Source organism: Kribbella sp. NPDC104740 (assembly GCF_055583505.1).
Map to the genome: position 1 here is coordinate 505,971 of NZ_JBVJNV010000002.1, position 113,256 is coordinate 619,226.

Below are 113,256 nucleotides of genomic sequence, written 5' to 3' on the forward strand. Positions count from 1 at the left end.
ACTTCGCACCGCAGCTGCTCACCCTCGCGTTCGCGGTCTACGCGGCCGGCTTCCTGGCCGCCGTCCTCACGGTCGGCTCACTGTCCGACCATCTCGGCCGGCGGCCGGTCCTGCTCGGCGCGCTCGTCGTCCAGGTGGTGTCGAACCTGCTGTTCCTGTTCGCCCAGGACGTCGCGTGGGTGATCGCCGGCCGGACCGTCCAGGGCGTCGCCGCCGGTGCGGCGACCACCGCGTTCACCGCCGCGCTGGTCGAGATCGCCCCGGCGCACCGCAAGCGGCCCGGCGTGATCCTGGGCAGCGCGGGGCTGACCGGCGGCCTCGGTTTCGGCTCCTTGCTGGCCGGGCTCGCGATCCAGCTGACCCCTGAGGCCAACACGGTGATCTTCGTCGTGCTCACCGCCCTGACCGTGCTCGGCTTCGGGGTCGTCGCCCTCTCCCCCGAGACGGTACGCCGTACGCCGGGAGCGCTGCGCTCGATGATCCCGCGGATCTCCTTCCCCGCGGCCACCCGCGCGGAGTTCGCCGCCTCGGCGCCCGTCGTCGCCGCGGTCTGGATGCTGGCCGGCCTGTCCGGCGGGCTCGCGCCGAGCATGGTGCGCAGCGTCTTCCACATCGACAGCGGCCTGATGAACGGCGTCGCCGGGTTCGTCCCGCAGACCGCGTCGTTCCTGATCGGCTTCGCGCTCGGCAAGGTCGACGCCCGGCGCGCGATGACGATCGGCATCTACGCCTCGGTCGTCGGCGCGGCCGCGATCGTCACCGGCGTCCTCGCGGGCAGCCTCGCGGTGATGATCATCGGTCAGGCGCTGGCGGGCATCGGCTTCGGCGCCTCGTTCACCGCGGCCCTCGCGCTGGTCTTCCCGCTCGCCGCCCCGCACCAGCGTGCGGGTGTCGTCGGCGGCATCTACCTGGTCGCGTACGTCGGCCTCGGCGTACCGGTCGTCATCGCCGGCCGGCTCACCGCGACGCTCGGCGAGATCCCGACCGTCACCTGGTACACCGCCGCCGCGATCCTGCTCTCCCTGATCAGCCTCGCGGGCCAGTACCGAATCAAGTACGCGAGGGCCGCCACCGCTTAACCCAGAACCCCCGACAACGCCTTCCCCAACGGCCCGCCGGCTGTCACCTGGATGCGCTCCAGGTTCAGCCAGCGGGCCATCAGTCGCAGCTCGGCGGCCAGCGGCTCGACTGCCTCAGTCACGTCCGAAGTCACCGTCGGCACCACGAGGGTCGCGTTGCGCCGGTCGGCCTTCAGGTCCACCCGAGCGACGAGTTGGTCGCCGAGCAGGAACGGCAGCACGTAGTACCCGTGGATCCGTTGCGGCTCCGGGGTGTAGATGCTGATCCGGTAGCGGAAGCCGAAGAGGCGTTCGGTGCGGTCGCGGTTCCAGATCAGGGTGTCGAACGGCGAGAGCAACGCGCGAGCGTCGATCGACCGGTCCTCGGCGTCCCTCCACAGGTAGCTCTGCTGCTTCACGCCGTCGACCTGCACGGGCACGAGATCGCCGGCGTCGACCAGCTCGCCGACCACCGTCCGAGCGGTTGCCGCTGGCAACGGATAGTGGCCCTTGGTCGCACCGCACAGCTCCCCCGCCGTCATCACCCCGAGCGACCGCGCAGCGATCCGCACGAGCTCTCGCCGCGCCTCGTCCTCCTCGACCATCGAGACCTCGGGCAGCACCCGCTCGGCGACGTCGTACAACCGCTCGAAGTGCCGCCGCCCCGCGATCGCCACCGTCCCGCTCGCGAACAGGTACTCGATCGCGATCTTCGCGTCCTGCCAGTTCCACATCCGCCCGGTCGACGGGTCCGGGTCCGGATCGCTCCGCTGCCGGCGTACGCCGTCCCGGTCGGCCTCCCCCGCCGTGATCGGCCCATCAGCGGCGACCATCGCCAGCACCTGGTCGACCAGCCCCGGCCGCTCGACCTCCAGCCGCCGCATCCCCACCACCACCGACCACGGCACCTGCAGCTCCGGATGCAACGGCTGGTCCCACACCTGCCGCGAGACCACCTCCATCCGCCACCGCACCAGCGGGTACGACGCGACAGGCAGCAGCGCCGCCTTGTGCCCCCAGAAGTACTCGAACAGCTCCCCACCACCCCAGCACATCCAGTCCAGCCGCTCCCGCGAGTAGTCCCCCAGCCGCGAGAACAACGGCAGGTAGTGCGACCGGCACAACACGTTCACCGAGTCGAGCTGCAGCACCCCGATCCGCTCGACCGCCCGCCGCAGCTCCCGCACCCCAACCCGCGCAGGCCGCGCCGCTCCGAACCCCTGCGCCCCCAGCGCGACCCGCCGCGCCGCGTCCACCGCTACCGCCGGGCCGATCGCCATGCACCGAATCTACTCAGTCACATGCTCCAACCGCCCACGCAACGCCTCCGCCAGCTCCCCCGCCGCCTCCAACTGCTCCGGGGTCAGCGCATCCACGAACAGCTCCCGGATCGCCCGCAGATGCGGCACCGTCGCACCCCGAAACGCGCTCTCGCCAGTAGAGGTCAGTACGACGTCCGCCCCACGACTGTCCTCCGCACACTCCTCCCGCCGGATCAGCTCCCGCCGTTCCATCCGCCCGAGATGGTGCGACAGCCGGCTCCGCTCCCAGCCGATCCGCTGCGCCAGGTCGGACGGCCGCAGCCGGTTCCCGGCCGCCTCGGACAGCGCCAGCAGTACGGCGTAGTCGCCGCGTGACAGCCCCGACTCGTCCTGCAGCTGAGCGCCGAGCCGGGCCCGCAGCGCGTCGGCGGTCTCGATGAAGTCCCGCCAGATCCGCAGCTCGGCACTGGTGGGAAGAATTCGCCGGGACCCCGTGTTACTCATCTCGAACCTCCTGGTTGACGCGTCAACTCGACGATATGATTGACATGTCAACCCCAAGGGGCCGACGACGGACGAGGTGACAGTGATGAGCGGTTTCGAGCTGGGACTCGACTCCTTCGGTGAAGTGGCGACCGACAACGGACGGATCATGTCCGACGCCGAGACGCTGCGACTGTTGGTCGAGGAGGCACAGCTGGCCGAATCGGTCGGGCTGGACGCCTTCAATCTCGGCGAGCACTACCGCGAGGGCCACAACGACTCCGCGACGCCGGTGCTGCTGGCGGCCGCCGCGTCCGCGACCAGCAAGATCGCGCTCGGGACGTCGGTCACGGTGCTCAGCACCAACGACCCGGTTCGGCTCTACCACGAGTTCTCGACCCTGGACGCGGTCTCCAACGGCCGCGCCCAGATCGTGCTCGGCCGGGCCTCCGCGATCGAGTCGTTCCCGCTCTTCGGGTACGACCTGGCGGAGTACGAGCAGCTCTTCGAGGAGAAGCTCGAGCTGTTCGTGCGGCTGCAGCGCGAGGAGAAGGTCACCTGGTCCGGCACCGTCCGGGCGCCGCTGACCGGCCAGACCCTGCACCCGCGGATGCGCCCCGGCGGCATCCCGACCTGGATCGGCGTCGGCGGCACGCCCAACTCCGTGCTCCGCGCCGCCCGGTACGGCCTGCCGTTGATGATGGCGATCATCGGCGGCCGCCCGCAGCGCTTCGCCGGCAACGTCGCCCTGTACGAGCGCGCGCTCGACGACCTCGGTCAGCCCCGGCTCCCGATCGGTCAGCACTCGCTCGGCATGGTCGCCGAGACCGACGCCGAAGCCGTCGAGACCTGGTGGCGCTACTGGCAGCCCGTGGTCGAGAACCTCGCCCGCGAACGCGGCTTCTACGCGCCCACCAAGGACCGCTACCTCGCCGAGGTCGACGAGGGCGCGCTGTTCGTCGGCTCCCCGGAGACCGTCGCGCAGAAGATCGCCACCATGGCCCGCGACCTGCACCTGACCCGCTTCGACCTCAAGTACGACGTGATGTTCCTGCCCCGGGACGCCCGGGCCCGCACCATCGAGCTGCTCGGCCGCGAGGTCGCCCCGCGGGTCCGCGAGCTGCTCGCCGCCCAACCCACCGCCGCCTGAAACCCAACCCAGCAAGGAGCGCAGTACCCGTGACAGATCTCGAGTTCGGACTCGACACCTTCGGCGACGTCCCGCAGGACGCCGACGGCAAGCCGGTCTCGCACGCCGTGGCGATCCGCCAGGTGGTCGAGGAGGCCGTCGTGGCCGACCAGCTCGGCGTCGACGTGATCGCCCTCGGCGAGCACCACCGGCCGGAGTACTCGGTCTCCTCGCCGGAGACCGTGCTCGCGGGCATCGCCACCAGGACCGAGCGGATCCGGCTGGCCTCCGGTGTGACCGTGCTCAGCTCCGACGACCCGGTCCGCGTCTTCCAGCGGTTCGCGACCGTCGACGCGCTGTCCAACGGGCGCGCCGAGGTGATCCTCGGCCGCGGCTCGTTCACCGAGTCGTTCCCGCTGTTCGGCTACGACCTGGCCGACTACGACGTCCTGTTCGAGGAGAAGGCGGACCTGTTCGTCAAGCTGCTCGACGAGAAGCCGGTCACCTGGTCCGGTACGACGCGGCCGGCGCTGACCGATGCCGACGTGTTCCCCAAGACCGAGTCCGGGCGGCTGAAGACCTGGATCGGCGTCGGCGGTTCGCCGCAGTCGGTGATCCGGACCGCGCACCACGGGCTGCCGCTGATGCTCGCGATCATCGGTGGCCAGCCGGAGCGGTTCGCGCCGTACATCGACCTGTACCGGCGGGCCGCCGCGGAGTTCGGCACCACGGCGTACCCGGTCGGCATGCACTCACCGGGTTTCGTTGCCGACACCGACGAGGAGGCCCGCGAGATCTACTGGCCGCACTACAAGGTGATCCGGGACCGGATCGGGCAGCAGCGCGGCTGGCCGCCGATCAAGCGCCAGGAGTACCTGGCCGAGATCGAGTACGGCTCGCTCTACATCGGCTCGCCGGACACCGTCGCGGCCAAGATCGCCCGTGCGGTGAGCGCGGTCGGCGTCGGGCGCTTCGACCTGATCTACACCAGCGGCACCCAGCCGATCGGCGCGCGGATGCGCGCGGTCGAGCTGTTCGGCGGCAAGGTGATCCCGCAGGTCCGCGAGCGGCTGGCCGAGCTGACACCGGCGGAGCAGGCATGACCGCCGTCGGCGTGCACACCATCGGGATCCTCGGCGCCGGCAAGGTCGGGACCGTGCTCGGCCGGCTGGCCGTTGCCGCGGGCTACAAAGTGCTGATCGCCGGTTCCGGTGCCGCGAGCAAGATCGCGCTCACCGTCGAGATCCTCGTCCCCGGCGCCGTCGCCACCACAGCGGTGGAGGCGGCGGCCCAGGCCGACCTCGTCGTCCTGGCGCTGCCGCTCGGCAAGTACCAGGCGCTCCCGGTCGACCAGCTGCGCGGCAAGCTGGTCGTCGACGCGATGAACTACTGGTGGGAGATCGACGGCCACCGCGCCGACCTCACCGACCCGCGGACGTCGTCCAGCGAGCTCGTCGCCGCCTTCCTCGACGGCGCCCGCGTCGTCAAAGGCTTCAACCACATGGGCTACCACGACCTCGACGAGGGCTCCCGCCCGTCCGGTACGCCGGGCCGCAAGGCGATCGCGGTCGCCGGGGACGACCCGTCGGACGTCGCCGTGGTCGCGGAACTGGTCGACGACCTGGGCTTCGACGCCGTGGTGCTCGCCGAACTGGCGGCCGGCGTACGGCTGCAGCCGCGGGCCGAGGCCTTCGGCGCGAACGTCGGCGCCGACGAGCTGCGCGGGATGATCGACCGCTTCCCCGGCAGCGAGCTGGGGCAGGAGATCGCCGCCGCGCGCAGGTGATCAGGAATCGAGAAGCGGCCCCGGGTGCGTGACCTCTAGCGTCGTCGGCATGACTCAGCAGGTGGAACGCAAGCCGGGTACGCCGCGACGCTTCTCGCGCTGGCTGCAGCGCACGATGGGTGCGCGGGCCGCGCGCAAGATCCGCGACGGCAAGGGCCAGATGATGGGCATGGACGTACTCGTGCTCAACACCGTCGGACGGCGAAGCGGCGAGCCGCGGGCGACCGCGCTGGCCTGGTTTCCTGACGGCGACGCGTGGCTCGTGGTCGCGTCCGGCGGCGGCAGTCAGCACCCGGACTGGCACGCGAACCTGACGGCGCACCCGGACCAGGTCACGGTCGAGTTCGCGGGCCGGCCCGCCGTACCGGTGTCTGCCGAGCGGCTCGGCAAAGCGGAGCGCGCGGAAGCGTGGAAGCAGATCGCGGAGGCTCAGCCGCGGATCGCGAAGTACCAGGAGAAGTCGGAGCGCGAGTACCCGGTCATTCGGCTCACCCGGCGGTGAGGCACCTGCCGGCCTGACCGGCGGACACGCGGTGTGACCAGCGAGGCCGAGCCCTCCCCGGGAGAATGAAGCGAGTCCCCGGGGAGGCGATGTGACCGACTACAACCGCGCGGCAGCCGCCCAGATCCTCGCCGACGGGTTCGCCGCCTGGACACCCGTCCTCGACGAGCCGACGCCGTGGACCGCCACCCCGGAGATCACCGGCCTCTCCCCAAACGGCAGCCTGACCACCGCCCAGCGCGCGTACCTCGACACCCCGGTCGCCACCAGCGCGACCCATCGCCTGACCTGGCACGACAGCACCGGCGTACTGAACGTCGCGCACTGCAGCGCCCTCGGCCCGATCGTCCCTGTCGTCGCCCGCGAGACCACCCTCGCCCTCCGCAGGGCGCTCCCCGAATCAACTCCGCTCGACCCGGACGACCACCGCGTGATGGCCGCGACCACCACCGACGTCGACCCCCGCGAGATCCTCGCCATCGGATTCGAGACCACCGCCCGCGCCCTGGTCCAGCACGCCTGTCTCGCCGCGCCCAACGACACCCCGGCAATCTTCGCCGAGGCCCTCCGCGACTCCGGCATCTTCCAGGTCGTCGCCAACACCTGGTACTGGGGTCTGCAGTCGTCGACCTTCCGCCGCGGCATGATCCCGGTCGCGCTCGAACGCACCGCCGCCGGCGCGATCCGCTACACCGCCGAGTCGACGACCGTCCTCCGCGCCCTCAAAGCAGAAGCGATCGCCGCCGCCGACCTCCCGCAGTACGCACACCTCCCCGCCGGCGAGACCCCCAGATGCCTCGCCAACATGACCACCACCCACCCGGCCCTGCTCCCGGGCCTGGTCGACCTCTTCGTCGACACCTTCGTCACCCTGCTCGGCACAGTCACCGTAGGACAGGAGCCCACCACCATGACCCTTCCCGACGACGTCGTGTTCGAGGTCCCCGACATGACCTGCTCACACTGCACGAACACGATCTCCGGCGTCCTCCAGACCCACGGTGTCACCGGCTCGACCATCGACCTCGACACCAAGCGAGTCACCGCCGCCTTCCCCACCCCGGAAGTCCAGGAGACCTGCTTCGCCGCGATCCGCGACCACGGCTACACCGTCGTACAGTCGGCCGGATAGCCACGCGCGAGGACACGGACGCGTCCCCGACGACGTCACCACCGTCGTCTTCACCCCGGCCCGGCGGGCGCTGATCGAGCGCACGCTCGAGTCCGTCCGCGACCCCCGACCGCCCGGTCACGCTCAACCTGCCCGCGACCGTCGAGGTCGCGACGCCGAACGTGTACGCCGACCAGATCGAGTACATGCACAAGTCGCTGGACCGCCGCGACAGCGTGATCCTGTCCGTGCACCCGCACAACGACCGCGGCACCGGTATCGCCTGCGCCGAGCTCGCCGTGCTGGCCGGCGCCCAGCGCGTCGAGGGCTGCGTCTTCGGCAACGGCGAACGCACCGGCAACGTCGACCTGGCCACGCTCGCGCTCAACCTGTACACCCAAGGCGTCGACCCGATGATCGACTTCTCCGACATCGACCGGATCCGCGAGACCGTCGAGTACTGCACCCGCCTCCCGGTCCCGCCCCGCCACCCGTACCTGCCCATCGACCCGGCCGACCTCGGCCGTACGTACGACGCCGTGATCCGCGTCAACAGCCAGTCCGGCAAGGGCGGCATCGCCTACCTGCTGCAGACCGGGTACGGCCTCACCCTCACCCCCGAGGAGGAGGCCACCTTCGCCCGGCACGTCCAGCGGCACACCGACAGCACGGGCAGCGAAGCCACCCCGGCCGAGCTGCACGCGCTGTACCAGCAGGTCTCCGCATCCTGACCCAGCAGTTGCCCTCACCCCCGATCACCCCTTAGGTTCCTCTCGACTTCTGCGATCGAGTCGCAGATAGACCGAGGAGGATCCGGTGCTGCGTGGGGTGAGGGCGGCGTCAGCCGTACTAGGACTGCTGCTGGTGTCGACCGCGTGTACGGCGGGTGTCGACACTGCGGCGCCGAGCGGCACACCGAAGGAACTTCGGCTCGCGATCGGCGGTGAGTCCGACGACGGCTACGACCCGACGCTCGGCTGGGGCCGGTACGGGTCGCCGCTGTTCCAGTCGACGCTGCTCGCCCGCGACGCCGACCTGAAGATCGTCAACGACCTCGCCACCCGGCACTCGGTCAGCGCCGACGGCCTGGTCTGGACGGTCGACCTGCGCACCGACGCGAAGTTCAGCGACGGCAAGCCGGTCACCGCACAGGACGTCGCCTACACGTTCACCACCGCCAGCAGGTCCGGCGGCCTGACCGATGTCACCGCGCTCCGCAAGGCGGTTGCCACCGACAATGACACGGTCGAGCTGCACCTGACCCGCCCGCAGAGCACGTTCGTGAACCGGCTGGTCTCGCTCGGCATCGTGCCGCAGCACGCCCACGGCAAGGACTACGCCCGCAAGCCGATCGGCTCCGGTCCGTTCACCTTCGTCCAGTGGGACCAGGGCCAGCAGCTGATCGTCCAGCGCAACGAGGCGTACTACGGCCCCAAGCCCGCGTTCGAGCGCGTCGTTTTCACGTTCACCGGCGAGGACGCGACGCTCGCCGCCGCGAAGGCCGGGCAGACGTCGCTGGCCGCCGTACCGTCGAACCTGGCGACGACGGCGATCGCCGGGATGAAGCTCACACCGGTCAAGTCGGTCGACAACCGGGGCGTGATGTTCCCGTACGTCGCGGACAGCGGCCGGAAGACCAAGGACGGGCAGCCGATCGGCAACAACGTCACCTCCGACAAGGCGATCCGCCAGGCGATCAACCACGCCCTCGACCGGGACGCGCTCGTGGACGGCGTACTCGAAGGATTCGGCTCGCCCGCGACCGGGCCGGTCGACGGCCTGCCCTGGTACGAACCGTCGTCGGCGATCGAGAGCGGCGACTCCGGCAAGGCCAAGCAGTTGCTGACCGACGCCGGCTGGATCGACAAGAACGGCGTCCGCGAGCGCAACGGCGTCAAGGCGGCGTTCACGCTGCTCTACCCGGCCGACGACACGTTGCGGCAGGGCCTCGCGCTGAGCGTCGCGGACATGGTGAAGCCGCTCGGCATCCAGATCAAGGCGCAGGGCGTGAGCTGGGAGGTCATCGACCAGCGGCTGCACTCCGACGCTGTGCTGTTCGGCTGGGGCAGCCACGATCCGACCGAGATGTACAACCTGTACTCGTCGACGCAGGCCGGCGTCGAGTACTGGAACCCGGGCTACTACGCGAACGCCGCCGTACAGAAGGATCTGGACGCCGCGATGAGCGCGACCGACCCGGAGCGGGCGACGGCGTACTGGAAGGCGGCGCAGCAGGGCTTCGGCCAGGACGTCGCCTGGGCCTGGCTGGTCAACCTCGAACACACGTACTTCGTCAGCGACTGCCTCGACCTCGGCACCCCGCAGATCGAGCCGCACGGGCACGGCTGGCCGATCACCGCCGGGATCGCGCGGTGGAAGTGGACGTGCTGACCCGCCTGGTCCGGCTGGTCCTGCTGCTGCTCGCGGTCGCGGTCGCGTCGTTCGCGCTGATGCTCGGCTCCCCGGTCGATCCCGTCAACGCGTACGTCGGCGCCGACCTCGCGGCGATCGGCCCGGAGCAGCGCGCCCAGATCGCCGAGCGGTGGGGGCTGAACGACCCGCCGGTCGAGCGCTTCACCAGCTGGCTGTCCCAGGTCGTCAGGGGCGACCTCGGGCAGTCCCACACCTTCAACCAGCCGGTCGTCGACGTGATCGCCGGGAAGTTCCTGACCAGCCTCGCGCTGATGGCGGTCGCCTGGAGCCTGTCCAGCGTGATCGGTTTCGGCCTCGGTCTGCTGGCCGGCCTCCGGCGCGGGAAGCTCACCGACCGCGTCATCACCTGGTGGGCGTACACGCTCGCGTCGGCGCCGACCTTCTGGGTCGGGCTGTTGCTCCTGTACGCGTTCTCGGTCTCGCTGCAGTGGACGCCGGTCTGCTGCGCCGTACCGGTCGGCGAGATCGCGAGCGAGGTGAGCCTGCTCGACCGTCTGCACCACCTGCTGCTGCCGGCGGTCACGCTGAGCCTGGTCGGCGTCGCGCCCGTCGTACTGCACACGCGGCAGGCCGTCACCGTCGCGATGGCGAGCGACTACGTCGCCTTCGCTCGCGCACAGGGCGAGCGGACGACCGGCGTCGTCGTACACCACGTACTGCGGAACGCTGCCGGGCCCGCGCTGCTGCTGCAGTTCAGCTCGCTCGGGGAGCTGTTCGGCGGCTCGCTGCTCGCCGAGCAAGTCTTCTCGTACCCCGGCCTCGGGGCCGCGACCACCGCGGCGGCGCTCGGCCAGGACGTCCCGCTGCTGCTCGGGATCGCCTTGTTCACCACACTCTTCGTGTACGTCGGCAACCAGCTCGGCGACGTACTGCACACCCGGCTCGACCCCAGAACGCGGCGGCTCGCATGAACCAGCTGCTCGCGATCAGCCGGCGCAGCCGGACCTTGGCCTATCTCGCCATCTCCCTCGTGGTCGTCATCGGCGTGACCGTCGCAGGCACGCTGTCCGTGGACGCCGCGAGCACCACCGAGCTGGCGGCGCGCAACCTCAGCCCGTCCTGGGAGCATCTGTTCGGCACCGACCGGCTCGGCCGGGACATGCTCGCGCGGGTGCTGTCCGGGCTCCGGCTGAGTCTGGTGGTCGGGGTCAGCGCGGCGATGGTCTCCGGCCTGCTGGCGATGCTGATGGCATGCGCTGCGGCGGTCGGTGGTCCGGTCGTGGACCGCGCGGTGACGTGGCTCGTCGACCTGTTCCTCGCGCTCCCCCACCTGGTCCTGCTGATCCTGCTCGCCTTCGCGTTGGGCGGCGGGACGCGAGCAGTGGTGATCGCGGTCGCCGTGACGCACTGGCCGTCGCTGACCCGAGTCCTGCGCGGGCACGCGCGCCAGGTCGTCTCGTCGGACTACGTGATGATCTCCCGCCGGCTCGGCCGCGGCCGCTGGTGGATCGCCCGCCGGCACGTCGCACCGCAGCTCGTCGGGCACTTCCTGGTCGGCACGGTGCTGCTGTTCCCGCACGCGATCCTGCACGAGGCCGCGCTGTCGTTCCTCGGCCTCGGCGTCGACCCGGCCGAGCCGTCGATCGGCGTCCTGCTGGCGGAGTCGATGCGCTTCCTGTCCGCCGGAGCCTGGTGGCTCGCCGTACTGCCCGGCCTGTGCCTGCTCGTCGTGGTCAAGCTCGTCGACGCGATCGGCGAGAACACCCGCGCCCTGCTCGACCCGAGGAGCCACCACCTGTGAGCCCGCTGCTCGCCATCGAGGATCTGACCGTCTCGTTCACGCAGTACGAACGTGGGCTGCGCCGGCGCGAGGTCGTCGCCCTGTCCGGCATGGATCTGACCGCCGAGCGCGGGCAGGTGGTCGCGCTGGTCGGCGCGTCCGGCGCCGGCAAGACGCTGCTCGCGCACGCCGTGCTGGGCATGCTGCCGCCGAACGCCACCGAGTCCGGCGTGATTCGGTACGACGGCCGCGTGCTCGATCATGCGACCCGGCGTGACCTGGCGGGCCGGGAGATCGTCCTGCTCCCCCAGTCGGTCGACTACCTGGACCCGTTGAGCCGGGTCGGTCGCCAAGTCACCCGGTCTGCGCAGTTGGCTGGGCACCCAGCACCCCAACAGGTCGCCGCGCAAGCACTGGCCGACCGCAGACTCGGGCCCGAGGTGCTGCGGCAGTACCCGCACGAACTCTCCGGCGGGATGATCCGGCGCGTCCTGGTCACGATGGCGACGATGGGCGACCCGCACCTGATCCTGGCCGACGAGCCGACGCCCGGACTCCCCCGCGACGATGTCGCCACCGTCCTGCAGGAGTTTCGCGCACTGGCCGACGCGGGTCGGGCCGTCGTACTGATCACGCACGAGCTCGGCGGCGCCGTACAGGTCGCGGACACCGTCGTCATCTGCCGCGACGGCCGGACCGTCGAGACCGCGCGCCCGGCCGACTTCACCTCCGGCGAGCTGCGCGACCCGTACACCCGGGCCCTGTGGAACGCCCTTCCTGCCAACGGATTCGAGCTCCCATGCTGATCGCCAAGGACCTCTGGTACCGGTACGCCGACGAGTGGGTCGTCCGCGGTACGTCGCTGTCGGTCGAGCCCGGTGAGGTGGTCGGCCTCAGCGGGCCCAGCGGCTCGGGAAAGTCGACGATCGGGAAGCTGCTGGCCGGCTTCCTGAAACCGCAGCGCGGCGAGATCCTGCTCGGTCCCCACGCCGGCGCGCACCCGGTGCAGCTCGTTCTCCAGCATCCCGAGCGCGCGATGAACCCGCACTGGCCGGTGCACCGGATCCTCGCCGAACCGAGGACCGGGCCGGTGGACCCGGGCTTCGCCCTCTCGGACCGCCTCGGCTCGGGCGTCGTCGGCTCGGGCGTCGTCGGCTCGGGCGTCGTCGGCTCGGGCGTCGTCGACCCGGACCTTGTCGGCTCGGATCTTGTCGACCCGGCGCTCGTCGACCCCCGGTGGCTCAGCCACTTCCCCCACGAGATCAGCGGCGGCGAGCTCCAGCGCGTCAACCTCGCCCGCGCTCTCCTCGCCCGGCCGCGCTACCTGATCGCCGACGAGATCACCGCCAGCCTCGACGCCCTCACCCAGGCCCGCCTCTGGCGCATCCTGCTCGAGCACGCCCGCACCCACGACATCGGCGTGATCGCCATCTCCCACGACCCCGACCTGCTGGCCGCCGTCACCCAGCGCACCGTCGAGCTCTGACCCTGCCCGCTTGCCCGGTGCCGATCACCGATGCTACTTTCGGAACATGTTCCAAAAGCTACAGCAGAAGCCTGCGACCACCCTCGCCGTGGTCGCCGTCGTGCAGTTCATGGTGTCCCTGGACCTCTCGGTCGTGAATGTGGGACTTCCCGAGATCGCCACCGGGCTGGGCTTCAGACCGACGGGTGTCACCTGGGTCATCCACGCGTACGCGCTCACGTTCGGCGGACTGTTGCTGCTGGGTGGCAAGGCCAGCGACCGGTACGGCCGCAAGCACCTGCTGCTGGCCGGGCTCGGGCTGTTCGGCCTGGCCTCGCTGGCCGGCGGGTTCGCCCAGGACCCTGGGCAGCTGGTCGCCGCCCGGGCCGCCCAGGGCATCGGCGCCGCCGCACTGGCGCCTGCCGCGCTGGCGTTGCTCGCGACCACCTTCCCCAGTGGGCGCGAGCGCGTTCGCGCCTTCGGTGTGTGGAGTGCGATGAACGCCGCCGGCGGTGCGCTTGGCGTGCTGATCGGTGGTGTGCTCACGCAGTACGCGAGCTGGCGGTGGGTGATGTTCGTGAACGTCCCGATGGCGACGGTCGCGTTCGCGCTCGCCTTCGGTGGCGTCGCCGCCGGGCTGCCCGGCGTACGGCGGGGCCGGCCGGACGTGCTCGGCGCGGTGCTCGCCACCGGCGGGATGACGACGCTCGTCTTCGGCGTCGTCCGCACCGACCGGCACGCGTGGGGTTCGCCGACCACGATGCTCACGCTCGCGATCGCCGTCGTACTGCTGGCCGGTTTCGTCGTGGTCGAGCGGACCACCCGGCGCGAACCGCTGGTCCGGCTCGGGATCTTCACCAACCGCGCGGTCTCCGGCGCGAACGCCTACAACCTGCTGGTCGGCGCGGCGATGGCATCGTCGTTCTACTTCATGTCCCTGTACCTGCAGCGCGTGCTCGCGGTCGGCCCGGCGCTGACCGGCGTCATGTTCCTCCCCTTCGCCCTCGGCGTCGTCGTCGGCTCGGTGCTCGCGATCAAGCTCGGCTACCTCGTTCCGGCGAAGACGCTGCTGATCGGCGGCGCGCTCCTGACCGCGACGGGCTTCGCATGGTTCGGCCAGATCAGCGTCGGCGGCGGCTTCCTCACCGACGTCCTCGGCCCGTCGATCATCGCGAGCATCGGCTTCGGCCTCTGCCTCGGCCCACTCGTCGCGACCGCCACCGCCGGCGTCGCCCCCGACGAGACCGGCACCGCCTCCGGCCTCCTCAACAGCTCCCGCCAACTCGGCGCCTCCCTGGGCCTCGCCGCCCTGGGCACCGCCGCGCACCACCACACCGGAGCAACCATCACACCCACCACGTTGAACGCCGGCTACGCCCGAGGCCTGACGCTGTGCGCCGCGGTACTCCTGATCGCCGTGGTCATCGCCGCAGCCGCGCTCCCACGCGGAAAGCGTCATGCTTGAGCCGATGACCGCCAGCTCCAACCTGAAGGCTGCTGAAAGCGGTGGCAGGCTGAAGACTGTGCCCCCGAAACGCATCCCCCGCCGACTGGCCCGCGCCCCGATCCCGCTCTTCAAGCACGGCCTGGGCCGCCTGCTCGGTCCGCGCGTCCTGATGCTCCAGCACCGCGGCCGCCGCTCCGGCCTCGCCCGGTACGTCGTACTGGAGGTCGTCGGGCGCACGCCGGACGCGGTCACCGTCGTCTCGGGCTACGCAGGAAAGGCGCAGTGGTTCCGCAACGTGCAGGCGGATCCCGCGGTGCGGGTCTGGACCGGCGGCCGAGTCGACGTCGCCGCACACGCCGAGGTCCTCCCCGCAGACGAGGCGCGCAGCACGCTCGAGGACTACCGCCGACACCACCGCCGAGCCGCCCGCGCCCTCGGCAAAGTGCTCGGCATCGAGGATCTCACCAACGACCAGGATCTCCCACCGGACATCACCGAACGGCTCCCGCTCGTGCGACTCACGTACGACTGATCACCCCGCCCGCAGTGCCGCGTAGTCCGCGGCGGTCAGCGGGTTCATCGTCAGCGCTCCATCGGCCAGCAGTGCCTCGACCGGCAGCCCGTCGCGTTCGAAGCTGACTTCTTTCACCGTCGGGATCGCCGTCGCCGACAGTACGATCTGGCCGACCGCGAGCACGTTCTCCGCCGCCGAGCCATCGCTTTCGCCGGTCAGCCCGATCACCGCGCGGCTTCCCTCCAGCGCCGAGACCGTCAGCTCCAACCCGGCGGGCAACGCAGACGAGATGCCGCTGGCGCGCTCGCGCTCGGTCGGCCCGGCGACCAGCGCGGCGACGATCGCCGCGAGCCGGTCCTGGGCCGGGCCGTTCGGGACTTCACGCACCGACCGCACCAGCCGGTCCTTGCGGACGAAGTTCACCACCACGCTCACCTGCCCGGGCTCGGCGGTCGGCGGCGACGCCTCCCGGGGCAGCGCCGTCTCCCGCAACCGCGACGGCACCACCTCCGGGTCGATCCCCACCGGCGAGTCCTGCGCCGGCACTCCGCACCCACCAACCACCAGTACGACGACAGCCAGCAGCCACCGCCGCCTCACCGCTTCACCTCCGGCAGCCGTACGACGAACCGCGCGCCACCCGCCGGCGACGCCTCGCACCACACCGCGCCACCATGGGCAGCCGCCGTCTCCGCCACCAGCGCAAGCCCCAACCCTGTCCCCGACGAAGACCCGCGCCGATTCGGCCCGGTCGCGAACCTCTCGAACACCCGCTCCCGATCCTCCGGCGCCACCCCGCTCCCGGCGTCGTCCACCGACACGACCACGTCCTCTCCCGACCGTCCGATCACGACCCCCGTCACCCCGCCGCCATGCCGATCGGCGTTCTCCACCAGGTTCCGGAACAACCGCCCCAACCGCGCCTTGTCCCCGCGCACCTCAACACCCTCGACCCCGCTCACCACCGCTGGATCCCCGCCGACCTCCGCAACGACGTACCGCAGAAGCTCCCCCAGCGACACCGTCGCCTCCGACCCCAGGTCGAGCCCGGCGTCCGACCGAGCCAGCTCCAGCAGGTCGTCCAGCAACCGCCGGAACCGCTCCAGATCGGCCGAGATCAATCCCAGCAGCTGCTGCGACCGCTCCGGCAGCTCGTCCTTGCGCGCCGTCAGCAGATCGACACTCCCCACCAGCGTCGTCAACGGCGATCGCAGCTCGTGACTCACATCAGCAGCCAGCCGCGCGTCCCGCTCGATCCGCTGCTGCAACGTCTCGACCATACTGTTGAACGAGGCAACAATCGTCGCCAGCTCCGGGTCCTCCGTCGGCGGCAGCCGCGTGTCCAGCTCCCCACCGGCGATCGTCGCCGCGGCGACCGCCACCCGGTTCAACGGTGTCACCACCGACCGACTCGCCCAGGCCCCCAACGCAGCCCCAGCGCCGGCCGACAAGAACGCCCCGCCGATCAGGATGCTGCTCAGCAACCGCAAGATCCCGTCCAGCTCGTTCAACGGCGCGATCTCGTAGAACTCCCCGTCCACCGCAGGCAACGGCACCCCCACCACCAGAACCGGCCCATCCGCGGTCCGGAACCGCTGCGTCGCCGCCTTCCCAGCAGCCGCCTCCGCCTGCAGCGCCGCCGGTACCGCCTCGCGCCCCTCGTCCAGCGCCGACCCGTACCACTGCTCCTGCCACTTCAGTACGACGGTGTGCCCGGCCGGCGTACCGGCCGCGGTCAGCACCGCCGACACGTCCGCCCCCGCTGTCTCCAACCGCCGCTGCACGAACCCCGCGTCGGCCAGCGCCTGGTGCTCGACCACCCGCTCCCGCTGCCCGAGCAGGTATCCGCGCGCCAGCGCGTACGTGCTGACCGCGAACACCGTCGACACCAGCAACGCCACCAGCGCGAACGCGATCACGATCCGGTGCCGCAACCCCAGGGCCGCGATCGCGCGGTTCACCGCGGGTCCAGGCGGTAGCCCATCCCGCGCACGGTGACCACCAGCAGCGGGCGCCCCGGGTCGCGCTCGATCTTGGTCCGCAGCCGCCGGATGTGCACGTCGACGATCCGCTCGTCGCCGTAGAAGCCGTGCTCCCACACCGACGAGAGCAGCGCGGGCCGGCTCAGCACCCGGCCCGGCGGCCGGGCCAGCTCGGCGAGCAGCCGGTACTCCGTGACGGTCAGGTTGAGATCCGCGCCCTGCAGCAGCACCGACCCGCGCGACCGCGACAGCACCAACCGCCGTACCGGATCGGAGTCCAGTACGACGTCCGGCTCGGTCGCCTCCGTGCTGGTCCGCAGCCGGCGCCGCAGCGCGCGCAGCCGCGCGGTCAGCTCCTTGACCTGGAAGGGTTTCGTCACGTAGTCGTCGGCGCCGGCCTCGAGCCCGGCGACGATGTCGTGGGTGTCGGAGCGGGCGCTGACGATCACGATCGGGATGTCGCTGAGCCGGCGGATCTCCCGGATGCAGGTGTAGCCGTCGACCTCGCCGAGCATCAGGTCGACCAGGACCAGGTCGGGCATCACCGCCCGCACCCGGTCCAGGGCCGCGGGCGTGTCGACAGCCTCGGTGACCTGGTGCCCCTCGTCCTCCAGCGCGAGCCGCAGGACGGTGCGAATGCGGTCGTCGTCCTCGACGACCAGGACCTGCAACGCCATCGGACCATCCTTGCAACCGATCGGTGGCAGCCGCCGCCCGGGGGCGGTCTCGTCATCTGATCGTAAAGAAGGCGCCCGACCGATCTCAACGTGGGAGCGGAAGAGTGGAGAGACCCTGTCAGCGCCGCCGGGAGGTCCGCCATGACACACTCCGTCCACACCCCACCGCCGCGGAAGGCGATCGTGACGATCAGCGAGGCCGAGGTCGCCGCCGGCCTGACCGCGTTGCGCTGGCAGCTCAACGACCTGGTGATGGACGGTGCGTGCCTGGTGGTGATCGACGTCTCCGACCTGGACCAGATGTCGTCCACGTTGCTCGCGGCGCTGCTCGACACACACCGGATCTGCCGCCGCCGCGGCGGCGGTGTGGTGATCCGGCACGCGAACCGCCGGGCCGCCGACGCCCTGCACCGGACCGGGCTGGACCGCGTGTTCGAGGTCGAGGCCGCCGCGTGAGCCATCGCAACACCCGCCGGCGCCCGCTGCCGATCTCTCCGACCCGCCGCTGTCTGCGCCGCCCCGGTACGCCGTACTCGCGGCCGGTGCCACAGACGACCTGCCTGCCGCACGGCTTCGCGATCGCGTGCGCCTCGGAGAACACCCCGCGCGCCGGCGTCGACTTCGTCGATCTCGCGGTCGTCGAGCTCGACGCCCACACGGCGTACCTGGACGAGCTGACCGGCGCCGGATTGCTGGTCCTGCCGCCCGGCGACGACCAGCCCGGCCCGTCCGCCCTGACCGAGCTCGACGACCTCGGCTGGCTAGTCCTCGACGACGACAACGGCCTGCCCGAGGTCGCCGGTCACACTCCCGAGGGCAACCTCGCCCTCTGCCTGTACGCCGACTTCGCGATCACCCCGGCCCCCGACCTGACCGCCCTGCGCAACACCCTCACCGCGCTCAACTACGCCGCCGGCATCAAGCCGCACCCACGCGGCTAGCCGCCCGGCACCACCTCCCGGACGCCTCCCTGCCGGTGGGGCAAAATGGGGTCGACGACAAGGCGGACCTGGGAGACCGATGTGGCGACGCTCGACCCTGTGAACGGTGTGGCAGCCGACGTGTTCGCGCGGCTGGCGGTGGAGCTGCACGACGCGTCCGGAGTCGACGAGACCGTCGACGCGGTCGTGCAGTTCGCGTTGCAGGCGCTGAACTGCACGTACGCCGGCCTGGCGCTCGCCGCCCGTGGGCACCGCGCCGAGATCGCCGCCGTGACCGACCCGGTGGTCGCCGACGTCTACACGGTGCAGATCGATGCCGAGGACGGCCCGCTGATCACGTCGATGCGGGAGCGCTCGATGATCCTGATCCGGGACACGCTGACCGACCAGCGCTGGCCGAAGTGGGCGGCGAAGGTCTCCGGGCTCGGTGTGCGCAGCGTGCTCGACGTACCGCTGATGCTCGGGGACGGCTCCCGGACCGTCGGGGCGCTCGGCCTCTACAGCCCGGACGCCGACGCGTTCGGGCCCGACGACGAGGCGATCGCGCAGATCCTCGCCCGGCACGCGACGGTCGCCGTGGCGACCGCGCGGCACGAGGAGACGATGGCGCAGGCGATCGACGCCCGCAAGCTGGTCGGGATGGCGATGGGCATCCTGATGGAACGCTTCGACGTCGACAGCGACCGCGCGTTCGCGATCCTCAAGCGCTACTCCCAGGACACCAACACCAAGCTGCGCGACGTCGCGCAGCAACTCGTCGACACCCGCACACTGCCGCGCTGATCACGCTCCGGGCGCCCCGCGCGAGCAGCCCGGCGCTCCGCGTGCCGATCACCCCGCGATCGAGTCGGCCAGCTTCCTCGCGTCGTCCTGGGTGAACTGCCCGGAGATCTCGATCTCCCCACCGGGGATCGCCGACACCACCGACGGCGCGCTGATCACCTGACCGTCGACCACGATCGCGATCTGGTTGGCCGGCGGGTTCTTCGTCGCCAGGTCGGCGGTGAGGTCCCCGAACAACTTCTTGCCGGCCTCGTCGAGCCGCAGCGTCACCACCCACGACCCGTTCGAGAACTTCTCGGTCGCATCCGAGACGTTGCGCCCGTTCAGCTCCACCTTGCCCAGCGTGTAGCTCGTCTTGTCCACCCCGCAGACGATCCCCGGCGTCGACGGCGGCGTCGCGCACCCGTCCGGCGTCGCGGTCACCACCCGGTGGAACGCGACCGCGTCCGGGTTCCGCGGCCCACGCGTCGGCTCCGGATCCGCCGTCGTGCCGTCGTTGCGCAGCACCACCACCAGCGTCAGCGCGATCAGCACGACGACCACCAGACCGAGGACCCCGATCACGATCAACGGCCCCCGGTTGCGGGGCGGAGGACCGTACTGCGGTGGCTGGTACGGCGGCTGCTGCGTCATGGGCCGATCCTATCGGCGGATGGGCCGGGACGCGCCGAAACCCCTTGTACTGCATCAATTCCCGCCTGCACGTTGCTGCAGAAACCCTTCTCGAACTCCGCACGAACGGGTCACAGTCCCAGCACCACACACCGCCCGACCCAGTGGAGCAAACCGTGAAGAAACTCCTGGCCGGCCTCGCCGGCGCCGCCGTGCTCGCGGCCACCCTGAGCACCGCACCGGCAGCGGTCGCCGTACCGCCGACGCCGACGTTCCCGGCCGCGATCGACCCCTACATGTCCGCGCCGGAACCGGGCTGCGACCCGACCGCGAAGGCCGGACCGGTCAGCCTGCAGGCGATGCTGGACGCGGAGTACCCCGGCCAGAACAGCATGGGCATCACCCGCCCGTGCGCGGTCGGCGCACCGAGCGACCACCACGACGGCCGCGCGCTCGACTTCGGCTTCAACGCCAACAACGCGACCCAGCTGGCCAACGCCAACGAGCTGCTGAACTGGATGCTGGCCACCGACCAGTACGGCAACAAGCACGCGATCGCCCGCCGGCTCGGCATCGTCTACCTGATCTGGAACCACAAGATCTGGTCGGCCTCGCACGCGAGCGAGGGCTGGCGGACCTACACCGGCCCGAACCCGCACACCGACCACATCCACTTCAGCTTCAGCTGGGCCGGCGCCCGCAAGCAGACGACGTGGTGGACCAGCGGCGGCGTCGCGCCGAAGGCCGCCGAGAGCATCAACGGCGACAAGTACGACGACCTGCTGGCTGTCGACCCGGACAACACGCTGCGGATCTACCCCGGGAACGCGACCGGCACCTTCGGCGGTTCGGCCGACGTCGGGCCGGGCTGGTCGTCGTACTACAACCGGATCGGCGTCGGCGACTCCAACGCCGACGGGGCCGCGGACATCTTCGCGACGTCGACCGACGGCAAGCTGCACTACTGGCACAACTCCGGCCACGGCACCTTCACCAAGCTGGCCAACTCCGGCACCGGCTGGAACACGCTGGAGTGGTTCACGGTCGTCGACATCAACAAGGACAACAAGGCCGACATCGTCGGGCGCGACGGCGGGTTCCTGTACTGGTACCCCGGTCAGGGCAACGGCGACCTCGGGCAGCGGATCAAGATCGGCGAGGGCTGGGCGAACATGGAGTTCGCCGGCGGTGACGCCGACGGCGACGGGGACGGCGACCTCTGGGCGACCGATGCCGCCGGCAACCTGTTCTTCTACAAGGGCGCCGGCAACGGCACCTTCGCGACCCGCGTCGACGTCGGCGGCGGCTGGACCCGCTTCGGCCCGATGAACGCGATGGACGTCAACGGCGACGGCAAGGCCGACCTGGTCGCCGTCAAGCAGAGCGACGGGCACCTGTTCCGCTGGACCGGCAAGGGCACCGGTGCGCTGAACACCGGCCAGGACGTCGGCCAGGGCTGGACCAACTACCGACCCGCGATGTTCTGAGGAGCCCGGCGATGAACCTGCTCAAGCGCTCTCTGGCCGGACTGGCCCTCACCCTGCTCACCGTCGCCGGTACGGCGATCAGCCTGCCCGCGTCGGCCCAGCTCGACGCGAAACCGGACTTCGAGCTGCCGTTCCCGTGCGGCGAGAAGTGGAACGGTGCGACGTACACCGGGCACGGCGGCGACAACTACTACCCGCTCGACTTCAACTGGGGCTCCGGCGACGACGACCTCGGCAAACCCGTCGTCGCCAGCGCGGCCGGTGTCGTCTCGCTGGGCGCCGCCGGGGTGATCACGATCAACCACGGCGGCGGCTGGACGTCGGAGTACCGGCATCTCAGCTCCCGCGACGTCGCCGCCGGCACGCAGGTCGCCCGGGGCCAGTTCATCGGCCGGGTCGGTGCCGTGGGCAACGCGAGCGGCCCGCACCTGCACTACGCGCAGCTGTACAACGGCAACGAGCAGCACATCGAGCTGCACGGGCAGCTGGTCACGTACAGCTTCGACTACAACGGCCCGCTGTTCACGAGCTACAACTGCGGCGTCAGCAACCGTCCCGCCGAGAGCGTCAACGGCGATCGGTACGACGACCTGCTGGCGGTGTCACCGAGCAACGTGCTGCGGCTCTACCCGGGCCGCTCCGACGGCGAGTTCGGCGGCTCGTCGGACATCGGGCCGGGCTGGTCGTCGGCGTACAACCGGATCGGTGTCGGCGACAGCAACGCCGACGGGTACGCCGACATCTACGCGACGTCCACCGACGGGAAGCTGCACTACTGGCTCAACAACGGCGCCGGGAGCTACTCGAAGCTCGCGGCCGAGGGCGTCGGGTGGAACTCGCTGGAAGGGTTCGCGGTGGTCGACGTCAACAAGGACGACAAGGCCGACATCGTCGCGCGCGACGGCGGGATCCTGTACTGGTACCCCGGCGCCGGGCCCGGTTCGTTCGGGCAGCGGATCCGGATCGGTGAAGGCTGGTCCTCGATCACGACACTGGCCGGCGGGGACGCCGACGGTGACGGGGACGGCGACCTGTGGGGCAGCAACGCCGCGGGCACGCTGTACTTCTGGGAGGGCAACGGGAACGGGACCTTCGCGGCGTACACCGAGGTCGGGTCGGGCTGGGACAACTTCGGCAAGTTCAACGTGATGGACGTGAACGGGGACAGCAAGGCCGATCTGGTGGCCGTGCGGGAGAGCGACGGGCATCTGTTCCGGTGGCTCGGCAAGGGCACCGGCTCGCTGAACACCGGTGAGGACGTCGGGCAGGGCTGGACAGGGTACAGGCTGGCCAGCTACTGACCCCATGTGACCGGCTGACGGTGCCACGCCCCCGGCGCCGTCAGCCGCTCCCCCTGTCAGCGCAGTGACATGATGGGGGCGTGCCACGATCCACAGCCGGTCAGACCGGGCGTCCCCCGGTGACGTCCCGCCCCGAGATCCTCGCGGCGGCGCGGCGGCTGATCGACCGGGACGGCTGGGAGAAGCTCACCATCCGCGGCCTGGCCGGCGAGCTCGGCATCGGCGCGACAACGCTCTACCACCACGTCCGCGACAAGGAGGACCTGCTCCTCCTGCTCCTCACCGAGTACGCCGCCCAGCTGCCACGCCCCGAGCTCCCCGCAGACCCGCGCGACCGGATCGTCGCCGCCGGCGTCCTCATCCACGACGCGTTCGCCGCCTGGCCCTGGGCCGCCGAGGTGCTCACCACCGACGGCTTCATCGCCCGCATCGGCGACCCCGCGCTGTGGGTGGTGGAGACCATCCTGGCCGGCGCCGCCGACCACGGCTGTACGCCGGAGCAAGGCGTCCTGGTCTTCCGCAACATCTGGTACTTCACCGTCGGCGAGATCCTGGTCCGCGCGAACACCGCCCGCCGGCACCCCGACGCCGACTTCCCACCCGCCGAGAACAGCCCCTTCACCGGCGGTGGCAGCGAGCACCTCCCGTACCTGACGGCCGTCGCACCGCAGTGGGGTGAGATCGCCCAGGCCAACACCTTCGCCCAGGGCCTCACCGCCCTGGTCGACGGCCTGCTCGCCCAGGGCAAGCCCTAGGCTGACCCCGTGCAGAGCGAACCCAGCTGGCGAGACCGCCGCCGCGAGGCCGCAGCCGAACAAGCCGCAGCCCTCGACCGCCGGCGCGCGACCGAAACCGCCGCCGCCCACGCCCTGCTCGTCCAGTTCGTCGCCGACGCCCAGGCCGCCGGCATCGCCCCCGGCCCCCTCCGCGCCCAGGTGATCAGCTCCGGCGCCAGCTACCGCACCAACCTCACCGGCTGGTACCTCAAACGCAACAAGTCCCTCGCAGTCGATGCCGAAGGCAACTTCTACCTGCTCGGCGTCCACGCCAACCTCAAAGCCCGCCTCACCGGCGTCGAGGTCACCCCCTCCGACCCACCCCTCACCGTCGGCCTGGGAGCCCGCGACGGCGAGTCAATGCCCCTCAAACACCTCCTCACCCTCCGCCTCGAAGCCGGCAACAACTGGTCCTAGCACCTCCAGCAGCCACAGGTGCACGTCCCGCCGCCGGTTCCCGGTCCCGATGCTCGCCGTCCGGATCAGCTGAGGCCGGCCGCGTAGAAAGCGCTGAGTTCTTTGATCGCCGGGTCCACGTACTCGGGCTTGTCGTACAGGTCCACGTGCGACGCACCCTCCATCCAGTGCACCCGCTTCGGCCCAGTCGCCAACTGGAAGGCCTCGACAGTCATCCAAGCGGTCTCCGCCCGCGTGCCGACGAGCATCAGCAGCGGCTGCCGGATCAGCCCCACCCCGGCGAACGCGTCGAACGACGCCATCCGGTCGAAGCTCGACCACGGCATCACTCCGGCCGATCGCGGGTGCTGCGCCCGCGGCGTCCGGTAGTAGTCGAACCCCTCGACCGCGTGCTCCCCACCGAGCGCCCGCGCCTCCTCGGCCGTCGCCGGGAACAGCGTCAGCGGCTCGACGACCTCGCCCCGAGCGGCAGCCGTACGAGCCGAAGCAGCAGTGTCGAGCATCGCCTGGAACGCCGCCGGGTCCTGCGTCCCGTTGGCGCCGAACCGGAACTGCCGAGCGATGTCAGCGGTGCTCACCGTCGCGACCGCCTTGATCCGGTGATCACCCGCAGCAGCACTCAGCAGGTACCCGCCGGACGCACAGATGCCCAGGGCACCGATCCGGTCACCATCGACCTGAGTACTCAGAAACGACACCGCCGCCTTGAAGTCCTCCACGCGCTGCGCCGGATCCTCCAACCCCCTCGGCTCACCGCCGCTCTCCCCCTGGTACGCCGCATCGAACGCGAGCGTCACGAACCCCTCCTCGGCCAGCTTCCGCGCGTACAGCCCGGACGCCTGCTCCTTCACCCCGGTCCCCGGATGCCCGACCACGATCGCCGGACCCGCCGCGTTGTCGGGAACGTACAGATCCCCCGCGAGGGCGATCCCGTTGCTGTCGAAAGTCACGCTGTGTTTGTCCATGCCCCTACCGTCGCGCCGGTCCGGCACACCCCGAAAGAGCCGGATTTCTGCCTGGGAAGGATCCTTCCCTGCCACCAAGCAGCAGCCAGGCCGACAATGGAGGCATGACCGACGAACTGGGTCCGTTCCTCAAAGCGCGCCGGGCCGCGCTGTCGCCGTACGAGGTGGGCCTGCCGGACACCGGCCGGCAGCGCAAGGTCGCCGGGCTGCGCCGCGAGGAGGTCGCGCAGCTCGCCGCGATCAGCGTCGACTACTACACCCGCCTCGAGCAGGGCCGCGTCCAGGCGTCCGCGACCGTGCTCGCCACGCTCAGCCGCGCGCTCCGCCTGACCGACGACGAGCAGACCTACCTGTACGCCGTCGCCGGCAAGGCCGACGCCCGCCCCCGCCGCCGCCCGGCGCAGAAGGTCCGGCCGGCGATCCGGCGACTGCTCGACCAGCTCGGCCGGACCCCGGCGATCGCGCTCGGCCGCCGGATGGACCTGCTGGCCTGGAACCACACCGCCGCCGCGCTGTTCACCGACTTCGGCCGCCTTACTGTTGCCCACCGCAACTACATCCGGCTGCTCTTCACCGACCCGGCGGTCCGGGCGCTGCACGTCGACTGGCAGCACGACGCGCGGGACGCCGTCGCCGCGCTCCGGATGGAGGCTGCCGCGACGCCCGACGACCCGGCGCTGGCCCAGCTCGTCGGCGAGCTCTCGTTGCAGGACGCCGACTTCCGCACCTGGTGGGCCGAGCAGCGGGTCAACGCGGCGGCGTACGGGACGAAGCACTACCGGCACGCCGTCGTCGGCGACCTCACCCTCGACTGCGACATCTGGGCGAGCCCCGACGGGAGCGGGCAGCGGCTGATGGTGCTCACCGCCGAGCCCGCCACCCCGTCGTACGACGCGCTGCAGATCCTCGGGTCCTACTCCAGGAACGCCGCGGCCATCCCCACCTGGTAGTCCCCGCCGGGGACCTTGGCGATGATGTTCATCCGGTTGGCGGCGTTGATGAACCCGACCAGGCAGATCAGCGTGCCGAGCTCGTCCTCGTCGAAGTGCTTGCGGGCCGTCGCCCAGGTCTCGTCGCTGACGCCGTCGAACGCGTCGGCGAGGCGGGTGCCCTCCTCGGCGAGTGCGAGCGCCGCCCGCTCGGGCTCGGTGAAAACGGTCGCCTCGCGCCACACCGCGACCATGTTCAGCCGGTGCTCGCTCTCGCCCGCGGCGACGGCCTCCTTGGTGTGCATGTCCACGCAGGCGGCGCAGCCGTTGATCTGGCTGACCCGCAGCTGAACGAGCTCGCGCAGGTCCCGCGGGAGCTGGGACTGCTCGAACACCAGCGCCGCTCCGGCGAACCGCTTCGCCAGCTTGCCGGAGGTCGGGGTGGCGAGCAGGTTGATCCGGGTTTCCATGAGCTGTCCTCTCTCGGTGCTTTCGGTTGCCCACGAGACACCGGCTGTCCGGAGCGCGTGACAGCCGTACGACGTGACCTGGACCTCACCGAGAAAACCGGTGGAACGCAGGCCGGTGGCCTGGTAGCGTCGCGGGTCTGTCTTTTCGGGTGGGTTGTTCGCACTGCGTGAAGGATCGAAACGAACCGGGTGCTCCGGGGCGGGATCTCGTTGATCGCCGCCGACCCCCGTCGTTTCCCTCCAGCACGAGAGGTTGCACACCGATGGCCGAAACCCCTGCCGACTCTGCCGAGCTGCACGACGAGCGCGCGTACCTGGCCGACTCCCGCGCCGCGCTGCGCCGGATGCACCACGACGTCACCGTCCGCGAGATCCCCGTGATCGGCGGCGAGGACAACGACGAGCGGTTCACCAACGAGGCCAACCAGCGCGCCCACCAGCAGCGGACGCTGGCGCTGCTGGACCTGCCCGACGTGCCGCTGTTCTTCGGCCGGCTCGACTACGAGCACGGCGCGATCGAGGACCTGGACCGGTTCTACATCGGCCGCCGGCACGTGCACGACGGGACCGGCGTACCGATGGTGATCGACTGGCGGGCGCCGGTCTCGGTGCCCTTCTACCGGGCGACGCGCAGCGACCGGCAGCACGTGCTGCTGCGCCGCCGGTACGGGTTCTCCGACACCGCCGAGCTGACCGGCTTCGAGGACGAGCCGATGATCGGGACCGAGGAGCTCGACCAGGCCGACAAGTTCCTGCGGGCCGAGATCGAGCGGCCGCGCACCGGCCCGATGCGCGACATCGTCGCCACCATCCAGCCCGAGCAGGACGACCTGGTCCGCGCGCCGCTGCAGCCCAGCGTCTGCGTCCAGGGCGCACCCGGCACCGGGAAGACCGCGGTCGGGCTGCACCGCGTCGCCTACCTGCTCTACACCGAGCGGGACCGGCTCAGCCGCGGCGGCGTGGTCATCGTCGGGCCGAACCGGTCGTTCCTGTCCTACATCCGCAAGGTGCTGCCTGCCCTCGGTGAGGTCAACGTCCGCCAGATCACCATCGAGGAGCTGATCACCCAGCCGGTGCTCGCCGTCGACTCGTCCGAGGCGGCGCGGCTCAAGGGTGACGCCCGGATGGCCGAGATCCTGCGGCGGGCACTCTGGACGTACGTCGGTACGCCGACCGAGGGGATCCTGTACAGCAAGGGATCGCAGCGGTACCGCGTGCACGACTACGAACTCGTCGACATCGTGACCGCGCTGCGGGAGTCGACGCGCTACACGCCCGGGCGGAACGCGCTGGCGCAGCGGATCGCGCACGCCGTACTGGTGCTGATGGAACGGCGGGGTGAGTCGCCGGACGACCGGGTGCAGAACGCGGTCGCGCGGTCGAAGCCGGTGAAGCAGGTGGTCGACGCGGTGTGGCCGAAGGTGACGCCGGAGATGGTGCTGTGGAAGGTGTTCTCGGACGCCGACTTCCTGAAGACGGTCGCGCCGGAGCTGACGGACGAGGAGCGGGCGGCGCTGGTCTGGGCGAAGCCGCCGCGGTCGGCGAAGACGGCGAAGTGGTCGAGCGCTGATGCGGTGCTGCTGGACGAGCTGGATGATCTGATCGAGCGGCACGCCGGGTCGCTCGGGCATCTGGTCCTCGACGAGGCGCAGGACCTGTCGGCGATGCAGCTGCGGGCGCTCGGCCGGCGGTGCCGGACCGGGTCGGCGACGGTGCTCGGGGATCTCGCGCAGGCGACGACGGCCTGGGCGGCCGGTCCGTGGGATCAGGTCCTGGCGCATCTCGGCAAGGACGACGGGATCGTGGCCGAGCTGGATCGCGGGTTCCGGGTGCCGGAGCAGATCATCAGCTTCGCGGCGCGGCTGCTGCCGACGATCGCGCCCACGCTGGGGACGCCGACCGGGGTCCGGACGGTCGCCGACGCACTGAAGGTCGTTGCCGCTGACAAGGAAACCTTCGAGCCCGCGGTGGTGACCGCCTGCCGGGAGGCACTGGCCGGCGTCGGTTCGGTCGCGCTGATCGCCGCCGACGACCAGATCGAGGCCCTCCGCGACGTCCTCACCGCAGCAGGCCTGGAAGCCGCGCTGCTCGGTGCGGTGGAGGACGCGATGGACAGCACCCGCTTGGTCTGCGTCCCGGCGACGCTGGCGAAGGGTTTGGAGTTCGACGCGGTGGTGGTCGCCGAGCCGACCCGGATCGTCGAAGCCGAGCCCCGGGGATTGCACCGCCTGTACGTCGTACTGACGCGCGCGGTCAGCCGGCTGCAGATCGTCCACGCGGAGCCGCTGCCCGCAGCCCTGGGTTAGCCGGGGTTTCCCTGGGTCCGGTTCAGGTCTTTTCCCGGATTCTCTGTTCGAGGAACAGCAGCAGGGTGGATCACATGATGATTCCCCTGCTGGCGACCGCGATGATGACGTTCCCTGCTACTACTGACCTGCAGCACGAGGTGGACGCGGTGGTCGCCGCCGGTGCGACCAGCGCGACCGCCGAGCTCAGCACCGGCGAGCGCGCCTCCAGCGGCGCCGCGATCGCGGGCACCCACCTCCCCGTTCCTGCCAACGCGCGCTTCCGGATCGGCAGCGAGACCAAGACCTTCCTGGCCACCGTCGTCCTCCAGCTCGTCGCCGAGGGCAAGCTCCGCCTCGACGACCACGTCGACACCCTCCTGCCCGGGGTCGTCCCGGACGACCGCATCACCGTCCGCCAGCTCCTCAACCACAGCAGCGGCCTGTACGAAGTACTCCGGACAATGCCTTCACCGCGATCAGCCGAGTTCCTCGAGATTCGTTACAAGACCTGGACCACCGCCCAGCTGGTCCAACGCGCGACGGCGTACCCGCTGGACTTCGAGCCTGGCTCCAAGGTGGCCTACAACAACACCGGCTACCTCGTCCTCGGCCTGCTCGTCGAGAAGCTCACCGGCCACTCGTACGCCGACGAGATCGACCACCGCATCATCCGCAAGCTCCACCTGACCGGCACGACCGTCCCCGGCACGTTCCCGTTCATCCTCGCCCCGCACGCCCGCGGCTACCTCCCGCTCGACGGCCGCCTGGTCGACATCACCGCCGTCAACCCGTCGATCCTGAACGCGGCCGGCGAGATGATCTCCACCACCCGCGACCTGAACCGCTTCTTCCTCGCCCTCCTGAACGGCGACCTGCTCCCACCCGACCTGATGCACGAGCTGAAGCAGACCGCCCACGACTCCCAGTACGGCCTCGGCCTGATCAGCCGCGACACCTCCTGCGGCACCGCCTGGGGCAAGGACGGTGACGCGCCGGGCTACTCGACGTGGACCTTCGTCGCGCCGGACAAGCACCGCAGCGTCACCGTCTCGGTCACCTGGGGAGCCGGCAACCACAAGGCCGCCGTCAACGCGCTGCTGGACAAGGAGCTGTGCGACTAACGCCGTACGAGGCGGACGTGCGTCACCGCGGGTGAGCTGAGGTGACGCACGACCTCGTACTGCTTCAGCGCGTCCCCGAGGCCGGCGAACAGCGGTTCGCCGGCCCCGGCCAGGATCGGCGCGACCGCGATGTCGAGCTGGTCGATCAGCCCGGCCCGCAGGTACTGCCGGACCGTCGCCGCACCACCCGCGATGATCACGTCCTTGTCCCCCGCGGCCGCCTTGGCCTGGTCGAGCACGACCTCGATCGGCTCCTGGGTGAAGTGGAACGTCGTCCCGCCCTCCATCGCGACATCGGCCCGCGGGTGGTGCGTGAACACCCACACGTCGTGGTGGTACGGCGGGTTCGGCCCCCACCAACCGGTCCACGACTCGTCCGGCCACTCACCACGGACCGGTCCGAACATGTTCCGGCCCATGATCGTCGCCCCGAACGCGTCCCGGTCCAGCCCGACCTCGGCGTCCAGCCCGGTCGCGGTGTCGTCGAACAGCGGGTCCATCCAGTCGTGCAGGTGGTCGACCCCGTCGCCGAACGGCTCCTCGAGCCGCTGGTTCGTCCCCGCCCCGAACCCGTCGAGCGTGATCGTGAAGTTGTGAACGCGTACCTTGCCCATGATCGTTTCCTCCGATGAATCGGTGCTGACACCCGTTGGTCGGAGCCGCCCCGCCCGCTTTGACATCTAAACTGACCAGATGCCGAGCCGCAGAGCCAAGGTTGCCGACGTGCACGAGGTCGCGCTCGGGATGCCGCACGTGACGGTCGGGAAGGGCGGGTCCGGCAACCCCGTCTACCAGGTCGGCGGCAAGTCGTTCGTGTTCTTCCGGACGCCGCGGCCGGACGCGTTCGACCCGGACACCGGTGAGCGGTACGACGACGTGATCGTGATCTGGGTCCCGTCGGAGGACGACAAACTCGCCCTGGTCGAGGACGAGCGCAGCCCGTTCTTCAGTACGCCGCACTTCGACGGCCACCTGTCGGTGCTCGTCCGCGGCAGCGAGCTCGGCGGCCTGTCCCGCCAGGAGCTGGCCGAGGTGATCCAGGACGCGTGGCTCTCGCGCGCCTCCAAGCGCCGGGCGACCACCTGGCTGGAGGAGCACCGGCTGGCCTGATCCCGGGCTATCGTCCAGGGGAACTCGGGGAGGCACAGTCGTGACAGCAGGAACCGCCGTCGTACTGGTGATCGGTCTGGTGGTCGCCGCCGCCGTCATCTGGGGAATCATCGCCCTGGTCCGCCGCCAGCAGTACATCAAGTCGCTGCGCGAACGCGGCTGGACGTTCGTGAACAGTCCGGACTTCGGCACCGTCGCGCGACTCACCAACCCGCCGTTCGGGCTCGGCTTCCGGCGTGACCCCGACGACCAGATCAGCGGGCACACCGCGTCCGGCCGCCCGTTCCAGGTGATCGAGTACAAGGCCGAGAACTGGAAGGGCTGGGTCGCGATGGTGACCCTGTCCCGGCGGCTGCCCGAGCTGTGGGTGATGGGCGGCGAGGCCCGTCCCCGCTGGGGCGTGGAGGCGACCAGGATGCCGTCGCCGGGCGCGCTCGGTCCCGCGTGGCAGATCGGCGCGCTCGATCCGGCGTACGCCGGGGAGGTGCTCACCCCGCAGGTCTGCAACCAGCTCAACGGACTGGCCGCCGGGATGCCCGGGCTCAGCCTCGGGATCGACGGCGACCAGCTGACCGTGCTCGATCCGCCGCGCAAGGAGGTCGACCAGCTCGGCCCGTGGCTGGAGCAGCTTGCCGCGGTCGCCGACGCCATCGACGCGACCCCGCTCGACCACCGGATCCAGCCGGAGCAGCAGCCGCGGCTGTCCTTCTACCACCACCCGGACTGGTACTGGGTCGGTGTCGACGACAGCCTGCTCGACGTCACCCCGTCGTCGCGGGCCGGGCACAGCCACCGGACCGAGAACGTGATCCGCGGCCGGGACGGCGACGGGCCGCCGTTCGTCGCGTTCACCCACCACTGGCAGACCACGCGCACGGAGAGCTACACCGACAGCGAGGGCCGCACCCAGACCCGGACGGTGACCGAGAACCACAGCGAGGCGATCCTCGGCTTCCAGCTGCCTTGCCGGATGCCGGAGCTGACCGTCTCCGGCCGGACGTTCGGGCGTGGGATCAGCTTCGAGAGCGAGCAGTTCAACGACCAGTTCAAGGTCACCGCGCCGAGCACCAAGTTCGCCTACGACGTGATCCACCCGCGCCAGATGGAGTTCCTGATGGCCAGCGCGCCGGTGCCGTTCCGGATCGCCGACGACTGGGCCTGGTTCTCCCCCGGCGAGCACAGCCAGCAGTCGGTCGCGCACAGCTCGCGGTTCCTGCGCGAGTTCCTGGCCGGCGTCCCGCGGTTCGTCTGGCGCGACCTCGGGCTGTCTGATGCGCCATACCCACGCCTGGACCCGGTGGCCCCGGGCAGTTAGGTCTCTCACACCCGGTCACATCCGGGCCCCGGGCGCGGTCCTCTGGGTAGTAGGCACAACCCCCGCGCTACCCAGAGGAGCACCGCCGTGACCGTGACCGAGCAGCAGATCTCCACCTCCGTCCTGGTGATCGGAACCGGTGGTGGCGGCCTGCGGGCCGCCATCGAGCTCGCCGAGCAGGGCGTCGATGTCCTTGCCTTGGGCAAACGATCGCGGGGTGACGCGCACACCTCGCTGGCGGCCGGCGGGATCAACGCGGCGCTCGCGACCATGGACCCCGAGGACACCTGGCAGCAGCACGCCGCCGACACCCTGCGCGAGAGCTACCTGCTGGCCAACCCGGTCACCGTCCAGATCGTCACCGAGCAGGCCGCCCGCGGCATCGCGGACCTGGAGCGGTACGGGATGCCGTTCGCGCGCGAGGCCGACGGCCGGATCTCGCAGCGGTTCTTCGGCGCGCACACCTACCGGCGTACGGCGTTCGCGGGTGACTACACCGGTCTGGAGATCCAGCGCACGCTGGTCAACCGCGCGCTGCAGCTGAACGTGCCGATCCTGGACACCGTGTACGTGACCCGGATCCTGACCAAGGACAACCGGGTCTTCGGCGCGTACGGCTTCGACCAGGTGACCGGCAAGCGGTACCTGATCCGCGCCGACGCGGTGATCCTGGCGGCCGGCGGCCACACCCGGATCTGGCGGCACACCTCGTCACGCCGCGACGAGAACACCGGCGACTCGTTCCGGCTCGCGGTCGAGGCCGGCGGCCGGATCCGCGACCCCGAGCTGGTCCAGTTCCACCCGTCCGGCCTGATCGAGCCGGAGAACGCGGCCGGCACGCTGGTCTCCGAGGCCGCCCGCGGCGAGGGCGGTCAGCTGCGCAACGCCGACGGTGAGCGCTTCATGGCCCGGTACGACGCCGAGCGGATGGAGCTGTCCACCCGGGACCGGGTCGCGCTGGCGGCGTACACGGAGATCAAGGAAGGCCGCGGGACCGCGCACGGCGGCGTCTGGCTGGACGTGTCGCACCTGCCGCGGGAGACGATCATGCGGCGGCTGCCGCGGGTGTACCAGACGCTGCTCGAGCTGCAGATGCTCGACATCACCAAGGAGCCGATCGAGATCGCGCCGACCGCGCACTACTCGATGGGCGGCGTCTGGGTCCGGCCCGAGGACCACGGAACCGGCGTCGACGGCCTGTACGCGATCGGCGAGGCGGCCAGCGGCCTGCACGGCGCGAACCGGCTCGGCGGCAACTCGCTGATCGAGCTGATGGTGTTCGGCCGGATCGTCGCCGAGGACGCGGCCCGCTACTCCAACGGGCTGCAGCGCCAGGAGCGCTCGGCCGAGGCGGTCGGCGAGGCGCGCGCCGAGATCGACGAGCTGCTGGCCAGCGACGGCGAGGAGAACGTCCGCGCGCTGCAGCGGGCGCTGCGGAACACGATGACGACGCGGGCGGGCGTCGTACGGGACGAGGAAGGGCTGACCGCGGGTCTCGACGAACTGAGCGAGGTCGAGCAGCGGATGCGCGACCTCGGGGTGCACCCGGACATCGCCGGCTTCCAGGACCTCGCGCACGCCTTCGACCTCAAGGCGTCCGCGCTGGCCTCGCGGGCCACCCTCGAAGCCGCCCTCGTACGCCGGGAGACGCGCGGGTGCCACAACCGCTCCGACTACCCCGAGCTGGACGAGAAGCTCCAGGTGAACCTGGTCTGGTCCGGGCCTGGGCAGGTCGAGCAGGAGGAGATCCCGGCCGTCCCGGCCGAGCTGAGCGCACTGATGCGCGAGGTCTCCAGCGAGGGCAAGCTCGTGGAATGACGCCCTGGGCAACTTGTCCGCCGGCGCTGTCACAGGGTCCGGAGCTGTCCTGTCATAGCTGGTGACCGGACGGCAACGAGCGCCGCCGGCGGACAGGAAGGCGTCACATGAAGGTCGTGGTCATCGGCGGTACTGGTCTGATCGGTTCGAAGATCGTCGCGAAGCTCGGCGAGCACGGCCACGACGCGGTCGCGGCCGCGCCGAGCACCGGCGTCGACACGCTCACCGGTGCCGGGCTGGCCGAGGCGCTCACCGGCGCCGACGTGGTGGTCGACGTGTCCAACGCCCCGGTCTGGGAGGACGCCGCGGTGCTGGAGTTCTTCGAGACCTCCACCCGCAACCTGCTCGCCGCCGAGCGGGCGGCCGGCGTACGGCACCACGTCGCGCTGTCGGTGGTCGGCACCGAGCAACTGCTGGACAGCGGCTACTTCCGGGCCAAGCTCGCCCAGGAGAAGCTGATCGAGAGCGCGGAGGTGCCGTATTCGATCGTCCGGGCCACCCAGTTCTTCGAGTTCGTCCCGAGCATCGCCGACGCGTCCACCGTCGGGGACGCGGTGCACCTCAAGCACGTGTTCTTCCAGCCGATCGCCGGCGCCGACGTCGCCCAGGCGGTCGGCCGGACCGCCGTCGGCGAGCCGCTGAACGGCACCGTGAACGTGGCCGGCCCGGAGCGCTTCCGGATGGACGACTTCTTCCGCGAGGTCCTTGCCAACAGCAACGACTCGCGCCAGGTCGTCACCGACCCGAAGGCCGTCTACTACGGCATCTCCCCCACCGAGTACGCGCTGGTCCCCGGCGACGACGCCCAGCAGGGCGGTACGGCGTACGCGGACTGGCTGCGCGCGAACTCCTGATCGCCCCCACTCCGGAAGGAATTCTCATGGGTGTTTGGCAAACCGCACTGACCGTCCTGCAGGAAGCTCAACCGCCGGTCATCCCCGACGGCGCCCACGCGATGACGGTCGTCATCGAGTACCCGCCGGGTGATCCCGGCGCTCCCCCGCACCGCCACCCGGGCGGTCCGGCCTTCGGCTACGTGATCGAGGGCGAGATGCGCTTCGAGCTGGAGGGTGAACCCGAGCGCGTGATCCGCGCCGGCGAAGCCTTCTGGGAGCCGGGCGGCGACGTCATCCACTACTCCGACGGCAACGCCAGCGCCGAGTCGACGCTGCGCTTCACCGTCACCATGCTCTGCGACCCGGCCCAGCCGATGCTGGTCGTCGTCGAGGAAGCCGAGCTCGAGCAGCGCAAGCACCTGCGCGCGGCCCGCCCGTCCTGACCGGCTGAGAGGAACAAGACTGTGGAGTTGGAAGAGCTGCGGGAGCACCTGCAGTGGGCGATCGAGCTGGAGCACGCGACGTTGCCGCCGTACCTGGTGGCGCTCTACTCGCTCGACCCGGAGCGCAATCCGGACGCCGTACAGCTGGTGAGCAGTGTGTTCGCCGAGGAGATGATTCATCTCGCGCTGGCGGCGAACCTGCTGAACGCGGTGGGTGGGCAGCCGCGGCTGGACACGCCGGCGATCCTGCCGGGGCACCCGCGGACGATGCCGCACGGCGACAAGTCGCTGGAGCTGTCGCTGGTGCCGTTCGGGCCCGAGGCGCTGGAGATGTTCCTCCGGCTGGAGCAGCCGGCACCGCCCGGCTCCCCGGCCGAGGGTGACAGCTACGAGACGATCGGGCAGTTCTACTCGGCGATCGAGGACGGGCTGCGCGACCTGACCGAGCGGCTCGGCGAGGCGGCGGTGTTCACCGGCGACCCGTCGTACCAGTTGACCGCGGGACCGTTCGCGCACAGCACCGGGAAGCTGACCGCGGTCACCGATCTCGCGTCGGCGATGGCGGCGCTCGAGGAGATCGTCGAGCAGGGCGAAGGGACGTCGCGCGGTGAGGTCTGGGACGGGGACCAGGACGTCTTCCATCCCGAGCGCGCCGAGGTCGGGCACTACTACCGCTTCCAGGAGCTCGCTCAGGGCCGGCGGTACCAGCGCGGCGACACCCCGCGCTCGGGGCCGACCGGCGACAAGCTGACGGTCGACTTCGACGGCGTGCTGCCGATGCGGCGCAACCCAGAACTGGCCGAGCCGGGGAGTCCGATCCGGGCCGCTCAGGACGCGTTCAACAAGACGTACCAAGGGCTGCTCGCGCAGCTGCAGCTCGCCTTCAACGGGACACCGCAGCAGCTCGGGCCGTCGATCGGTGCGATGTACACGCTGAAGGCGCAGGCTCAGGCACTGATGGCGATGCCGTACGGCGACGGCACCACCGCGGGGCCGACGTTCAGCTGATGATTGACTACTCAGGTGTCGATCGACTGGGTGGATCTGCGGGCCAAGCTCGCCGCGCTGGGCGGGCGCTGGGACGACGAGCGGTACGCCGGTTCGGTGACGAAAGGGATGCCGGACACGGCGCTGCTCGGCAACGGTGACGTCGGTGTGACGTCGAGCGGCTCGGCCGGGGTGAAGACCTTCCTGGTCTCCAAGGGCGATTTCTGGACCGGCCACCCCGAGCCGATGCCGCTGCCGGTCGGGAGCGTTTCGATCGCGTACGGCGGAGGGTTTCGCGAGGAGCGGCAGCGGCTGCTCGACGGGCAGATCACGACGGTCACCGATCAGGTGTCGATGGAGACCTGGCTGGCCGCGACGGAGAATGTGCTGGTCACGACAATCACTGCGGACGGAGACGTCGAGCTGACCGTGACCGTGGCGGCAGCTCACGCCGGTGCCACCGCCGACGTGCTGTGGGCCGAACGCTCGACTGCTCCCGGCCAGTGGGTCTCGCACGCCGCACTGACCACTCGGGTGATCGGTGCAGCCAAGCAGGGTGAGCCGCAGGTCCATGGCGACCGGGTCGAGCAGACTCTGACGGTCACGCCGGGCACACCGGTGCAGTTGCTCACCACGATCGGCTCTGAAGTCGTTCCAGATGTAGAGCAGTTGCGTGCTGAGACCAGCGACTGGTGGGCACGCTTCTGGCAGCAGTCCGCCGTGGACCTCGGCGACGAGCTGCTCGAAGGCTTCTACTACGCCGCGCAGTACTACCTCGGCGCCTCCAGCCGCCCCGGCAAGGCCGCGCCCGGGTTGCACGGGATCTGGACCACCACCGACGAGCCGTACTTCCACGGCGACTTCCACCTCAACTACAACGCCCAGGCGCCGTACTACGGCACCTACTCCAGCAACCGGCCCGAGCTGGTGCTGCCGTTCTTCGCGGTCATCGACGACTACCTCGACGAGGCCCGCCGCCGCGCCCGCGAGGACCTGACCCGCGTCCAGCCCGAGTACGTCGCCCGCCGCTTCCCCGACGGCGGGGTGCCGGGCGGCGTCCTGTTCCCGGTCGGGCTCGGCCTGCACGGCACGACCACCGACGACATCTACCTGAACCAGGTCTCGAACGCGCTCTTCACCACCTCGCAGTACGTGCAGTACTTCGAGTACACCCAGGACCGGACGATCCCCGACGCCCCGATCCTGCGCGCGACCGCCGACTTCTTCACCCACTACCTGGAGTGGAACGGTACGGCGTACGAGCTGTGGAGCGGTCCGCACGAGGGCACCTGGGGGCGCAACTCCTCCCCCGACATCGCCCTGCTGAAGCAGCTGCTCGGCCTGCTCACCACGCACGCGACCGACCCCGACCCGCGCTGGCAGCACATCCTCGACCACCTGCCCGGCGTACCGACCACGTCGTACGACGGCCGCACGGTCTACTCGCTGGTCGAGCCCGGCACGATGTCCGGCGGCGACCGGCGCGAGATCCGGCCCGGTGACAACACCGTGAACCTGGAGTTCGTCCACCCCGCCGACCAGCCGGTCCCGGACCGGCAGACCCTGATCGACACGCTGGACGCGATGGACTCCTGGGACCAGGACAACAGCTTCCCGAAGGTGTTCACCCAGGCGGTCCGCGGCGGCTACCCGCCGGAGCAGGTGCTCGCGATCCTGCGCGCGGTGATCGAACGCCGGCAGGCGCCGAACCTGCGGATCGCCGACACCTGGCACGGGCTGGAGAAGTCCGGCGCGACCGAGGCGATCAACAGCATGCTCGTCCGGACCGTCGACGGCGTCACCACGCTGTTCCCCGCCTGGCCGGCCGAGCGCGATGCGGCTTTCCACCAGCTCCGCCAGAAGGGCGCGTTCCTGGTCTCCAGCCGGTTGCGGGCCGGAGCGGTGACGCACGTTCGCGTGGTGAGCACCGCGGGCGGCACCTTCACCCTCCGCAACCCCTGGCCGGACGGGTGCACGGTCGACGGTTCGCCGGTCCAGGGCGAGCTGATCACCGTCGCGACGGACCCCGGCGACGAGCTGGAGGTTCGGCCGAACGTTTGACCCCTGGGTACGTGTGCGGGTCGAAGCGCAATGACCGCGGTCCGGAGAAGAGGCCGCGCCGTGACGACTCCGTCGCGAGGTCACGATGATGCACACCGCCGTACCCACCAACTGCACCTCGGCCGAGGACCGCGCACTGCGCGAGTCGGCCACCCGGGAGCTGCTCGAAGCCCGTTCCCGGTGCACTGATCCCGGGGAGCGGCAGCGGCTGCTCGAACGGGTCGCCGAGCTCAACCTCGAGATCGCCCGCGGCATCGCGCAACGGTTCCGCGGCCGCGGGGTCGAGGACGACGACCTCGAGCAGGTCGCCTGCCTCGGGCTGATGAAGGCCGTCCGCAACTACCGCGTCGACGACGGCGTCCCGTTCATCGGGTACGCCGTACCGACGATCCGCGGCGAGGTGAAGCGCTACTTCCGCGACTGCAGCTGGACGGTCCGGATCCCGCGCCGGCTCCAGGAGCTGCAGGGCAAGATCGCGGGCGTGCTGCCGCAGCTGGAGCAGGAGCTCGGGCGGGAGCCGACGCTGGACGAGATCGCGGCGGAGATCGGCGCGGAGATCGACGAGGTCACCCAGGCCGAAGGCGCGCGCGGGTGTTTCACCGTGCTGTCGCTGGACCGCCCGGCCGGTCACGGCGACCACGACCTGGCGCTCGCCGACGTGATCGCCGACCCCGAGGACCCGCAGCTGCACCGGTTCGAGGCGACCGAGATGCTGTCGCCGCTGCTGGTCGAGCTGGACGCGCGGGACCGGGAGATCCTCGAACTGCGCTTCGTCGAGAACTGGAAACAGGCCGACATCGGCCACAAACTCGGCATCAGCCAGATGCAGGTCTCGCGGTTGCTGACCCGCATCCTGGCCGGCCTGCGCACCCAGCTCCAGCCGGCCGCCGCCTAGTGCGTCACGCCCCAGTCGTCGAGACCTAGCGAGTCCGTACACACGCACGCCTTGTTGCCGTCGGCGTCGGCGAGGACCACGAACGAAGGGGCCTCGCTGTCGTCGACGATCGTCGCCCCGGCGGCGACCGCGGCGGCGATCCGCTGCTCGGCGTACTCGGGCGCGACCCACACGTCGAGGTGGAACCGCTGCCGCGGCGTCGCGTGCGCGTCGGTGTCCTGGAACCACAGGATCGGCACCCGCCCGGTCGCGTCCCGGACGTCGTTGCCGGGCGTCCCCCGCCCGGACGCCGCGGTGTCCCCGGTCAGCAGCGCCGCCCACATCGGCGCGATCTTCGCCGCGTCGGCCGTGTCCAGCGCGAGCTCGATCGTCGTGATCCCGGCCGGGTCGGCCTTCACACCCTGCGCCGCGGCGATCTCGGTGATCTGCTGCGCGAGATCCAGGTCCTTCCGCGTCGTGTACTCGACGACGTGCTCCACGCCGTCCGCGACGTACACCGCGTCATCGCTGATCAGCTTGAGGTCCACGAAGGTGTCACCGAGCGTCACCCGCGGCTGATGCCCGGCCGCAGTCCCCGCCTCCGCGACCGCGCTGACGAACCGCGCGCCCGCGCCGAAGTCCTCCACGACGTACCGGGCGTGGATGCCCTGCCCGAGCTTGCGCCAGTCCGCCAGCCGCGCCGCCGCGATCTGCTCCCCTGTCATCATCTCCATGACCGCGACCCTAACCGCCGTCCCGGACGGTCGGCTTCCGCAATGAAGCCGTGCACAGAACGCTCACAGGACGTGAACATCGACCTGGCACCGTCGGTTCCGGGCGCGCGCCCGCGCGCCCGGAACGAGGGAGATCAGCGGTGGATTTCAAGCTCGAGGTCGTGGTGGTCCCGGTCGCGGACGTCGACAAGGCCAAGGCCTTCTACCAGCAGCTGCAGTGGCGTGAGGACGCCGACTTCACGGTCGGCGACGGCTTCCGGGTCGTCCAGTTCACCCCGCCGGGCTCGGAGTGCTCGATCATCTTCGGCACCGGCGTCACCAACGGCGAGCCCGGCTCGCTGCAGGGCCTGCAGCTCACGGTCAAGGACGTCGTCGCGGCCCGCGAGCACCTGCTCGGCCTCGGCATCGAGGTCTCCGGGGTCTGGCACGACGCCGACGGCGTCTTCCACCACGCCGGTACGGCGAACCGCGTAGACGGCCCCGACGCCGACCGCCGCGACTACGGCTCGTGGCTGTCGTTCGAGGACCCGGACGGCAACGGCTGGTTCCTGCAGGAGATCGTGAACCGCGCGCCGGGGCGCTGATCACGTGGCCGACGAGTACGACGTCATCGTCGTCGGCAGCGGTCCGGTCGGTGAGAACGTCGCCGACCGGACCGTCCAGGGCGGGCTGAGCACGGCGCTGGTCGAGGTGGAGCTGGTCGGCGGCGAGTGCTCGTACTGGGCCTGCGAACCGTCGAAGGCGCTGCTGCGCCCGGTGCTCGCGCAGCGGGCGGCGGCCGCCGTACGGGGGCTGGAGGCGGGCAAGCTCGACGTCCAGGAGGTCCTCGACCGGCGCAGCGACTTCGTCGACCACTGGGACGACGCCGGGCAGAGCGTCTGGGTCGACCAGGCCGGGATCACGCTGGTTCGCGGGCACGGCCGGATCACCGGCGTCCGCGAGGTCACGGTCACCGCGGCCGACGGCAGCGAGCGGGTACTGACCGCACGGCACGCGGTCGCGCTGTCGACCGGGTCGGACGCGTTCGTGCCCGATGTCGAGGGGCTGCGCGAGGCCGAGCCGTGGACGAGCCGGGACGCGACCAGCGCGAAGGAGGTCCCAGGTCGGCTCGCGATCATCGGCGGTGGGGTGGTCGGCGTCGAGATGGCGACGGCGTACGCCGGGTTCGGCGCCGAGGTGACGTTGATCGCCGAGCACGGGCTGCTGACCGGGAGCGAGCCGTTCGCGGGTGAGTTGGTGGCCAGGTCGCTGGAGTCGCAGGGCGTCCGGGTGCTGCTCGGCGCGGCGGCGAAGCGGGTCCGGCGTACTGGTGACGGCGTGACGATCGAGACGGCCGACGGGGTCGTGGTCGAGGCCGACGAGGTGCTCGCGGCGACCGGGCGTCGGCCGCGCACCGGGGACATCGGGCTGGAGGTCGTCGGGCTGGAGCCGGGCAGCTGGCTCGACGTCGACGACACGCTGCTCGTGCGCGGCTTCGACTGGCTGTACGCCGTCGGCGACGTGACGCACCGGGCGCTCGTCACGCACCAGGGCAAGTACCAGGCTCGCGCCGCGGGCGACGTGATCGCGGCCCGCGCGCGAGGTCGCGAGGTGTCGGACGGCGCCTGGGGAACGCATGTGGCGACGGCCGATCATCGCGCCGTACCGCAGGTGGTGTTCGCCGACCCGGAGATCGCATCGGTCGGGCTGACCGCGGCAGCGGCCACCGAGCAGGGCTACGAGATCTGCGTGGTCGACTACGACCTCGGCCTGGTGTCGGGCTCGAAGCTGCACGCCGACGCGTACGCCGGGCACGCCCGGATGGTCGTCGACGAGCGCCGCAAGGTCCTGCTCGGCCTCACCCTGGCCGGCCCGGACGTCGGCGAGCTGTTGCACGCAGCAACGATCGCGATCGTCGCCGAGGTCCCGCTGGACCGCCTCTGGCACGCCGTCCCGGCGTTCCCGACGATCAGCGAGATCTGGCTCCGGCTGCTGGAGAGCTACGGCCGGCCCTGAAGTTCCGGAACCGTGGAGGGGGTGTGGAATGCGCATGCTGCCGGTAGCGTCTCGGATGCAAGCGCTTTCCCCGCCCCAGCTCCAGGAGGATTCGTGAGGCGTTCCATCTCCGCGGCGGTCGTTGTCGCGCTGGCGGCCGGCAGTGTGCTGGCTGCCGCCGGCCTGCCGGCCACCGCGAGCCGGCCCGACCGTGGCGCCGCCGTCACCGGCACCTACTCCAGCGGGCCCGACCACGCCTGGCAGCCGCTGCCGACCACCTTCGTGACCCGTGACGAGCGCGGTGCCACCGACGCGACCGTCGTCGTCGACCCGAGCACGTTGCGCCAGAAGTACACCGGCGTCGGCTTCTCGCTCGACGAGACCAGCGTCTCGAACCTGTGGAAGCTCACGCCGGCCGAGCGCGACCGCGCGGTCCGGCTGCTGGTCGACCCGAAGAACGGTGCCGGCTTCGACCGGTTCCGGCTCACCATCGGCAGCCCGGACCTGATCGAGCACCTGCCGTTCTGGTCGTACAACGAGCTCCCGGCCGGTGTCAGCGAGGACTTCGGGCTCAAGCACTTCTCGATCAAGCGCGACCTCGACGCGCACATCGTCGACACCGTCAAGCTGATCCAGCGCTACAACCCGAAGGCGACCTTCTTCGCCTCCGCTTGGAGCGCGCCGGCCTGGATGAAGACCAACAACCGGTTCACCGGCGAGGTCGCGCTCAAGCCCGGCAGCACCACGTCGTACTACCAGGTCGGCAAGCTGCGCGACGACTGCATCGACGTCTTCGCGCGGTACTACGTCAAGTACCTGCAGGCGTACGCGAAGTACGGCGTGAAGGTCGACGCGCTCACCCTGCTCAACGAGCCGGGCATCGACGTGGTCTACCCGGCGATGGACATCAGCGTCGAGCAGCAGCAGAAGCTCGCGGTCGCGATCAAGCGCGAGGTCCGCCGGGCCGGGCTGCGCACCGAGCTGTACGTGCACGACTTCAACTTCTACGACTGGCGCGACCCGAACAGCACCGAGACCAAGAACTACTACCGGATCTTCAACGACCCGAAGACCAAGGCCGCGAGCGACGCGATCGCGTTCCACCCGTACTGGGGTGACCCGACGGTGATGCGCGACGCCTACGAGCAGACCGGCAAGCCGGTGCACATGACCGAGACCAGCGACCTGAACCCGGCCACGATCCTGAACTACTTCCGGCTGGACGCTTCGTCGTACGTGATGTGGGCGCAGACCACCGACCAGGACGGCGGCACGTTGCACTGGACGTCGGCCCGGGACAACAACGTCGACTGGGAGGAGGTCGGCCGGACCACCAAGTGGCCGAACCGCCTGGTGAAGGTCGACACCACCGCGCGCACCTTCACGGTCCGCAACGAGCTCTACGCCATGGGCCAGTTCGCGAAGTACCTCGGACCGGAGCACACCCGGGTCGAGTCGAGTGCGACCTCGAACGGCGTCAGCAACGTGGTGTTCAAGGACCGCGGCGACGACTTCGTCGCGATCCTCGGCAACTCCAACGCGGTCCCGACGACCGTGCGGGTCGTGCTGGCCGGGAAGTCGTTCACGACCACCGTGCCGGCGAACTCGTTCGCGACGTACCGGTGGGACGGTGACGTGCCGAACGCGCACCACAACCGCGCGCCGGTGCTGAAGGACGTGCCCGAGGTCGTCGCCGACCAGTACGCGACCACGACCGTGCAGCTGTCCGCGACCGACCGGGACCGCGACCGGCTCGCCTTCTACGCCAAGGACCTGCCGGCCGGCGTCAGCCTCGACGCGCGCACCGGCCTGGTGACGCTGCGCCCGACCGCGGCCGGGAAGCAGGACGTGAAGATCCGGGTCACCGACGGAGCGGCGTACGACGAAGTCACGCTGCACGTCACGGTCAACCCGAAGGGCACCCCGGTCGGCGAGCGGGTCGAGGCCGAGGCGTACGTCGCGCAGCACGGCTGGACCGACGGCGGCGCGAACTTCGTCGAGACCAACCCGTCGGCCAGCGGCGGCAAGAACATCGGCTGGACGGCGGCCGGGAACTGGTTGCAGTACCGGCTGGACGTCAAGGAGGCCCGCACGTACACGGTCGAGGTCAGGGCCGCGAACGGGACCGGCGCGGTCGCGACCGATGCTCTGTCGCTGCGGGACGCGTCCGGGGCGGTGCTGGCGAAGGTGTCGGTCCCCGACACCGGCGGCTGGGCGACGTACCAGACCGTGACGGCCGAGATCACCCTGCCGGCGGGTGAGCAGGATCTCACCGTGTTCTGCGAGACCGGCGGATTCAACCTGGACTACCTGCGACTCGCGCCGTGACCGAGTGAACTCGGCGTTGGTGGGGCACTCTGCTGGGGTGCCCTCCAACGACGAGTTCGACCGAGACACCGACTACATCTCCACCCGGATCACCGCGGACGGCCGCGACGGCTTCCCGGTCGAACCGGGGCGCTACCGGCTGGTGGTCGCGCGGGCCTGCCCGTGGGCCAACCGCGCGATCATCGTCCGCCGGCTGCTCGGGCTCGAGGACGTGCTGTCGATCGGCTTCTGCGGCCCGACCCACGACGAGCGGAGCTGGACCTTCGACCTCGACCCGGGTGGGGTCGACCCGGTGCTGAAGATCCCGCGGCTGCAGGACGCGTACTTCAAGCGCGATCCGGAGTACCCGAAGGGGATCACCGTGCCGGCGATCGTGGACGAGCCGACCGGTGCGGTGGTGACCAACGACTTCGCGCAGCTGACGCTGGATCTGTCGACGGAGTGGACTGCCTACCACCGCGAGGGCGCACCCGACCTGTATCCCGAGGCTTTGCGCGGCGAGATCGACGAGGTTGCCCAGCGCATCTACACCGACGTGAACAACGGGGTGTACCAGTGCGGGTTCGCCGGGTCGCAGAAGGCGTACGAGGCGGCGTACGACAAGCTGTTCGAGGCGCTGGACTGGCTGTCGGACCGGCTGCTCGACCAGCGGTACCTGGTCGGGGACTCGATCACCGAGGCCGATGTGCGGTTGTTCACGACGCTGGTGCGCTTCGATCCGGTGTATCACGGGCATTTCAAGTGCAACCGGAACAAGCTGAGCGAGCTGCCGGTGCTGTGGGCCTACGCGCGGGATCTCTTCCAGACGCCGGGGTTCGGTGACACTGTCGACTTCCAGCAGATCAAGGATCACTACTACCTGGTGCACACCTCGATCAACCCGAACCAGATCGTGCCGAAGGGGCCGGAGCTGGCGAACTGGTTGATGCCGCACGGGCGGGAGGCGCTCGGTGGGAGCCCGTTCGGGGACGGGACGGCGCCCGGGCCGGTGCGGGACGGCGAACGCGTCCCCGAGATCTGACCGGCGGCTGTGCCCGCCGATCGCCGGCGGGCCCGGCCCCTTCTGATCAGGTGCCGGGCTTCTGCAGCAGGTAGTCCTCGGCGCGCATCGACGCGGCGGGTTTCACGTCCTCCGGGAGCAGCTCGCGCAGGTCGCGCTCGGTCAGCTTGTCCGGGTCGCGGCGGGCGAGCCGGGTCGCCTGGTTCGAGATCGCTTCCTCGAGCAGGTTCCGGATGAACCGCCCGTTGCCGAAGTTGTGCCCGCGCGGCGCGGGCGGGATCACCTTGCGGACCCGCTTCAGCACCTCGGCCGTGTAGACCATCCCCTGCTGCCGAGCCTGCAGCTCGAAGATGGCCACCAGCTGGTCGGTGTCGTACTCGCTGAACGACAGCAGCTTCGGGAACCGGGACTGCAGCCCGGTGTTCGACTCCATGAACCGCTGCATCTCACGGTGGTAGCCCGCGACGATCACCACGCACTTGTCGCGGTGGTCCTCCATCATCTTCAGGATCGTCGCGACCGCCTCCAGCCCGAAGTCGCCGGGCTGGCCCTCGGGGACCAGCGTGTAGGCCTCGTCGACGAACAGCACGCCGCCGAGCGCCTCGCGGAACTTGCCGGCCGTCAGCGGAGCCGTCGTACCGACGGTCGGGCCGACCAGGTCGGAGCGGTCGACCTCGACGACGTGACCGCTCTCCAGGACGCCGAGCTCCTTGTAGATCCGGGCGAGCAGACGGGCGATCGTCGTCTTCGCCGTACCGGGCTTGCCGACGAACACCATGTGCCGGGCGCGCTCCTGCGCCGGGAGGCCGAACTCCTGGCGGCGCAGGTTGGTCTTGATCTCGGCCACCATCCGGCGGACCGAGTCCTTGACCGACTCCAGCCCGACCAGGGCGTCGAGCTCGGCGAGCGCGCCGGTCTCCTCGGTCACCGGAAGCTCGGGAACGACCAGTTCCGCCGGCGCCGGCTCGACCTCGGGCTCGGGCTTGACCTCGACCTCAGGTTCAGGCTTCGCCGTCCAGGTCACCTGGACCGGCTCCTCGGCCACCACCGGCCGCTGGAAGAACGCCCCCAGGTCCGGCACCTCCGGATCCGGCCACGCCCCGCGCTCCGGTACGCCGGCCAGCTGCACCGACACCCGCGTCGCCGCGGCCGCCCAGGACCGCGCCAGCCCCTCGTGCCCCTCGCGCACCGCCCGGGCCAGCCACGCCGTGTTCCGCGCGAGCCAGCCGTGCCGGTCGAAGCCCTTCTCCAGGTCCGCGATCGCGTACTCGACGTCCCATCCCGCGACGCCGAGGATCTGCCCGACCGCCACCGGCTGCCCGCGCAACCCGACCGCCCGGATCATCCGCGCCAGCAGCTGCGCGAACTCCCGGCTCTCGTCGTCCGCGACCACCGCCGACAGCTTCCCGTGCACGTCCCGCAGCGTGTCCAGCGAGAACCGCAAGGCGGCAGCCGGCCCGCCCAGCTCCGGCAGCACCGCCCGCTCGGCGTCGGTCAGCAGCCCGCTCCGCCAGTACTCCGCGATCGTGTCGTAGTCCGCCGCGACGTGCATCCGGGTTGCGTCACGGTCCGCGAGCACCCGCTCGAACGCCGCCGTAAGCGCCTGCGCGCGAGCCGCCAGCGGAGGCGCCTCGACGAACAGCTCCACGACGTCGCGCGACGCCCGCAGGGCCTGCGCCCGCGCATCCTCGGGAAACCCGCGGGCCCCGGAGACCATCTGCAACGGCCAGTCCGCCTGCGCAACCTGTACGACGTACCCGTCGCCGCCGACCCGCGCCGCCGGCCGGTGGAACTCCCGCGTCAGCACCGCGCCGAGGTCGGCGTACTCACCGCGCAGGACCGGAACCCAGCCCGCCAGCAGCGGCGCCACCTCGTGCACGAACCAGACCGCCGCCGGAGTCCCCTCGACGAAGCCGGCGAACACCCCGGGCCGCAGCGCGCCGGCGTCGTTGCCCCACTCCCGGAGCCGCCCGCGCACACCGTCGACCCAGCCGTCCGGCACCTCCCAGACCTCGTCAACGCCGAGAACGTCGAGCACACGTGGTCTCCGAGAGGTATCAGGCACGAGCAAACCTTAGTCGCCCACCGGCTCCGGAGCGTCCCGGAGCGCGGCTAGCGGGGCAGCTTCGGGTGCCGGTTGACGTCCTTGTAGATCAGGTAGCGGAAGCGCGTCGGGCCGCCGGCGTAGCAAGCCTGGGGGCAGAAGGCGCGCAGCCAGAGGAAGTCGCCTTCCTGGACCTCGACCCAGTCCTTGTTGAGCAGGTAGACGGCCTTGCCCTCCAGCACGTAGATGCCGTGCTCCATCACGTGCGTCTCCGGGAACGGGATCACGCCGCCGGGCTCGAAGGTGACGATGTTCACGTGCATGTCGTGGCGGACGTCGCTCGGGTCGACGAAGCGCTGGGTCTTCCAGCGGCCCTCGGTCCCGGGCATCTCGATGCCCTCGACCTCGGTCTCGTTGGTGACCAGCACCGGCGGTACGTCGAGACCCTCGACGTGCTCGTACGCCTTGCGGAGCAGGTGGAAGCGGGCGACCTGGTCGCTGGTGTTGCGCAGCGTCCAGTCGGTGCCGGGCGGCAGGAACGCGTAGCCTCCGGGGGCCAGGTCGTGCTTCTCCCCCTCCACGGTCAGCACGACGTTGCCCTCGACAACGAACACGACGGCCTCGGCGCCCGGATCGGTCTCCGGCCGGTCGCTGCCGCCACCCGGCGAGACCTCGACGATGTACTGCGAGAAGGTCTCCGCGAAGCCGGACAGCGGCCGGGCCAGCACCCACAGCCGGGTCCCCTCCCAGAACGGCAGCAGGCTGGTGACGATGTCGCGCATCGTGCCGCGCGGCAGGACGGCGTACGCCTCGGTGAAGACCGCGCGGTCGGTGGTCAGCTCGGTCTGGGCGGGGTGTCCGCCGGACGGCGAGTAGTAGCTCATCGTGGGTCTCCTAGGGTCAGCAGCCGGCCGCGTGGGCCGGCGTCGAGGTCGATCGGTGCGCCGCGCAACCACGTCCCGCGGACGACGCCGGCGAGCGGGCGTCCGGCGTACGGGGTGACGGCGTTCTTGTGCTGCAGAGTGGTGGCGTCCACCACGAAGGCGTCGTCGGGGGCGAACACGCTGAAGTCGGCGTCGTGCCCGGGCTCGATCCGGCCCTTCTGGGTCAGCCCGACCTGCGCGGCAGGCGCCGCGCACATCCAGCGCGCGACGTCGGTCACCGTGAACCCGCGGGCGCGGGCCTGTGTCCAGACCGCCGGGAGCGCGACCTGGAGCGACGCGATCCCGCCCCACGCGGTGCCGAAGTCACCGGTGTCGAGGTGCTTGAGGTCGATCGTCGACGGCGAGTGGTCCGAGACGACCAGATCCAGTACGCCGTCGCGCAGCCCCTGCCAGAGCAGCTCGCGGTTCGCCGCCTCGCGGATCGGCGGGCAGCACTTGTACGCCGTACCGCCGGGCGGGATCTCCTCGGCGCAGAAGGTCAGGTAGTGCGGGCAGGTCTCCGCGGTGATCCGGACGCCGTCGCGCTTGGCGTCGGCGAGCAGCGGGAGGACCTCGGCGCTGGAGACGTGCAGGATGTGCACGCGGCAGCCGGTCGTGCGGGCAAGCTGGATGACGCCCGCGACCGCGGCGTTCTCGGCCGCGCGCGGGCGGGAGTGCAGGAAGCCGTCGTACGCGCGTCCGCTCGGGGCGGACTCGATCAGGTGCGCGTCCTCGGCGTGCACGATCAGCAGCCCGTCGAAGGTCGCGATCTCCCGCATCGCGGCCTCGAGCTGCGCCGGGTCGAGCGGCGGGAACTCGTCGACCCCGGAGTGCAGCAGGAAGCACTTGAACCCGAACACCCCGGCGTCGTGCAACGGGCGGAGCTCGGCGACGTTACCGGGGATCGCGCCGCCCCAGAACCCGACGTCGACGGACGCCTGGCGCTCGGCGGTCTTCCGCTTCAGCTCCAGCGCGGCGACGTCGCAGGTGGGCGGGATGCTGTTCAGCGGCATGTCGACGATCGTCGTCACACCACCCGCGGCGGCCGCGCGAGTCGCGCTGGTGAAGCCTTCCCACTCGGTCCGCCCGGGGTCGTTCACGTGCACGTGCGTGTCGACCACGCCCGGCATCAGCACCTCGTCGCCGGCCAGCTCGATGGTCCGCGCGGCGTCCAGCGCGGTCCCGTACGGCGCGACGAGCTTGATCCGCCCGCCCTCGATGCCGACGGCAAGCGCCCGCTCCCCCGCGGCCGTGACCACCCGGCTGCCCTGAACGACAAGCTCCAGCGAGGTCATCCGACGCCCCTCTCAGTCGCTCTCATCGTAGGCCGATCCGCTCCCCGAGCCCGCGCAACAGCGGCACGGGGTCGGCGATGCAGCGGCTCACATCAGGCTGCAGATCGGTCAACGCGTACGCCGCCTCGATCCCGGCCGCCCGCAGGCGGCGTTCGTCCAGCCGGTTGGTCCCACAAACAGCCACCACGGGAACCCCGGCCGCCTGAGCCGCCGAGGCGACACCGGAGACGGCTTTCCCGTGCAGCGTCTGGTCGTCGAGCGCGCCTTCGCCCGTCACCACGAGATCCACCCCGGCGAGCCGCTCGGAGAAACCCACCAGCTCCAGCACCAGCTCGATCCCAGGCACAAGCCGAGCGCCGAGGACAGCAAGAGCCGCAAACCCCACACCCCCGGCAGCCCCGGCACCTGGCACTTCCTTCAGATCAGTACCCACAAGCTCAGCCCAGTGCTCGAGCGCCTTGTCCAGTACTTCGATCTCGTGCGGGCTCGCGCCCTTCTGCGGGCCGTACGTCGCGGCCGCGCCCTTCGGGCCGGTCAGCGGGTTGTCGACGTCGCAGGCGACGACAACCTCCACCCCGTAGAGCCGCTTGTGCACCGACTCAAGGTCCACCGTCGCGACGTCGGCCAGCGCGGCCCCGCCGTCCGCGACCTCGGCGCCGGACGCGTCGAGCAGTCGCGCACCGAGCGCGCGCAGCATCCCCGCTCCCCCGTCGGTGCTCGCGCTCCCGCCGATCCCCAGGATCACGCGGGTCGCTCCGGCCTCGACGGCAGCGGCGATCAGCTCGCCGGTGCCGCGAGTGCCGGCGGTCATCGGAGCGAGCACCCCACCCGGCAACCGGATCAGCCCGGAGGCGTCGGCCAGCTCCACGACCGCCGTCTCACCCCGCCGCGCGAAACCCGTCGGCACCGGCTGCCCGGTGGGCCCAGTTGCCCTCACAGCCAGGAACGAGAATCCCGCGGCAACGGCGGCGGCGAGGGTCCCGTCGCCGCCGTCGGCCACGACGACCCGGTCGACCACAGCGTCCGGCCGCACCCGCCGTACGCCGTCGCTCACCGCCGCGGCGACCTCCGCGCTGGTCAACGTCCCCTTGAACTTGTCCGAGGCAACGAGAACCCGCATCAGCCCACCGGCACGATCGCCGTCGGCGCGTCCTCGGGCCGCTCGGCCGGCGCCTCGAACTCGACCACGCCGTCGATCTCGGTGCCCATCGCAACGTTCGTGACGCGCTCCAGGATCACCTCGACGACGACCGGCACCCGGTGCTCGACCATCAGCTTCTTGGCCTGCTCCAGTGCCGGCAGGATCTCGTCCGGCGCGGACACCCGCAGCGCCTTGCACCCGAGCCCCTCCGCGACCTTCACGTGGTCCACGCCGTACCCGCCGACCTCGGGGCTGTTGATGTTGTCGAAGGACAGCTGCACGCAGTAGTCCATCTCCAGCCCGCGCTGCGCCTGCCGGATCAGCCCGAGGTAGGAGTTGTTCACGACCACGTGGATGTACGGGATCTGGAACTGCGCCCCGACCGCCAGCTCCTCGATCAGGAACTGGAAGTCGTAGTCGCCTGACAGCGCCACCACGGTCGACTCCGGATCCGCCACCGCGACCCCCAGCGTCGCCGGCACGGTCCAGCCGAGCGGCCCGGCCTGTCCCGCGTTGATCCAGTGCCGCGGCCGGTACACGTGCAGCATCTGTGCCGCCTGGATCTGGGACAGCCCGATCGTCGACACGTACCGCGTCTCCGGCCCGAACGCCCGGTTCATCTCTTCGTAGACCCGCTGCGGCTTGATCGGCACCTCGTCGAAGTGCGTCTTGCGCTGCAACGCCGTCCGGCGATCGCGGCACTCCGCGACCCACGCCGAACGATCCTTCAGGCGACCGTCGGCGGCCCACTCCCGAGCGACCTCGACGAAAACCTCCAGAGCGGCCCGCGCGTCGGACACGATCGAGTAGTCCGGCGCGAGCACGCGCCCGATCTGTGTCGGCTCGATGTCCACGTGCACGAACTTCCGGCCCTCGGTGTACGTCGACAGCGACCCGGTGTGCCGGTTCGCCCACCGGTTCCCGATGCCCAGCACGAAGTCCGAGGCCAGCATCGTCGCGTTCCCGTACCGGTGCGACGTCTGCAGCCCGACCATCCCGGCCGCCAGCGCGTGGTCGTCCGGGATCGATCCCCATCCCATCAGCGTCGGCACGACCGGTACGCCGACCAGCTCGGCGAACTCGACCAGCAGCGCGGAGGCGTCGGCGTTGATCACGCCGCCGCCCGACACGATCAGCGGCCGCTCGGACGCGTTCAGCATGGTCAGTGCCTTCTCGGCCTGGGCCCGCGACGCGGCCGGCTGGGTCACCGGCAGCGGCTCGTAGGTGTCGATGTCGAAGTCGATCTCGGCCAGCTGCACGTCGACCGGCAGGTCGATCAGCACGGGACCCGGCCGGCCTTCGCGCATCAGCCAGAACGCCTTCTGGAACGTCCCCGGGACCTGCGCGGCCTCCATCACCGTGACGGCCCACTTCGCGACCGGCTTGGCGATCGCGGCGATGTCGACGGCCTGGAAGTCCTCCTTGTGCAGCTTGGCCACCGGCGCCTGGCCGGTGATGCACAGGATCGGGATCGAGTCGGCGGACGCGGAGTACAGGCCGGTGATCATGTCGGTCCCGGCCGGGCCCGACGTACCGATGCAGACGCCGATGTTTCCCGCGGTGGCCCGGGTGTAGCCCTCGGCCATGTGCGAGGCGGCCTCGACGTGCCGGGCCAGGACGTGCTTGATGCCGCCGTGGTTGCGGATCGCGCTGTAGAACGGGTTGATCGCGGCGCCGGGCAGCCCGAAGGCCTGGGTCGATCCTTCCTTCTCCAGGATCAGGACCGCGGCGTCGACCGCACGCATCCTGGCCATCAGCTCGTCGCCTTCCCGCTCAGGCGCTCGACGCCGCGCAGCAGCGCGGAGTGGTCGAGCTTGCCGTCACCGTTGGCCCGCGCCGACGCGACCAGCTGCGCGACCAGCGCACCGAGCGGTACGACGACGCCCGCCTCGCGGGCGGCCGCGGTCACGATGCCCATGTCCTTGTGGTGCAGGTCGATCCGGAAACCCGGCTCGAACGAGCGGGAGAGCATGTTCTCCTTCTTCTGGTTCAGCACCGCCGAACCGGCCAGCCCGCCGCCGAGCACCTCCAGCGCGGCCTTGGTGTCGACGCCGTACGCCTCCAGGAAGACGACCGCCTCCGACACCGCCTGGATGTTGGCGGCGACGATCAGCTGGTTGGCGGCCTTCACCGTCTGGCCGGCGCCGTTGCCGCCGACGTGCACGACGGTCTTGCCGACCCGGTCGAACAGCGGCTTGGCGGTCTGGAAGTCCTCGGCCTCGCCGCCGACCATGATCGACAGCGCCGCGTTCACCGCGCCGGCCTGACCGCCGGAAACCGGGGCGTCGAGCAACCGGAAGCCGTTCGCGCGGGCCTGCGCGGCCAGCTCGATGGTGACGTCGGGCCGGATGCTGGAGAAGTCGATGACCAGGGCACCGGTCTGCGCGTGCTGGAAGACACCGTCCGGTCCGGCGAGCACCAGCTCGACGTCCGGCGAGTCCGGGACCATCACGCAGACCACGTCGGCGTCCTTGACCGCGTCCGCGATCGACGCGGCGGCCCGGCCGCCCGCCTCGACCAGCGGCTTGGCCGCGTCCATGTCCAGGTTGAACCCGGCGACCTGGTGCCCGGCGTTGGCGAGGTGCACGGCCATCGGGCTGCCCATGATCCCGAGGCCGATGAAGGCGATGTTCGTCATCAGATTCTCCAGTCGAAGCTGTTCAGGGTGGTGGTGGCGGGCTTGTACTCGAGCCCGACCAGGCCGGTGTAGCCACCGGCTTCGAGGGCGCCGAGCTGCGCCTGGAGCGGAAGGGTTCCGGTGCCGGGCTCGTTGCGGCCGGGCGCGTCGGCGATCTGCACGTGCGCGATCCGGTCGATGTGCCGGGCAATCACCTGGTCGACGTCGTCGCCGTTGACCGCGAGGTGGTAGAGATCCGCCAGCAGTCCGATGTTCGGTACGTCGTACGCCGCCTGGACCTTGTCGATCACGGCCAGCGCGTCGGCGGCGGTCAGCAGCGGGTAGCGCGCGGCGCCGCTGACCGGCTCGACCAGGACGACGGCGCCGATCCGCCCGGCGGCCTGGGCCGCGAGGCCGAGGTTCTCGACGGCGAGCTCGTCCTGCTCGGCGGGCTGGGCGTCGTCGACGCGGTTGCCGTACAGCGCGTTGAACGCGCCGCAGCCGAGCCGTTCGCCGATGCCGACCGTGACGTCGATGTTGTCCCGGAACTCCCCGGACCGCTTCGGCCAGGAGACCAGGCCGCGGTCGCCGCCGGGCATGTCGCCGGCGAAGAAGTTGAGCCCGGTCAGCTGGACCCCGGCGTCCTCGACGGCCCGGACCAACGCGTCGATCTCGGCGTCGGCCGGCACCGCCTCGGCGAACGGCCACCAGAACTCGACGGCGCCGAACCCGGCGGTCCGCGCGGCGGCCGGCCGGTCGAGCAGCGGGAGCTCGGTGAACAGGATCGAGCAGTTCACCGTGTAGCGCAGCATCATCAGCCCTTGTCTTCCGCATTGTGGAATATTGTTTCTGTTCTGCGAAAGGACGATAAGTTGCCCGCACCGGCAGCGTCAAGCGCCCCGGGCGCTGTAGGTTTCTCCAAAGGGGCGGGAGGTGATCCACGATGCTGCTGTCCGAACTCTTCGGCGCACCGGAGCTAGGTCTGCGTCTGCTGTACCAGGCGCAGGACGCCTCGGACCGCCCGGTCGGCCGGCTCGTCACCACCGACTTGCTTGAGCCCGGCAACTACCTGAGCGGCGGCGAACTGGTCCTGACCGGTCTGGTCTGGCGCCGCGGTCCCACCGACAGCGAGACCTTCGTGGCGTCGGTCGCCGGACGCGGCGCGACGACGATCCTGGCCGGGAAGGCGCTCTTCGGCACGATCCCGCAGGATCTGGTCGAAGCGTGCCGCCGGCATCAGCTGACGCTGCTCGAGGTGCCGACCGAGGTCGCGTTCGCCGACGTCACCGAGTACGTCGCGGCCGCGTCGGACAGCGGCGCGCGGCTGTCCGCGAGCCTGGTCCGGCAGCGACAGTTGCTCTCGGCGATCGCCTCCGGGCGCAGCCTGGACGAGCTCGCGGCGCAGATCTCCGCCGACATCGGCCACACCTGTCGCGTGATCACGGCGACCGGGCGGCACGTCGTACCGGGGCCGGAGCCGCTCGACGATCTCACGCTCGACGCGGTGACGCGGCGCTTCCTGACCGCGGACCGGACGCCGGCCGTCGCGGACGCGGGCGACGCGGCGTACAGCGTGTTCCCGGTCGGGTCCGGGCTGGGCAACCGGCTGACGGCCTGGCTGCTGGTGATCGAGGGCGACCACTCGACCTGGCCGCGCGACCAGGTCGAGACCGTGCACGAGCTCTGCGCGATCGCCGCCCTCGACCGGGTCCGCCGCGACGAGGGCCGGCTCGCGCTGCGTCCATTGATGGCCGACGCGCTGAGCCTGGTCGAGTCCGGCGGCCCGTTGCCCGAGGTCACCACCCGGCTCCGCCAAGCAGGCGCCCAGCCGGAGCGCCCGCTGGTGGTCGTCGTCGCCGAGCTGCTCACGCCGCAGCCCGCCGATCAGGCACCGCGCGACGCGGGGTCGGCCGAAGTTGCTGTGACTGTCTTCGAAGATGTTGCCGGAACAATCGGACCGGCCACCGTCGCCCCCGGACGCGACGGGCTCCTCATCGGATTGTTGCCTTGGGCACCTGATCTTCCCGTTCTCCTCCGGCGCGCGTTCGGCCGGCTCGCACCCGGCCTCGGCCGCTCCCGCATCGCCGTCGGCATCAGCGGCGAGACCGCCGTCGACGCCCTCGCCGGCGCCCTCGAGGAAGCCCGCTTCGCCCACCGCGTCGCCCGCGCGGGCACCACGCCGATCTCCGTCGTCACCTCCGACCAGGTCGCCTCCCACGTGCTCCTGCTCGCCACCGTCCCGGACGACGTACGGCGGACGTACACGCACCGCGTGCTCGGCCCGATGCTCGAGCACGACCGCAAGACCGGTGGCGAGCTGCTCGCCACCTTGCGCGAGTTCCTCGCCTGCTCCGGTTCCTGGTCCCGGACCGCGGAAGCGATGCACCTGCACGTCAACACGGTCCGGTACCGGATCGAACGCGTAGAGCAACTGACCGGTCGCGATCTGTCCCAGCTGGAGGACAAGATCGACGTGTTCCTGGCGCTCAAGTCGCTCTGAACCACGCCCTTTGGGTGATCGCACAGATCCGGCCCCACCCCGGGGGCCGATCTTCGGAGGTTCGTCGATAGCCCGCGACCACCCGGTGATCGCAAGCTGTCGTGCAGGTCACAATCCGCCGCCGACCCCTTGGAGGGTGTTCGATGAAGGCAGCCCTGCGCCCCCGCCGCCACACCGCTCGTCATCCCGTCGACGAGGTGATGTCCCCCGGGCGGCTCGCCGTCTACGGCACCCAGCACGTGCTCGCGTTCTACGCCGGCGCGGTGATCGTCCCGATCCTGCTGGCGAACTCGATCGGCCTCACCACCGAGCAGTTGGTGCACCTGATCAACGCCGACCTGTTCACCTGCGGCATCGCCTCGATCATCCAGTCCGTCGGGTTCTGGAAGGTCGGCGTCCGGCTCCCGCTGCTGCAGGGTGTCACCTTCACGGCAGTCTCGCCGATGATCGCGATCGGCCTGGCCGCGGGCGGTGGGACCGACGGCCTGCTGGTCATCTACGGCGCCGTCCTGGTCGCCGGTCTCGCGACGTTCTTCATCGCACCGTTCTTCAGCCGGCTGATCCGCTTCTTCCCGCCGGTCGTCACCGGCTCGGTGATCACGATCATCGGGCTGGCGCTGCTGCCGGTCGCCGCCGCGGACGCCACCGGCGGTGCCGGGCCGACCTCGGACCCGACCAGCGGCAAGAACCTCGCGTACGCCCTGGGCACGCTCGCGCTGATCGTGCTGATCCAGCGCGTCTTCAAGGGCTTCATGGCCACCGTCGCGGTCCTGGTCGGCCTGGTCGTCGGCACGCTGGTCGCCTGGGCGCTCGGGGACGCGCACTTCGGCGCCGTCGCCGACTCCGGCTGGGTCGGCGTGACGACTCCCTTCTACTTCGGCTGGCCGCAGTTCTCGGTCGCCGCGATCATCTCGATGGTCGTCGTGATGCTGATCACCGCGGTGGAGACGACTGGTGACGTCTTCGCGACCGGTGAGATCGTCGAGAAGCGGATCGGCCGCGAGGACATCGCCCGGGCGCTGCGCGCCGACGGCCTGGCCACCACGATCGGCGGCGTCTTCAACTCCTTCCCGTACACCTGCTTCGCGGAGAACGTCGGACTGGTCCGGCTGACCCGCGTGAAGAGCCGCTGGGTGGTCGCCGCGGCCGGCGTCATCATGATCATCCTGGGGCTGCTGCCGAAGGCCGGCGCGATCGTGGCCGGCATCCCGCACCCGGTGCTGGGCGGTGCCGCGCTGGCGATGTTCGCCACCGTCGCCGTGGTCGGGTTCCAGACCCTGACCAAGGTCGACTTCCACGACCACCGCAACGTGGTGATCGTCGCGACCAGCGTCGGGCTGGCGATGTACGTGACCGCGCAGCCGCAGGTCGCGCAGGCCGTGCCGGACTGGGCCGAGATCATCTTCGGCAGCGGCATCACGCTGGGCAGCCTGACCGCGATCCTGCTGAACCTGCTCTTCCACCACGTCGGCAAGGACTTCGGTCCGGCCGTCGCCGGCCAGCCGGGCGAGGGCTCGGTCCGGCTGGACCAGGTGAACAAGATGTCGCGCGAGGAGTTCGTCGAGACCTTCGCCGGGCTGTTCCAGGGCCCGCGCTGGATGGTCGAGCGGGCCTGGGACATGCGGCCGTTCGCCGACACGCACGCGCTACGGCGGTCGTTCCAGGAGGCGCTGTTCTCCGGCTCGGTCGAGGAGCAGCGTGAGCTGATCCGCTCGTACCCGCAGCTCGGGTCGCAGCTGGTCGCGGACGGGCTGACCGGTGAGGCGTCGCTGCGGGACCAGGCGACCCGCGGGCTGACCTTCCTGGCCGAGCCCGAGCGCGACGAGCTGTCGTCGATCACCGAGCAGTACGAGGCGCGCTTCGGCTTCCCGCTGGTGATCTCGGTCCGGGACGCCGACTCGTTCAACCGGATCGTCGAGCAGGGCCGCGAACGGCTCGGCAACTGCGAGAACCAGGAGCACGCCGCGGCGTTGCTGGAGATCGCGAAGATCGCCGGCTTCCGCTTCGACGACTTCCTGACCGACGCCAACCCGATCCACAGTGCACGAACCAGCAGGTGGGGCAGCAACTGATGAGTACGACGATCAAGGTCAACGGCAACGATCTCCCGCTGGACGGCGCGAGCGTCCACACCACGGCCCTGGACTGGCTCCGCGACCGCGGACTGACCGGAGCGAAGGAGGGCTGCGCCGAGGGTGAGTGCGGCGCCTGCTCGATCCTGGTCGCCCGGCCGGGCATCGACACCCCGACCGAGTGGACCGCGGTCAACGCCTGCCTGATCCCGGCCGCCGCGCTGGACGGGCAGGAGCTGATCACCGCGGAGGGGGTGGGCAGCAGCGCCGACCTGCACCCGGTCCAGCAGGAGATGGCTGTCCGGGGTGGCTCCCAGTGCGGGTTCTGTACGCCGGGCTTCATCTGCAGCATGGCGGCCGAGTACTACCGGCCGACTCGTTCTTCAACTGAGTGTGAACACGAGCACGGGCCGAACGGGTTCGACCTGCATGCACTCAGTGGGAACTTGTGTCGATGCACCGGCTACCGACCGATTCGGGACGCTGCCTATGCGCTGGGCGATCCGGACGCCAACGACACACTGGCGGCCAGGCGTTCAAGTCCTCCCCCGGCCCCCGTCGCCACCCGGATCGAGTCGGACGGCGCCGAGTTCGTCCGGCCCGCGCGGCTGGACGAAGTACTGGACGTGATCGCCGAGTGCCCCGAGGCCAAGCTCGTCGCCGGCTCGACCGACGCGGGCGTCGAGGTCAACCTGCGCGGCGTCCGCTCCCCGCTCGTGGTCGCCGTCGACCGGCTGACCGAGCTGCGCGAGTTCTCCGTCGGCGACGACGAGATCCGCATCGGCGCCGCTCTGACGCTGACCGAGATCGAGCGGATGCTCGCCGGCCGCGTCCCGCTGCTGGCGCAACTCTTCCCGCAGTTCGCCTCCCGGCTGATCCGCAACGGCGCCACGATCGGCGGCAACCTCGGCACCGCCTCCCCGATCGGCGACACCCCACCGGCGCTGCTCGCGCTCGACGCCTCGCTCGTCCTTACCTCGCGCCGCGGCGAGCGGGTCGTCCCGCTGGCCGACTACTTCACCGGCTACCGGCAGACCCTCAAGGCGCCCGACGAGCTGATCCGCACGATCGTGATCCCGCGCCCGCTGGCCCGGCTGACCGCGTTCCACAAGATCGCCAAGCGCCGCTTCGACGACATCTCCAGCGTGGCCGTCGGCTACGCGTTCGACGTCACCGACGGGCTGATCAGTCAGGCGAGGATCGGCCTCGGCGGCGTCGCCGCGACCCCGTTGCGCGCCACCGCGACCGAGCAGGCACTGATCGGCCGGCCGTGGACCGACCGCACCATCCGCGAAGCGGCCGCCGTACTGGCGACCGAGGGCACTCCGATGGACGACCACCGCGCGAGCGCGTCGTACCGGTCGGCGATGCTCGGCCAGTCGCTGCTCCGCTTCCATGCCCAGCAACCCGACGTCGAGGGGGTCAGCGCATGAGCCAGCTGTCCGAGCGCCCCGCCCAGGCCGTCGTCGGCGTGCCGCTCCCGCACGAGAGCGCCGCGCTGCACGTCACCGGCGAGGCCCTGTACACCGACGACCTGGTCGTCCGGACCCGCGACGTCCTGCACGCCTACCCGGTGCAGTCGCCGCACGCGCACGCCCGGATCGTCGAGCTGCGCGTCAAGCCGGCGTACGACGTACCGGGCGTGGTTCGCGTGCTCACGTCCGAGGACGTCCCGGGCGTGAACGACGCCGGGGTGAAGCACGACGAGCCGCTCTTCCCGAACGAGGAAGTGATGTTCCACGGCCACGCGATCTGCTGGGTGCTCGGCGAGACCCTGGAGGCCGCACGGCTCGGCGCGGCCGCCGTCGAGGTCGAGTACGACGAACTGCCGTCGCTGATCGGCGTCCGCGAAGCGATTGCCGCAGGCAACTTCCAGGGCACCGGCCGGCACCTCGAGCACGGTGACGTCGACGCGGCCTTCGGCACCGCGGCGCACGTGTTCGAGGGCGAGTTCGAGTTCGCCGGCCAGGAGCACTTCTACCTGGAGACGCACGTCGCGCTGGCTCTGGTCGATGAAGGCGGGCAGATCTTCGTGCAGAGCAGCACGCAGCACCCGTCGGAGACGCAGGAGATCGTCGCGCACGTGCTCGGCGTCGCCAGCCACGCGGTCACCGTGCAGTGCCTGCGGATGGGCGGCGGCTTCGGCGGCAAGGAGATGCAGCCGCACGGGTTCGCCGCGATCGCCGCGCTCGGCGCGACGCTGACCGGCCGCCCGGTCCGGCTGCGGCTGAACCGCACCCAGGACGTGACGATGTCCGGCAAGCGGCACGGCTTCCACAGCCGCTGGCGGGTCGGCTTCGACGACGACGGCCACCTGCTCGCGCTCGACGCGACGCTGACCGCCGACGGCGGCTGGAGCCTCGACCTGTCCGAACCCGTGCTGGCGCGCGCGATGTGCCACATCGACAACGCGTACTGGATCCCGAACGTGCGCGTCGACGGGCAGATCGCGAAGACCAACAAGACCTCGCAGACCGCGTTCCGCGGGTTCGGCGGGCCGCAGGGCATGCTCGTGATCGAGGACCTGCTCGGGCGCTGCGCGCCACTGCTCGGGTACGACGCGATGGAGCTGCGGCGGCGCAACCTGTACCAGCCCGGCCACACCACGCCGTACGGGCAGCCGGTGCGGCACGCCGAGCGGCTGGAGGCGTGCTGGAGCGAGGTGCTGCTTGGCGGGGAGATCGCGCAGCGGCAGGCCGAGATCTCGCGATTCAACGCGTCGCATCCGCATCTGAAGCGCGCGATCGCCGCGACGCCCGTCAAGTTCGGGATCTCGTTCAACCTGACCGCGTTCAACCAGGCGGGTGCGCTGGTGCACGTCTACAAGGACGGGTCGGTGCTGATCAACCACGGCGGCACCGAGATGGGTCAGGGACTGCACACGAAGATGCTGCAGGTCGCCGCCACGACGCTCGGCGTACCGCTGGAGCGGGTGCGGCTGGCGCCGACGCGCACCGACAAGGTGCCGAACACGTCGGCGACGGCCGCGAGCTCGGGCGCGGACCTGAACGGCGCCGCGATCAAGAACGCGTGCGAGCAGATCCGTGAGCGGCTCGCGCAGGTCGCCGGTGGGCGGCTCGGGATCGGTGCGCACGACGTGCGGTTCACCGACGGGGTCGTGCGCGGGCTCTCGGGTGACGGCGTGCCGTGGGAGGAGATCGTCAGCGCGGCGTACTTCCAGCGGGTGCAGCTGTGGGCGGCCGGCTTCTACCGGACCGAGGGCCTGCACTGGGACGCCAACGCGATGCACGGCGAGCCGTTCAAGTACTTCGCGTACGGCGTCGCGGCGTCCGAGGTCGAGGTGGACGCGTTCACCGGCAGCTACACGCTGCGCCGGGTCGACATCGTGCACGACGTCGGCGACAGCCTCAGCCCGCTGATCGACATCGGCCAGATCGAGGGCGGTTTCGTCCAGGGCGCCGGGTGGCTGACGCTGGAGGATCTGCGCTGGGACGAGTCGACTGGACCCAATCGCGGGCGGCTCTCGACGCAGGCGGCCAGCACGTACAAGCTGCCGAGCTTCTCGGAGATGCCGCAGGTCTTCAACGTGCATTTGCTGGAGAAGGCGCATGAGGACGGCGCGGTCTACGGCTCGAAGGCGGTTGGTGAGCCGCCGCTGATGCTCGCGTTCTCCGTGCGGGAGGCGCTACGGCAAGCAGCAGCTGCGTTCGGCCCAGAGGGCACGAGCGTCGACCTGCCCTCGCCGGCGACCCCGGAAGCGGTGTACTGGGCGCTCACCGCAGCCCGCTCGTCGCTCCCCGCCGACGCCCTCTCTTTCAACCTGAGCGGAGTGTGAGGACCGCCATGGAGTGGATGCGAGCAGTTCAGCGCCTCCGGGAGCAGCGTCAGCCTGGCGTACTGATGACCGTCCTGTCGGTGCGTGGGCATTCGCCGCGGGAGGCGGGCGCCAAGATGGTCGTCGGCCCTGAACAGACCTGGGCGACCGTTGGTGGCGGCAACCTGGAGATGGTTGCCGTCGACCGCGCTCGGGTGATGATCGCCGAGGGGCTGACCGAGCCCGAGGTGCTGGAGTTCGCGCTGTCCGACAAGGCGCCGTACCAGCAGGCCGTGCAGTGCTGCGGCGGTGAGATGAAGCTGCTGCTCGAGCCGCTGGCCGTCGTACCGTCGGTGGCGATCTTCGGCGTCGGCCACGTCGGCCTCGAGCTGGCGCGGATCCTGGCCCGGCACGACATCGAGCTGCACCTGATCGACTCCCGGCCCGACCAGCTGACGACCGAAAGGTTGTCTGTCCTCGACGACGCCGTCGCCGGCGTGCACGTGCACCAGGTCCCGGTTCTCCCCGAGCTCGTCGTCGGCGAGCTCCCACCGGGCACCCACGTCCTGGTGATGACCCACGACCACGCCGAGGACGCCGCCCTCTGCGACGCCGCGATCCGCAACGAGCAGCTGGCGACGATCGGCCTGATCGGCTCCAGCGCCAAGTGGGTCCGGTTCCAGCGCAAGCTCGCCGAGGACGGCAACCCGCCCGAGGCGATCGCCAGGATCACCACCCCGATCGGTCTGCCGGACCTGCCCGGCAAGGAGCCGGCCACCATCGCCGTCAGCGTGGCGGCCCGGCTGCTCCAGGAATTCAATGCCGAGCGCAACCAAGCGCCGGCCAGAAGTGAGGCACAAGCATGACGCTGTTCCGAGGCACGTTCCTCGACACCCCGGCCAACCCGTTCACCGGCGGCACCCTGCGGGTCGCCACCGACGCCGCGCTGCTGGTGGTGGACGGGGTGATCCAGGCCCGCGGCCCGTACGCCGAGCTGCGCCGCGCGCACCCGGCCGAGCTGGTCGTCGACCTGACCGGTGGACTGGTGCTGCCGGGGTTCGTCGACACGCACGTGCACTTCCCGCAGATCCGCGCCGTCGGCGGGATGGGGATGCCGCTGATGGAGTGGCTGGACAAGTACGCGCTGCCCGAAGAGGCGCGGATGGCCGACCCGGCGTACGCCGGAAGTGTCGCCGACGAGTTCGTCCGCGGTCTCGCGGCCGCCGGGACGACGAGCGCGCTGGTCTTCGGCGCCCACTACGTCGACGCCATGGACACGCTGTTCGCCGCCGCCTCCCGGGTCGGACTGCGGGTCACCAGCGGCCTGGTCGTCAGCGATCGGCTGCTGCGTCCCGACCTGCTGACCACCCCCGACCGCGCGCACGCGGACTCCGTCGCACTCGCTTCGCGCTGGCACGGCGTCGGCCGCAACCGGTACGCCGTGACGCCGCGCTTCTCGCTGTCCTGCACCGACGAGCTGCTCGCCGCCTGCCACGCCGTACTGGACGACGTACCGGACGCCTGGTTCACCTCGCACCTGAACGAGAACGACGCCGAGATCGCCACCGTCGCCGAGCTGTTCGGCGGCAGCGACTACCTGAGCACCTACGACAAGCACGGTCTGGTCGGCCGCCGCAGCGTCTTCGCGCACAACGTGCACCCGACCGACGTCGAGCTGAAGCTGCTCGGGACCAGCGGCGCGACCGTCGCGCACTGCCCGACCAGCAACGCCGCGCTCGGCAGCGGGCTGTTCCCGATCGGCCGGCACCTCGACCACGGCGTACGGGTCGCGCTCGGCTCGGACGTCGGCGCGGGCACCGGTTTCTCGCTGCTCAAGGAGGGGCTGCAGGCGTACTTCTGCCAGCAGCTGCTCGGCGACCACGGCCACCCGCTGACCTCGGCGCACCTGTTGCACCTGGCAACCGCTGCCGGAGCCGAGGCGCTCGGCTTGGACGAGGTCGGTGACCTCAGCGTCGGCAAGCGCTTCGACGCCCAGCTGCTGCGGCCCGCCGACAGCTCGCCGCTGGCCGTCGGCATCACGCACGCCGCCGACGCCGAAGAGGTGCTGGCCCGGATCTTCACGCTCGGCACCCCGGCCGACGTGCGCGCCGTCTGGATCGACGGCGAACTGCTGACCACTGGGGAGAACTGATGGATCTGCCTGCCTTCAACACCGGACCGGCCGACCGGCTGAGACCGATGCTGGCCGCCTGCTGCGACGTCGACCGCTGGGTCGAACGCGTGCTCGCCGGCCGCCCGTACGACGACCTCGCGGCACTGACCGCGGTCGCGAGCCGGACCGCGGAGACGTTCAGCGACGCCGAGGTCGAGAAGGCGCTCGCCGCGCACCCGCGGATCGGCGACCGGGCCAACGGCAACGGCACCGAGGCCGCGTGGTCGCGGGACGAGCAGTCCGGGGTCGGCGACGACGTTTCTGTCCGGGCCTCGCTTGCCGAGGGCAACCGAGCGTACGAGCAACGATTCGGGCGGGTCTTCCTGATCTGCGCGACCGGGCTGTCGGCGGCCGAGATGCTGGCGTCCCTGCGCGAGCGGCTGGGGAACGACGACGCGACCGAGCGGGCCGTCGTACGGGACGAGCTGCGCAAGATCGCCGTGCTCCGGCTGACCAAGGTCGTCGACCAGGAGGTGGGAGTGTGAGCACCGTCAGCACGCACGTCCTCGACACCGCGCTCGGGCGACCGGCCCGCGGCGTACCGGTCCGGCTGTCCCGGATCGGCACCGAGCGCCCGGGCGACCGGGCCGCCGACCTGGTCGTCGAGCTCGGGTCCGGCCGGACCAACGACGACGGCCGCGTCAACGACCTGACCCCGCACGGGCTCGCGCCCGGCACCTACCAGCTCTGGTTCGACGTCGCCGCGTACGCGGCCGCGTCCGGCCAGGAGATCTTCTTCCCCGAGGTCACCGTGACCTTCACGATCACCGACGAGCGGCACCACCACGTCCCGCTGCTGCTCAGCCCGTTCGCCTTTTCCACCTATCGAGGGAGCTGACCCGATGGCGATCCACCTGGGAGCCAACCAGTACGGCAAAGCCGAGAGCCGCGTCGTCCGCATCTACCGTGACACCGCCCGCCACCAGATCCGCGACCTGAACGTCTCCTCCGCGCTGCGCGGCCGCTTCGAGGACGCGCACACCACCGGCGACCAGGCCGAGGTGCTGCCGACCGACACCCAGAAGAACACCGCGTTCGCGTTCGCCAAGGAGAAGGGCGTCGGCGCCATCGAGGACTTCGCGCTGACCCTCGGCGACCACTTCCTCGAGGCGACCCCGGCCGCCGACGGCGCCCGGATCGCCGTCGAGGAGTACCCGTGGGAGCGGATCGTCGCCGACGGGCAGGAACACGACCACTCCTTCGTCCGCTCCGGCAGCGGCGTCCGGTCCACGATCGTCAACGTCGAGGGCCGGGGTGCGGAGCGTACGGCGTACGTGGTGTCGGGCATCCACGACCTGGTGGTGCTGAAGTCGACCGGCTCGGAGTTCCACGGGTTCCGCAAGGACAAGTACACGACGCTGCCGGAGACCGACGACCGGATCCTGGCCACGTCGCTGGTCGCCCGCTGGCGCTACGACCACACCGACGTCGACTGGGACAAGTCGTACGACGGGATCAAGGCGCTGCTGCTCGAGCAGTTCGCGAAGATCCACAGCTACGCGCTGCAGCAGACGCTGTACGGGATGGGCTCGGCCGTGCTGGAGCAGCACCCGGAGGTCGCCGAGATCAAGTTCTCGGCGCCGAACAAGCACCACTTCCTGGTCGACCTGTCGCCGTTCGGGGTCGACAACCCCGGCGAGGTCTTCATCGCCGCCGATCGCCCGTACGGGCTGATCGAGGCGACGGTCGTGCGCGACGACGCCTCCGACGCCGGGAGCGCGTGGCACGCCGTACCGGGGTTCTGCTGAGCTCGATGGCTGAGCGCGGCACTGTGACGACCGTCGTCGACGCGGCGGCGGTCGTCACCCTCGATCCTCACCGGCGGGAGTTCACGACCGGTCATGTAGTTGTCCAAGGCAATCAGATTGTTGCTGTCGGCGACGGTCCGGCACCGGCGTACGAAGGTGCGCGGGTGGTGGACGGGCGGGGGTGCGTGGTCACGCCCGGGTTCGTCAACACGCACCAGCACTTGTATCAGTGGGTGACGCGCGGACTGGTGCCCGATGCCGGGCTGTTCGAGTGGCTGACGACGCTGTACCCCGCGTGGGCGGGGATCGACGAGGAGGCGGTGCATGTCGCCGCGACGGGCGCGCTGGGGCAGCTCGCGCTGACCGGCTGCACGACGGCTTTCGACCACCATTACGTGTTTCCGCGAGATGGTGGGGACTTGCTGGACGCCGAGATCCGCGCCGCCGCAGACGTCGGGCTCCGCTTCCACCCCTCCCGCGGGTCGATGGACCTGAGCGAGAAGGACGGCGGGTTGCCTCCGGACTCAGTTGTGCAGGACCGCGACGAGATCCTCCTAGCCACCGAGTCGGCCATCGACCGCTGGCACGACCCTTCCTTCGGCTCGATGCTCCAGGTCGCCGTCGCGCCGTGCTCGCCGTTCAGCGTCACCCCGGAGCTCCTCCGCGAGGCCGCCTCGCTCGCCCGGACTCGCGGCGTACGGCTGCACACCCACCTGGCCGAAACCACCGACGAATCATCCTGGTGCGCCGACCGCTTCGGCTGCACTCCCGCGGAGTACGCGGAATCCGTCGGCTGGCTCGGCCCCGACGTGTGGTTCGCCCACGGCATCCACTTCACCGACGCCGAGATCAAACAACTCGGCTCGACCGGCACCGGCGTAGCCCACTGCCCGTCGTCGAACGCCCGCCTGGGCGCCGGCATCGCCCGAACCGCCGACCTCCTAGGCGCCGGTGTGCCGGTCGGCCTAGGCGTGGACGGCGCCGCCAGCAACGAAGCCGGCTCCCTGCTGGAAGAACTCCGCCACGCCGTCCTCTTCGCCCGAGCCCGAGGCGGCCCCGAGTCCCTGACCGTCCGAACAGCCCTCGAAATGGCCACCCTGCAAGGCGCCCGCCTCCTGGGCCGCTCCCACGAAATCGGCTCCCTCGAACCAGGCAAACTAGCCGACCTGGCCCTCTGGCGCCTAGACACCCTCCCCCACGCCGGCATCACCGACCCCGTCGCCGCCCTGGTCCTGAGCGCACCCCCACCGCTACAACTCCTCCTCGTCAACGGCCAACCGGTCGTCGAAAACAACCACCTGATCACCGTCGACGAGTCAGCAGTAGCCACCCAGGTCACCCGCACCCAACAAGCGCTACTCACCAAAGCCGGCTGACCACCCCGGCGGGCGGCCACCGTGCCGCCCGCCGACGCCCACCAACCGCCGCCGGCGGACGCCCACCACTCACTAACCCTGCGCACCCCACGGCCGGCACGCTCAGACAAGCCAACCACCCGGCCCGCCGACGAGGTTGGTGAGTGGTGCACGTCCCCCACCGGGGAGCGCCGGCAACGGTCACCACCCACCAACCGCCGCCGGCGGACGCCCACCACGCTCAACCCCCGCCTCCATCCCCCTCAACCACCCGACTTGCACGGTGCTGGGCGACGCCCTGGCCAGCCAGGCAATCGCGCAACCGGGGCCGTCGGCCCGCGCGCCTTCACGCGGACACCCACCACTCACCAACCCTGCGCAGCCCACACCTGGCACGCTCAGACGCGTCCCCCACGCGGCCCGCTTGGGAGGTTGGTCAGTGGTGCACGTCCGTCGACGGCGACGCACGCGCACAGACGCTTGACCGCGGACCGCACGAAGCCGCCCCAGCCCACGGCCTGACGGGCGGCGACAGTCAGCAGGTTGATCGCTCTGGTGATGGCGAGAGCGGCCATCAGGCGCTCCCAGCCAATCACCCAGTGCCGCGCCCGCCAGCCCTCACCCCGGCCACCGAGGGCGCGAGCGCGGCGCAGACGCGGACTCGGCGCCGTGTAGGCGCAGCGCGGGTTCGGGCGCGGGTGCGGCGCAGGCGCGGATGCGGTCTGGGTGCGGGTTCCGGGCAGGGGCAGCGCGCGAGTGTGGGCTCGACGCCGGTGCCTGCTCGAGCTTGGTCCCGGCGCGGATGCTGGCTCGGGCTCGGCGCGGGCGGCGCAGGTCGGCGCGGCCTGCGCACCGGCTCGGGTACGGGCGCGGCGCGGCTACGGGCGTGGGCTCGGCGCGGGCCGGGGTCGCCGCGGGGCATGCGCTCGGCTCCGACGCGGGCACGGGTCGGCGCGGAGCAGCGCGGATCCAGCGCAGCTCGGCGCGGGTGCGAGCGCGGGCTCGGCGCAGGTTCGGGTTCGGGTTCGGGTTCGGGTTCGGCGTGGGCTCTGGGGCACGTGAAGCATTTCTCCGTGCCGATCCGGCCGTCAGGGGTGGGGCGGGGTCAGGCGGGTTGGGGGCGGTTCGCGAGTGTCGCGAGTGTTTTCTGGTCCAAGCCTGTCAGGGCTTCGACCTCTTCCTGGGTGGCGGCGCCGCATTCGGTGGCTCTTAGGACGTAGCTTGCCAGGGCCTTCGCGGTGGCGGGCTCGTCCAGGTAGGCCGAGTCTGACTTGGTGGTGTAGGCCAGTAGACGGGCGGCGGCCTCTGTGAGGCCTTCTCGGTAGAAGGTGTAGGTCGCGGCGTAGCGGGTGGGGAGTTGGGCGGGGTGCATGTCCCAGCCTTGGTAGATGCCTCGTTCTAGGGAGCGGCGGACGAGGCGGGCGTGGAGGTGCCAGGCGGCGTGGACTGCTGCGCGGTCGCCGATCGGGAGGACGTTGGTGGAGCCGTCGGAGATGAAGACGCCGGTTCCGGCGGCGGAGAGTTGCATGATGTTTTTGGCGTGGTCGGCCGCGGGGTGTTCCATGCTTTGGTAGGCCGCAGCAATGCCAAGGGAGGCTGAGTAGTCGTAGGTGCCGTAGTGGAGGCCGGTGACGCGGCCGGTGCCGGCGGTGATCATCAGCGGGATCAGGGCGATGCCGTTGGGGCCGAGGATCGACTGGGGGGTTTCGATCTGGATCTCGAAGCCGAGGCGTGGGAGGGAGTGCGCCTGTTCGACGGCGTCGAGGACCGTCACCATGGCCTCGATCTGTTCTACCGAGGTGACCTTGGCGAGGGTGATGACGAAGCCGTCGGTGACGGCACCGGCGAACTCGCCGAGGAAGAGGTCCAGGGTGCGGATGCTTCGGCGGCGGGTCGATGCCTCCAGGCACCTGATGCGCAGACCGTGGTACGGCGGTGCGGTGCCGGCCCGGACCGTCTCGGCCAGAGCACGAGCAGCGGCGACAGCGGCGGCGTCTTCTTCGTCGTCGGAGCGGTTGCCGTAGCCGTCCTCGAAGTCGATGCGGAGGTCCTCGATCGGTTCGGCGGTGAGCTTCGCGCGGACGTTGTCGTAGACGGCGGAGGTGTCAAAGGACAGCGCCTCGGAGAGCTCGGCGGCAGACCCCGCGGAAGCGTCCAGCGCGGCGACAGCGTCGGCACCCCAAGCTGCGACCGTCCCCACGCCGTACACGTCGGCCGGCACATAGACCGTGTGCACCGGCTGCCGCACTCCCCGATCTCCGGGGTACCGCGTGGTCAGTACGGCGTCGGCCTCGGCCAGGTGTCGGTCGAGCTCGCCGGCCAGGGCGTCGAGGTCAGTCATAGCCACCACCTTAGATCTCCGCGAATTCCGTAATGCGGAGACTATTATCTGCTCTGCGAAACCCACAAGAGCTTGAGCTTCCGGAATCTGGCGCTAGACTTCCGCCATCCGGAAACACCAGGAGGCGTCGTGGCGGAAGTGACGGGCACCGCCCGTTCGGGCAGCGTGCAGTCGATCGAGCGCGCCTTCGGGCTGCTCGAGCTGATGGCCGACGCGGGCGGCATGCTCGGCCTGTCCCAGCTCGCGACCGCCTCGGGTCTCCCGCTGCCGACCATCCACCGCCTGGTCCGCACGCTGGTCGATCTCGGCTACGTCCGCCAGGAGCCGTCGCGGCAGTACGTGCTCGGCCCGAAGCTGATCCGGCTCGGCGAGACCTCGTCGCACATGCTCAGCGTCTGGGCCCGCCCGCACCTGGCCCGCCTGGTCGACGAGCTCGGCGAGTCCGCCAACATGGCGATGCTCGACGGCGACCAGATCGTCTACCTGGCGCAGGTCCAGTCCCGGCACTCGATGCGGATGTTCACCGAGGTCGGCCGCCGCGTCCTGCCGCACTGCACCGCGGTCGGCAAGGCGATCATGTCCCAGCTGCCCGAGCCCGAGGTGCGCGACCTGCTGCAGCGCACCGGGATGCCGAAGCACACCGAGACGACGATCACCGACGTCGGGGAGTTCGCCGCGCAGCTCCGCAAGGCGCAGCAGGACGGGTACGCGACCGACGAGGGCGAGCAGGAGCTCGGGGTCCGGTGCATCGCCGTCCCGGTCCCCGACGTCCCGTCGCGCCTCGCGATGTCGATCTCGGGCCCGGCCGGCCGGATGACCGAGGCCCTGGTGGACCAGGCGATCCCGCTGCTCACGCAGGCCGCCCAGTCCCTGTCCGACGACCTGCGTTAGCGCACCCGCACGATCACGCGCGAGGTCCCCGACCCCTCCTCGACGTCCTCGTGCGCGGCCACGATCTCCTCCAGCCCGTACGCCGCCCGTACGTCGTACCGCAGATCGCCCGCGACCAGCGCGGCGGTGAGATCGCGCGCCGCGAGCTGGTTGGCCTCCTCCGGGAAGTCGTCGTTGCTGATGAACCGGACCGCCACGTTCTTGAACGCGAGCGACCAGTACGGCACCTTCGGCTGCGACTCGCCGGTCGCGTAGGTGTTCACCGAGCCGCCGTACCGCAGCACCTCGGCGGCCAGGTCGATCGTGTGGTCGAAGGCCAGGTCGGCGACCACGTCGATCGCGTCCGGCCCGACCGCATCCACGATCCGGTCCTTCAGATCCGCCCCACTCACGAACACGTGGTCGGCGCCGAGCTTCAGCGCCACCTCGCGCTCGGACTCACGCCGTACGGTCGCCAGAACCGTCGCGCCCGCGCGCCGCGCGGTGGCGAGTGCCGCCCGGCCGACGGCACCGGTCGCGCCGGTGACGAGAACATTGCCCCCGGCCACGTCTCCCCCGGCCAGCACCACCCGGTGCCCGGTGATCCCGGGAATCCCGAGCCCGGCCGCCTGGTCGGCGGCCACCGTGTCAGGAAGTACGACGGCGTGCCCCGACGGCACCACGGTCCACTCGGCCGCCGTACCGCCCGGCCGGTAGGACTGGGCCAGGAACACCCAGACCCGCTCGCCGATCCGGCCGGCCGACACACCGTTGCCCACGGCATCGATCACGCCGACGCCGTCGCCGTGCGGGATCACCCGCGGGAACGCCATCGTCGATCCCCAGTACCCCTGCCGCTTGCCGATGTCCCCGACGTGGATGCCGGAGGCCTCGACCCGGACCCGCACCTCACCCGGCGCGGGCTCGGGGACCGGCAGCTCGCCGACCTGCAGGACGTCGCGCGCGGCGCCCTGCGCGTCGTACCAGGCAGCACGCATGGTGCTCATCGGGCGATCTCGCCCTGGTGCTGCTCGAACCACTGCCGGAACGTCTGCAGCTGCGGGTTCAGCGCGCGGACCTCGTCGAGGTCGCGGGCGTCGCTGAACTGCCGGTGGTTCTCCGCGTAGAACTGGAACATGTTGCCGAACTCAACGGCACCGGGGAAGCCGAACGAGCGGAAGTCGTCCCAGCCGTGCGGCGCGTAGGTGACCGGCTCGCCGAGCACGTCGCTCATCACGTCGACGATCTGCTGGCCGGTCAGCTTGTCGCCGCCGATCGCGATCGTCCGGCCGGTGTACTCGTCGGTGCGGCGGAAGATGCCGAGCGCGGTCCGGCCGATGTCGCCGACCGCGATCGCGTTCAGCGGCGCGTCGTCCATCGGCAGGGTCAGCACCAACTGGTTGTTCTCGTCGCGCACCGGCCCGAGGTCGCTGGTCAGGTTCTCGTAGAACAGCGTCGTCTGCAGGAAAGTGCTCGGTACGCCGGACTGCCGGAACAGCTCGTCGGCCTCGCTCTTGGCGTCGAAGTGCGGCACCTTGTACCGGCCGTCGTCCAGGGTCGGGACGCGGTCGGTGTCACCGAAGTGCGGCCGGGTGTCGACGAGCGTCGACCAGATCACGTGCTCCACGCCGGCGTCGCGCGCGGCCCGGGCCGCGTTGCCGGCCTGCTCGAGCTCCATGTCGGCGGCCGACCGCGCGGCCACCTCGGCCTCGCTGCGCTGGGCGAAGTAGTTCGTCACCACGAACGCGCCGTACACGCCGTCGAAGGCCTTGCGCAGGCTCTCCTCGTCGTCGAGGTCGCCGGTGACGACCTCGGCGCCGGCCGCCGCCAGCTCCAGCGCCTTCGCGCTCTGCGGGTCACGGGCCACCGCCCGGACCGCGAACTCGCCCGTGGAGTCGGCCAGGATCGCCCGGACCAGGCCGCCACCCTGCGCGCCGGTCGCCCCGATGACCGCGATCGTCTTCGTCATATCAGTCCCGCTCCTTGATCGTCACGAATCTTGACTACTTCTGCAGCGTAGGCCGCCGCCCGGAGATAGTCAAATAAAGTGACGATCAAGCGCCATGACGAAATGCGCTAGGCTGGTCGGAAGCTGACGAGAGGAGACGGCGTTGACCACGCGTGCGAAGCAGAGGACCGCGGACCCGGACCTGGGCGTGCTGTCCGGCCGGCTCCTGTTCGCCTTCCAGCGCGAGCTGTTCGCGGAGGTCGCGGCGCAGGGCTTCGACGACCTCAAGCACCGGCACGGCGCCGTGATGGCCTACCTCGAGCCCGACGGCGTCCGCGCGACCGAGCTGTCCCGGCTGTCCGGTCAGCACAAGCAGATCATCGGCACGCTGGTCGACGAGCTCGAAGCCCTCGGGTACCTGGAACGCCGTCCCGACCCCAGCGACCGGCGCGCGAAGCTGGTCTGCCCGACCGAGCGCGGCCTGGCCCAGATGCGGACCGCGGACGCGGTCATCGCCGGGATCGAGGCTGAGCACGCCGAGCGGCTGGGCGCGCAGAACTACCGGCGGTTCAAAGAGACGTTCCTCGACGTCGTCGAGCACCAGCGCCGCCGGCGCGGCCCCCAACCGGAGAGCGACACCGAGGACTAGACGTCGATCCGGGAGCCCATGATGACCACCCGGTCGCGGGGCAGCCCGAAGTACTCGGCGGCGTCCGCGCTGATGTGCGACGTGGCCACGAACAGCCGGCTGCGCCAGCGCGCCATGTCCGGCTTGTCCCCGAGCCGCAGCTCGATCGTCGACAGGAAGTACGACGTGTCGCTCAGGTCCAGCGACGCGACCTCGGCGCTCTGCTCCGCGGCCAGCCGCAGTACGCCCGCGACATCCGGAGTCTGGACGTAGCCGAACCGCGCCGTCACGTGCACGATCCGGTCGTCGTCGAAGCCGAGGTCGTCGATCGTGATCCGCTCGTCGTCCGGCACCGACGGGACCGGCTCGGTCTCGATCGACAGGATCACGACGTTCTCGTGCAGGATGTGGTTGTGCTCGACGTTCGCGCGCATCGCCAGCGGCACGGTGTCCTTGCCGCGGTTCAGGAAGACCGCCGTACCGGGCACTCGCCGCAGCGGCGGCCGCGCGTCGTGCAGCTCGTTGATGAAGGTGGTCAGTGACCCTTCCTGGCGCTCGCGGCGCGCGGTGACCAGCGCCCGGCCGCGCTGCCAGGTGGTGAGCACGGTGAAGACCGTGATGCCGATCAGCAGCGGCAGCCAGGCGCCGTGCACGAGCTTGGTCAGGTTCGCCGCGAGGAACAGCAGCTCGATCGACAGGAACACCGCGCCACCGCCGATCACCACCCACATCGGCTTACCCCACTGCTTGCGGACGATGTAGAAGAACAGCACGGTGTTGATCGTCACCGTCGCGGTGACCGCCATCCCGAACGCGAACGCGAGCGCGGCCGAGGTCTGGAACGCGAAGACCAGCGTCAGCACCGAGATCATCAGCGCCCAGTTGATCCACGGCACGTAGATCTGGCCGATCGTCTTGCTCGACGTGTGCAGGATCCGCAGCCGCGGCAGGTACCCGAGCTGGACCGCCTGACGGGCGACCGAGAACGCTCCGGTGATCACGGCCTGGGACGCGATCACGGTCGCGGCGGTCGCGAGCAGGACCAGCGGGATCCGGCCCCAGTCCGGCACCAGCAGGAAGAACGGGCTGCTCACCGACGCCTGGTCCTTGAGCACCAGGGCGCCCTGGCCGAGGTAGCTGAGGATGCAGGCCGGGAAGACCAGGACCAGCCAGGCCCGGGTGATCGGCGCGCGGCCGAAGTGCCCGAGGTCGGCGTACAGGGCCTCGGCGCCGGTGATCGCGAGCACGACCGCGGCCAGCGCGAAGAACGCGTGCCCGAAGTGGTTGGTCAGGAAGCCGAGCGCGTACGTCGGCGACAGCGCCTCCAGGATCTGCGGGTGCCGGGTGATCCCGCCGATCCCGGCCGCGCCGATGGTGACGAACCAGAGCACCATCACGACGCCGAACGAGCGCCCGATCCGGCCGGTGCCGAGGCGCTGCAGGGTGAACAGCACGACGATGATCGTCGCGGTGATCGGTACGACGTACGAGTCCAGCCCGGGCTCGACGACCTTCAGGCCCTCGACCGCGGACAGCACCGAGATGGCCGGCGTGATCATCGAGTCGCCGAAGAACAGCGACGCGCCGAAGATGCCGAGCCCGGCCAGGATCACCTTGGTCCGCCGGGTGCCGTTGGTGCCGTGGCTGCGGATCAGCGTGATCAGGGCCAGGATGCCGCCCTCGCCGTGGTTGTCGGCGCGCAGCACGAGCAGCACGTACTTGATCGTCACGATGATCGTGACCGCCCAGAAGATCAGCGACACGATCCCGAACACGCTGTCGGCCGAGACCGGTACCGGGTGCGGGTCACCGGGGTTGAACACGGTCTGGATGGTGTAGATCGGGCTGGTCCCGATGTCGCCGAAGACGACGCCGAGGGCGCCGATGGTCAGCAGGGTCCGGGACTGCACGCGGCCGTCCGCGTGGTCGGCGCTCATCGCGTCAGCCTGTTCACGGGCGCATTGAACCACCGCGACCTGTCCGAGGGACCGATCACACTCACCCGGCGCTGTGAGAATTCTGTGAGAAAGTGGTGACGCAGTGGTTCGGCCCGGTCGCCAGTCGGGTCGTCGTAAGAGGGAACCCGGTGGAAATCCGGGACTGCCCCGCAGCGGTGAGTGGGAACGACCGCCGTCATCAGCACTGGACCGGAGGACCGGTCTGGGAAGCGACGGCCAGTAGGTGCCTGGGACCAGGCGTGCCCGCGAGTCCGAAGACCTGCCCCTGCCCGCCGTGCGTCGTCGTCCGGCGGTGACCGCGTGACCTCGTGGGAAGGTCGGCCGTGCGCGCACCGTCGCGCCTGCCCGTCGTTCTCCTGGGGTCCGGGGTCTTCGAGACTGCCTCGCCAAGGAGAGACACTTGAACACCCAGTCAGCAGCACGCTCCACCGTGTCCGGCTACCCGCGTCAGGGCCCGAACCGGGAGCTGAAGAAGGCGATCGAGGGCTACTGGAAGGGCACGGTCAGCGCCGACGCCCTCCGGCAGACCGCCGCGGACCTGCGCAGGGCCAACTGGCAGCAGCTCGCGGCCGACGGCATCGACGAGGTCCCGACCGGTGACTTCTCGTACTACGACCACGTGCTGGACACCTCGGTCCTGCTCGGCGCGATCCCCGAGCGGCACCGCGCGGCCGTCGCGGCGGACCCGCTGGACGGCTACTTCGCGATGGCCCGCGGCACCCAGGAGGTCGCGCCGCTGGAGATGACGAAGTGGTTCGACACCAACTACCACTACCTGGTCCCCGAGCTCGGCCCGGACACCACGTTCGCCGCCGACACCGGCAAGCAGGTCGGCGAGCTGCGGGAGGCGATCGCGCTCGGCCTGACCGCCCGCCCGGTCCTCGTCGGCCCGATCACCTACCTGCTGCTGGCCAAGCCGGCGCCGGGCGTCGACGAGCACTTCGAGCCGCTGTCGCTGCTCGACAAGCTCCTCCCCGTGTACGCCGAGGTGCTCGCCGACCTCCGCACCGCCGGCGCGGGCTGGGTGCAGCTGGACGAGCCGGCGCTGGTCCAGGACCGCTCGGCCGACGAGCTCGACCTCACCGCGCGTGCGTACGCCGTACTGGGTGAGCTGACCGACCGGCCGCGGCTGCTCGTCGCGTCGTACTTCGACCGGCTCGGCCAGGCGCTGCCGGTGCTGGCCAAGTCGCCGGTCGAGGGGCTCGCGATCGACTTCACCGGTCCCGCCGAGGGCAACCTCGACGACCTGGTCGCCGCCTCCGAGGTGCGCTCCAAGCGACTCGTCGCGGGTGTCGTCAACGGCCGCAACATCTGGATCAACGACCTGACCAAGTCGCTGGCCACCCTGAACCGGCTGCGCACGCTGGCCGGTCAGGTCGACGTCGGCGCGTCCTGCTCGCTCCTGCACGTCCCGTACGACGTGAGCGCCGAGGACGGGATCGCGCCGGAGGTCGCGAGCTGGCTCGCGTTCGCGCGCCAGAAGTCCGCCGAGATCGCCACGCTGACACTCGGCTACAGCGAGGGCGCCGAGGCGATCGCCGATCAGCTGGCGGCGAACCAGGCCGCGCTGGAGTCGCGGCGTGCGTCGGCGCTGACCAACAACCCGTCCGTCCGCGCGCGGGTCGCCGGGATCACCCCGTCCGACAGCAAGCGGGCGACGCCGTACGCCGAACGCAGCGCCGCCCAGCAGGCCCGGCTCGGGCTCCCCCTGCTCCCGACCACGACCGTCGGCTCGTTCCCGCAGACCACCGAGCTCCGCACGGCCCGCGCCGACCTGCGCGCCGGACGGATCGACGCGACCCAGTACGACGAGCGGATCGGCGCCGAGATCCAGGAGGTGCTCGCGTTCCAGGAGAAGGCCGGCCTGGACGTGCTCGTGCACGGCGAGCCCGAGCGCAACGACATGGTCCAGTACTTCGCCGAGCAGCTCGACGGGTACCTGGCCACGCAGCACGGCTGGGTCCAGTCGTACGGCACCCGGTACGTGCGGCCGCCGGTGCTCGTCGGCGACATCTCCCGGCCCGAGCCGATGACCGTTCGCTGGTGGGCGTACGCGCAGCTGCAGACCGAGCGGCCGGTGAAGGGGATGCTGACCGGGCCGGTGACGATGCTCGCCTGGTCGTTCGTCCGCGACGACCAGCCGCGCAGCGAGACCGCGCGGCAGGTCGCACTGGCACTGCGGGACGAGGTGAACGATCTCGAGGCGGCCGGTGCCGCGGTGATCCAGGTCGACGAGCCGGCGCTGCGGGAGACGCTGCCGCTGCGGCAGGCCGACCGAGCGGCGTACCTGGCGTGGGGCACGGAGGCGTTCCGGCTGACGACGAGCGGCGTACGCGCGGACACGCAGATCCACACGCACATGTGTTACGTGGAGTTCGGCGACATCCTGAACGCGCTGGACGAGATGGAGGCCGACGTCGCCAGCCTGGAGGCGGCCCGCTCGCACATGCAGGTCGCGCACGAGCTCGGCGACGCCGGGTACCCGCGCGGGGTCGGGCCGGGCGTGTACGACATCCACTCGCCGCGGGTGCCCGGTACGCCGGAAGTCGTGTCGCTGCTGCGGAAGGGCCTGGCCGCGATCCCGGCCGAGCGGCTCTGGGTGAATCCGGACTGCGGGCTGAAGACGCGCGGGTGGCCGGAAGTGCGTGACTCGCTGGACAACCTGGTCGGTGCCGCGCGGGATGTCCGCGCCCAGCTCGGCTGATCTCGGTAGCAGGTAGTACAGGATATGCTCTCCTGTACTACCTGTTACTTCATTGAACGAAGGGGCGATCTGTGACCGATCCGGTGATGCTGGAAGAGCAGTTCGGCGCGCACAACTACCACCCGCTGCCGGTCACGATCGCCACCGCCGACGGCGCCTGGGTGACCGACACCGCCGGGCAGCGGTACCTGGACTGCCTGGCCGGCTACTCGGCGCTGAACTTCGGGCACCGGCACCCGGCGCTGATCGCCGCCGCCACCGAGCAGCTCGGCCGGGTCACGCTGACCAGCCGGGCGTTCCACCACGACCAGCTCGGCCCGTTCTGCGCCGAGCTGGCCGCGCTCGCGGGCAAGGACGCGGTGCTGCCGATGAACTCGGGCGCCGAGGCGGTCGAGACCGCGCTCAAGCTGGCGCGCCGCTGGGGCTACCTGGTCAAGGGCGTCCCGGACGGTAAGGCCACGATCATCGTTGCTGATGGCAACTTCCATGGCCGGACCATCAGCATCATCAGCTTCTCCGGCGACGCCGTCGCGCACGACAACTACGGGCCGTACACGCCGGGCTTCCGCTCCGTCCCGTACGGCGACGCGGCCGCGCTGGAGGCGGCGATCGACGAGACGACCGTCGCGGTGCTGCTCGAGCCGGTGCAGGGCGAGGCGGGGGTGATCGTGCCACCTCCCGGCTACCTCGCCGCCGTCCGGGAAGCCTGCACGGCGAACAACGTGCTGATGATCGCCGACGAGATCCAGTCCGGGCTCGGCCGGGCCGGCGCGACGTTCGCGTCGCAGCGGGCGGGCGTCGTACCGGACGTGTACATCCTCGGGAAGGCGCTCGGCGGCGGGATCGTCGCGCTGTCGGCGGTGGTGACCGATCGGGCGATCATGGACGTGATCACGCCGGGAACGCACGGCAGCACCTTCGGCGGCAACCCGTTGGCTGCCGCGGTCGGGCGGGCGGTGGTGAAGCTGCTGGAGCCGGGTGAGCTGCAGCAGCACGCGCTCACGCTCGAAGGGGAGCTGCGCGATCGGCTGGAGCCGCTGCAGGCTCACGGGCTGGTGGGGCTTCGGATCCACGGGCTGTGGGCGGGGGTCGACCTCGATCCGGCGCTCGGCACCGGGCGTGATCTGTGCGAAAGGCTCGCGGAGCACGGCGTACTGGCGAAGGACACCCACGGATCGACCATCCGCCTGTCCCCGCCGCTGACCGTCACCACGACGACCTTGGACTGGCTCACCGAACGCTTCACCCTCGCGCTGAAGTCGCTCGCCGCCTGACCTGGAGGCTCCGGGCCCGCCCGGAGCCTCCTTTTCCACATCTCCGTGCTGGGTACCGGTTGCTCATGACATCCCGACGGAGCACGGCCCTCCCGGCAAGCCTCCTCGCCGCTGCACTCCTGGTCTGCAGCCTGACCCTGGTCACCGCGGCGAGCGCTCAGGCCGCGGACTCGCCGACGCCCTCCATCGGCGCGACCGCTTCCCCGGGCGCGAACCCACCCGGCTCCGCCGACGGCGACACCAGCGACTGGACCGGCACCAAGTGGCTCTACCTGGGCCTGGTCATCCCGTTCCTGTTCGTCGGCGGTGTCGTCCTGGCCAAACGCCGCTCCCGCGCCCAGAGCGACCACTCCCCCGATCCCCCGTCGCCGCGGGTGAACTGACGCTGCACAAGTTTCGTACTGCGCGCACAACTTCGGGGTACCGGGCGGAGGACAGCGAATCCGCCGAACCGAAGAGGTGTGCGTCACCGATGACCGAACAGCCCGATCCCGTGACCAAGGTCGCCGAACTGGTCGACCGTGCGAAGATCTCGATGCTGACCACGATGACGCTCGACGGCCGCCACGTGGCCCGGCCGATGGCCGTCCAGGAGGTCGAGTTCGACGGGGACCTGTGGTTCTTCGCCGCCTCGGACTCCGCGAAGGTGGCCGACGTCTTGGCCCACCCGCAGGTCAACGTCAGCTTCTCCAACGACAAGGCGAGCGAGTGGACGTCGATCGCCGGTACGGCGTCGGTCGTGGAGGACCGCCGGAAGGCGGAGGAGCTCTGGTCGCCGCAACTGAAGACCTGGTTCCCGGACGGGCTGGACACGCCTGAGCTGGTGCTGATCAAGGTCCGCGCCGAGAGCGCGGAGTACTGGGACGCGCCGAGCAGCAAGGTGGTCCAGGTGCTCGGCGCCGCTCGTGCGCTGGTGACCCGGAACCCCGACAAGTTCCCGGCCGAGAACGAGACCGTCGACCTCACCTGACGTCCGGACCACCTCCCGGGCAGCCGCCGCCGGCACCCTCATCCCCCTCGCCGGCGGCGGCCCGACCGTCAGGAAGCCATCACTTGTACGGCCCGCTCCCAGACCCGGTGCAGGCCCACCGCGTTCAGCAGCTCGGTGGTGAACGGCTTGGCCGGGCTCTCGCCCAGCACGATCCCCGGCGCTCCGGTGTCGATCCCGGCCGCGGCGAGCACCTGGTCGCCGTCGCCCCACGCGCCGATCACCTTGCAGTGCCGGAACAGTTCCCCGAGCAGGATCGACAGCTTGATGTCGCTGAAGTCGGGGATGCCTCCGGCAACCACCAGCGCGTCGTACTCGATCGAGCGGGTGGTGAGCAGCGTGCGCTCGACGATGTGCTCCGAGCGGCCCTTCTTGAGCGTCCCGCCGATCGGCGCGAGCAAACGCAGTACGGCGCCCTGCGCCTCGACCGCCCGCCGCAGCTTGGTCACGCCGGCCAGATCGGCGCCCGGCCCGGCGAACACCCCGATCACCCGCCCGGTGATCGGCCCCGGCTCGGCCGGCACCTGCGACAGCGCCGGCGACGGCTCCACCTCGACCGGCGCACCCGACGGCGCCGGCAGCCCGAGCCCCTCGGCGACGGCCGCGCACAGCTCGGCGTCGACGTTCGCCAGGACGCCGAGCATCCGCTCGCGGATCGGCTGCTCGTAGCACTTGCCGAGCTCGAAGGTGAACGCCTCCACGATGTGCACCCGCTCGACCTCGGTCATGCTCGCCCAGAACAGCGTCGCCTGGGAGAAGTGGTCGCCGAACGACACCGGGCTCTCCCGCACCGCCCGGCCCTCGATCTCCCGCGGCACCTGGACGTACCCGCCCTCGCGCTCGCGCGCGGGCCGCGGGGACGCGTCGATGCTGTTCGGCAGGTACGGCGAGACGCCCTGGTGGACGGCGGTCTGGTGCATCCCGTCGCGCAGGTTGTCGTTCACCGCGGCGTGCGGGCAGTTGATCGGCAGCTGGGTGAAGTTCGGGCCGCCGAGCCTGGTCAGCTGGGTGTCGAGGTACGAGAACAACCGGGCCTGCATCAACGGATCGTTGGTCACCTCGATGCCCGGCACCAGGGTTCCGGTGTGGAACGCGACCTGCTCGGTCTCGGCGAAGTAGTTGGTCGGGTTCCGGTCCAGTGTCAGCTTGCCGACCAGCTGCACCTCGGCCAGCTCCTCGGGCACGAGCTTCGTCGGGTCGAGCAGGTCGATCCCCTCGAACGTCTCGTCGGCGGAGTCGGGGAACAGCTGCAGCCCCAGCTCGAACTCCAGCGGCGCACCGGCCTCGATCCCGTCGGCCATGTCACGGCGGTGGAAGTCCGGGTCGGCCCCGGCCGCGAGCTGCGCCTCCTCCCAGACCAGCGAGTGCACGCCGGCCACCGGCTTCCAGTGGAACTTGGCCAGCGCGGTCGCGCCGTCGCCGTTCACCAGCCGGAAGGTGTGGACGCCGAAGCCCTCCATCGTCCGGTAGGAGCGCGGGATGCCGCGGTCCGACATCGCCCACATCACGTGGTGGGTCGCCTCGGTGTGCAGCGACACGAAGTCCCAGAAGGTGTCGTGCGCCGACTGCGCCTGCGGGATCTCGCGGTCCGGGTGCGGTTTGCCGGCGTGGATGATGTCGGGGAACTTGATCCCGTCCTGGATGAAGAACACCGGCATGTTGTTGCCGACGAGATCGAAGTTGCCCTCGTCGGTGTAGAACTTCACCGCGAACCCGCGGACGTCCCGCACGGTGTCGGCGGACCCGCGCGACCCGAGCACGGTCGAGAACCGCACGAACACCGGCGTCTCCCGGCCCGCCTGCAGGAAGCCGGCCTTGGTCGCCGCGGTCGCGTTCCCGTACGCCGTGAACGTCCCGTGCGCGGCCGCGCCGCGCGCGTGCACGACCCGCTCCGGGATCCGCTCGTGGTCGAAGTGGGTGATCTTCTCCCGCAGGTGGAAGTCCTCGAGCAGCGTCGGCCCGCGCGAGCCGGCTTTGAGCGAGTGGTCGGTGTCCGGTAGCCGCACGCCCTGGGCCGTGGTCAGGTAGTTGCCGGACTGCGCCCGAGCTTCCTGCCTGCCGGCCGCCCGCGTCGTGTTCGCGCTTCGCGCCTTCCGGCCCGTCGGGCCGGCGGCTTGCGGGGCTGCTTGGTCGGCTTTGCGTTTCGGGGGCACGGCGTCTCCTCAACTGGCTGGCTCGGACGCGTCCCGGTACCCCGGCGCAATCAGCCCGGCCAGCAGATCAGCGAGCCCGCCCTGGGCCCGGCCGACCACGCGCGCACTCGTCCGGACGGTCAGATCCAGCGGCTGCCGTACGGCGAACCCGGCCGCGACCAGCCGGAACCACAGATCCCTGTCCTCGCCGGTCCCGATCGGGCGGTAACCACCGACCGCGAGGAACGCACTCCCCCGGACACCGAAGTTCGCGCCGTGCACGTGGTCGTGGCTCACCGGGCGGATGCCGGCGGCAACCACTCCCGCGTAGCGTTCCCGCAGTACGGCGGTCAAGTGCACCGCCGGCTGCAGCTCGACCAGCCCGGTGACCGCGTCGGCACCTTCGTCGGCGTGCGCCAGTTGCTTGTGGGCCCAGTCGGCCGGCACCTGGGTGTCCGCGTCCGTTCCCAGCAGCCACACGGCCTCGGCATCACCGAATGCGGCGAGCACCGTCCTGGCGCCGAGATCCCGTACCTCGCCGAGCGACAACCTTCCGCCGTTCTCGATGATGGTTGCCCCCGGCATCGTCTCCCGCACGACCTGGACCGTCGTGTCGCCGCACCGGTCGGCGACCACGCACACCATCACCGGGCGATCGATCCCCTCCAGCGCCACCGCGAGCGACCGCAGACAAGCCCCGATCACCAGCTCCTCGTCATGCGCCGGAATCACCACCCCGACCGCCGCGATCATCGGCGGCGCAGCACGTGCAGCACGAACTCGTCCTCCACGTGCTCGACCAGCACCTCCAGCTCCTCCCGCGTCGTGAGCATCCGATGCGCCGCGTCCCCGTCGCGCGGAGCCTCCGGCGCCCACGGCCGCCAGTGCACCGCGACCACGTCCCCGCCCGGCTCCAGCGCATTCACGACCCCGTCGAGCGTCGCCGTCAGCGCCTCGTCGTCGAGGTAGTAGAGGATCTCGCTCAGCACGATCAGATCGGCCGCCCGCAGGATGCCCGGCAGCGCATCGACCACCACCTCAGCCCCCGGCGCAGCCCGGCGCGCCCGCTCGACTGCCTCAGGAACGGGATCGAACGCGAACACCTCGTCAGCCCGCGCCACCAGCTCTCGTGTCAGCTCGCCGACGCCGCAGGCCGGCTCCACCGCGCGCTGGTACCGCTCGTTGGGCAACGCCGCGAGCAGTACCGCCCGCTTCCGCCGCTCGTACCAGCTGTCGGCGGTGTGCCAGGGGTCTTCGGCCTGCTGGTACAGGTGCGCGAACCGCTCCACGGGCGCTGAGCCTCGCGGGGGCTCCCGGAACAGGACCTCGAAGCTGCGCCCGAAGTGCGTCAGCATCAGCGGATCGACGATCGGTTCCTCGCCGTTCGGGCCTGGCACGAGCTGGGAGGCGAACGCGGCGAGTGCCTTCTGCTTTCCGTCCTGCAACTGCTCGCCCAGCGGCACCCGAACGGCCCGCTCCCACGGCGGCTGCTCAGCGGTCTTCTCGTCGGACGGCTTCATCCAGTGCCACATCCAGACCGGGTACGACCAGCGGTGCGCCTCCACCGGCGCCGCGGCGAGACCGGCTCGGCCGACCGCGGCGTGGTCAGGATGCGGATCGCCCGGCCAGGGCAGCAGCACACAGTCCGCTCCTTGCAGCAGCCAGACCAACCGCTCGCGCAACTCCTCCTCACGTTCGGCCAGACCGGAGTCGGGCAGACCGAGAAACACCACCTCGACCTTGCCCGACCCGAGGATCTCCATCGCCGCCGCCAACTCCTCGCGACGCCGTACCGCCAACTCAGCCCTGGCTTCCGCCCCGAGCGCAGGGAACGCAGCCTCGCCATCGCTCGCCACGATCACCGTGACCTCTGCCCCGGCCGCGTGCAGCGCCTGGACCGTCCCGCCGACCCCGAGCGTCTCGTCGTCCGGATGCGCGGCCAGTACGACGACCCGCCGCGGCGCCGCCACGTCGAACTCGGGCAGCTCCCGCGCCGCGAAGAACTCCACCCACTCGTGCTCGCCGGTCAGCGCCCGAGCAGCCTCGCCCTCGCCGGTCGGCCTCACGCGCTCGCCTCCAGAAACCGCCGCCCGAGCGCGGCGTAGTCCCGCTCGGCGTGGTGCTGGCGCACGTACACCTGCAGATCAGCGAACGCCTGCGCGAACGCTCGGTCACGCGAGAGCGGCGTCGGCCCGACGATCCGCGGCACGCGGTCGGCGACCGCCCGGGCGGTCTGCTCGGCGCTCGCCCTCAGCAACCAGATCTGCATTGTGACGCCGTCACCTGCGTCGATCGCCGCAGCAGTCAGCTTCAACAGCCCCGCGGTCGCCGCGAGCGAGGTCTGCAGCTCGCCCAGGTGCGCGAGCTGATGCTCGTCGGCGCCCTTGCCGGCCTTCAGATAGTCGATCGTACGATCCACCAGACCGAGCGCCCCGCCGTACCAAACGGCAGCGACCCCACCGCCACCCCACCAGAAACCGGGCCGGCTCGTGTAGAACCCCCGCGATCCAATCCGGTTGCCCACCGCAACGTCCTCGAAGACGACGTCCGGACTGTCCGAGGCGTCCATCCCCACCGCTTGCCAGGTATCCGCGACCCGCACGATGCCGGGCTGATCGAGCGGTACGTCGTACATTCTGCTCTCGCCGTCGTCATCCAGCGCGACCACCAGCGCCCGATCCAGCGAGTGCGCCCCCGAGCAGAACCGTACGGTCCCGGACAGCTTCCCATCACGCACCATCGCGCCGGTCCCACCGGACCGCGCGGCCCAGACGCCGTACAGCGCCTCCTTCTCCGGCTCCACGCCGGCCTGCCGAAGAATCGAGGTCGCGTCGGTGTGGCCTTCCGCCAGCCGAGCCAGCGCCAGGTCGGTCCGCCCGAGCTCGGTCAACGCCCGCCACCGCTCGCTCGTCTGTCCTGCACCCGGCAGGGGCAGCTCCAAGCACCCACTGTCCGCGAGGTCGCGCAACCCGTCCGCCACCGACCCAGCAGACCGCCAACCACCCATCAAGTCACCCATGCCGGGCCGGTACCCCGGCTCAACGCCGGCGCACTCTGTTGTGAAGAATCGCGGCGCGGGCCGCGTTCGAGCCGCAGGCTCCGTGGACTCCGCCACCGGGGTGGGCTGACGCGGAGGCCAGGAACAGCCCCTTCACCGGTGTTTCGGCGCGGGCCAGCCCCGGGATCGGTCGGAACACCAACTGCTGGTGCAGCGCCGCGGTGCCTCCGTTGACCGCTCCGCCGACCAGGTTCGCGTCGCGGGACTCCAAGTCGCGCGGCGACATCACCCGACGCTGCGTGATGTGGCTCGTGAAGCCCGGTGCCGCTTGCTCGACCTTGGACTGGACGTGGTCGGCGAAGCGTGCGGTTTCGGCTGGGGTCCAGTCGCCGGTGTACGGGCCGTTGCCGCGGATTTCCTGGGGGACGTGGGTGTAGGCCCAGGCCGACTCGGTGCCGGCCGGCGAACGCGTGGGGTCGGCGGTGGTCATCTGGCCCATCAGGAGGAACGGGTTGTCGGGGACGCGGCCGGCCGCGAGTTGGGCTGCTGAGAGGGTCAGGGAGTCGACGGAGTCCGCCAGATGTACGGTCCCCGGGGACTTCGACGGGGTTTCGCGCCACGGGATGGGGGCGTCGAGGGCCCAGTCGACCTTGATCGTGCCGGGGTCCCACTCGAAGCCTCGCATCGCCCGCGTGACGCGCGAAGGCACAACCGCATCCGGCAGCAGGTCGCCGTACAGCGCCGGTGCCGACACATCAGCGAGCACCGCACGCCGTACGCCCAGGAACTCGTCCGCAGTCCGTACGCCGACCGCCCGCCCGCCGTGGACCTCGACGCCGACGACCCGCTCCCCGCACCGAATCACCCCGCCGCGCGCCACGAACCGCCGAGCCAGCGCGAGCGTCAACTGCCCGGCCCCACCCCGCGGCACGGGATAACCGAACTGCTGCCCGAGCATCACCAGCAACCAGCCCATCAGCCCCGACCCGGCCGATTCAGGGCTGATGTCCGCGTGCTGCGCGTTGGTTGCCAGCAGCATCTTCGCCGCATCCCCGTGGAACGTCCGATCGCCCAGCGACCGCACCGACGAAGCCAGCAGCCGGATCCGCTCCATCCCCCGCCGCCCGACCAGGTGCCGGACCAGCGCCGCCCCCGACCGCACCGGCGGGAACGGATCGAGCAGCAGCCCGATCATCCCGCGCTCGATCCGCCGCCAGTCGTCGTACATCTCCAGCCAGCTCTCGCCGTCGCCCGGTGCCATTTTGTCGAGCTCGTCAGCGGTCTCGAAGGGGTCGTTGTGCACGATCGCCCAGCCGCCGTCGGTCATCGGGTTGCCGACCGGCGCCGGCGCGTTCGACCACTCCAGGCCGAACTCGTCCAGCCCGAGCGCGCGGATCGTCGGCGACACCGCGGCCAGCGGGTAGAACGAGCTGAAGGTGTCGTGCACGAACCCGTCGGCGACGTCCTCGGCGCTGCGGACGGCGCCGCCGATCTGCGCGTTCGCCTCGAGCAGCAGCACCTCCCAGCCCTGGTCGGCGAGCAGGTTGGCCGCGACCAGCCCGTTCGGGCCGCCGCCGATCACGATCGCGTCGGTCATGGGCGCCCGGTGTCCAGATCCGGTCAGGTCATGCGCGATGGGTACTGGCAGGGGTATGAGCGAGAACGAGTGCCTGATCCACGCGTCCGTCGAGGACGTCTTCGCGGTGCTGACCGACGGCTGGTCGTACGCCGGGTGGGTGGTCGGCGCGTCCCGCGTGCGGGACGTGGAGGAGGGCTGGCCGCAGCCCGGGTTCAGCATCCACCACTCGGTCGGGAGCTGGCCGCTGCTGATCGACGACACCACGACGGTCGAGGAGTACATCCCGTCGATGTTGCTGCGGCTGCGGGTGCGGGCGTGGCCGACCGGTGAGGGCCGGGTCGAGTTCGAGGCGACGGAGAAGGACGGCGGCTGCCACCTGGTGATGCGCGAGCACGCCGTGAAGGGCCCGGCCGCGCTGATCCCGCAGGCGGTGCTCGACCCGGTGCTGAGCCTGCGCAACACCGAGACGCTACGCCGGCTGCGGCTGATCGCGGAGGGGCGCGAGACGTGATCGTCGTCGTCACCGGGGCGTCGAGCGGGATCGGCCGGGCGGCCGCTCTCGCGCTGGCCGCTCGCGGCGACACCGTCGTACTGGCCGGGCGGTCGCGGACCAGCCTGGACCGGATCGCCACCGAGTGCCGCGACGCCGGCGGGGACGCGGTGGTCGCGCCGACCGACGTGTCGGTCCGCGAGCAGGTCGAGGTGCTGGTCGATCTCGCGGTCGCGCGCTGCGGCCGGGTCGACGTCGTGCTGCACTGCGCGGCGGTGATGGCGTACGGCGAGTTCACGCAGGTCCCGCCGGAGGTCTTCGAGCGCGTTCTGCGGGTCGACATCGACGGGACGGTCAACGTCGCCCGCGTCGCCTTGCGGCGGTTCACCGCGCAGGGCGCCGGGCACCTGATCCTGGTCGGTTCGGTGGTCGGCAAGATGGCGCCGCCGTTCATGAGCTCGTACGTGATGAGCAAGTGGGCGGTGCACGGTCTCGCCCGGGCGCTGCAGGCGGAGGTCCGCGCGATCCCCGGCGTCGACGTCAGCCTGCTCGCGCCCGGCAGCATCGACACCCCGGTCTACGAACGCGCCGGCAACTACATCGGCCGGGTCGGCCAGCCGCCCCCGCCGGTCGGCGACGTCGACAAGGTCACCCAGGCGGTGCTTTCGCTCACCGGCCGCCCGCGCCGCGAGCTCTCGGTCGGTCTCGCGAACCCGGTGATGGTGTTCGGCTTCCGCTACCTGCCCGCCGTGTACGACGCGCTGGTGGTCACCCTGATGAAACGCCTCGGCCTGTCGCGCACCCCGACCGAGCCGACACCGGGCAACGTGTTCGAGCCGCACTGACCGGCGTACGGGCGGCCGAACCTGGTGCCGGTGCTCACCACGCTGCTGTCGGCGCACAGCCGCGCCGAGGAGTCGGCCGTCTACCCGGCGGCCGCCGCCGAGGCGGACGAGGCCGACGACGTCGCGCACAGCCAGCAGGAGCACGTCGAGGCCGACCAGCTGCTGGAGAAGCTCGCGAAGACCGACCCGACCTCGGCGGCCTTCGACAAGGTGCTGCAGAACCTCGTCGACGCGGTGACGCACCACGTCGAGGAGGAGGAGACCAAGGTCCTTCCCGGCATGCGGCAGCACCTGACCGACGAGCGGCGGCTCGAGCTCGGCGAGGCGTTCGTTGCCAGCCGCAAGGAGCATCTCGGCGACCAGCCGGAGGACATCACGCGCGACGAGTTGTTGCAGCAGGCCCGCAACGCCGACGTGTCCGGGGTGTCGTCGCTCGGCAAGGACGAGCTGAAGAAGAAGCTGCAGGCGGAGGCCGAGGAGTAGGTCAGGCAGCGCCCCAGACGATGCAGAACTCGTTGCCGGCGGGGTCGCGCAGGCACGCCCACTCGTCGCCGTCGTAGATGTCGAGGGCTCTCGTCGCGCCCAGCGCGAGGACCCGGTCGATCGCTGCGTCGCCTCGGGCGGCGGGGACGCGGAGGTCGAGGTGCACCGGATTCTTGCGGTCCGGTGCGGTGTCGGCGACGCGGCAGAAGTCGATTCGCACCGTTGCCCCGTGCAACTCGACGACCTCGTCGCCGCTCGCCCGCAGCTCGCCGCCGAGGAAGCGTTGCCAGAAGCGGCCGAGCTCCCAGGGGTCGGTGCAGTCGATCGCCACGGCCGCCAACTGCGGTACGTCGTCCATGCCCACACCGTACGACGGCTCTGGTGCCGTGGTGTTCGATGGACTCGTCGAACCGTCCACGGAAGGAACTCCATGTCCACCTGGTTCATCACCGGCTGCTCGACCGGACTCGGCCGGGCCTTCACCGAGGCGTTGCTCGCGCGCGGCGACAACGTCGTCGTCACCGCTCGGGACGTCAAGTCGGTCCAGGACCTCGCCGACGCGCACGCCGAGACGGCGCTGGTGCTGCCGCTCGACGTGACCGACGACGCGCAGGTCGCCGACGCGGTGGCGGCGGGCGAGAAGCGGTTCGGGAGCATCGACGTACTCGTGAACAACGCCGGGTACGGGTACCGCGCGGCGGTCGAGGAGGCTGACGACGCGGACGTGCGGCTGCTGTTCGAGACGCACGTGTTCGGGTCGGTGCGGACGATCAAGGCGGTGCTGCCGGGGATGCGGGAGCGGCGGGCCGGGACGATCGTGAACCTGTCGTCGATCGGGGCGCGGATCTCGCCGGCCGGGTCGGGGTACTACGCGGCGGTGAAGGCCGCGGTCGAGGCGCTCACGCTGTCGCTGCGCAAGGAGGTCGCGCCGCTCGGGATCACCGCGATGGTGGTCGAGCCGGGTGGGTTCCGGACCGACTTCGCGGGCCGGTCGCTGCAGCAGTCGGCCGAGGCGATCGGGGACTACGCCGAGACCGCGGGGAAGCGGCGCAAGGAGAACGACACCGTGCACGGGACGCAGCCGGGCGACCCGGCGAAGGCGGCCGCCGCGCTGATCGAAGCGGTCGAGTCGGACCACCCGCCGTACCTGCTGCTGCTCGGGAACGACGCGTCGACGGCGTTCCGGGCCGCGCTGGACGAGCTCCGCACCGAGGTGGACGCGTGGGAGCTCGTCAGCAGAGCGACCGACTTCTAGGCGCGAACGCTCAGGCCACCGCGTGCCGCGGCCTCGCCAGCTGTTCGTCGAGGTCGCGGAGCACGTGCAGGAACGCCTCCGAGAACGTCGGGAACGGCTGGATCACATCGAGCAGCACGTCGACCGGCACCTTGGCCCGGATCGCGACCGTTGCCTGCTGCAACCACTCCCCGGCCTCCGGCCCGACGGCGTACGCACCGATCAGCACCGCGCCGTCCGACACCACGGTCAGGAACCCCGGCTGGCTGTCGTACGCCCGCGTGTACGTCGCCGTCCGCGCGACCCCGGACAGCTGCACCGTACTCGTGTACGGCCCGTCCGCGGCCCCGACCGACGCGGCCTGCGGGTAGCAGAACACCACCCGCGGTACGGCGTCGTAGTCCGCGACGCGCGGCCGCCCCAGAATGTTGCTCGCGACCACCCGCCCCTGGTACTCGCCGACGTGCGTGAGCTGCCACAACCCGGTCACGTCCCCGATCGCCCACAGCCCCGGCCCGCAAGCGAGTCGCTCGTCGACCGGCACACCGCGCGGGTCCGGTGTGATCCCGACCGTCTCCAGCCCGATCCCGTCGACCCGCGGCCGCCGGCCGGTCGCCGCCAGGACATGATCACCGCGCAGCTCCGACCCATCGGCAAGAGCGACGACGTACTCGCCTTCCTCGATCCAGGCGTCCGCGACATCCTGGCCGAGCCGCACGTCCACCCCCGATGCAGCGAGCGCCGTACCAACGGCAACTCCCACCGAACGAGGCTCCCGCGACAGCAGGTGCTCACCCCGCTCGATCAGTACGACGGCCGACCCCATCCGCGCCAGCGCCTGACTCATCTCGACCCCGGTCGCGCCACCACCGACCACCAGCAACCGCTCGGGCACCTCCTTCATCCCGGTGACGTCCCGGTTGGTCCACACGCCCGGCACTCCCCGCAACGGTCCAGGAACGACCGGGTCAGCTCCGCACGCCAGCACCACGTCGTCAGCCGTGTAGCGCCGCTCCCCCACCAGCACCGCCCCCGGCCCGTCCAGCCGACCACTACCGCGCAGCACCTCCACACCAACACCAGCTGCCCACGCCACCTGCCCGGCGTCGTCGTACGACGACACCATGAAGTCCCGCCACTCCAGCGCACCCCGTACGTCGAGCGGCCGCGTCACAGCTTCCCGCGCCCCGGGCACCTCCCGGACCTCCGCCAGCGCCTCACCAGGTCGCAGCAGCGTCTTCGACGGGATGCAGGCCCAGTACGAGCACTCGCCGCCGAGCAACTCCCGCTCGACGACCGCTACCCGGGCGCCACCCTTGGCCAGCGCGGCGGCGCAGTGTTCCCCGGGCGCACCACCGCCGAGCACGATCACGTCGTAGTCGCTCACGACGGAAGCTCGGTCCCGGCCTGCTCGCTGACCATGTACGCGGCGTACCAGTCCGGCCAGTCCGGGTCCGCCTCGCCGGTGCGGGCCTCGTGCTCGCCGTGCGCGGCCGCGGCGCGGCGGAGCGCGCCGGCCAGGTCGGGAACGGAGGAGAACGACGTCTCGGCGTCGACCCGGCCGGGCAGGCGGGTGGTGATCTCCTGCAGCAGCCAGCCGTTGCCGTCCGGGTCCTGGAACGACAGGAACGAGCCGTAGCTGCTCCGCGCCGGGTCCGGGCCGGGGACACGCTCGGCGTCACCGGCGTGGTGGAAGATGCCGCCGGCGTCGTGCCACACCTCGCTCGGGTCGGCGCCGAGCCGCTTCAACTCGTCGTACGCCGCGTCGATGTCGTCGACGATCAGGTGCAATCCCTGCGCCGTCCCCGGTTCCTGCGCGGTCACCGACGACCCGAAGATCACCGAGGCCGGCGAGCCCGGCGGCGTCACCTGGACGACCCGGAACTTCTCGTCGGTCGCGATATCGGCGTCCAGCCGCCAGCCCAGCGTCGTGTAGAAGTCCTTGGCCCGGTCCACGTCGGAGACCGGTACCACGACGACCTCGAGCTTCATGTCCATGACCTGCACTCCTCGCACTCGTGGGAAGCCAACGCCCACGATCCTGGTCGGGCGGCGGCGCCGTCGAGCCAGGGAGTCACCCTGGCCGGGCCGGACCAGGGACATCCACGGGTGCGAGCCCGGGCCCGCGGGCGCAGAGTCGGTCCCGGCGGAAGGAGCCGGAGATGACGGCCGGATCAGACAGCGCACAGCTGGCAGCACTACGCAGCACCACCGGTACGGCGCTGCTCGCCGCGACCGTGCTCGCCTCGATGGTCGGCTTCCTGGACGCGTACATGGTCAACGTCGCGATCCCGTCGATCGGCACCGCGCTGGACGCCGGGGTCAGCCAGCTCCAGTGGGTCGTCACCGGCTACCTGCTCGCGGTCGCCTCCCTGCTGCTGCTCGCGGGCGCCCTGGCCGACCACTTCGGCCGCCGCCGCATCCTGGTCGTCGGGCTCGGCATCATGTTCGTCGCCTCGCTCGCCTGCGCGGCCGCACCGACGGTCGAGCTGCTGATCGCGGCCCGGGCTGTGCAGGGCGTCGGCGGCGCTCTCGTCGTACCGAGCAGCCTGGCGCTGCTCAACGGGACGCTGCGCCCAGCGGATCGCACGAAGGGCATCGGCGTCTGGGCCGGCATCTCGACGCTCGGTACGACGCTCGGCCCGTACGGCGGCGGCTGGCTGATCGACCACGGCTCCTGGCGCTATGTGTTCCTGCTGAACGTCCCGCTGATCGCGGCGGCGTACTGGGTGCTGCGGCATGTCCCCGAGGTGCAACGCTTCCGGCGGCCGCTGTCGCTCGACCTGCTCGGCGGGCTGCTCACGGTGGTCGGCCTGGGCGGCATCATCTACGCGCTGACCGCCGGGCCGTCGTCGGGCTGGACCAGTGCGCCGGTGCTGCTGACAGGGCTCGTCGGTGTCGGCTGCCTGGTCGTGCTGGTCCCGCTGGAGCAGCGGCGAGCCGCACCGATGGTTCGTACGGCGCTGTTCCGGATCCGGCAGTTCGTCGCGATCAATGCCACGACTGTGCTGTTCTACGGCGCGCTGAGCGCTGCGGCGTACCTGGTGGTGCTGCAGTGCCAACTGCAGCTCGGCTACAGCGCTACGGCAGCGGGGGCGGCACTGGTGCCGGAGTCCGTTGTGTTCTTGCTCGTGTCGCCGCTCGTCGGTGGACTGGTCGCGCGGGTCGGCACGCGCTGGCCGATGAGCGTGGGGATCCTCCTCGTTGCGGCTGGCTTCGCGTGGTTGTCGGCGGCTCGACCTGGTGACGGCTATCTGAGTGCTGTGCTGCCGGGCGCGGTCCTGTGGGGGCTCGGTCTCGGACTGGCGGTGGCGCCGCTGACGGCCGCCGTACTGGCTGCTGTGGACGACTCGGATCTCGGTGAGGCATCGGCGATCAACGACGCGGCGTCGCGGGTCGGCGGGGTGATCCTGGTCGCGCTCGTCCCGGCGCTGATCGGCGCGGGCGGTGCTCGCGATCTCGCCGAGCCGCTTGCCGAGGGCTACCGGACGGCGATGCTCGTGCTCGCCGGAGTGAGCGTCGTGGGAGCCGTGCTCACGGTGCTGTTCGTCGCGCCCGGACGTCCGCCGGTCGCCCAGATGCCCGCTGCTCAACCTCGTCTGCACGGCTGCGCCGTACCGACCACCTAGGAGAAGACATGACCGAGACCCTCACCAACGGCAGTACGCCGGCCGAACGCGCGGCGGGCGCCGTGCGGACCGGCGGGGCGCTCGACGGGCAGGCCGTCGTCGTGATCGGCGGCAGCTCGGGCATCGGGCTGGAGACCGCCCGGCAGGCTCGCGCGGCCGGGGCGCGCCTGTTCATCACCGGGCGGAACCGGGAGCGGCTCGCCAGCGCCGCGGCCGAGGTCGGCGCGGAGAGCACTGCGACGCTCGACGTCAGCGACGGCGTCCGGCTCGAGCGGGTGTTCGCCGGGCTGCCGACGCAGATCGACCACGTGCTGGTCAGCGGCGGCGGTCCGACGTACGCGCCGATCGCGGAGATGGACTTCGACGACGCGCTGCGCGGCTTCGAGGAGCGGCTGATCGGCGCGCTGCGGATCGCCCAGCTCTGCATCGGGCGAATCCCCGCAGGCGGTTCGATCACGCTGATCGGTGGAACCCACGCGCGCCGACCGGGCCTCGGACTGACCCTGGCAGCGATCGGCACCGCAGCGCTGCCCGCGATCGCCGCCAACGCAGCGATCGAGCTCGCACCGATTCGGGTCAACACCGTCGCGGCCGGCTTCGTCGACACTCCCCTGTCAGCGCGCCTGCTGGGCACCCAGCTCGACGACCGCCGCGAGGAGCTGCGCGCGACTCTGCCCATCCACCGCGTTGTCGGCCCGGAGGACGTCGCCGCCCTGGTCATCCACCTGATGACCAACACCGCCCTGACCGGCGCAACGTACGACGTCGACGGCGGCCAGCAGCTCATCCACTAACCCGACAGCTTCTCCAGATCGGTCCGCGGCAGCACCTCGCGCAGCCGCCGCCGCGAGCTGATCCCGAGCTTGTCGAAGATCTTCCGCAGGTGCCACTCCACCGTCCGCGGGCTCAGGAACAACCGCGCCCCCACCTCCGGGTTCGACAACCCGTCCCGCACCAGCAGCGCGATCTGCTGCTCCTGCGGCGTCAGCTCAGCCCCGGCAACCGGCGCCCCGACCCGCTTCCGCACGGTCTCGCCAGTAGCCAGCAGCTCCCGCCGCGCTCGCTCCGCGAACGCCTCCATCCCGATCGACCCGAACGCCTCGTGCGCCAGCCGCAGCTGCGTGCGCGCGTCGACCCGGCGGCTCTGCCGCCGCAACCACTCGCCGTACAGCAACCGCGCCCGCGCCAGATCCGGCCGCAGCCGGGTCCCCTCCAACAAGCCGATCGCCTCGACGTAAGCGTCCTCGGAGCCACTCACCAACCCGCGCGACCGCGCGGCGAGCCCGAGCCCCCACGGCTGCCCGGTGCTCCGCGCCCGCTCCTCCAGCCGCTCCAGCGCATCGGCCGCCGTCCGCTCGTCCCCACTCCGGACGCCGGCCTCGACCCACTCGCTCAGCGACCACCCCGACACGAACAACTCCGGGGTGTCGTTCCCCGCCATCCGCGCCGCCAGCAGCGCCTCGTCGTGCCGGCCGACCGAGTTCAGCAGCACCGACCGCGCCCACAGCGCGTACTGCACCGCGGTCCCCTGGCCCTCCGCCGACGCGCTCCGGATAGTTGCCTCGATCAACGGATACGCCTCGTTCTCGCGCCCGCGCAGCGAGGCCAGCACCAGCCCGCCGTACGGCGCGATCTTGGTCCCGGTCGCGTCCCGCACCGCGGTCGCCTCGGCGGCCAGCGACGCCGCCTCCCCGAAGTCCCCCTCCAGCGCCGCGACCTGACCGAGCACGTTCACCCCGACCGCCAGCACCGCCAATGCCCCCGTACTGCGCGCGACCTCGACCTGCCGAGTCGCCGTACCGACGCAGGCCTCGAAGTCCCACGACGTCGCCGCGGCCGCCGTCGCGACCCAGCCCCAGCGCAGCACCTCCTCGGCCGACACGTCCCCGTCCGCGAACGCCAGCGCCGCTTCCCGCAGTACCGGCAAGGCCTCAGCCCGCTGATCGGTCAGCAGCAACGCGAACCCGTCGAGCAGCAGATCCGACCCACGTGGCGACTCCGCCTGCGGCACCGACCGCGCAGCACTCGACACCTTCCGCAGATCCGCCGTCGTCGCCAGCCGCCCGGCGAACAGCGCCGCACTCCAGGCATCGAGGTACGTGTCCCGAGCCAGCCGTACGTCGAGCGGCTGCAACGTCTGCGCCGCCCGCAGCAACAACCCCGGCGCCTCACCCCCGCGCTGCACCGCGAACGCGGCCTCGGCGCGCAGCATGTCGACCCGCGCCCGCCCGAGCTCGTCCAGCTGCCCGGCCTCGGCGGTCGCCAGCAACCCCTGCGCCGCGTCGAACGCACCCGCCTGCAAGCCGGCCTGCGCCGCCGCCAGCGCGCGATCGCTGCGCGGCCCAGGATCCGCGGTCAGCCCGACCGCCCGCTGCAGGAACGCCGTCGCCGCAGCGAACCCACCGCGCGACTGCGCCCGCAACGCCGACCGCTCCAGCTCCTGCGCCACCGCCTCGTCCGGCCCCGACGCGGCCGCCGCGAGATGCCAGGCCCGCCGATCCGGATCGAGCTCCGGGTCCGTGACCCGCGCGAGCGCGAGATGGACCGCGCGCAGCTCCTGCGCCGTCGCCGAGCCGTACAGCGCCGACCGGACGAGCGGGTGCCGGAACGTCACCCGTTCGCCGAGCGTCAGCAGCCCGTCGATCTCCGCGAACGCCGCCGCGATCCCCAGCTCGTCCGCGGCCCGCCAGACGAGCACCGGATCACCCACCGGCTCGGCGGCCGCGACGAGCAGCAGCAACCGCGTCGACGACGGCAGCAGGTCCGCCTGCCGCAGAAAGCTCTCCTCGATCCGGCCCGGCAGCATCTGCGCCCCGAGCAGCCCGAACCCACCGGCCAGCTGCGTCGGCGTCAGCCCCCGCGGCAGCTCGATCAGCGCGAGCGGATTCCCACCGGTCTCCGCGATGATCCGATCCCGGACCGGCTCGTCGAGCACGAACCGGACCACCGACCCGAGCAGCGCCCGAGCGTCGGCGTCCGGCAGCCCGCCCACGGTCAACTCGTCGAGCGGCCGCAGCTCGTCACGCACCTCCCGCGCACCGAACAGCAGCCCGAGCGCCTCCGCATGCAGCCGCCGCGCGACGAACCCGAGCGTCTGCGCGGTCGCCGTGTCGAGCCACTGAGCGTCGTCCACGATGCAGAGCAGCGGCTGCTTGTCCGCCGACTCGGCGAGCAGGCTCAGCACCGCCAGCCCGACCATGAACCTGTCCGGCGGCGGCCCCGGCTGCAACCCGAACACCGTCGCCAGCGCGGCGCGCTGCGGCGACGGCAGGTGCGGCAGCCTGTCGAGCAGGGGCGAGCACAGCTGGTGCAGCGCGGCGAAGGCCAGCTCCTGCTCGGACTCGACCCCGACCGCGCGCAAGACCTGCAGCTCGGGCGCGGACTGTACGGCGTACTCGAGCAGGGCGGTCTTGCCGACCCCGGCGCCACCGCGCACGACCAGCACCCGGCTCCGGCCCGCGCGGATCTCCGCGACCAGGTCGTCGAGCGCTCCGCACTCCGACCGGCGTCCGAAAAGCTTCATGCCAGCCCCTCTTCCCCGCGGCGGGCGACCCGCTCCCGGGCGTCGCCGACCCCGGCCCACACTAACCCTCTCCCCCGTCGGCCGACGATCACCTGGAACTCAGACCCTGTTCATGTCGGCTCGGTTCACTGTCGGCTCCGCCCTTGTCACCGTGAGGAGTCAGCCTTTCCCCACTGGCGCCCAGGCCGACCCCACACCTTCCACCTCTTGTCCTTCGGACTCCACCGGCTGCGCCTGCTGCTGGGCCGGCGGACAGCCTCGCGTGCGACGCTGCCGGCGTGAGCCGTCCCCGACGCCTTCCGCCGACTTGCTCCACGACTCTTTCCTGGTGCCTTGCCTCTCGAACTGCTCTGGCGGCGCCACGCCGTGGGGCACCTGGCTGTCCTGCGAGGAGACCGACCCGTTCGGCACCAAGGCCGCCGTACGTCGCCCGGCGATGGGCCGCTTCTCGCACGAGGCCGCCGCGGCCGACCCGGACCGGCGCGTCGTCTACCTGACCGAGGACACCCCCGACGGCAGCCCGACGCGGACCCGCCGCCAGGTGTCCGGGATGAAGAAGTTCAACGGCGGCGAGGGCTGCTACTACCGCAACGGCACCTGCTTCTTCACCACCAAGGGCGACAACCGCGTCTGGGCCTACAACGCGGTGAACAACACGATCGCCATCGCGTACGACGACGGCCTGACCCCGAACCCGCCGCTCACCGGCGTCGACAACATCACCGGCACGTCGTCCGGCGACCTGTTCGTCGCCGAGGACGGCGGGAACCTGGAGATCTGCATCATCACGCCGAACGACGTGGTCGCGCCGTTCCTCCGGGTCACCGGCCAGTCGGGCTCCGAGCTGTGCGGCGTCGCGTTCAACCCGGCCGGCAACCGGCTGTACTTCTCGTCCCAGCGCGGGACCAGCGGTTCGAGCAGCGGCGGCATCACGTACGAGGTCACCGGCGACTTCCGCTGACCACCGGTCAGATCACACCCTGCTACTTGCAGGTCGGCGCGATCGTCCTCGCGGTGTCCCGGTCGGCGGCCGTGATCGGCAGCGCGTACTTGTGCGCGACCTGCAGGTAGCGCAGCACGTAGACGCACCGGAACGTCTTGTTCAGCGGCATCCACTCCCCCGGCCCCGAGTCGTTCTTGGACGCGTTCGCCGGGCCGTCGACCGCCAGCAGGTTCGCGGCCTGGTCGTTCGCGAAGTCGACGCGCCGCTGCGCCGGCCAGCGCGCCGCTCCCATGTCCCACGCCCGGGCCAACGGGTAGATGTGGTCGATCTGCACCTTCGTCGCCGCGGCCTTCCGGAACTCGACCCGCCGTCCGGTGTACGGCTCGCTGGTCAACGTCCCCTCGACCACCACGCAGCTCTTCGCCGTCCGGTTGTGGACGGCGGTCAGCTGCGCGGCGAGGATGTCGTTCCGGGTGTCGCACCCGTTGTGCCCGCCCGGCCCGTTGTGGTTGTCGGTCCAGCTCTGCCCGAACTGGTCGCGCTTGTACCCCGCGACCTCGGGCCGTACGGCGACCACCCGAGCCACCTTCAGCTCGGCCTCGATCGCCTTCCCGGACGCACCGGTCGGCTTGGCCGTGGGAGCGGGCGGCTTGGCCGTGGGAGCCGGCGGTTTGACGGTCGGCGAAGGCCCGGCACCAGCGGTCGGATAGGTGCACCCGGCAACAAAAAGGACAGCGACGAGGAAGAGGCGGATCACCGACGGAAACCTACCGTCGCACCCCCGTCATCCCGCGCCGCACGCGCCGACTACTCCAGCCTCTTTACCGACCTCTTCACCACGTCCACCACCAACGCGTCCGGGAACCGCAACTCCTCCCAGAACGCCAACGGATCACCCAGCCCGACAGCCGCCGTCAGCCACACCGTCATCGCCATTCCGTGCGACGCGATCGCCACCGGTCCAGCCGCCGCATGCTCCGCCACGCCGGCCGCGAACCGCCGTACGACGTCCTCCCGCGCTTCCCACTCCGGCAGGTCGGTCCCGCCGACGTAGGCCCGTCGCGGCGTCCGGAAGTCCCCGTCGTACGGCTCGACCCGCTCGATCTCGTCGAACCGCGCATCCGTGATCGCCGGACCGAGCGGTGCCACCGTCGCGATCGCCTTCACCTCGGTGCTCGCGACCACCCGCAACCCCGCCGGCAGCCGCGCGCACAACGCCCGCGCCGCCGCTTCGCCCTCCGCCGTCAGCGCCCAGTCCCGCGCAGGCGTCTCCGGACCATGGGCAGGCATCGCGTGACGCACCAGAACGAGCACCCGGCCAAGCTACCCCGCCCACCGCCCGGTGAAGAAGGTCAGCGCCACCACCGTCGACAGCGGCGCCACCACGCACACGTACGCGGTCTTCACCCACGGCCGGCGGAGGCTCCACACCCCGAGCCCGACCCACAGCGGCCACCACAGCAGCGTTGCCCGAGGCATCGACATGAACCAGTACGACGTACCGAGCGCCAGCATCCCGATCCCGACGTACGCCGCCTCGGCCCAGCGCCGCCGCCACAGCAACAGCCCGACCAGCACCAGCCCGACGACCACCGCGACCAGTTCGGCCTGGAACATCGCGGCGTACCCGGTCGTCTGGACGTGGTCGAACGCGGCCGTCCAGGTCGTGCGCCACGTGTGCCAGGGCGCCGTGAAGTTGCGGTACCAGCCGCTCTCCTGCGCGTGCTTCCACGCCATCAGGTCGCCGGTGTGCGAGTACAGGTACAGGAAGTACGCCGCCACCGGCACGACCGGCAGCGCGAGCCACGGCAGCGCGCCCCACTTCCGGTGCGCCCGGAGCGTGACGACGAAGTGCACCACGATCGCCGCCGCCAGGAACAGCCCGGTGATGCGCACCGACGTCGCCAGCGCGGTCAGCAACCCAGCAAGCACCCACTGATGCCGCCGCGCAGCCAACCAGGCCGGCAGCGCGAACGCGAGGAAGAGCGCCTCGGAGTAGCCCACGGCGAGGAACACCGCGCACGGCGACAGCAGGAAGAAGAGGACCGCGTCCCGGTCGGCGCTTGTCCCCGGGCGCTCCAGCCGGGCGATCCGGGCCAGCGCGAGGACGGCGACTGCGCCGCTGACGAACGAGATCAGCACCCCGGCGAGCGTCCAGTGCGGCAGTACGCCGTGCACCGCGCGCAGCACGATCGGGAAGCCGGGGAAGAACGCCTCCCGATGGTCCCAGCCGTCCGTCCACGGTCCCGTGCTGCCCGGGAAGTAGCCGTCCCGGGCGATGTCGAGGAAGTGGAACCAGTCCCATTGCTGGAACGCAGTACCGAACTTGCCCGGGTCGCGCGTCTCCGCGTCACCGGGGAAGAGCCACTGCGCCGCGTACGCCGTCAGCGCGACGGCGAGGCGGGTCAGGAGGTAGAGCAGCAGCACGCGCCGGTCCACCGGGGTGAACCAGGTGAGCCGGGCTCGGGCACCTGAACGGATCCGCGCGTACGCGGCGGAGGCGGCGCGCGCGGAGGGCGTCGCGGGCGCGGCGGACGTGGCGGCAGGGTCCGCCGTACGGGTGAGCGTCATCACCCGGTACTTGCCCGAAGCCCGCAAACCCCTTCTCGGCGGCTACCCCTCGGGCTCGAGCAGGTGGTTGTACGTCATGAACGCGGTCCGCAGCTCCTTGTAACCGACCCGGTCGAACAGGACCGTCATCGCCGTCCCGTCGTACCGCTCGACCAGGCCCGGCCCGAAGCTGCGGTGCCGCACCCGGCTGCCAACCGGGAACGGCTGGTCGGCGACCGGCGCCGCGGTCCGGCCGGACAGGTCGTTGTCGCAGTTGCCGCACGGACCGGCGTACGGCTCACCGAAGTAGTTCAGCAGGAACTCGCGGCGGCAGCCGTGGTGCTCGGCGTACGCCGCGACCATCTCGACCCGGGAGCGCGCGACCTCACGCCGGTCGTGCTCGACAGCCGAGGCCGCCGCGACCGCCTTGTCGACGTCGGTGCGCGCAGCGAGCTTGAAGCGGTGCGCAACGTTCACCACTCGCGCGTCGGTGAGCCGGCCGAGCGCGCGCTCGACGCGGGCCGGGCTGAGCCGGCTGGTCGCGGCCAGTTCGGCGATGTCGGCCGGGTGGTGCTCGGCGATCGCGGCGGCGACGGCGTACAGGTCGTCGTCCTTGACGCCGCCGGAGGCGAAGAACCGGCTGATCCCGAGGTTGGCGTGCCGGTAGAACAGCTCGATGTCGGCCGGTTCGCCGTCGCGGCCGGCGCGGCCGATCTCCTGGTAGTAGGCGTCGACCGAGCCCGGCGCCTCGGCGTGGGTCACCCAGCGGATGCCCGGCTTGTCGATGCCCATCCCGAAGGCGACGGTCGCGACCACGACCCGGTACCGGTCGGCCAGGAAACCGTCCTGGACCTCGCGGCGCTCCTTCGCGGGCAGCCCAGCGTGGTAGGCCTGCGCGGAGACGCCGGCGCCGGTGAGCTCGGCGGTCAGCTCCTCGGCGTGCCGGTGCGTCGCGACGTACACGACGCCCGAACCGCGCGACGACCGGACGTGGCTGAGCAGGCGACGGCTCTTGGACTCCTCGTCGGCGAAGGTCAGGACGGAGAGGTTCAGGTTCGGCCGGTCGAAGCCACCGACCACGACGGCCGGCGAGTCCATCTCCAGCCGGTGGACGATCTCGTCACGCACCGGCGGCGCGGCGGTCGCGGTCAGCGCGAGCGTCGGCGGCCGGCCCATCGTCTTGATCGCCGCGGCGAGCCGCAGGTAGTCGGGCCGGAAGTCCTGCCCCCACTCGCTGACCAGGTGCGCCTCGTCGACGGCCACCAGGTGCGGCCGCGACGTCGCCAGCAGATCGAGTACGTCGGAGTGCGTCAGCTGCTCGGGCGACAGCAGCACGAACCCCGGGCGGCGCTCGGTCAGCATCTCGCGCGCCTGGTGCTGCCCGGCGCGGTCACCGGAGTTCAGCTCGGCGACCTCGATGCCGGCCGCGTGCTGCGACAGCGCACGGAGCTGGTCGCGCTGCAGCGCGACCAGCGGGCTCACCACGACGGTCAACCCACCCAGCGCGAGCCCGGCGAGCTGGTAGATCGCAGTCTTACCCGTCCCGGTCGCCAGCACGGCGAGCGTGTCCCGCCCGTCGAGCACGGCGGCAACAGCCTCCGCCTGCCCGGGTCGCAGTACGTCGTACCCCAGCCGTTCCTTGGCCAGCGCGGCGACATCGTGCATGCCTCAACTCCCCTGGGTCGCGACCAGCAGCGGCACCAGCTGCTCGGCGTCGCTCAACGACCCATGGTGCCCGACGAACCGACTGAGCCGAGCCTCGCCCTGGACCTCACGACCACGGTCGAGCCCTGCGCAGCCACGACAACGTCACCGATCCGCGGCCGCACACCGTCCGCCACCCGCGGCCCGAACCATCCCCGGGCGATCGCGTCCTCACGCTGAGCTCCCTCGCCAGCACCGACGGCCCGACATCTGCGAGTGTGAACACCCGACGTCCCTCTCCTCAGCACCAGTCTGATGCACCCGTCGCGGTCAGGTGATCTCCAGCGCGAGCAGTACGGCATTCAGATCGCGCAGAGTCGTCAGTACGCCGTACAGCTGGGTCTGATCGGTGACCGTGACGGTGATCGTCGTCGTGCCGTCGGGCTGGTGGCTCAGCGTCGGGTCGCCGAGCCAGGGCGTCCAGTGCGCGTCGAGGTGGCCGTCGATGCGGATCGCGTACGTCCGGTTCATCGCGCCGCGGCGATGGGCTGCCTGGTGCCGGCGGCCTGGCGCTGGTCGCGGTACAGGGAGATCCCGAGGCCGATCAGCGCGACGCCGACCGGTACGGCGAACGGCCGGTCGAACGACGCGGGCAGCGCCGAGAGCGCGAGCACGGAGACGGTGCCGTAGGCGAGCAGCGCGCAGGCCCAGCGGGCGAGGATGCCGGCCCGCAGGAGCGCGATCCCGAACAGCAGCCCGCCGACGGCGTACCCGATGCCGGAGGCGAGGAACAGCGTCGAGGCGCGCCCGATCTCGCCGGCCGGGTCGGCGCCCATCGCGCCGTCGATGAAGTCCTGGACGTAGCCCGGGCTGGTCTGCGCGACGGTCGGGAGGACGAACGCGACGATGCACTGGACGGCGAACATCGCAAGGTAGCCGATGCTCAGCAGCACGTACCCGGCCAGCCCGAGCAGCCCGAAGCGGCTGCGGTGCCGGAGGAACATCCCGGTGATCCCGGCGAGCGCGAGCACCGCCATCACGATCTTCGCGGACTCGCGGAGTGCGAGGTCGGTGGTGGCGATGTGCGCGACATCGGCCGGCGGGTGGTTGATCTGGACGCCGACGAAGATGACGCCCGCGGCGGCGGCGCAGACTCCGGCGGCTGCGGTGAGACGCTTCGCGGTGAGGTTCATGGTGGACTCCTTCGGTCAGGTTTGGTCCGACCGTAGGAATCGAGATGGTGACCGGGCATCACCAGATGTGGTGATTGCTCAGAGGAGGCCGAGCTCGGTCGCACGCCGTACGGCGGCCCGGCGGTTGTTGACGTCGAGCTTGGTGAAGATGTGCTTGGTGTGGGTGCGGAGGGTGTTGATGGAGACGTAGAGCCGGCAGGCGATCTCGGGGCCGGTCAGCTCGGTCGCGAGCAGCCGCAGGACTTCGAACTCACGCTCGCTGAGGGTGTCGTCAGCGGTCGGTCGGTGACCTTCATCGACGAACAACTGGTGATACCCAGCAGGAATCCCCAACTCCAGCGCCACCGCCAGATCGGCCTGTCCTGAACCGTCCTGAGCGAGCGCCCTGAGCAGCCGCGCCTCGATCACGCTCCCCTCGCGCCCGCCCGCGTGCTCCAGCACCCGATCCAGCAGCCCGACCGCCTCCGCACCCCGCCCCTCGGCGATCAACAACCGCGCAAGCGTCAACTGCTCGTACTCCGCGAGGTAATCCACCTCATCCGTCACCCCACGCGCCGCCCACACCCGCGCGTCGTCCAACCGCCCCTGCGCGATCCGCACCCGCGCCCTCATCGCCGCGATCGGCCGAACGTCCGGAAAGTACCCCGGCAGATACAGCGCCTCAGCCTCATCGAGCATCGCCACCGCACCCTCGAAATCCCCCCGAGAGCGCAGAATCGCGGCCTTCACCGTGAACCACCGATGCCGGTTCTCCAGCAACGAAGCCCGCTCCCCGAGCCCCCGCGCGACCTCCAACTCCTCGTCCGCCGCGTCCAACTCGCCGTACTCCCGCAGCACCCCAGCAAGCCCCACATGCAGATCACCCGTTGTCGGCAGCACCGGCCCACCGACCGCGATCGCCCGCTCGTACAACCGCCGCGCCTCCACCGGCCGCCCGCGCGCCAACCACATCTCCGCCAGCACCACGGTCGCCCCGAGCTCGTCCGCGACCATCCCCGCCGCCCGCAGACTCCCCACCGCCGTCGTGAACGTCTCCACCGCCGTACTCAAATCGCCGGCAGCCAAGGCCGCGAGCCCGACGAACCCAGCCGCCGCACCCCGCGGAAAGTGATCCTCCGGCCCGGCCAACGCGAGCGCCCGCTTCGCATGCTCGACCGTCCCCGCAACGTCTCCCCGAGCTTGCGCGACCGACGCCCGGTACACGGCGATCATCGCCGGCAACGACCGCACCTCGTCGTCCCGATCCTTCGTCGCCTCGACCACCAGCCCGACAGGCCGCTGCGCCGCGGCCTCAGCCGCATCGAGCCACTCCTCGACCCCTTCGAAGTCCCCCGCCGACAGCCGGCTCCATCCCACGTACGTCGCCAGCAGCGGCCTCCGCCGTACGACGTCCTCCGGGAGCGCCCGCAACCACTCACGCAGTACGACGTCCTGTCGCCTCCGCCGCATCCCGGGCTCGGCCAGCTCGACGAGATCGGCCGTCAGCTCGTGATCCCCGCCGGCCATCGCGTGCCGCACGGCCTCTTCCAGCAACCCGTTCCCCGCCAGCCACCGACTCGCCGCCCGATGCAGCGCGGCCCCCGGATCACTCCTCCGCGCCCGCAACGCGTCGGCGAACAGATGGTGATACCGATACCACCGCCGCTCGTCGTCGAGCGCGACGACGAACAAGTTCTCCTGCTCGAGCCGCTCCAGCATCAGCTGACCGTCAGCCCGCCTGGTCACCGCGTCGCAGAGCCCGCCGGTCAGCTCATCCAGCACACAGGTGTCGAGCAAGAACGCCCGTACGTCGTCAGGCTGCCGATCGAGCACCTCCTCGACCAGGTAGTCGAGCACGAACCGATGACTCCCCGAGAACGCCTCGACAAACCCCGCCACGTCGTCCCGAGTCCGCGCCGAGATCCCCGCGAGCTGCAGCCCAGCAGCCCATCCCTCGGTCCTCGCCTCCAGCGCCGTCACCAAGGCGCTGTCCAACCGCAGCCCCATCACATCGTTCAGGAACACCTCGGCCTCGTCGCCAGTGAACCGAAGATCCGCCGCCCGGATCTCCACCAGCTCCCCGCGCGCCCGCAACCGCGCCAACGACAGCGGAGGATCCGCCCGAGTCGTCATCGCCACGGTCACCCGCGACGGCAGGTTCTCCACCAGGTACCCCACGGCCTCGTGCACCGCGGTCCCCGCGATCAGGTGATAGTCGTCGAACGCCAACACCGTCGAGCTGTCCAGGCGCCCCAGCTCGTCGAGCAGACTGGCCAGCACCTCCTCAGCCGGCACCTCCTCGGGCCGCGCAGCATCCAGCAACTCACGCGCCACCACTCCCACCGCCGGCTCCACCACCTGCACAGCCGCGATCAAATCCCCCAGAAACCGCCGCAACTCCCCATGCCCGGCGTCCACCGCCAGCCACACCACCCGCGCATCGACCTCAGCCAGCCACTGCACCAGCAACGTCGTCTTCCCGAACCCCGCCGGCGCAGCCACCAGCACCAGCCGAGGCGCCCCCTCACCCCCGAGCCGGTCCACCAACCGACCACGCCGAACCAACCGCCGCCGCGGCAATGGCAACCGCCCCTTGGCCCCCGGCACCCCCATCCCCTCACCCTAGGCGCGCACCACCATCGGCTTCAACGGACCGCCTCACCCCGGCCGCGCTCACTCGGGAGCGGCACCACCCAGCCCGCCCGCCTACTCCGCCACGCCGGAGACCGACACCCACCACTGTCCAAGCGCCGGCCCACACGCCCCGCCCCGCCTGAAGCAGCCCGATCACCCGGCAAAACAGAGGTTGATCAGTGGTGGGTGTCGGCCACTCACCGCAGCGCCCGTACCGCGAGCGCCGTCAGCGCGTCGGCGTACTCCTCGTCGAACGGGTGGGTGCGCAGGATCCACCGGTGGTAGATCGGCCCGAAGACCACCTCGACCGCCACCTCCAGGTCGATGCCCTCGGCAACTTGTCCGGCGCGCTGCGCCGACTCCAGCCGGCGCTTCGTCGCCGCCAGTTGCGGGCCGAGCATCCGCGTGTGCACCTGCTCGCTCAGCGCCGCGTCGTGCTGCATGTCCAGCATCAGCGCCCGCAGCGTCGCCGACCGCGCCTCGTCCGCGAACTCCGCGACCGTCGCCCGAAGGACCAACCGAAGATCCGCCTCGAGATCCCCACTGTCCGGCCACTCCACATCGACCTGCTCGGCCACCAGCGCGTCGAGCACGACCGCGCCCTTCGACGGCCACCAGCGGTAGATCGTCTGCTTTCCCACCCCGGCCCGACCGGCGATCCCCTCGATCGACGTCTTGGCGTACCCGACCTCGGCGACAGCTTCCGCGGCCGCGGTGAGGATCGCGGTCCGGGCTCGATCGCTGCGGCGACTCGCATCTGGACTTTTCATGAACGAGACGATACGGTCCGTCTCGTTGGAATTCAAGTGAGAGGAACCGCCGATGAGGCTATGGATGATCACCGGAGCCGGCCGCGGCCTGGGCCGCGCCTTCGCCGAGGCCGCGCTCGAGCGCGGCGACCGGGTCGTCGCGACCATCCGCCAGGAGGGCGTGCTCGACGACCTGCTCAAGCAGTACGGCGACCGCCTGGTCCCCCGGCAGCTCGACGTCGCTTCACGCGTCGACGTGGAGCGGGTGGTCGCGGAGGTCGTCGACACCGTCGGTACGCCGGACGTCGTGGTGAACAACGCCGGCTTCGGCGTCGTCGGCGCTGTCGAGGAGCTGACCGAGGACGAGCTGCGCGCGCAGTTCGACGTCAACCTGTACGGCGCGGTCTGGGTCACGCAGGCAGTCCTGCCGCACCTGCGAGCACGCGGCTCGGGCCGGATCGTGCAGGTCTCGACCGTCGGCGCGGTCGGGCACCTGCCGCTGTTCGGCGCCTACAACGCGTCGAAGTGGGCCCTCGAAGGCCTCAGCTCCGCGCTCGCCGCGGAGGTCGCGCCGTTCGGCATCGGGGTGCACGTGCTGCAACTGGGCGGCTTCGCGACGGACTGGTTCGGCTCGAGCATGCGCTTCGCGACGGCCGACCCGGCGTACGACGGGACGCGCGAGGGCATCCTCGGCATGCCCGGCTACCCCACGGCCGCGATGCTCAGCGAGGCCGAGCCGTCGACCGAGGAGTCCCCGGCGGTCGCCGCCGAAGCACTGCTCGCCCTGCTCGACGACCCGGAACCACCGCTCCGAAAGATCGTCGGCACCGGTGCCCACGAGATGGTGAAGGCCGCGTTGGAGTGGCGCCGCGACGACTACCAACGTGATCCGGAGTTCAGCTGGCCCAGCTAACCGCCACACCACAATCCCCAGATGTACTAACAAGTCAGTCCTACAGACCTAGACTGCCGTCGCGTGGACCATCAGTTCCTGCTTGTCGCCGGTGCCGGGTTGGCGATCATGATCGCGGCGTCCGTGTTCGCGCGACGGACGGGCGTCGCGGCGCCTCTCCTACTGGTCGGACTCGGGATCGGTGCGAGCTATCTCCCGAGCACCCCGACCATCCACATCGAGCCCGAGCTCATCCTGGCCGGCGTCCTGCCTCCCCTGCTCTACGCATCGGCCGTCCAGCTCCCGGTTCTCGACGTACGCCGCAACTTCGCGCTCATCGCCTGGCAGTCCGTCGTGATGGTGATCGTCTCCGCGCTGGCGATCGGTGCCGTCGTGCACGCGGTTTTCCCAGCCATCTCGTTCCCGCTCGCCGTCGCGCTCGGCGCGGTCGTCAGTCCGACCGACGCCGTTGCCGCGACGGCGATCGGCCACCGCGTCGGCCTGCCGCCGCGGCTGATGACCGTGCTGGAAGGCGAAAGCCTGGTCAACGACGCTTCAGCACTTGTCGTACTCCGAACAGCCGTCGCCGCGATCGCGACCGTGTCGGGCAGTGCGTTCGACCTCGGTGACACCGCGCTCGACTTCGGGTGGGCGGTGCTCGGCGCGGTGCTGATCGGCGGTGCCGTCGGCTGGTTGACCGCGCTGCTGCGGCAGCGCCTCGACGACCCGGTGCTGAACACGACGATCTCCTTCGCCGTCCCCTTCCTCGCCTACTTCCCGACCGAGGAGGTGTACGCGTCCGGCGTACTGGCCGTGGTCGTCGCGGGTCTGCTGACCGGCGCGCTCGGCAGCAAGCGGTTCAGCGCGCGCGACCGGCAGACCCAGGCGACCACTTGGACGACGATCAGCTTCCTGCTCGAGAGTGCCGTTTTCCTTGCCATGGGCTACCAATTGCCCGAGCTGGTCGACGCGGCGCGGACCGAGACGACCACCGGTGAGATCACCGGCCTGGTGCTGCTCGTCGTCGGGCTGCTGGTCGCGCTGCGCTTCCTCGGGCTCGTCGGGCCGGCGATCAGGGAACGCTTCGGGCGTCCGGGGCGCAACGAGCAGACGCGGGCGAAGCTCGGGCAGTTCGAGGAGCACCTCGACGCGATGACGCCTGCCGACCAGCGGGAGGAGAACCGGATCGCCTGGGCTCGGCGCCGACTCGCGCGGGGGAAGGCGGACGTGGAGTTCGAGGAGCGGGAGCCGATCACCGGGCGCGGGTACGCCGTACTCGGGTGGGCCGGGATGCGCGGGGTCGTGACGGTCGCGGCCGTGCAGACGATCCCGGGCGAGACGCGGCACGTCGACACCGTCATCCTGGCCGCGTTCCTGGTCGCGCTGATCACGCTGGTGCTGTTCGGGCTGACGCTGCCGATGGTGATCGCGCGGATGAACTTCCGGCCGGAGAGCGCCGAGGACAAACGCGACTCGGTGCAGGCGCTGCTCCGCCGGGTCGGCGAGTCGGCGATCGACACCCTCGGGCCGCTGGAGGAACAGACGGTCGACGGGGAGCCGCTGGACCCGGAGCTGGTCAGCACAATGAAGGAACGGATCGTGCCGCGGCTGGTCGCGGGGACGCGGGATCTGCGCGAGACGCGAGCGGACGCGCATGAGCAGATGATGATCGTGCAGCGGCGCTACCTGGACGCGATGCGCGATGCGTTGGGAGCCGAACGCGGCATCGGCGCGTACAGCTCGGAGACCTACCGCCAGGTCGAGTCCCTGCTCGACACGGTGGAACAACGCTTCCGGATGAACTGACTCTGGTGTCCGTCGCGCCTGCTCGCTAAGGTTCCCGACCGTGGCGAGCGTGCTTCCCGAGCTGCGGCCGGCGAACTGGTCAACCGAGGAAGTTCTCCAGTACGAGACCGCCCTCGAAGGCGCCGGCCAGGCGATCGGCTACTGCGCCGCCCAGCTCGCGCGCGGCGGGGACCTCACCTGGCGCCATCGCCAGCAGGAATGGTCCGTACGCCGGCGCAACCTGACGCCGTCGTCGGTCCGCGAGATCGCCGCGATCCGCACCGAGGCAGAGGATCTGCTCGCCGACCCTCTCCCCGAACAAGCCTCGAAGTCGCCCGACAACCGCCGCATCTTCCGCGACCGCATCCTCCCCGACGAGCTCACCGGCACCCCGCAGGACGACCCGGTCGTCGTCTTCGTCGCCGGTCAGCCCGGCGACGGCAAAGCCACCGTCACCGCCCTCGTCCGCCATCTCCTCCGTCACCGCGGCGACCCGGTCGTGATCGCCCAGGACCGTTACGAGCCGCACCACCCCGACTTCTACCGGCCGATCACCGAGCCCCCAGGCCCGTACTCCAGCCTGGTCGGCCGCCGCTGGACCACCAACGCGATCGACCACGCCCGCAGCCACCGGTACGACGTGATCCTCGAGACCCTGCTCCTCGACCCCGCCGACTTCGAGCAACCAGCCCAAGCGTTCAAGCAGGCCGGCTACCAGGTGGAGATCGCCATCGTCGCCGCCCCCGAAGCCTTCACCCGCTTCGGCATCCTCGACCGCCATCTCCGCGCCCTGGAGGCCTACGGCTCCGGCCGCCTGGCCGACCCCGCCCTCCACCACGCCGCCTACCAAGGCGCGCTCCGCGCCGCTCATGCGCTGGACACCGCGTACGGCGCCGCCGACCGCGCGCACCGCAACATCCGTCGCGAAGCCGAAGCGATCGACGCCGCCTCCAGCGGCGCTCTCCGCGCCGACGGCTTAGCTGCCGCCGACAGCGACGCAGACCTCATCGCCGTGCTCCGCCCCAACGGTGAGCTCATCCGCGGCACCCGGCGTACCGACCCCCACGACCCGCTCACCGCCGAAGCCATCACCGCCGAGCGCACCCGCCCATGGACCATCCCCGAGTCCCGGCGCTTCCTCGCCGCGGTCGACACCTTCGAGCGCCGTGGACTCTCCGCCCCGATCCCCTGGGTTCGCCAAGCGACGGTCGAGGGCGCCAGGACCGTCACGGCCCTGGCGCGACCTCATCTGCACCCCGACGCGGTCACCCTGCACAGAGCAACGGCCGGCGTACCGGTCCCTGACCAGAGCGACCTCGGCCAGGGCGACGCGTTCTAGACGCCGTTCGCGTTCGGCTCGCGCGGCGTGAGCCCGGCGAGGTCCTTGATCACGCGGCCGCGGGGGTCGACCACCTTGTCCCCCTTGATCCCGCCGCCCGAGCCCGGGGCCCGGCGCGCCGCGCGGCCGGACTGAAATCCACCCTTGGCCGGATCCTGCTTCGTCCTCTTGCTACCCCACACGGTTTCGTCCCTTCAGCAGTGGCGACGCCGGATCGTACGGCCGCGAAGCGGCAGCAGACAAGGGCTGACGAAGCGTTCTACCGGACTTCACCGTCGAGTGGGTTCCCGGTCATCCGCCCGGCCAGCCCGGAGTTCACCGCACGCGCCGCGGTGCTCGCGGTCTTCCGCGCCGCCTGCTCCTCGAAGCACGCGAGGAACTCGTCCTTCAGCCCCAGCCGCGGGTAGTGCTCGAGGACCTCCGCACGGAACTCGGCCGTCAGCCGATCAGCGTCCAGACCGACGATGTCGAGCGACGCCGCCCGCGCGATCAAGTGCCCTTCCGGGTCGTCGTTCACATCGGTGTCGAACACCATGTGCCGCACGATCACCTCGGCGACCCGGTCCTGCCGTTCAGGCGACCACCCGGCACCGGCGGCGAAGACCCGCGCGACGTGCCCGGCCGCGACCTCGAACGAAACGGTGTGGCTGTCGAACTCCGGCGACAGCCCGAGGTCGTGGAACATCGAGGCCACGAACAGCAGTTCGTCGTCGTACTCGATGCTCTCCTGCTCGGCGAGCGCGGCCGCCCAGAGGTAGACGCGGCGGGAGTGCGCGAGCAGGGCCGGCGTCTGGTAGGCGGTGGCCACCTCGAGGGCCGCCGTCGACGCGCTCGTCGCCGGGATCACAAGGTCGTTGAAAATGATCATACTTTCACGGTACGCCGCCGCAGGCCCGCGGCACTGGTCCATTCTGCGCAGGTTCCGGTGGGCCAATCAACGCCGGCCCAGCAACCCCACGGGCAAGTGGCCCATCGACATCGAGCGCCGATTCCCTACTCTCGAAGGAGAAGCATCCACCCCCCGAGCAAGGACCGACGAAATGCGCGCCATCACCGTCCGGGACCGCGAGTCCGGCGTCGACGGACTGTCCCTCACCGAGCTGCCGTACCCGCACGCCGCCGAGAACGACGTCGTCGTCCGCGTGCACGCGGCCGGCTTCACCCGCGGCGAGCTGACCTGGCCCGGCACCTGGACCGACCGGGCCGGCCGCGACCGCACGCCGAGCGTCCCCGGCCACGAGGTGTCCGGCGTGGTCGCCGATCTCGGCTACGGCACCACCGGCATCACCGTCGGCCAGCGCGTCTTCGGCCTGACCGACTGGCTCCGCGACGGCGCCCTCGCCGAGTACGTCGCCGTCGAGGCCCGCAACCTCGCGGCGCTGCCCGCGAGTGTCGACCACGTCACCGCGGCCGCGTTCCCGATCTCCGGCCTGACCGCGTGGCAGGGCCTGTTCGACCACGCGAACCTGCAGCGCGGGCAGACCGTGATGATCCACGGCATCGCCGGCGCGGTCGGATCGGTCGCCGTCCAGCTCGCCCAGGAGATCGGCGCCCACGTCATCGGCACCGGCCGGACGGCGGACGCCACCAAGGCCGCCGAGCTCGGCGCGCACGACTTCGTCGACCTGGCCGGCGGCGACCTCGAGAAGGCCGGTCAGGTCGACGTCGTGCTCGACGTCATCGGTGGCGAGATCCGCTACCGCTCCGGCCTGCTGCTGCGTCCCGGCGGCACCCTGGTCACGATCGCCGACCCACCGACCCAGCAGCCGCCGAACGCCCGCGCGGTCTTCTTCGTCGTCGAGCCCAACCGCGACCAGCTCACCCAGCTGGCCACCCGCCTCCACGACGGCCGCCTCAAGCCGCTCGTCACGACGGTCCTCCCGCTCGACCAGGCCGTGAGCGCGTTCCAGCCCGCCCGCGGCCGGACCATCATCAAGGTCACGGACTGACGAGCCGCTGCCGCAGACCCGTCGCGCGCAACGCCCGGCGGGTCAGCGCCAGCCGCACCGAGTCCTCGGCACCGACCACCCGCACCCGGTCGACCGCGCGCGTGATCGCCGTGTAGAACAGCTCCCGGGTCAGCAGCCGCGACTCCTCGTTCGGCAGCAGCACGGTGACCTCCGCGGCCTGGCTCCCCTGCGACTTGTGGATCGTCATCGCGTGCAGCGTCTCGATGTTGCCCAACCGGCTCGGCGCGAAGTCCCGCCGCCCACGCGCCCCCGCGATGCAGACCCGCAGCGACCCGTCCGGGCGCCGGATCGTCACGCCGACGTCGCCGTTGTAGATCCCGAGCGCGTAGTCGTTCGCCGTCACCAGCACCGGGCGGCCGACGTACCAGGTGTCCCAGAGCGGATCCTCGGTCTCCTCGGTGATCCAGCGCTCGACGGTCCGGTTCCACTGCTGCACACCCCACGGCCCTTCCCGATGCGCGCACAGCAACCGGTGCCGATCGACCGCGGCCAGTGCAGCGTCAGCATCACCGGCCTCGGCAGCCCTCCGGATCGCCAGTACGTCGGGCAGCATCGCCTCCCGCAACCGCTCCCGCGGGTCCTCGTCCTCGACGAACACCACCCGCTCGTCCCCGCCGCGCAGCACAGTCAGTACGTCGTCCGCCCGGTCCTCCCGAACGGCCAGCGCCAGCTCCCCGATCTCACTCCCGAACCGGTGCGACGTCCGCAGCTCCGCGGCCTCGATGTGGCCCCCGGCAACCAACCCGTCGACCAGGTCGGCGAGCACCGCGCCCGCCTCGATCGAAGCCAGCTGATCGGGATCGCCGACCAGCACGAGCCGCGCGCCCGGCCGGACCGCCTCCAGCAGCCGCGCCATCATCGTCAGCGAGACCATCGACGTCTCGTCCACCACGATGATGTCGTGCGGCAACCGGTTGGTCCGGTCGTGCCGGAACCGGCTCGACGAGTCCGGCCGTCGCCCGAGCAGCATGTGCAGCGTCCGCGCGTGGAAGTCGCCGAGCCGCGCCGTGTCCTCCGGCGACAACCGGTCGGACATCTCCCGCCGCACCGCCTCCTCCAGCCGCGCCGCCGCCTTACCGGTCGGCGCGGTCAGCGCGATCCACGGCCGCCGCTCCCCCGCCAGCTCCGCCTGCTCAGCCAGTACGGCGAGCAGCCCCGCGACGGTCGTCGTC

General features: G+C 71.0%; 104 protein-coding genes, 1 pseudogene and 1 riboswitch (2 of these 106 running past the window's edge). Of the genes and pseudogenes, 63 read left to right on the forward strand and 42 right to left on the reverse strand.

The window, feature by feature from the left end; all coding sequences use genetic code 11:
- Positions 1–1,079: the 3' portion of an MFS transporter gene (locus tag ACZ6Z4_RS11980; protein ID WP_465561823.1), read on the forward strand. Its footprint begins 151 nt before the window's first position; only the last 1,079 of its 1,230 coding nucleotides appear in the window; the start codon falls outside the window, past its left edge; it ends in the stop codon at positions 1,077–1,079.
- On the opposite strand, the gene ACZ6Z4_RS11985 is transcribed toward ACZ6Z4_RS11980, so the two are convergent.
- The gene (locus tag ACZ6Z4_RS11985; protein WP_465561826.1) at positions 1,076–2,338 is read right to left on the reverse strand and encodes a winged helix-turn-helix domain-containing protein; all 1,263 of its coding nucleotides are present in this window, start codon (positions 2,336–2,338) and stop codon (positions 1,076–1,078) included. The genes ACZ6Z4_RS11980 and ACZ6Z4_RS11985 overlap by 4 nt on opposite strands.
- A gap of 9 nt (positions 2,339–2,347) precedes the next feature.
- Positions 2,348–2,824: a MarR family winged helix-turn-helix transcriptional regulator gene (locus ACZ6Z4_RS11990; RefSeq protein WP_465561828.1), complete on the reverse strand. Its 477-nt coding sequence runs from the start codon at positions 2,822–2,824 to the stop codon at positions 2,348–2,350.
- 85 nt (positions 2,825–2,909) lie between these two features.
- Here ACZ6Z4_RS11990 and ACZ6Z4_RS11995 point away from each other — a divergent pair, with 85 nt between their 5' ends.
- From ACZ6Z4_RS11995 to ACZ6Z4_RS12055, 13 genes and pseudogenes are all read left to right on the forward strand, one after another.
- On the forward strand, positions 2,910–3,953 hold the full coding sequence (locus ACZ6Z4_RS11995; RefSeq protein ID WP_465561830.1) for an LLM class flavin-dependent oxidoreductase: 1,044 nt from the start codon (positions 2,910–2,912) through the stop codon (positions 3,951–3,953).
- 29 nt (positions 3,954–3,982) lie between these two features.
- Entirely contained in the window at positions 3,983–5,035 is a 1,053-nt protein-coding gene (locus ACZ6Z4_RS12000; protein WP_465561833.1) for an LLM class flavin-dependent oxidoreductase, read from the forward strand.
- The gene (locus ACZ6Z4_RS12005; protein WP_465561835.1) at positions 5,032–5,718 is read left to right on the forward strand and encodes an NADPH-dependent F420 reductase; all 687 of its coding nucleotides are present in this window, start codon (positions 5,032–5,034) and stop codon (positions 5,716–5,718) included. Before ACZ6Z4_RS12000 ends, ACZ6Z4_RS12005 begins: the two co-directional genes overlap by 4 nt.
- Before the next feature lie 49 nt (positions 5,719–5,767).
- On the forward strand, positions 5,768–6,220 hold the full coding sequence (locus ACZ6Z4_RS12010; protein ID WP_465561837.1) for a nitroreductase family deazaflavin-dependent oxidoreductase: 453 nt from the start codon (positions 5,768–5,770) through the stop codon (positions 6,218–6,220).
- A gap of 91 nt (positions 6,221–6,311) precedes the next feature.
- The gene (locus tag ACZ6Z4_RS12015) at positions 6,312–7,352 is read left to right on the forward strand and encodes a heavy-metal-associated domain-containing protein (protein ID WP_465561839.1); all 1,041 of its coding nucleotides are present in this window, start codon (positions 6,312–6,314) and stop codon (positions 7,350–7,352) included.
- Between the two features lie 107 nt (positions 7,353–7,459).
- Positions 7,460–8,044: pseudogene (locus ACZ6Z4_RS12020) on the forward strand (2-isopropylmalate synthase); the annotation flags it as partial.
- 103 nt (positions 8,045–8,147) lie between these two features.
- Positions 8,148–9,722: an ABC transporter substrate-binding protein gene (locus tag ACZ6Z4_RS12025; protein WP_465561841.1), complete on the forward strand. Its 1,575-nt coding sequence runs from the start codon at positions 8,148–8,150 to the stop codon at positions 9,720–9,722.
- Positions 9,704–10,675 carry an ABC transporter permease gene (locus tag ACZ6Z4_RS12030; protein ID WP_465561843.1) on the forward strand — a complete coding sequence of 324 codons (972 nt, stop codon included), beginning with the start codon at positions 9,704–9,706 and terminating at the stop codon, positions 10,673–10,675. Before ACZ6Z4_RS12025 ends, ACZ6Z4_RS12030 begins: the two co-directional genes overlap by 19 nt.
- Positions 10,672–11,505, forward strand: a complete 834-nt coding sequence (locus ACZ6Z4_RS12035; protein ID WP_465561845.1) for an ABC transporter permease — start codon at positions 10,672–10,674, stop codon at positions 11,503–11,505. The genes ACZ6Z4_RS12030 and ACZ6Z4_RS12035 overlap by 4 nt, the downstream gene beginning before the upstream one ends.
- Positions 11,502–12,290: an ATP-binding cassette domain-containing protein gene (locus tag ACZ6Z4_RS12040; protein ID WP_465561847.1), complete on the forward strand. Its 789-nt coding sequence runs from the start codon at positions 11,502–11,504 to the stop codon at positions 12,288–12,290. Before ACZ6Z4_RS12035 ends, ACZ6Z4_RS12040 begins: the two co-directional genes overlap by 4 nt.
- Positions 12,284–12,970, forward strand: a complete 687-nt coding sequence (locus ACZ6Z4_RS12045; RefSeq protein WP_465561850.1) for an ABC transporter ATP-binding protein — start codon at positions 12,284–12,286, stop codon at positions 12,968–12,970. Before ACZ6Z4_RS12040 ends, ACZ6Z4_RS12045 begins: the two co-directional genes overlap by 7 nt.
- A 46-nt stretch (positions 12,971–13,016) precedes the next feature.
- A complete protein-coding gene (locus ACZ6Z4_RS12050; RefSeq protein WP_465561852.1) occupies positions 13,017–14,414 on the forward strand; it encodes an MFS transporter in 1,398 nt (465 codons plus the stop codon).
- 4 nt (positions 14,415–14,418) lie between these two features.
- Positions 14,419–14,928 carry a nitroreductase family deazaflavin-dependent oxidoreductase gene (locus tag ACZ6Z4_RS12055; protein WP_465561854.1) on the forward strand — a complete coding sequence of 170 codons (510 nt, stop codon included), beginning with the start codon at positions 14,419–14,421 and terminating at the stop codon, positions 14,926–14,928.
- On the opposite strand, the gene ACZ6Z4_RS12060 is transcribed toward ACZ6Z4_RS12055, so the two are convergent.
- The 3 genes from ACZ6Z4_RS12060 to ACZ6Z4_RS12070 are packed head-to-tail and all read right to left on the reverse strand — an operon-like array spanning position 14,929 to position 17,569.
- Entirely contained in the window at positions 14,929–15,510 is a 582-nt protein-coding gene (locus ACZ6Z4_RS12060; RefSeq protein ID WP_465561856.1) for a GerMN domain-containing protein, read from the reverse strand.
- A complete protein-coding gene (locus tag ACZ6Z4_RS12065) occupies positions 15,507–16,871 on the reverse strand; it encodes a sensor histidine kinase (protein ID WP_465561858.1) in 1,365 nt (454 codons plus the stop codon). The genes ACZ6Z4_RS12060 and ACZ6Z4_RS12065 overlap by 4 nt, the downstream gene beginning before the upstream one ends.
- Positions 16,868–17,569: a response regulator gene (locus tag ACZ6Z4_RS12070; protein ID WP_465561860.1), complete on the reverse strand. Its 702-nt coding sequence runs from the start codon at positions 17,567–17,569 to the stop codon at positions 16,868–16,870. The genes ACZ6Z4_RS12065 and ACZ6Z4_RS12070 overlap by 4 nt, the downstream gene beginning before the upstream one ends.
- A 141-nt stretch (positions 17,570–17,710) precedes the next feature.
- Between ACZ6Z4_RS12070 and ACZ6Z4_RS12075 the strand changes: the two genes are divergently transcribed.
- From ACZ6Z4_RS12075 to ACZ6Z4_RS12085, 3 genes are read left to right on the forward strand one after another with little or no spacing between them, the layout of a single operon-like run.
- Positions 17,711–18,025, forward strand: a complete 315-nt coding sequence (locus tag ACZ6Z4_RS12075; protein WP_465561862.1) for an STAS domain-containing protein — start codon at positions 17,711–17,713, stop codon at positions 18,023–18,025.
- The gene (locus tag ACZ6Z4_RS12080) at positions 18,022–18,510 is read left to right on the forward strand and encodes a hypothetical protein (RefSeq protein WP_465561864.1); all 489 of its coding nucleotides are present in this window, start codon (positions 18,022–18,024) and stop codon (positions 18,508–18,510) included. Before ACZ6Z4_RS12075 ends, ACZ6Z4_RS12080 begins: the two co-directional genes overlap by 4 nt.
- Before the next feature lie 45 nt (positions 18,511–18,555).
- Positions 18,556–19,293, forward strand: a complete 738-nt coding sequence (locus tag ACZ6Z4_RS12085) for a GAF and ANTAR domain-containing protein (RefSeq protein ID WP_465561866.1) — start codon at positions 18,556–18,558, stop codon at positions 19,291–19,293.
- A gap of 48 nt (positions 19,294–19,341) precedes the next feature.
- On the opposite strand, the gene ACZ6Z4_RS12090 is transcribed toward ACZ6Z4_RS12085, so the two are convergent.
- The gene (locus ACZ6Z4_RS12090) at positions 19,342–19,926 is read right to left on the reverse strand and encodes a SecDF P1 head subdomain-containing protein (RefSeq protein WP_465561868.1); all 585 of its coding nucleotides are present in this window, start codon (positions 19,924–19,926) and stop codon (positions 19,342–19,344) included.
- Between the two features lie 155 nt (positions 19,927–20,081).
- Here ACZ6Z4_RS12090 and ACZ6Z4_RS12095 point away from each other — a divergent pair, with 155 nt between their 5' ends.
- The 4 genes from ACZ6Z4_RS12095 (at position 20,082) to ACZ6Z4_RS12110 (ending at position 23,886) form a co-directional block, all read left to right on the forward strand.
- Positions 20,082–21,392 carry an FG-GAP repeat domain-containing protein gene (locus tag ACZ6Z4_RS12095; RefSeq protein ID WP_465561870.1) on the forward strand — a complete coding sequence of 437 codons (1,311 nt, stop codon included), beginning with the start codon at positions 20,082–20,084 and terminating at the stop codon, positions 21,390–21,392.
- Between the two features lie 11 nt (positions 21,393–21,403).
- Positions 21,404–22,693, forward strand: a complete 1,290-nt coding sequence (locus ACZ6Z4_RS12100; protein WP_465561872.1) for an FG-GAP-like repeat-containing protein — start codon at positions 21,404–21,406, stop codon at positions 22,691–22,693.
- A gap of 80 nt (positions 22,694–22,773) precedes the next feature.
- The gene (locus tag ACZ6Z4_RS12105) at positions 22,774–23,448 is read left to right on the forward strand and encodes a TetR/AcrR family transcriptional regulator (RefSeq protein WP_465561875.1); all 675 of its coding nucleotides are present in this window, start codon (positions 22,774–22,776) and stop codon (positions 23,446–23,448) included.
- 9 nt (positions 23,449–23,457) lie between these two features.
- Complete coding sequence (locus ACZ6Z4_RS12110) at positions 23,458–23,886, forward strand: hypothetical protein (RefSeq protein ID WP_465561877.1); 429 nt, start codon at positions 23,458–23,460, stop codon at positions 23,884–23,886.
- A 65-nt stretch (positions 23,887–23,951) separates the two neighbouring features.
- Here ACZ6Z4_RS12110 and ACZ6Z4_RS12115 read toward each other — a convergent pair whose 3' ends face one another.
- Positions 23,952–24,851 carry an alpha/beta hydrolase gene (locus tag ACZ6Z4_RS12115; protein ID WP_465561879.1) on the reverse strand — a complete coding sequence of 300 codons (900 nt, stop codon included), beginning with the start codon at positions 24,849–24,851 and terminating at the stop codon, positions 23,952–23,954.
- Positions 24,852–24,955: 104 nt separating this feature from the next.
- On the opposite strand from ACZ6Z4_RS12115, the gene ACZ6Z4_RS12120 reads away from it, so the two are divergent.
- Complete coding sequence (locus ACZ6Z4_RS12120; protein WP_465561881.1) at positions 24,956–25,801, forward strand: helix-turn-helix domain-containing protein; 846 nt, start codon at positions 24,956–24,958, stop codon at positions 25,799–25,801.
- Here the strand turns inward: ACZ6Z4_RS12120 and ACZ6Z4_RS12125 are convergent.
- Positions 25,765–26,250 (reverse strand): carboxymuconolactone decarboxylase family protein, encoded by a 486-nt coding sequence (locus ACZ6Z4_RS12125; protein WP_465561883.1) that lies wholly within the window; start codon positions 26,248–26,250, stop codon positions 25,765–25,767. The two genes, ACZ6Z4_RS12120 and ACZ6Z4_RS12125, sit on opposite strands and share 37 nt — an antisense overlap.
- A 263-nt stretch (positions 26,251–26,513) precedes the next feature.
- On the opposite strand from ACZ6Z4_RS12125, the gene ACZ6Z4_RS12130 reads away from it, so the two are divergent.
- On the forward strand, positions 26,514–28,556 hold the full coding sequence (locus tag ACZ6Z4_RS12130; RefSeq protein ID WP_465561885.1) for a HelD family protein: 2,043 nt from the start codon (positions 26,514–26,516) through the stop codon (positions 28,554–28,556).
- 74 nt (positions 28,557–28,630) lie between these two features.
- Positions 28,631–29,659, forward strand: a complete 1,029-nt coding sequence (locus tag ACZ6Z4_RS12135) for a serine hydrolase domain-containing protein (RefSeq protein WP_465561888.1) — start codon at positions 28,631–28,633, stop codon at positions 29,657–29,659.
- On the opposite strand, the gene ACZ6Z4_RS12140 is transcribed toward ACZ6Z4_RS12135, so the two are convergent.
- Positions 29,656–30,273, reverse strand: coding sequence for a dihydrofolate reductase family protein (locus ACZ6Z4_RS12140; protein WP_465561890.1), 618 nt, complete (start codon positions 30,271–30,273; stop codon positions 29,656–29,658). The genes ACZ6Z4_RS12135 and ACZ6Z4_RS12140 overlap by 4 nt on opposite strands.
- Positions 30,274–30,352: 79 nt before the next feature.
- On the opposite strand from ACZ6Z4_RS12140, the gene ACZ6Z4_RS12145 reads away from it, so the two are divergent.
- The 8 genes from ACZ6Z4_RS12145 to ACZ6Z4_RS12180 all read left to right on the forward strand — a co-directional run bounded on the left by ACZ6Z4_RS12145 (position 30,353) and on the right by ACZ6Z4_RS12180 (position 39,124).
- On the forward strand, positions 30,353–30,769 hold the full coding sequence (locus tag ACZ6Z4_RS12145) for an MmcQ/YjbR family DNA-binding protein (protein WP_465561893.1): 417 nt from the start codon (positions 30,353–30,355) through the stop codon (positions 30,767–30,769).
- Positions 30,770–30,809: 40 nt separating this feature from the next.
- The gene (locus tag ACZ6Z4_RS12150) at positions 30,810–32,084 is read left to right on the forward strand and encodes a hypothetical protein (RefSeq protein WP_465561895.1); all 1,275 of its coding nucleotides are present in this window, start codon (positions 30,810–30,812) and stop codon (positions 32,082–32,084) included.
- An 87-nt stretch (positions 32,085–32,171) separates the two neighbouring features.
- The gene (locus ACZ6Z4_RS12155) at positions 32,172–33,902 is read left to right on the forward strand and encodes an L-aspartate oxidase (RefSeq protein WP_465561897.1); all 1,731 of its coding nucleotides are present in this window, start codon (positions 32,172–32,174) and stop codon (positions 33,900–33,902) included.
- Positions 33,903–34,009: 107 nt separating this feature from the next.
- Positions 34,010–34,756, forward strand: a complete 747-nt coding sequence (locus ACZ6Z4_RS12160; protein WP_465561899.1) for an SDR family oxidoreductase — start codon at positions 34,010–34,012, stop codon at positions 34,754–34,756.
- Positions 34,757–34,782: 26 nt separating this feature from the next.
- Complete coding sequence (locus tag ACZ6Z4_RS12165) at positions 34,783–35,181, forward strand: cupin domain-containing protein (RefSeq protein WP_465561901.1); 399 nt, start codon at positions 34,783–34,785, stop codon at positions 35,179–35,181.
- 21 nt (positions 35,182–35,202) lie between these two features.
- Positions 35,203–36,189: a ferritin-like domain-containing protein gene (locus ACZ6Z4_RS12170; RefSeq protein ID WP_465561904.1), complete on the forward strand. Its 987-nt coding sequence runs from the start codon at positions 35,203–35,205 to the stop codon at positions 36,187–36,189.
- Between the two features lie 15 nt (positions 36,190–36,204).
- Positions 36,205–38,229: a glycosyl hydrolase family 95 catalytic domain-containing protein gene (locus ACZ6Z4_RS12175; RefSeq protein WP_465561906.1), complete on the forward strand. Its 2,025-nt coding sequence runs from the start codon at positions 36,205–36,207 to the stop codon at positions 38,227–38,229.
- An 88-nt stretch (positions 38,230–38,317) separates the two neighbouring features.
- Positions 38,318–39,124: a SigB/SigF/SigG family RNA polymerase sigma factor gene (locus ACZ6Z4_RS12180; RefSeq protein WP_465561908.1), complete on the forward strand. Its 807-nt coding sequence runs from the start codon at positions 38,318–38,320 to the stop codon at positions 39,122–39,124.
- On the opposite strand, the gene ACZ6Z4_RS12185 is transcribed toward ACZ6Z4_RS12180, so the two are convergent.
- Positions 39,121–39,837: a VOC family protein gene (locus ACZ6Z4_RS12185; RefSeq protein WP_465561910.1), complete on the reverse strand. Its 717-nt coding sequence runs from the start codon at positions 39,835–39,837 to the stop codon at positions 39,121–39,123. The genes ACZ6Z4_RS12180 and ACZ6Z4_RS12185 overlap by 4 nt on opposite strands.
- A gap of 140 nt (positions 39,838–39,977) precedes the next feature.
- On the opposite strand from ACZ6Z4_RS12185, the gene ACZ6Z4_RS12190 reads away from it, so the two are divergent.
- The 4 genes from ACZ6Z4_RS12190 to ACZ6Z4_RS12205 all read left to right on the forward strand — a co-directional run bounded on the left by ACZ6Z4_RS12190 (position 39,978) and on the right by ACZ6Z4_RS12205 (position 45,160).
- Entirely contained in the window at positions 39,978–40,421 is a 444-nt protein-coding gene (locus ACZ6Z4_RS12190) for a VOC family protein (RefSeq protein WP_465561912.1), read from the forward strand.
- Between the two features lie 4 nt (positions 40,422–40,425).
- Positions 40,426–41,832 carry a dihydrolipoyl dehydrogenase family protein gene (locus tag ACZ6Z4_RS12195; protein ID WP_465561914.1) on the forward strand — a complete coding sequence of 469 codons (1,407 nt, stop codon included), beginning with the start codon at positions 40,426–40,428 and terminating at the stop codon, positions 41,830–41,832.
- 93 nt (positions 41,833–41,925) lie between these two features.
- Positions 41,926–44,139 (forward strand): carbohydrate-binding protein, encoded by a 2,214-nt coding sequence (locus ACZ6Z4_RS12200; RefSeq protein WP_465561917.1) that lies wholly within the window; start codon positions 41,926–41,928, stop codon positions 44,137–44,139.
- Between the two features lie 37 nt (positions 44,140–44,176).
- Positions 44,177–45,160: a glutathione S-transferase family protein gene (locus tag ACZ6Z4_RS12205; RefSeq protein WP_465561919.1), complete on the forward strand. Its 984-nt coding sequence runs from the start codon at positions 44,177–44,179 to the stop codon at positions 45,158–45,160.
- Between the two features lie 46 nt (positions 45,161–45,206).
- Here ACZ6Z4_RS12205 and ACZ6Z4_RS12210 read toward each other — a convergent pair whose 3' ends face one another.
- The 7 genes from ACZ6Z4_RS12210 to ACZ6Z4_RS12240 form a co-directional block, all read right to left on the reverse strand.
- Positions 45,207–47,177 carry an AAA family ATPase gene (locus tag ACZ6Z4_RS12210; protein ID WP_465561921.1) on the reverse strand — a complete coding sequence of 657 codons (1,971 nt, stop codon included), beginning with the start codon at positions 47,175–47,177 and terminating at the stop codon, positions 45,207–45,209.
- Between the two features lie 74 nt (positions 47,178–47,251).
- A complete protein-coding gene (locus tag ACZ6Z4_RS12215) occupies positions 47,252–48,067 on the reverse strand; it encodes a bifunctional allantoicase/(S)-ureidoglycine aminohydrolase (protein WP_465561923.1) in 816 nt (271 codons plus the stop codon).
- Positions 48,064–49,401 (reverse strand): allantoinase AllB, encoded by a 1,338-nt coding sequence (gene allB, locus ACZ6Z4_RS12220; RefSeq protein ID WP_465561925.1) that lies wholly within the window; start codon positions 49,399–49,401, stop codon positions 48,064–48,066. The genes ACZ6Z4_RS12215 and allB overlap by 4 nt, the downstream gene beginning before the upstream one ends.
- 22 nt (positions 49,402–49,423) lie before the next feature.
- Positions 49,424–50,521, reverse strand: a complete 1,098-nt coding sequence (locus ACZ6Z4_RS12225) for a glycerate kinase (protein WP_465561927.1) — start codon at positions 50,519–50,521, stop codon at positions 49,424–49,426.
- The gene (gcl, locus tag ACZ6Z4_RS12230) at positions 50,521–52,296 is read right to left on the reverse strand and encodes a glyoxylate carboligase (protein ID WP_465561929.1); all 1,776 of its coding nucleotides are present in this window, start codon (positions 52,294–52,296) and stop codon (positions 50,521–50,523) included. The genes ACZ6Z4_RS12225 and gcl overlap by 1 nt, the downstream gene beginning before the upstream one ends.
- Positions 52,296–53,180, reverse strand: a complete 885-nt coding sequence (locus ACZ6Z4_RS12235; protein ID WP_465561931.1) for a 2-hydroxy-3-oxopropionate reductase — start codon at positions 53,178–53,180, stop codon at positions 52,296–52,298. The genes gcl and ACZ6Z4_RS12235 overlap by 1 nt, the downstream gene beginning before the upstream one ends.
- Positions 53,180–53,974, reverse strand: coding sequence for a hydroxypyruvate isomerase family protein (locus tag ACZ6Z4_RS12240; RefSeq protein WP_465561933.1), 795 nt, complete (start codon positions 53,972–53,974; stop codon positions 53,180–53,182). The genes ACZ6Z4_RS12235 and ACZ6Z4_RS12240 overlap by 1 nt, the downstream gene beginning before the upstream one ends.
- A 128-nt stretch (positions 53,975–54,102) precedes the next feature.
- Here ACZ6Z4_RS12240 and ACZ6Z4_RS12245 point away from each other — a divergent pair, with 128 nt between their 5' ends.
- The 10 genes from ACZ6Z4_RS12245 (at position 54,103) to ACZ6Z4_RS12290 (ending at position 66,803) form a co-directional block, all read left to right on the forward strand.
- A complete protein-coding gene (locus ACZ6Z4_RS12245) occupies positions 54,103–55,659 on the forward strand; it encodes a PucR family transcriptional regulator (protein ID WP_465561935.1) in 1,557 nt (518 codons plus the stop codon).
- Positions 55,660–55,802: 143 nt separating this feature from the next.
- On the forward strand, positions 55,803–57,731 hold the full coding sequence (gene uraD, locus ACZ6Z4_RS12250) for a 2-oxo-4-hydroxy-4-carboxy-5-ureidoimidazoline decarboxylase (protein WP_465561937.1): 1,929 nt from the start codon (positions 55,803–55,805) through the stop codon (positions 57,729–57,731).
- The gene (locus ACZ6Z4_RS12255) at positions 57,731–59,164 is read left to right on the forward strand and encodes a xanthine dehydrogenase small subunit (RefSeq protein WP_465561939.1); all 1,434 of its coding nucleotides are present in this window, start codon (positions 57,731–57,733) and stop codon (positions 59,162–59,164) included. The genes uraD (ACZ6Z4_RS12250) and ACZ6Z4_RS12255 overlap by 1 nt, the downstream gene beginning before the upstream one ends.
- On the forward strand, positions 59,161–61,527 hold the full coding sequence (xdhB, locus tag ACZ6Z4_RS12260) for a xanthine dehydrogenase molybdopterin binding subunit (protein WP_465561941.1): 2,367 nt from the start codon (positions 59,161–59,163) through the stop codon (positions 61,525–61,527). Before ACZ6Z4_RS12255 ends, xdhB begins: the two co-directional genes overlap by 4 nt.
- Before the next feature lie 17 nt (positions 61,528–61,544).
- On the forward strand, positions 61,545–62,372 hold the full coding sequence (gene xdhC / locus ACZ6Z4_RS12265) for a xanthine dehydrogenase accessory protein XdhC (RefSeq protein ID WP_465561943.1): 828 nt from the start codon (positions 61,545–61,547) through the stop codon (positions 62,370–62,372).
- Positions 62,369–63,658 carry a guanine deaminase gene (gene guaD / locus ACZ6Z4_RS12270; protein ID WP_465561945.1) on the forward strand — a complete coding sequence of 430 codons (1,290 nt, stop codon included), beginning with the start codon at positions 62,369–62,371 and terminating at the stop codon, positions 63,656–63,658. The genes xdhC and guaD overlap by 4 nt, the downstream gene beginning before the upstream one ends.
- Positions 63,658–64,164 carry a 2-oxo-4-hydroxy-4-carboxy-5-ureidoimidazoline decarboxylase gene (uraD, locus tag ACZ6Z4_RS12275; protein WP_465561947.1) on the forward strand — a complete coding sequence of 169 codons (507 nt, stop codon included), beginning with the start codon at positions 63,658–63,660 and terminating at the stop codon, positions 64,162–64,164. Before guaD ends, uraD (ACZ6Z4_RS12275) begins: the two co-directional genes overlap by 1 nt.
- The gene (gene uraH, locus ACZ6Z4_RS12280) at positions 64,161–64,517 is read left to right on the forward strand and encodes a hydroxyisourate hydrolase (RefSeq protein ID WP_363673683.1); all 357 of its coding nucleotides are present in this window, start codon (positions 64,161–64,163) and stop codon (positions 64,515–64,517) included. Before uraD (ACZ6Z4_RS12275) ends, uraH begins: the two co-directional genes overlap by 4 nt.
- 4 nt (positions 64,518–64,521) lie before the next feature.
- On the forward strand, positions 64,522–65,427 hold the full coding sequence (pucL, locus tag ACZ6Z4_RS12285; protein ID WP_363673681.1) for a factor-independent urate hydroxylase: 906 nt from the start codon (positions 64,522–64,524) through the stop codon (positions 65,425–65,427).
- A 5-nt stretch (positions 65,428–65,432) separates the two neighbouring features.
- Positions 65,433–66,803, forward strand: a complete 1,371-nt coding sequence (locus ACZ6Z4_RS12290) for an 8-oxoguanine deaminase (RefSeq protein ID WP_465561950.1) — start codon at positions 65,433–65,435, stop codon at positions 66,801–66,803.
- Positions 66,804–67,180: 377 nt separating this feature from the next.
- On the opposite strand, the gene ACZ6Z4_RS12295 is transcribed toward ACZ6Z4_RS12290, so the two are convergent.
- Together ACZ6Z4_RS12295 and ACZ6Z4_RS12300 are read right to left on the reverse strand one after the other, a co-directional pair.
- Positions 67,181–67,357, reverse strand: coding sequence for a hypothetical protein (locus ACZ6Z4_RS12295; RefSeq protein WP_465561952.1), 177 nt, complete (start codon positions 67,355–67,357; stop codon positions 67,181–67,183).
- A 530-nt stretch (positions 67,358–67,887) separates the two neighbouring features.
- Positions 67,888–69,123 carry a DUF6986 family protein gene (locus ACZ6Z4_RS12300; protein WP_465561954.1) on the reverse strand — a complete coding sequence of 412 codons (1,236 nt, stop codon included), beginning with the start codon at positions 69,121–69,123 and terminating at the stop codon, positions 67,888–67,890.
- Between the two features lie 129 nt (positions 69,124–69,252).
- Between ACZ6Z4_RS12300 and ACZ6Z4_RS12305 the strand changes: the two genes are divergently transcribed.
- On the forward strand, positions 69,253–70,014 hold the full coding sequence (locus tag ACZ6Z4_RS12305) for an IclR family transcriptional regulator (RefSeq protein ID WP_465561956.1): 762 nt from the start codon (positions 69,253–69,255) through the stop codon (positions 70,012–70,014).
- Here the strand turns inward: ACZ6Z4_RS12305 and ACZ6Z4_RS12310 are convergent.
- Entirely contained in the window at positions 70,011–71,000 is a 990-nt protein-coding gene (locus ACZ6Z4_RS12310; protein ID WP_465561958.1) for an NADPH:quinone reductase, read from the reverse strand. The genes ACZ6Z4_RS12305 and ACZ6Z4_RS12310 overlap by 4 nt on opposite strands.
- Positions 70,997–71,962 (reverse strand): NmrA/HSCARG family protein, encoded by a 966-nt coding sequence (locus ACZ6Z4_RS12315; RefSeq protein ID WP_465561960.1) that lies wholly within the window; start codon positions 71,960–71,962, stop codon positions 70,997–70,999. The genes ACZ6Z4_RS12310 and ACZ6Z4_RS12315 overlap by 4 nt, the downstream gene beginning before the upstream one ends.
- A 142-nt stretch (positions 71,963–72,104) precedes the next feature.
- Here ACZ6Z4_RS12315 and ACZ6Z4_RS12320 point away from each other — a divergent pair, with 142 nt between their 5' ends.
- Positions 72,105–72,590 (forward strand): MarR family winged helix-turn-helix transcriptional regulator, encoded by a 486-nt coding sequence (locus ACZ6Z4_RS12320; RefSeq protein WP_465561962.1) that lies wholly within the window; start codon positions 72,105–72,107, stop codon positions 72,588–72,590.
- Here the strand turns inward: ACZ6Z4_RS12320 and ACZ6Z4_RS12325 are convergent.
- Positions 72,587–74,506, reverse strand: a complete 1,920-nt coding sequence (locus ACZ6Z4_RS12325; protein WP_465561964.1) for a potassium transporter Kup — start codon at positions 74,504–74,506, stop codon at positions 72,587–72,589. The two genes, ACZ6Z4_RS12320 and ACZ6Z4_RS12325, sit on opposite strands and share 4 nt — an antisense overlap.
- An 87-nt stretch (positions 74,507–74,593) precedes the next feature.
- A riboswitch (cobalamin riboswitch) is annotated at positions 74,594–74,808 on the forward strand.
- 119 nt (positions 74,809–74,927) lie between these two features.
- Between ACZ6Z4_RS12325 and metE the strand changes: the two genes are divergently transcribed.
- From metE to ACZ6Z4_RS12345, 4 genes are all read left to right on the forward strand, one after another.
- Positions 74,928–77,231: a 5-methyltetrahydropteroyltriglutamate--homocysteine S-methyltransferase gene (gene metE, locus ACZ6Z4_RS12330; protein ID WP_465561966.1), complete on the forward strand. Its 2,304-nt coding sequence runs from the start codon at positions 74,928–74,930 to the stop codon at positions 77,229–77,231.
- A gap of 86 nt (positions 77,232–77,317) precedes the next feature.
- Positions 77,318–78,505: an ornithine--oxo-acid transaminase gene (rocD, locus tag ACZ6Z4_RS12335; RefSeq protein ID WP_465563752.1), complete on the forward strand. Its 1,188-nt coding sequence runs from the start codon at positions 77,318–77,320 to the stop codon at positions 78,503–78,505.
- A 65-nt stretch (positions 78,506–78,570) separates the two neighbouring features.
- A complete protein-coding gene (locus ACZ6Z4_RS12340) occupies positions 78,571–78,888 on the forward strand; it encodes a hypothetical protein (protein ID WP_465561968.1) in 318 nt (105 codons plus the stop codon).
- A gap of 89 nt (positions 78,889–78,977) precedes the next feature.
- Complete coding sequence (locus tag ACZ6Z4_RS12345; protein WP_465561970.1) at positions 78,978–79,475, forward strand: pyridoxamine 5'-phosphate oxidase family protein; 498 nt, start codon at positions 78,978–78,980, stop codon at positions 79,473–79,475.
- 68 nt (positions 79,476–79,543) lie between these two features.
- On the opposite strand, the gene ACZ6Z4_RS12350 is transcribed toward ACZ6Z4_RS12345, so the two are convergent.
- From ACZ6Z4_RS12350 to ACZ6Z4_RS12370, 5 genes are read right to left on the reverse strand one after another with little or no spacing between them, the layout of a single operon-like run.
- Positions 79,544–81,646, reverse strand: a complete 2,103-nt coding sequence (locus ACZ6Z4_RS12350; protein WP_465561972.1) for a catalase — start codon at positions 81,644–81,646, stop codon at positions 79,544–79,546.
- 9 nt (positions 81,647–81,655) lie between these two features.
- Complete coding sequence (locus tag ACZ6Z4_RS12355) at positions 81,656–82,378, reverse strand: glycosyltransferase family 2 protein (protein WP_465561973.1); 723 nt, start codon at positions 82,376–82,378, stop codon at positions 81,656–81,658.
- Positions 82,375–83,691 carry a PIG-L family deacetylase gene (locus ACZ6Z4_RS12360; protein WP_465561975.1) on the reverse strand — a complete coding sequence of 439 codons (1,317 nt, stop codon included), beginning with the start codon at positions 83,689–83,691 and terminating at the stop codon, positions 82,375–82,377. Before ACZ6Z4_RS12360 ends, ACZ6Z4_RS12355 begins: the two co-directional genes overlap by 4 nt.
- The gene (locus ACZ6Z4_RS12365) at positions 83,688–84,644 is read right to left on the reverse strand and encodes an acyl-CoA dehydrogenase family protein (RefSeq protein WP_465561976.1); all 957 of its coding nucleotides are present in this window, start codon (positions 84,642–84,644) and stop codon (positions 83,688–83,690) included. The genes ACZ6Z4_RS12360 and ACZ6Z4_RS12365 overlap by 4 nt, the downstream gene beginning before the upstream one ends.
- 19 nt (positions 84,645–84,663) lie before the next feature.
- Positions 84,664–86,220, reverse strand: a complete 1,557-nt coding sequence (locus ACZ6Z4_RS12370; protein WP_465561978.1) for a phytoene desaturase family protein — start codon at positions 86,218–86,220, stop codon at positions 84,664–84,666.
- A 55-nt stretch (positions 86,221–86,275) separates the two neighbouring features.
- Between ACZ6Z4_RS12370 and ACZ6Z4_RS12375 the strand changes: the two genes are divergently transcribed.
- Genes ACZ6Z4_RS12375 through ACZ6Z4_RS12385 form a run of 3 tightly spaced genes read left to right on the forward strand, consistent with a single transcriptional unit; the run spans position 86,276 to position 88,020 of the window.
- A complete protein-coding gene (locus ACZ6Z4_RS12375) occupies positions 86,276–86,713 on the forward strand; it encodes an SRPBCC family protein (RefSeq protein WP_465561980.1) in 438 nt (145 codons plus the stop codon).
- Positions 86,710–87,537 carry an SDR family NAD(P)-dependent oxidoreductase gene (locus ACZ6Z4_RS12380; RefSeq protein WP_465561982.1) on the forward strand — a complete coding sequence of 276 codons (828 nt, stop codon included), beginning with the start codon at positions 86,710–86,712 and terminating at the stop codon, positions 87,535–87,537. The genes ACZ6Z4_RS12375 and ACZ6Z4_RS12380 overlap by 4 nt, the downstream gene beginning before the upstream one ends.
- Before the next feature lie 30 nt (positions 87,538–87,567).
- A complete protein-coding gene (locus ACZ6Z4_RS12385; protein WP_465561985.1) occupies positions 87,568–88,020 on the forward strand; it encodes a hemerythrin domain-containing protein in 453 nt (150 codons plus the stop codon).
- A 1-nt stretch (position 88,021) separates the two neighbouring features.
- Here ACZ6Z4_RS12385 and ACZ6Z4_RS12390 read toward each other — a convergent pair whose 3' ends face one another.
- Positions 88,022–88,378 (reverse strand): VOC family protein, encoded by a 357-nt coding sequence (locus ACZ6Z4_RS12390; RefSeq protein WP_465561989.1) that lies wholly within the window; start codon positions 88,376–88,378, stop codon positions 88,022–88,024.
- A gap of 72 nt (positions 88,379–88,450) precedes the next feature.
- On the opposite strand from ACZ6Z4_RS12390, the gene ACZ6Z4_RS12395 reads away from it, so the two are divergent.
- On the forward strand, positions 88,451–89,275 hold the full coding sequence (locus tag ACZ6Z4_RS12395; RefSeq protein ID WP_465561991.1) for an oxidoreductase: 825 nt from the start codon (positions 88,451–88,453) through the stop codon (positions 89,273–89,275).
- A gap of 10 nt (positions 89,276–89,285) precedes the next feature.
- Here ACZ6Z4_RS12395 and ACZ6Z4_RS12400 read toward each other — a convergent pair whose 3' ends face one another.
- Positions 89,286–90,641, reverse strand: coding sequence for a dihydrolipoyl dehydrogenase family protein (locus ACZ6Z4_RS12400; RefSeq protein WP_465561993.1), 1,356 nt, complete (start codon positions 90,639–90,641; stop codon positions 89,286–89,288).
- Complete coding sequence (locus tag ACZ6Z4_RS12405; protein WP_465561995.1) at positions 90,638–91,252, reverse strand: VOC family protein; 615 nt, start codon at positions 91,250–91,252, stop codon at positions 90,638–90,640. The genes ACZ6Z4_RS12400 and ACZ6Z4_RS12405 overlap by 4 nt, the downstream gene beginning before the upstream one ends.
- Before the next feature lie 164 nt (positions 91,253–91,416).
- Between ACZ6Z4_RS12405 and ACZ6Z4_RS12410 the strand changes: the two genes are divergently transcribed.
- Both ACZ6Z4_RS12410 and ACZ6Z4_RS12415 read left to right on the forward strand, forming a co-directional pair.
- Positions 91,417–92,883 carry an MFS transporter gene (locus ACZ6Z4_RS12410; RefSeq protein ID WP_465561997.1) on the forward strand — a complete coding sequence of 489 codons (1,467 nt, stop codon included), beginning with the start codon at positions 91,417–91,419 and terminating at the stop codon, positions 92,881–92,883.
- A gap of 8 nt (positions 92,884–92,891) precedes the next feature.
- The gene (locus tag ACZ6Z4_RS12415; RefSeq protein WP_465561999.1) at positions 92,892–93,677 is read left to right on the forward strand and encodes an SDR family oxidoreductase; all 786 of its coding nucleotides are present in this window, start codon (positions 92,892–92,894) and stop codon (positions 93,675–93,677) included.
- Here the strand turns inward: ACZ6Z4_RS12415 and ACZ6Z4_RS12420 are convergent.
- On the reverse strand, positions 93,674–96,406 hold the full coding sequence (locus ACZ6Z4_RS12420) for an ATP-binding protein (RefSeq protein ID WP_465562001.1): 2,733 nt from the start codon (positions 96,404–96,406) through the stop codon (positions 93,674–93,676). The genes ACZ6Z4_RS12415 and ACZ6Z4_RS12420 overlap by 4 nt on opposite strands.
- 328 nt (positions 96,407–96,734) lie before the next feature.
- Here ACZ6Z4_RS12420 and ACZ6Z4_RS12425 point away from each other — a divergent pair, with 328 nt between their 5' ends.
- Positions 96,735–97,367, forward strand: a complete 633-nt coding sequence (locus ACZ6Z4_RS12425) for an alkaline phosphatase PhoX (RefSeq protein ID WP_465562003.1) — start codon at positions 96,735–96,737, stop codon at positions 97,365–97,367.
- Between the two features lie 22 nt (positions 97,368–97,389).
- On the opposite strand, the gene ACZ6Z4_RS12430 is transcribed toward ACZ6Z4_RS12425, so the two are convergent.
- From ACZ6Z4_RS12430 to ACZ6Z4_RS12465, 8 genes are all read right to left on the reverse strand, one after another.
- Entirely contained in the window at positions 97,390–98,106 is a 717-nt protein-coding gene (locus ACZ6Z4_RS12430) for an HNH endonuclease family protein (RefSeq protein WP_465562005.1), read from the reverse strand.
- A 50-nt stretch (positions 98,107–98,156) separates the two neighbouring features.
- Positions 98,157–98,663, reverse strand: a complete 507-nt coding sequence (locus ACZ6Z4_RS12435) for a histidine phosphatase family protein (RefSeq protein ID WP_465562007.1) — start codon at positions 98,661–98,663, stop codon at positions 98,157–98,159.
- A gap of 9 nt (positions 98,664–98,672) precedes the next feature.
- On the reverse strand, positions 98,673–99,920 hold the full coding sequence (locus tag ACZ6Z4_RS12440; protein ID WP_465562009.1) for a mannosyltransferase family protein: 1,248 nt from the start codon (positions 99,918–99,920) through the stop codon (positions 98,673–98,675).
- 42 nt (positions 99,921–99,962) lie between these two features.
- Complete coding sequence (locus tag ACZ6Z4_RS12445) at positions 99,963–101,564, reverse strand: RecQ family ATP-dependent DNA helicase (RefSeq protein WP_465562012.1); 1,602 nt, start codon at positions 101,562–101,564, stop codon at positions 99,963–99,965.
- 309 nt (positions 101,565–101,873) lie between these two features.
- Positions 101,874–102,074 carry a hypothetical protein gene (locus ACZ6Z4_RS12450; protein ID WP_465562014.1) on the reverse strand — a complete coding sequence of 67 codons (201 nt, stop codon included), beginning with the start codon at positions 102,072–102,074 and terminating at the stop codon, positions 101,874–101,876.
- Complete coding sequence (locus tag ACZ6Z4_RS12455) at positions 102,071–102,736, reverse strand: hypothetical protein (protein ID WP_465562016.1); 666 nt, start codon at positions 102,734–102,736, stop codon at positions 102,071–102,073. Before ACZ6Z4_RS12455 ends, ACZ6Z4_RS12450 begins: the two co-directional genes overlap by 4 nt.
- 78 nt (positions 102,737–102,814) lie before the next feature.
- Complete coding sequence (locus ACZ6Z4_RS12460) at positions 102,815–105,328, reverse strand: winged helix-turn-helix domain-containing protein (protein ID WP_465562018.1); 2,514 nt, start codon at positions 105,326–105,328, stop codon at positions 102,815–102,817.
- Between the two features lie 218 nt (positions 105,329–105,546).
- Positions 105,547–106,119 carry a TetR/AcrR family transcriptional regulator gene (locus tag ACZ6Z4_RS12465; protein WP_465562020.1) on the reverse strand — a complete coding sequence of 191 codons (573 nt, stop codon included), beginning with the start codon at positions 106,117–106,119 and terminating at the stop codon, positions 105,547–105,549.
- 52 nt (positions 106,120–106,171) lie between these two features.
- On the opposite strand from ACZ6Z4_RS12465, the gene ACZ6Z4_RS12470 reads away from it, so the two are divergent.
- From ACZ6Z4_RS12470 to ACZ6Z4_RS12480, 3 genes are all read left to right on the forward strand, one after another.
- Positions 106,172–107,011 (forward strand): SDR family NAD(P)-dependent oxidoreductase, encoded by an 840-nt coding sequence (locus tag ACZ6Z4_RS12470; protein WP_465562022.1) that lies wholly within the window; start codon positions 106,172–106,174, stop codon positions 107,009–107,011.
- Positions 107,012–107,074: 63 nt separating this feature from the next.
- Positions 107,075–108,796 carry a cation:proton antiporter gene (locus ACZ6Z4_RS12475; RefSeq protein ID WP_465562025.1) on the forward strand — a complete coding sequence of 574 codons (1,722 nt, stop codon included), beginning with the start codon at positions 107,075–107,077 and terminating at the stop codon, positions 108,794–108,796.
- A 40-nt stretch (positions 108,797–108,836) separates the two neighbouring features.
- Entirely contained in the window at positions 108,837–110,114 is a 1,278-nt protein-coding gene (locus tag ACZ6Z4_RS12480; RefSeq protein ID WP_465562027.1) for a zeta toxin family protein, read from the forward strand.
- On the opposite strand, the gene ACZ6Z4_RS12485 is transcribed toward ACZ6Z4_RS12480, so the two are convergent.
- Both ACZ6Z4_RS12485 and ACZ6Z4_RS12490 read right to left on the reverse strand, forming a co-directional pair.
- The gene (locus ACZ6Z4_RS12485; protein ID WP_465562029.1) at positions 110,111–110,296 is read right to left on the reverse strand and encodes a hypothetical protein; all 186 of its coding nucleotides are present in this window, start codon (positions 110,294–110,296) and stop codon (positions 110,111–110,113) included. The genes ACZ6Z4_RS12480 and ACZ6Z4_RS12485 overlap by 4 nt on opposite strands.
- Positions 110,297–110,373: 77 nt before the next feature.
- On the reverse strand, positions 110,374–110,982 hold the full coding sequence (locus ACZ6Z4_RS12490) for an HD domain-containing protein (protein WP_465562031.1): 609 nt from the start codon (positions 110,980–110,982) through the stop codon (positions 110,374–110,376).
- A gap of 172 nt (positions 110,983–111,154) precedes the next feature.
- On the opposite strand from ACZ6Z4_RS12490, the gene ACZ6Z4_RS12495 reads away from it, so the two are divergent.
- On the forward strand, positions 111,155–112,063 hold the full coding sequence (locus ACZ6Z4_RS12495; RefSeq protein ID WP_465562033.1) for an NADP-dependent oxidoreductase: 909 nt from the start codon (positions 111,155–111,157) through the stop codon (positions 112,061–112,063).
- Here the strand turns inward: ACZ6Z4_RS12495 and recD are convergent.
- Positions 112,053–113,256: the 3' portion of an exodeoxyribonuclease V subunit alpha gene (recD, locus tag ACZ6Z4_RS12500; RefSeq protein ID WP_465562035.1), read on the reverse strand. It continues 563 nt past the right edge of the window; 1,204 of the gene's 1,767 nt are visible here — the last part of the coding sequence; its start codon lies off the right edge, out of view; its stop codon occupies positions 112,053–112,055. The genes ACZ6Z4_RS12495 and recD overlap by 11 nt on opposite strands.

Bases quoted from the DNA above. Each gene is read 5' to 3' on its own strand.
- ACZ6Z4_RS12325 (WP_465561964.1), bottom strand. From the start codon at position 74,506: ATGAGCGCCGACCACGCGGACGGCCGCGTGCAGTCCCGGACCCTGCTG.
- ACZ6Z4_RS12085 (WP_465561866.1), top strand. From the start codon at position 18,556: ATGGGGTCGACGACAAGGCGGACCTGGGAGACCGATGTGGCGACGCTC.
- gcl (WP_465561929.1), bottom strand. From the start codon at position 52,296: ATGGCCAGGATGCGTGCGGTCGACGCCGCGGTCCTGATCCTGGAGAAG.
- ACZ6Z4_RS12010 (WP_465561837.1), top strand. From the start codon at position 5,768: ATGACTCAGCAGGTGGAACGCAAGCCGGGTACGCCGCGACGCTTCTCG.
- ACZ6Z4_RS12165 (WP_465561901.1), top strand. From the start codon at position 34,783: ATGGGTGTTTGGCAAACCGCACTGACCGTCCTGCAGGAAGCTCAACCG.
- guaD (WP_465561945.1), top strand. From the start codon at position 62,369: ATGACGCTGTTCCGAGGCACGTTCCTCGACACCCCGGCCAACCCGTTC.
- ACZ6Z4_RS12075 (WP_465561862.1), top strand. From the start codon at position 17,711: ATGACACACTCCGTCCACACCCCACCGCCGCGGAAGGCGATCGTGACG.
- ACZ6Z4_RS12215 (WP_465561923.1), bottom strand. From the start codon at position 48,067: ATGAGCTACTACTCGCCGTCCGGCGGACACCCCGCCCAGACCGAGCTG.
- pucL (WP_363673681.1), top strand. From the start codon at position 64,522: ATGGCGATCCACCTGGGAGCCAACCAGTACGGCAAAGCCGAGAGCCGC.
- ACZ6Z4_RS12490 (WP_465562031.1), bottom strand. From the start codon at position 110,982: ATGATCATTTTCAACGACCTTGTGATCCCGGCGACGAGCGCGTCGACG.
- ACZ6Z4_RS12115 (WP_465561879.1), bottom strand. From the start codon at position 24,851: ATGGACAAACACAGCGTGACTTTCGACAGCAACGGGATCGCCCTCGCG.
- ACZ6Z4_RS12310 (WP_465561958.1), bottom strand. From the start codon at position 71,000: ATGAGCACCATGCGTGCTGCCTGGTACGACGCGCAGGGCGCCGCGCGC.
- ACZ6Z4_RS12460 (WP_465562018.1), bottom strand. From the start codon at position 105,328: ATGGGGGTGCCGGGGGCCAAGGGGCGGTTGCCATTGCCGCGGCGGCGG.
- ACZ6Z4_RS12445 (WP_465562012.1), bottom strand. From the start codon at position 101,564: ATGCACGATGTCGCCGCGCTGGCCAAGGAACGGCTGGGGTACGACGTA.
- ACZ6Z4_RS12045 (WP_465561850.1), top strand. From the start codon at position 12,284: ATGCTGATCGCCAAGGACCTCTGGTACCGGTACGCCGACGAGTGGGTC.
- ACZ6Z4_RS12245 (WP_465561935.1), top strand. From the start codon at position 54,103: ATGCTGCTGTCCGAACTCTTCGGCGCACCGGAGCTAGGTCTGCGTCTG.
- ACZ6Z4_RS12130 (WP_465561885.1), top strand. From the start codon at position 26,514: ATGGCCGAAACCCCTGCCGACTCTGCCGAGCTGCACGACGAGCGCGCG.
- ACZ6Z4_RS12185 (WP_465561910.1), bottom strand. From the start codon at position 39,837: ATGGAGATGATGACAGGGGAGCAGATCGCGGCGGCGCGGCTGGCGGAC.
- ACZ6Z4_RS12100 (WP_465561872.1), top strand. From the start codon at position 21,404: ATGAACCTGCTCAAGCGCTCTCTGGCCGGACTGGCCCTCACCCTGCTC.
- ACZ6Z4_RS12295 (WP_465561952.1), bottom strand. From the start codon at position 67,357: ATGGCCGCTCTCGCCATCACCAGAGCGATCAACCTGCTGACTGTCGCC.
- ACZ6Z4_RS12410 (WP_465561997.1), top strand. From the start codon at position 91,417: ATGACGGCCGGATCAGACAGCGCACAGCTGGCAGCACTACGCAGCACC.
- xdhC (WP_465561943.1), top strand. From the start codon at position 61,545: ATGCGAGCAGTTCAGCGCCTCCGGGAGCAGCGTCAGCCTGGCGTACTG.
- ACZ6Z4_RS12365 (WP_465561976.1), bottom strand. From the start codon at position 84,644: ATGGGTGACTTGATGGGTGGTTGGCGGTCTGCTGGGTCGGTGGCGGAC.
- ACZ6Z4_RS12120 (WP_465561881.1), top strand. From the start codon at position 24,956: ATGACCGACGAACTGGGTCCGTTCCTCAAAGCGCGCCGGGCCGCGCTG.
- ACZ6Z4_RS12495 (WP_465562033.1), top strand. From the start codon at position 111,155: ATGCGCGCCATCACCGTCCGGGACCGCGAGTCCGGCGTCGACGGACTG.
- ACZ6Z4_RS12395 (WP_465561991.1), top strand. From the start codon at position 88,451: ATGTCCACCTGGTTCATCACCGGCTGCTCGACCGGACTCGGCCGGGCC.
- ACZ6Z4_RS12440 (WP_465562009.1), bottom strand. From the start codon at position 99,920: ATGACGCTCACCCGTACGGCGGACCCTGCCGCCACGTCCGCCGCGCCC.
- ACZ6Z4_RS12240 (WP_465561933.1), bottom strand. From the start codon at position 53,974: ATGATGCTGCGCTACACGGTGAACTGCTCGATCCTGTTCACCGAGCTC.
- ACZ6Z4_RS11985 (WP_465561826.1), bottom strand. From the start codon at position 2,338: ATGGCGATCGGCCCGGCGGTAGCGGTGGACGCGGCGCGGCGGGTCGCG.
- ACZ6Z4_RS12125 (WP_465561883.1), bottom strand. From the start codon at position 26,250: ATGGAAACCCGGATCAACCTGCTCGCCACCCCGACCTCCGGCAAGCTG.
- ACZ6Z4_RS12035 (WP_465561845.1), top strand. From the start codon at position 10,672: ATGAACCAGCTGCTCGCGATCAGCCGGCGCAGCCGGACCTTGGCCTAT.
- ACZ6Z4_RS12415 (WP_465561999.1), top strand. From the start codon at position 92,892: ATGACCGAGACCCTCACCAACGGCAGTACGCCGGCCGAACGCGCGGCG.
- rocD (WP_465563752.1), top strand. From the start codon at position 77,318: ATGCTGGAAGAGCAGTTCGGCGCGCACAACTACCACCCGCTGCCGGTC.
- ACZ6Z4_RS12420 (WP_465562001.1), bottom strand. From the start codon at position 96,406: ATGAAGCTTTTCGGACGCCGGTCGGAGTGCGGAGCGCTCGACGACCTG.
- ACZ6Z4_RS12180 (WP_465561908.1), top strand. From the start codon at position 38,318: ATGCACACCGCCGTACCCACCAACTGCACCTCGGCCGAGGACCGCGCA.
- ACZ6Z4_RS12135 (WP_465561888.1), top strand. From the start codon at position 28,631: ATGATGATTCCCCTGCTGGCGACCGCGATGATGACGTTCCCTGCTACT.
- ACZ6Z4_RS12300 (WP_465561954.1), bottom strand. From the start codon at position 69,123: ATGACTGACCTCGACGCCCTGGCCGGCGAGCTCGACCGACACCTGGCC.
- ACZ6Z4_RS12255 (WP_465561939.1), top strand. From the start codon at position 57,731: ATGAGTACGACGATCAAGGTCAACGGCAACGATCTCCCGCTGGACGGC.
- ACZ6Z4_RS12355 (WP_465561973.1), bottom strand. From the start codon at position 82,378: ATGATCGCGGCGGTCGGGGTGGTGATTCCGGCGCATGACGAGGAGCTG.
- ACZ6Z4_RS12140 (WP_465561890.1), bottom strand. From the start codon at position 30,273: ATGGGCAAGGTACGCGTTCACAACTTCACGATCACGCTCGACGGGTTC.
- uraD (WP_465561947.1), top strand. From the start codon at position 63,658: ATGGATCTGCCTGCCTTCAACACCGGACCGGCCGACCGGCTGAGACCG.
- ACZ6Z4_RS12465 (WP_465562020.1), bottom strand. From the start codon at position 106,119: ATGAAAAGTCCAGATGCGAGTCGCCGCAGCGATCGAGCCCGGACCGCG.
- ACZ6Z4_RS12345 (WP_465561970.1), top strand. From the start codon at position 78,978: ATGACCGAACAGCCCGATCCCGTGACCAAGGTCGCCGAACTGGTCGAC.
- ACZ6Z4_RS12225 (WP_465561927.1), bottom strand. From the start codon at position 50,521: ATGCGGGTTCTCGTTGCCTCGGACAAGTTCAAGGGGACGTTGACCAGC.
- ACZ6Z4_RS11995 (WP_465561830.1), top strand. From the start codon at position 2,910: ATGAGCGGTTTCGAGCTGGGACTCGACTCCTTCGGTGAAGTGGCGACC.
- ACZ6Z4_RS12315 (WP_465561960.1), bottom strand. From the start codon at position 71,962: ATGACGAAGACGATCGCGGTCATCGGGGCGACCGGCGCGCAGGGTGGC.
- ACZ6Z4_RS11990 (WP_465561828.1), bottom strand. From the start codon at position 2,824: ATGAGTAACACGGGGTCCCGGCGAATTCTTCCCACCAGTGCCGAGCTG.
- ACZ6Z4_RS12055 (WP_465561854.1), top strand. From the start codon at position 14,419: ATGACCGCCAGCTCCAACCTGAAGGCTGCTGAAAGCGGTGGCAGGCTG.
- ACZ6Z4_RS12370 (WP_465561978.1), bottom strand. From the start codon at position 86,220: ATGACCGACGCGATCGTGATCGGCGGCGGCCCGAACGGGCTGGTCGCG.
- ACZ6Z4_RS12160 (WP_465561899.1), top strand. From the start codon at position 34,010: ATGAAGGTCGTGGTCATCGGCGGTACTGGTCTGATCGGTTCGAAGATC.
- ACZ6Z4_RS12405 (WP_465561995.1), bottom strand. From the start codon at position 91,252: ATGGACATGAAGCTCGAGGTCGTCGTGGTACCGGTCTCCGACGTGGAC.
- ACZ6Z4_RS12235 (WP_465561931.1), bottom strand. From the start codon at position 53,180: ATGACGAACATCGCCTTCATCGGCCTCGGGATCATGGGCAGCCCGATG.
- ACZ6Z4_RS12450 (WP_465562014.1), bottom strand. From the start codon at position 102,074: ATGAACCGGACGTACGCGATCCGCATCGACGGCCACCTCGACGCGCAC.
- xdhB (WP_465561941.1), top strand. From the start codon at position 59,161: ATGAGCCAGCTGTCCGAGCGCCCCGCCCAGGCCGTCGTCGGCGTGCCG.
- ACZ6Z4_RS12005 (WP_465561835.1), top strand. From the start codon at position 5,032: ATGACCGCCGTCGGCGTGCACACCATCGGGATCCTCGGCGCCGGCAAG.
- ACZ6Z4_RS12390 (WP_465561989.1), bottom strand. From the start codon at position 88,378: ATGGACGACGTACCGCAGTTGGCGGCCGTGGCGATCGACTGCACCGAC.
- ACZ6Z4_RS12290 (WP_465561950.1), top strand. From the start codon at position 65,433: ATGGCTGAGCGCGGCACTGTGACGACCGTCGTCGACGCGGCGGCGGTC.
- ACZ6Z4_RS12090 (WP_465561868.1), bottom strand. From the start codon at position 19,926: ATGACGCAGCAGCCGCCGTACCAGCCACCGCAGTACGGTCCTCCGCCC.
- ACZ6Z4_RS12050 (WP_465561852.1), top strand. From the start codon at position 13,017: ATGTTCCAAAAGCTACAGCAGAAGCCTGCGACCACCCTCGCCGTGGTC.
- uraD (WP_465561937.1), top strand. From the start codon at position 55,803: ATGAAGGCAGCCCTGCGCCCCCGCCGCCACACCGCTCGTCATCCCGTC.
- ACZ6Z4_RS12145 (WP_465561893.1), top strand. From the start codon at position 30,353: ATGCCGAGCCGCAGAGCCAAGGTTGCCGACGTGCACGAGGTCGCGCTC.
- allB (WP_465561925.1), bottom strand. From the start codon at position 49,401: ATGACCTCGCTGGAGCTTGTCGTTCAGGGCAGCCGGGTGGTCACGGCC.
- ACZ6Z4_RS12470 (WP_465562022.1), top strand. From the start codon at position 106,172: ATGAGGCTATGGATGATCACCGGAGCCGGCCGCGGCCTGGGCCGCGCC.
- ACZ6Z4_RS12070 (WP_465561860.1), bottom strand. From the start codon at position 17,569: ATGGCGTTGCAGGTCCTGGTCGTCGAGGACGACGACCGCATTCGCACC.
- ACZ6Z4_RS12455 (WP_465562016.1), bottom strand. From the start codon at position 102,736: ATGAACCTCACCGCGAAGCGTCTCACCGCAGCCGCCGGAGTCTGCGCC.
- ACZ6Z4_RS12340 (WP_465561968.1), top strand. From the start codon at position 78,571: ATGACATCCCGACGGAGCACGGCCCTCCCGGCAAGCCTCCTCGCCGCT.
- ACZ6Z4_RS12375 (WP_465561980.1), top strand. From the start codon at position 86,276: ATGAGCGAGAACGAGTGCCTGATCCACGCGTCCGTCGAGGACGTCTTC.